The organism is Methylobacterium sp. DB0501 (assembly GCF_011043735.1).
In the GTDB taxonomy this organism is placed as follows: domain Bacteria; phylum Pseudomonadota; class Alphaproteobacteria; order Rhizobiales; family Beijerinckiaceae; genus Methylobacterium; species Methylobacterium alsaeris.
The window spans coordinates 1-114,673 of the sequence record NZ_JAAKGV010000021.1 but is presented as its reverse complement, the minus strand read 5'-3'; the positions used below and the strand labels follow the sequence as shown (position 1 = coordinate 114,673).

The following is a 114,673-nucleotide window of genomic DNA, read 5'->3' as shown; positions in this document are numbered from 1 at the left end:
CCGCCGATCTCACGCTGGAGCGTCGCGGCCTGATGGGCCAAGGCGCGGGCGGCGTGCAGCACCTGGTCGGCGGTGCCGCCGGTATGGTCGGCGCCGCGCTGAACCTCGTCGATATGGCCCGAGACCACCTGCGTGCTGTGGGCGGCGTGCTGGACGTTGCGGGCGATCTCGCCGGTGGCGGCGCTCTGGCGCTCCATCGCGTTGGCGACGCCGGTGGCGATGGCGTTCATGTCGCGGATCGTGCCGCCGATCGCCTCGATCGCCTGCACCGCCTGGGCGGTCTGGGCCTGGATGCTGCCGACCTGGCCGGCGATCTCGTCGGTGGCCCGGGCGGTGCGGGTGGCGAGGTCCTTGACCTCGGCGGCGACGACCGCGAAGCCGCGGCCCGCCTCGCCGGCCCGCGACGCCTCGATGGTGGCATTGAGCGCCAGCAGGTTGGTGCGGCCGGCAATGCTGGTGATGAGCTGGACCACGTCGCCGATCTGCTGCGCGCCCGCCGCCAGCGCCCGGATCGTCGCCTCGGTGCGCGCGGCCTCCGCGTCGGCCCGGCCGGCGATGACCGAGGAATGGGCGACCTGCTGCACGATCTCGCCGATGCTGGCGGAGAGCTCGTCCGTCGCGCTCGCGACGCTGCCGACATTGGCCGAGGTCTGGCTCGCCGCCTCGGCGACGCCCGCCGACAGGCTCGAGGCCTGCGCGGCCGACTGGGACATCGAATGGGCCGCCCCCTCCATCTCGCCCGCCGCCGCGGTCAGGGTGGCGATCAGCGCCGAGACCTTGCCCTCGAAGCCCCGGGTCAGCGCCTCGAGGTGGCGCGCCCGATCGACCTTCGCGTCGGTGTCGCGGCGCTGCACCGCGTCGCGCTGCTCGGATTCGATCAGCCCGTCGCGGAACAGCGCGACGGTACGGGCCATCGCGCCGATCTCGTCGGCCCGCTCGGTCCCCGGCACCGCGATCGACCGGGCGCCGCTGCCGAGCGCCGCCATGGCGCCGGACAGGCGCTGCAGCGGCTTGGTGATCGATCCGGCGAGCCAGAGCGAGATCAGGATCCCCAGGATCACGATGCCCAGGGCCTTGATGAGGAAGCTCGTCGTGCCGTGCGCGACGCTGCGGGCGAAATCCTCCTCGGCCGCGAGGCCCTCGCGGGTCGCCCCCGCCAGCAGCGATTCGGAGGCCTTCATCGATTCGTCCCGGGCGACCCGGGACGCTTTCAGGTGCTTCCCCCACTCGGCCGCGAGGCCCGTGGCCCGCTCGAGCGCCCCGCGCCAGGCGATCAGCTTCGCGGCGAGGTCGGGATTGCCCTGCAGCTTCCCTTGCGCCGCCGCTGCCGAGACGCCCGCGGCGGCCAGGTGCTTGGCGTCTCCCGTCGTCTTGAACGGAGCGAGCTGGTCGCGGGCGGCCTGGAACGCCTCGGCGGAGCCGTTCAGCATCCGGGCCTGGTCGAGGTCCCCGGCCTCGAAGGCCCGGATGCGCCGCTGCGACAGGCCCGCGGCGATCTGGTCGCCGGCCTGGTCGACATCGCGGTCCTGGAGCGCCAGCTCCTCCCCCTTGATCCGGGCCAGGGCGGTGTACTCGTCGCCGTAGGTCTGCAGGGCTTTGGCGATCCTGTCGCTGAGCGCGAGCTCGTCGGCCGAGAGCCCGACGGTGGCGCTGCGCTCGATCAGGCCGAGGGCCTTCCCGAGATGCTCCCGCGCGACCTTGAGCGCCGCGGGGTCGAAGCGCTGGAGCCAGCGGCTCAATTCGAACCGGGTCTGCATCATGGCCATGTCGACGGAGCGGACGTGCTCGGTCTTGGCGCGGTTCTGCTGGTACTCGGCGAAATCCGTGCTGACCTGCGTCACGAGCACGTAGCCCGAGATCGCCACGCCGACGGTGGTCGCCAGCACGACGCCGAAGCCCGCGACGATTCTCGCCTTGATGGACAGACGCGCCAGGCGCCCGCCCTTGATCCACGTCCGCATCGGTTCCGCCCGTCTGTCCAAGGCTCGTTCTCCGGCCGATGATGAATGGTTTCCGCTAAGGCACGATTAAAATGAGCGCTTTTTTATCCTGGCGCGCGAAACCGAATAGAGATGAAATTCCTAACGGCGGACGGCGGACGGCGGACGGCGGACGGCGGACGGCGGACGGCGGCGGAAGGGGTGTGCGGGTTCCCCGGCCTCAGCCGTAGGCCGCCAGCGCCCGGGTATGGCCGGGCTCGGCCACCGGGATGCCGGCGCCGGTATACTCGTTGAGCTTGTTGCGCAGGGTGCGGATCGAGATGCCGAGGATCTTGGCGGCGTGGGTGCGGTTGCCGAGGCAGTGGTCGAGGGTGTCGAGGATCAGGTCGCGCTCGACATCGGCCAGCGAACGGCCGACGAAGCTGCGTGTCACCGCCTCGGCGACCTGGACCGCCCGGGCGACGGCGCCGGCGGCTCCCGTCGTCAGGGCGTCGCCCTCCGGCGAGCGGATCGCGTCGGCGTCGATCTCCGGCCCGCTCGCCAGCAGCACCGCCCGGTGCAGGGTATTCTCCAGTTCGCGCACGTTGCCGGGCCACAGGCTCTGGGTCACGAGGTGCCGCGCCTCGGCCGAGAGGGGCCGGACGGCGAGGCCGTTCGCCTCGGCGTATTTGCGGGCGAAGTGGCCGGCGAGTTCGAGGACGTCGGCCGGGCGGTCGCGCAACGGCGGCAGGCGCAGGTTCACGACGTTGAGGCGGTAGAGCAGGTCCTCGCGGAAGGTGCCCTTGCGCGCTTCCTCGGCGAGGTTGCGGTTCGAGGTGGCGAGCACCCGGATGTCGACCTTCACCGGCTGGGTGCCGCCGACCCGGTCGATGACCCGCTCCTGCAGCGCCCGCAGCAGCTTGGCCTGGAGCCGGACATCCATCTCGGAGATCTCGTCGAGGAGCAGCGTGCCGCCGTTGGCCTCCTCGAACCGGCCGATGCGCCGGGCGACGGCCCCGGTGAAGGCGCCCTTCTCGTGGCCGAACAGCTCGGATTCGAGCAGCGCGTCGGGGATTGCCGCGCAATTCACGCTGACGAAGGGCTTCGAGGCCCGGTTGGAGCGGGCATGGACGTGGCGCGCCAGCACCTCCTTGCCGGTGCCGCTCTCGCCGGTGATCAGCACCGAGGCGTCGGAGCGCGCCACCTGCTCGGCGAGCTTGACCACGCGCTCCATTGCGGGATCGCGCCATACGAAGGCCCGGGCATCCGCCACCACCGCCTCGAGCACCGCCGCGATCAGCTCGGGGTCGGGCGGCAGCGGGATGTATTCCTTGGCCCCGGCCTGGATCGCCGCCACCGCGGCCTTGGCGTCGGTGCCGGTGCCGCAGGCGACCACGGGGGTGCGGATGCGCTCGTCGCCGAGCGCCGCCACCAGTGTGCGGATCGACAGCGACACGTCGACCATCACGAGGTCGGCGCCCTTGACCCGCAGCACGGCGAGGCCCTGCTCGATCCCGTCGGCCTGGGTCACGGCGGCGCCGCGGCTCATCGCGATCCGGGAGGCGGTGACGAGTTCGCCGTTCAGGCGTCCGATGATCAAGAGCCGCATGGCGGGCACTCCGTGGCGTCAGGCATTTTCTACGGTGGCGGGACGGTCAGCCGTCTGCCTTGACGATCTCGGTCATCGTCACGCCGAGGCGCTCCTCCACCAGCACCACCTCGCCGCGGGCGACGAGGCGGTTGTTGACGAAGATGTCGATCGCCTCGCCGACCTTGCGGTCGAGCTCCAGCACCGTGCCGGGGCCGAGGCGGAGCAGGTCGCCGATCGGCATCCGCGACGAGCCGAGCACCGCCGAGACCATCACGGGGACGTCGAAGACCTGCTCCAGGTCGGCCGCCGACTTGGCGGCGACCGGCGCGTCGCGCATCCCGCCGACCGCCGCGGTGTCGAAGGCGAGGTCGGCCTCGCTGAGCTGGGGCAGGCCGAGATCGTTGTCGGAGGTCATCGGGGCACCTTTGAAAGCACGAACACGTCGCAAGAGGCTCGGGATGGGGGTCGAACGTGTGACCAGGGTCGAACTTGGAACCGGGATCGGGGACTTGGGGTCAGACGGGGGCCAGGGCGGAGAGCACCGCGGCCTCGATCGCCGCGCGATCGCGCACCACGCCGCCGTCGGCCCATTCGATCCGGGCATCGCCCGCCGCCAGGCCGGGATCGCCCAGCACGATCAACCGGCCCTCGTAGCCGCGCTCGCGGGCGAGCCGGGCCACCTGGCGCTCGGTCTCGTCGACGAGGGCGTCGTGCACCCGGATCGCCAGGTGCGGTACGCCGCGCAGGTGCTGCAGCGCCCGGCCCGCGGCTTCCGCGATCGCCGCCACCGGCTGGCTGTCGAGGGCCGCACCCGCGATCTTGCGCCCGAGCGTCACGGCGAAGTCGAGAGCCTGGGCCTCGCGCTCGGCGTCGTGGGCATCCGCCGCGCCGATCATGCCGGCCGCCGCCGCGGCGACCCGGTTGAGGGCGTCGGCGAGGCGCGCCTGGACCTGGGCCTCGGCCTGGGCGCGGCCCTCCTGCAGGCCGCGGGCATAGGCCTCCGCCTCGATCGCGGCCCGCTCGGCCGCCTGCGCGGCGGATGCCGCCTCGGCCCGGGCCTGCGCCTCCGCTTCGGGGCCGCCGGCCTCTTCCCGCGGAGGCTTGCCGTCGGGATGACGGAAATCGGTGTCGAACAGGAAGCGCCGGATCTGCGCCATCAGGCGGCTCCCCGAAGAGCAGGTTGCGGCAGGGCGGGCTGGGTGCTGGCGGCCTTGCGCATCAATAGACCAGCTCCTCTTCGGCGCTGTTCTTGGCGATCATGATCTCGCCCTTCTCGGCCAGGTCCTTGGCAAGGTCGGTCATCTTCGACTGGGCCTCGTCGACCTCCTTGAGGCGGATCGGCCCGAGCGAGCCCATCTCGTCCTGCATGTTCTTGGCCGCCCGGCTCGACATGTTGGCGAAGAAGAACGCCCGGACCGGGTCGGAGGCGCCCTTGAGCGCCCGGGCCAGCACGTCGCGGTCGACGCTGCGCATCAGGGTCTGGACGCTGCCGGCGTCCAGCTTCATCAGGTCGTCGAAGGTGAACATCAGCTGGCGGATCTTCTTCGCCGAGCCGCGGTTGGCCTGGTCGAGGGCGGCGAGGAACCGGATCTCGGTCTGGCGGTCGAAGGCGTTGAACACGTCGGCGAGCAGCTCGTGGGCGTCGCGCCGCGTGGTCTGGGCGATGGTCGAGACGAACTCCACCCGCAGGATCTCCTCGATGTGGCGCAGGGCCTCCTTCTGCACCGTTTCCATCCGCAGCATGCGGTTGAGGACGTCGATGGCGAAATCCTCCGGCAGGATCGTCAGCACACGGGCGGCGTAGTCCGAGCGCACCCGCGACAGGATCACCGCGACGGTCTGCGGGTATTCGTTGCGCAGGAACGAGGCCAGGATCTCGGGGTCGATCTGGGTCAGGCTGGCCCAGACCCGGCGGCCCGAGGCGCCCTTCACCTCGGCCATGATCACCGCGACCTGCTCGGGCGGGAAGATCTTGAGCAGCAGCGACTCGGTGCGCTCGAAGCTCGAGGTGATGCCGCCGCTCGCCGAGAGCCGCGACACGAAGTCGATGATGAGGTGCTCGACCACCTCGGCCTCGAGCGAGCCGAGCTGCACCATGGCGTGCGAGACCTTCTTGATCTCCTCCTCTTCCAGCATCCGCCAGATCGGGGCGCCGTCCTCCTCGCCCAGCAGCAGCAGGAGCGCGGCGGCGCGCTGCGTGCCGGGCATCTCGGCGAAGCCCGCGGCTCCGGCGTTGGGGCGGGCGAGCGGCATCGGGGTCGCGGCCATGACGTCAGCTCATCCTGGGGGCGAAAAGCGCGGGTGGAAGCGTGCGGGAGGCGGAGCCCTGCGGCCGGGGCGTCAGCGGTCGTTGATCCAGGTGCGCAGCACCTCGACCGTCTCGGCCGGGTTGGTCTTCACGATGTCGACGACGCGCTCGATCGTCTTGGCCTGGACCTTGCCGTTGATCTTGGCGAACTCGACGATGCGGCCGGCCTGGCTCTCCGGCAAGGCGATCTCGGCGCCGGGCGCCCCTCCCGGTCTCGCCGTGGCGCCCTCCACCGCCAGCACCAGGCCGGGCTCGCCGTTGATGATCGAGACCGAGGCCAGGGTCGGCACGTCGGCGGTCACGACCCGGGCGACCAGCGGGCGCACCACGGTCATCAGCACCACGAGGCCGAGGAGAAAGAGCACCGTCATCTCGGCGACGCGCAGCACGTCCTCCTTGGTCGGCTGCAGGAGGGAGGCGAGGAGGCCCGGCTCCTGCATCTCCGGCACCGCCGGGGTCTCGGCGAAGCGCAGGTTCACCACCTCGATCTGGTCGCCCCGGGCCTTGTCGTAGCCGACCGCGGTGCGCACGAGCGCGGTGATCCGCTCCAGCTCCGCCGCCGGCCGCGGCGCATAGGCCGCCTTGCCGTCCGGCCCGGCCGCGTAGGTGCCGTCGATCAGCACCGCCACCGACAGGCGCCGGATCTTTCCGGCCTCGTTCACCTCGGTGCGGGTGACCCGGGAGATCTCGTAGTTCGTGGTCTCCTCGTTCTTGTTCGAGGCCTCGCGCGGGCCCTGGTTCTGCTGGCCCTGGTTGGCGCCGGGCAGTTCGTTGCCGACGGTGACGCCGTTCTCGGCGCTCTGCGACTGCGAGCTCTCGGTCCGGGTCTGGGTCGAGCGCACCACCCGGCTCTCGGGGTCGAAGGTCTCCGACCGGCTCTCGACCCGGTTGGCGTCGAGCTCCGCCGTGACCTGGACCCGGGCCCTGCCCTGCCCGACGATGCCGGCGACGATCTCCTCGACCTGGTTGCGCAGGCGCCGCTCCATGCCGGTCTGGCGCTCCTCGAGGCCGATCCCGGCCTGGTCCTCGGCCCCGCGGGCGCCGTCGGCGAGGAGCCGCCCGCGCTCGTCGACGATCGAGATGCGCTCGGGCTTCAGGCCCTCGACCGCCGAGGCGACGAGGTGGCGCACCGCCCGGACCTGGCCCGGATCGAGCTCGCCGGCGAGCCGCACCACGATCGCGGCGCTCGGCGCCTCGCGATCGCGGGAAAACAGCCGCTTCTCGGGCAGGACGAGGTGGACGCGCGCCGCCTGCACCCGGCCGATCGCCCGGATCGAGCGGGCGAGCTCGCCTTCGAGCGCCCGCAGGTGGTTGACGTTCTGGACGAAGCTCGTCGACGAGAAGGCGTCGCCCTTGTCGAAGATCTCGTAGCCGACGCCGCCGGCGCTCGGCAGGCCCTTCGACGCGAGGTCCATGCGCAGCCGGGCGAGGTCGGCCCGGGGCGCCAGCACGGTCTGGCCGGCATCGCCCTTGGTCTCGTAGCGGATGCCGCGGGTCTCGAGGTCGCGCACCACCGCCCCGGCATCCTGCACCGACAGGTCGGTGTAGAGCACGCCCATCTCGGGGCGGGACACCCGCAGGATGACGAAGGCGAAGAAACCGATGAGCGCGAGGGTCACGGCGCCCATCGCGGCGAGCCGCGCGGGCCCGAGTTTGGTCACCAGATCGAGGACCGGCTTCACGACGTCACGCACCCGCCAACCGGAGCCCCATCGGCTCCCGGAGGCAAAAATTGCCCAGTCGTGGTTATGACTTGGTTAACGGCGCGGAAAACGGATGCGCGCAGGTCCGGGACACTCCGGCGGCCGGACGCGCCGCGAGGGGTGTCCCGGACCTGCGGTCCGGGTGCCGGTGGCGGCGCGTCGACGCGCCGGTCCCGCCTATTGCCGGTAGTGCTGGATCCGCGTCGTGCGCAGCCCGGCGAGGCCGTGCTGCTCGATCGAGTACTGCCAGCTCAGGAACTCCTCGGTGGTCAGCGTATAACGCTGACACGCCTCCTCGAGGCTCAGGAGCCCGCCGCGCACGGCGGCGACCACCTCGGCCTTGCGCCGGATCACCCATCGGCGTGTATCGGTCGGCGGAAGGTCCGCGATGGTCAGCGGACTTCCGTCTGGCCCGATGACGTACTTCACCCTCGGGCGATGCGGTTCGGTCATGATACGCTCTACACTCGACTGACCTGTCGAGATCGACGCTAGGCAGCCGCGCTTAAGATTGCTTGAATCATTTCCCTCGCATGTGATTCGTAATCCACAGCAATCCACCGAATCAGTTGCTGCCGGTCCCACCGATCGCCTCGACGCTGCTGAGGGCCACGGTGCGGTCGCCGATGGTCAGGACCGGCTCGGCGCCGGTGACGTCCACGCTGGTGATCGCCCCGGTGATCTTGGTGTCGACGGCGACGCTGGCCCCGGTGGCGTCGAGGGCCTGGACCTTCAGGGTGTACTTGCCCTCGGCGGCGAGCTGGCCGGTCGAGGCGCGCCCGTCCCAGGCGAAGCTCTGCTTGCCGGCGGCCAGCGCCTTGGTCTGGGTTGCGACGACGTTGCCCTTGGCGTCGGTGATCGTCAGCACCGCCTTGGTGGCGGCCCGGGCCGGGTCGAGCGTCCAGGTCGCGCTGCCCTCGGTGAGCGAGGTCGTCGCCCCGTCCGCCGTCACGGTCTTGCCGATCAGGCCCGAGGCGGTCGCCGCGGCCGAGGCCTTGCTGGCGGTGATCAGGCTGCCGAGCTGGTCGTTGGTCTTGAGCTGCTGCTCGACCGAGGCGAACTGCACCAGCTGCTGGGTGAACTGGTTGGTGTCGAGGGGATCGAGAGGGTTCTGGTTCTGCAGCTGCGTCGTCAGCAGGGTCAGGAACTGGTTGAAGTTCCCGGCGATCGTGCTGGCGTCGCCCGCGGCCTTGGCGCCGGTCGGGTTGGAGAGGCTGGTCAGGCTGCTGATGCCGGCACTCATCGGGACCTCGCGGGTTCGGTCGTCATCGGGGCTGTCCCTTCGCTAGATTCTGAGATCGAGGCCGAGGCGCCGGCCGAGGTCGCGCAGGGGCGGCAGCGCGCTCGTCGCCTCCGCCTCGCCGGGCGCGGCCCGTCCTTGCCCTTGCCCCTGCGGACGGCCGGCCTGGTCGCGCTGCGGCGCGTTCCCGCCGTCGCCCTGGAGGGAGAAGCTGAGCCCGGCCTCGCCGGGATTGAGCCCTGCCTGGGACAGGGCCTGCTGCAGGCTGCCGGCGTCGCGCTGGAGCAGCGCCAGGGTCTCGGGCCGCTCGACCACCAGGTGAGCCTTCACGGCGCCGTGCTGCCGGTCGATGTCGAGGCGCACGTCGATGCGGCCGAGCTCGTAGGGGTCGAGGCGGATCTCGAAGCGGTTCGATCCGGCGAGCGCCCGCATCCCGATGGTGATCGGCACCGCGCTCAAGCTCGACGGCACCGGGACCGCCGGGCGGGCCTCCGCCGTGGCCGGCGCCGCGGGAGCGGCGTCGGTGCCCTTGGTCTGCGTGGCCGGTGCCGGGGCCGGTGCCGGGGCCGGGGCCGGGGCCGCGAGGGCCTCGGAGACGGCCCCCTCCCGCGGCTCGTCCCGGCGTCCGGCGGCACGGGCTGCCATCTCCGCCGGCAGCCCGGCCGGCGCGACCGCGGCCTGCGGGTCGCCTCCGCTCGCCTCCGCCCGGCCCGGAACGCCGGCCGCCGGGTCGGTTGCCGCCGCCCGGCCCGGAACACCGGCGACCGCCGGATCGGTCGCCGCCGCGCCGGGCGTCGCCGACGGGGCAGGAGCATTCGGGGCCGGTGCGATCAGGAGCGACAGGATCGAGGGAGACGGAATCGAGGCCGGGGCGGCACCGGAGGCATCCGCCTCCTCGCCTTCGCCCTCGCCCTCGGTCTCGTCGCCCTCCGCGGTCTCGCCGGACGCCGCTGCGGCCGTGCGAACCGCCTCCGCCTGCGCCGTAACCGCAGCTCCGGCGGGCGCCTTCGCGCCGACCGCGGATGTGCGCGCCTCCGCCCCGCCGGCTTCCATCGATCGCGCGTCGTCGTCCCGGGCGGCCTCCCGCGCATCCGTCGGGCTCTCGACGATCTTGCCCTCGGCGGCCGAGTCCTGCACGGCCGAGTCTTGCACGGCCGAGTCCTGCGCAGCCCCGTCGCCGCGCCCCGCCGACGCCTTCGCGCCGTCGTCCGTGCGCGCCCGATTCCCGCGGGACGCGATGGTGCGGGACTCGCTGGTGCGGGATTCGGGTCCGGATTCCGCCTCGCCGGCCTTCGTCCGGTCCGCCTCGGCCGCCGGCCTCTCGGGGCGCTGGCGCGCCGTCGCCTCGTCCACCGGCCGCTGGGGCGTGCGGCTGGGGGGCGCGGCGTCGCGGTCGGCCGGGCGGAACGGCTCGTGCGCGACGATCCTCGCCGGCCTGGCCGGCTCGCGCCCCGCCACCCGTCCTCCCTCACCCGTTCCGCTGATCCGCATCGGCGACCTCCTGCTCCCGGGAGAGCAAGCCGCCTGCCAGTCCGATCGTACCGTCAAACCATTGACGGGACACTGCGATTTCCGGAGGGGCATCGGCGGCCGGCGATCGCCCGGTCGGAATCTGCCGGGCCCCCGTCAGGAACCCGGCAAGAACTTCCCGGTCGAGGTTCCCACCGCCCGGCGCCGGCCCGCCCTGGCAGAATGCCGGTCGGATCGCTATAGACTCCCTCGTGCGCGCCGGGAGAACGCCCCGGGAGCGCGTCGAGACACTCTCACACGGTCATGAACTCGCTCGATCTGCAAAAGGCCCCGGAGGACACCCGCGTCGTCGTGGCGATGTCCGGGGGCGTCGATTCCTCCGTCGTCGCCGCGCTCCTGAAGCGCGAGGGCTACGACGTGGTCGGGATCACGCTGCAGCTCTACGATCACGGCGCGGCCACCCATCGCCGCGGCGCCTGCTGCGCCGGCCAGGACATCCACGACGCCCGCCGCGCCGCGGAGACCATCGGCATCCCGCACTACGTCCTGGACTACGAGGACCGGTTCCGCGAGGCGGTGATCGACCGCTTCGCCGACAGCTACCTCCAGGGCGAGACGCCGATCCCGTGCGTCGAGTGCAACCGCTCGATCAAGTTCCGCGACCTGCTCACCACCGCCCAGGATCTCGGCGCCGACGTGCTGGCGACGGGCCACTACGTCGCGAGCCGCGCGCTGCCGGGCGGCGGCCGGGCGCTCCACCGCGCCCTCGATCCGGCCCGGGACCAGAGCTACTTCCTGTACGCGACCACCGCCGAGCAGCTCGACATCCTGCGCTTCCCCCTCGGCGAGCGACCGAAGGACGAGACCCGCGCGCTGGCCAAGGCCTTCGGTCTGTCGGTCGCCGACAAGCCCGACAGCCAGGACATCTGCTTCGTGCCGCAGGGGCGCTACCAGGACGTGATCGCACGGCTTCGCCCCGACGCGGTGCGCCCGGGCGAGATCGTCCACCTCGACGGGCGGCACCTCGGCCGTCACGACGGCATCATCGGCTTCACGGTCGGCCAGCGCCGCGGCCTCAACGTCGCGGCGGGCGAGCCGCTCTACGTCGTGCGCCTCGAGCCCGGCGAGGCCCGGGTGGTGGTCGGCCCGCGCGAGGCGCTGGCGACCTCGGTCATCCGCCTCGCCGACCCGAACTGGCTCGGCGACACCGCCCTGGAGGCGGCCCGCGACCTGCCCGTCGCGGTGCGGGTGCGCTCGACCCGCGAGCCCCGCCCCGCGCTCCTGTCGTGGAACCCCGCCACCCGATCCGCCGAGATCACCCTGGCGACCCCCGAGGACGGGGTGTCGCCGGGCCAGGCCTGCGTCATCTACGCCGATGACGGGCCTCGCGCCCGGGTGCTGGGCGGCGGCACCATCCGGCGGGTCGAGGCCGACAGCCTGGCCGCGGCCTGACGACGACCGGTGGATACGATTTCCGAAGCTTTCTTCCGGAAATCGTCGCACAGACGCGCGCGTTGACGCCCGCGAGACGAATGACCTCGGAGACGATACCGACATGCTGAGCGAGCCGCGAGAGGCGGGGCCCACCACCGCCTTGATGCGCAAGGCCTACGCGCGCTGGGCGCCGGTCTACGACGTGGTCTACGACAAGCTCACCGAGCCGGCGGCGCGGGACGCGGTCGAGGCGGCGCTCGTCGGCGGGCGGCGCATCCTGGAGGCCGGTGTCGGCACCGGCCTGTCCCTGGGCTACTACCCCAAGGATTCCGAGGTCTACGGCGTCGACCTGTCCGAGGACATGCTCCGCCGCGCCAACCGCAAGGTGGCCCGGCGCGGCCTCTCCCACGTCAAGGGCCTCCAGGTGATGGATGTCTGCCGCCTCGGCTATGCGGATGCGAGCTTCGACGCGGTGGTGGCGCAGTTCCTCATCACCCTGGTGCCGGACCCCGAGGGCGCCCTCGACGAGTTCCTGCGGGTGGTGCGGCCCGGCGGCATGATCGTGCTCGCCAATCATTTCGGCCAGGATCGCGGCACCGTGGCCAAGGTCGAGGAGATCGTGGCACCGCTCTGCGAGAAGATCGGCTGGAGCTCGGCCTTCAAGGCCGCCCGGATCGAGGCCTGGGCGAAGAGCCGCGGCGTGACCTTCCTGGGCGTGCGGCCGACCTTCCCGGGCGGCTTCTTCAAGATCCTGCGCATGCAGAAGGCCGGGTGAGCACGCTGACCCGGCCCGGCGCGCCCCCCGACGACACCACCCCGCCGCCGGATCCGGGGCCTCAGGCCGTGGCGGTCCCGGCCTGGCGCGGCTGGCTGCGGGTGCTGCCGCTGCTCGCGCTGGTGGCCCTGTCCCTCGGCCTCCTGTTCGGCGGCATCACCCGCTGGTTCTCCGTCGACCAGCTGCTCGCCTCCCGGGCCTATGCCAAGGCCTGGGTCGCGGACGGCTTCTGGCGCGCCTATGCCTGCGCCTATCTCGCCTATGTCGGCACCGTGATCGTGTCGCTGCCGGTCTCGGTGGTGATGACGACCCTGTGCGGCTTCCTGTTCGGGCCGGTCTTCGGCGCCCTGGTGTCGATCGCGGCCGCGACCACCGGCGCCGTCATCGTATTCTCGATCGGCCGCACCGCGGCGGGCGGGGTGCTGCTGCGCCGCGCCGGCTCGCGGCTCGGGCGCCTCGCGGAGGGGTTCCGCCGCGACGCCTTCTCGTACGTAATGGTGCTGCGGCTGCTGCCGGTCTTCCCGTTCTGGATGACCAACCTGGCGCCGGCGATCTTCGGCGTGCGCCTGCGGACCTTCGCGCTGGCCACGCTCATCGGCATCAGCCCCGGCGCCTTCATCTACGCCTCGGCGGGTGACGGGGTCGAGACCGTGGTCGCCGCCCACCAAGCGGCGAAAGAGGCGTGCATGGTCGCCGGCGGCCTCGCCTGCGACGCCGCCCTGTCGCTGCGCGCCGTCGTCACGCCGCAGCTCATCGCCACGCTGCTCGGCCTCGGGGCCCTGGCGCTGCTGCCGGTCGCCTGGCGGCGCTGGCGGGGCAAGCCGGGCTGACATCCGCGGCTCGGCCTTGTCGGTCGTGCGCAATTTCTTGGCTGGCGACTGGATTTTCGGCAATCCGCGAATAGCTTCCGGCTGAACCCCCGCCCGCGGCGGGGGCGGTCGTGCTAGTGTCGTCGGGCGAGCGAGGGCGTCGAGACCGTGCAGTGGGGCGAGGACGTGGCGAGGCAGGGTGGGATCCGGCGCCTCGCCGGACGCGTCGGGCTGTCCGGCCGCCTGCTGCTGCTGACGATCGTCTTCGTCCTCATCGCCGAGGTGCTGATCTACGTCCCCGGCCTCGCGAGCTTCCGGCGCTCCTGGCTCTCCGACCGGGTCGCCGCCGCCCAGGTCGCCGCCCTGGTGCTCGACGCCGCGCCCCAGCAACGGGTCTCCGACGACCTCGCCCGGCGTCTCCTGATGGGCGTCGGCGCCCAGGCCATCGCCCTCAAGGCAGGCGGGGCGCGCCGCCTCCTCAACCTCACGCCGATGCCGCCGGAAGTGTCCGAGACCGTCGACCTGCGCGAGGCCGGCTGGTTCGACAGCATCGGCGGCGCCTGGCGCACCCTGACGCAGACCAACCCCCTGCCCCTGCGGGTGGTCGGCCATGGCATGGACGGGGTCGATTTCGTCGAGCTGGTCCTCGATCCCGCCCCCTTGCGGAGCGCGATGATCGCCTTCTCGCGCCGGATCCTGCTCGCCTCGCTGGCGATTTCCGGCATCACCGCCGGCCTCGTCTTCCTGGTGCTGCAGCTCTCGATCGTGCGGCCGGTGCGGCGGCTGGCCCGCAACATCGCGACCTTCGCGGACGACCCGGAGGACCTGTCGCGGCGGATCAATCCGTCCTGGCGCAGCGACGAGATCGGCGCGGCCGAGACCGCGCTCGCCCATATGGAGACCATCCTCTCGGACGAGCTGCGCCAGAAGCGGCGCCTGGCCGATCTCGGCCTGTCGGTGAGCAAGATCAACCACGAGTTGCGAAACCTCCTTACCACCGCGCAACTCCTCGTCGACCGGCTCGAGCACGTCGCCGATCCGGGGGTGCAGCGCGTCGCCCCGCGCCTCGTCGCGACGCTCGGCCGGGCGATCCGCTACTGCGAGGGGACGCTCGCCTATGGCCGCGCCGCCGAGCGGGCGCCCGAGCGGCGGGTGATGCCGCTGCGGCCGATCCTGCGCGACGCCCTCGACCTCGCCGGGCTGGCGCCCGGCGCCGCCGTCACCATCGAGGACCGCACGCCGGAGGGGCTGAGCGTCGACGCCGATCCCGACCAGCTGTCGCGGGTGCTGGTCAACCTCGTGCGCAACGCCGTCCAGGCGATCGGCCTCGCCGGCGCCAGCGAGGGCGCGCCGCTCGTCGCGATCGAGGCCGAGCGGACCGGCGCCGCCGTCACGATCCTCGTCGCCGACAACGGTCCCGGCCTGCCGGAGCGGGCCCGGGCCCACCTGTTCGAGGCGTTCCAGGGCTCCGGCCGCTCCGGCGGCACGGGGCTCGGCCTCGCCATCGCGGCCGAGCTGGTGCGGCTCAACGGCGGCACGTTGAGCCTCGACGACACCCCCAGCGGGGCACGGTTCCGGATCACCCTGACGGACCGGGAAGGATGAGCCGGGAGACGGCGGAGCCGGTTGCCAAGCCGCCGGCCCGCACCGCATCGTGGCGTGATGTCCCTGCGTGTCCCCCTCTCCGCCGTGCGCTCCTTCGAGGCGGCGGCGCGCCGCCGGTCCTTCAAGGATGCGGCGGCGGAGCTGAACCTGACCGCGAGCGCCGTCAGCCACGCCATCCGCAAGATGGAGGCGGCGCTCGGCGTCACCCTGTTCGAGCGCCAGGGCCAGGGCGTGGTGCCGACCGCCGCCGGCGAGGCGCTGCTGGACCACGTGAGCCGCGCCTTCGACGAGCTGCATCGCGGCCTCGACCTCGTGGCGGCGCGCGGCCCGCAGCTCCTGCGCCTGCACTGCGCGCCGAGCCTCGCGGCGCAATGGCTGACGCCGCGCCTCGCCCGCTTCCTCACCGCCCATCCGGGGTTCGAGGTGCGGCTCGCCGCCGGCATGGACTATGCCCGCTTCGTCAGCGACGAGTTCGACGCCGACATCGTCTACGGCCCGCCCCGGGGCGAGGGCCTGGTGACGGTGCCGCTCTGCACCGAGACGGTGACCCCGCTCTGCGACCCCGCGCGGGCCGCCCGCATCCGCGCACCGCACGATCTCCTCGACCAGGTGCTGATCCAGAGCGACAACAAGCAGGTGCGCTGGCCGCTCTGGTTCGCCCGCAACGGCCTGCCGGCGCCGCGGCCCCTCGGCGTCCGCTTCGACCGCAGCTTCCTCGCCATCCTGGCCGCGGCCGACGGGCTCGGCGTGGCGCTCGAATCGACCTTGCTGGCGGAACGCGAGATCGCCAGCGGCCGCCTCGTCGCACCGTTGCGCGGGCTGGCGCAGGACATCACCTACGTCGGCCATCACCTCGTCTATCCGGCGACGACGCGGCGACGGGCGCCGTTGCGGGTCTTCGCGCGCTGGCTGGCGCAGGAGATGCGCATCGTGCTGCCGGAGGATCTGGCGTGAGCCGACCGTCGCGGCGACGAAGCGAAAGGCACCCGCGCGGACGACACTCCGACATCCCGGGTTCCGCTGCGCGGCCCCGGGATGACGCGGAGGGTGAAAGCGGCGCGAGCGGGAGCAGCTCGCCGTCGGCCGGCGCCAGATGAATCCCATTCACCTCCCCGTGCAATTTGCGCGTTTGCCCCGTCCCCTCGCCCCGGGCACTCTGCGGTCAACGAAACGAGGGAGGCACCGTCGAGGACGGGCGGCGACGGGGGCGTGAGGCCCCGGCCGGCAAGCACTCCCTCGTGCCCGACAAGCCAGGGAGGACGACATGCTGCTGACCGACAAGGTGTGCCTGATCACCGGTGCTGCATCGTTGCGGGGCATCGGCCGCGCCACCGCGAAGCTCTTCGCCGGCCACGGCGCCAAGGTGGTGATCCTCGATCTCGATGCCGGCCAGGCCGAGGAGGCCGCCCGCGCGATCGGCGAGGGCCATCTGGGTCTCGCCTGCAACGTCACCGACAAGGCCGCCTGCCTGGCCGCCGCCGACGAGGTGGTGTCGCGGTTCGGTCGCATCGACGTGCTGATCAACAATGCCGGCATCACCCAGCCGCTGAAGTTCATGGAGATCGAGCCCGGCAATTACGACGCGGTGCTCGACGTGAACCTGCGCGGCACGCTCTACATGAGCCAGGCGGTGGTGCCGCAGATGCGCCGGCAGAAATCGGGCTCGATCGTCTGCATGTCGTCGGTCTCGGCGCAGCGCGGCGGCGGCATCTTCGGCGGACCGCATTACAGCGCGGCCAAGGGCGGCGTGCTGTCCTTAAGCAAGGCGATGGCCCGCGAGCTCGGCCCCGACACGGTGCGGGTCAACAGCATCACCCCCGGCCTGATCCAGACCGACATCACCGGCGGCAAGCTCACCGACGAGCTGAAGATCGAGATCGCCAAGGGCATCCCGCTCGGCCGCCTCGGCGTCGCCGACGACGTGGCCAATGCCTGCCTGTTCCTGGCCTCCGACCTCTCCTCCTACATCACCGGCGCCGTCATCGACGTGAACGGCGGCATGCTGATCCATTGAGCGAGGCGACCATGCCCCCGATCGAGAAGGCCCCGGCAGGACTTGGGCAGAACAGCCCGTCGCTGGCCGAGCGCGCCTACCGCATCCGCCGCAACGCCCTGCTGATGGGCGAGGTCCAGGGCCAGGGCTACATCGCCCAGGCCCTCGGCATCGCCGACGTGCTGGCGGTGTCGTACTTCCACGCCATGCGCTACCGGCCGGACGATCCCGAATGGGAGGGGCGCGACCGCTTCCTCCTCTCGATCGGCCACTACGCCATCGCGCTCTACGCAGCCCTCCTCGAAGCCGGAATCCTGCCCGAGGACGAGCTGACGAGCTACGGCGCCGACGACAGCCGCCTGCCGATGTCCGGCATGGCCGCCTACACCCCCGGCATGGAGATCACCGGCGGCTCGCTGGGCCACGGCCTCGGGCTCGCGGTCGGCTTCTGCCTCGGCCTGAAGCGCAAGAGGTCGGATTCGTTCGTCTATTGCCTGATCTCCGACGGCGAGCTCGGCGAGGGCTCGATCTGGGAGGGCGCCTGGTCGGCGAGCCACTGGAAGCTCGACAACCTGATCGTCCTCGTCGACGTCAACAACCAGCAGGCCGACGGCCCGGCCTCGCAGGTCACCGGCTTCGAGCCCGCGGCCTCGCGCTTCGAGGCCTTCGGCTGGCACGTCCAGCGGGTCGACGGCAACGACATCGACGCCCTGGTCCAGGCCTTCGACGCGGCCCGGGCCTGCACCGAGCCGAAGCCCCGCATCATCATCTGCGACACCACGATGGCGAAGGGCATCCCCTTCCTGGAGGCGCGCGAGCGCAACCACTTCCTGCGGGTGGAGCCGCAGGAATGGCAGGACGCCCTGAAGATCCTGGATGCCGGGAGGCCCGCATGAGACGCTCGAAATACACGCGCCCGGCCTGGCTCTCCGAGGCCAATACGGGTGAGCGCCTGACCACCTCGGCGATGATCGCCTCGCTCGCCGGGCCCGACCAGCGCACCGCGCCGGCCCCGTTCGGCCACGCGCTCGCCAAGCTCGCCGAGGAACGCCCGGAGATCGTCGGGCTCACCGCCGATCTCGGCAAGTACACCGACCTGCACATCTTCGCGAAGACACACCCCGGGCGCTTCTACCAGATGGGCATGGCCGAGCAGCTGCTCATCAGCGCCGCCGCCGGCATGGCGCGGGAGGGCTTCCAGCCCTTCGCCACCACCTACGCGGTGTTCGCGGCGCGGCGCGCCTACGATTTCATCTGCATGGCGATCGCGGAGGAGAACCTCGACGTCAAGATCGTCTGCGCGCTGCCCGGCCTCACCACCGGCTACGGCCCGAGCCACCAGGCGACGGAGGACATCGCGATCTTCCGCGGCCTGCCCAACATGACCATCCTCGACCCCTGCGACGCGCACGAGATCGCCCAGGCGGTGCCGGCCATCGCCGATCACAAGGGGCCGGTCTACATGCGGCTCCTGCGCGGCAACGTGCCTCTGGTGCTCGACGAATACGGCTACACGTTCGAACTCGGCAAGGCCAAGACCATCCGGGACGGCAACGACGTCCTGATCATCTCGACCGGCCTGATGACCATGCGGGCCCTCGAAGCGGCGGAGGCCTTGCGCGCGGACGCGGTCGACGTCGCGGTGCTGCACGTGCCGACGATCAAGCCGCTCGACACGCAGACCATCCTGCGCGAGGCCGGCAAGGGCGGGCGCCTGGTGGTGGTGGCCGAGAACCACACGGTCGTGGGCGGCTTGGGCGAGGCGGTGGCGGGGCTGCTGATGCGCTCCGGCACGATCCCGAAGGCCTTCCGGCAGGTCGGCCTGCCGGACGAGTTCCTGGATGCCGGCGCCCTGCCGACCCTCCACGACCGCTACGGCATCTCGACGAACGCCATGGTGCGGAGCATCCGCGAATGGCTGTGAGCGCCGTGTCTCCCGTCGCATTCGTGGGCTTGGGCTCGATGGGCCTGCCGATGGCCCGCAACCTCGTGCGCCACGGCTTTCCCGTCCGCGGCTTCGACCTGCGGCCCGAGGGGCGGGCCGCCTTCGCGAGCGCCGGCGGCCAACCCGCCGAGACCGTCGCGGCAGCGGCCGACGGTGCCGGGGCGCTGGTGCTGATGGTGGTCAATGCCGATCAGGCGGAGGCCATCCTGTTCGGCGAGGGCGCCCTGGAGCGACTGGCCCCGGACGCGACCATCGTCCTGATGGCCACCTGCCCGCCGGCTTCCGTGGCGGCTCTGGCCAAGCGGGTCACCGCCGCCGGCCGGGCCTTCGTCGATGCCCCCGTCTCCGGCGGGGTCGTCGGCGCCGAGGCCGGCACCCTCACCATCATGGCGGCGGCCCCCGCCGCGGTGATCGCCGAGGTGCGGCCGCTCTTGGAGGCCATGGGCGACAAGGTGTTCCATGTCGGGCCCGAGCCCGGCCAGGGCGCCACCATGAAGGCGGTCAACCAGCTTCTCTGCGGGGTGAACCTGGCGGCGGCGGCGGAGGCCCTGTCGCTGGCGGCCAAGGTCGGCATCGACGGCGCGACGGCGCTCGAGATCGTCTCGGGCTCCTCGGCGTCGAGCTGGATGCTGCGCGACCGCGGTCCGCGGATGCTGGAGGAGGCCCCGCGGGTCACCAGCGCCGTCGACATCTTCGTCAAGGATCTCGGCATCGTGCTGGAGGCCGGGCGCAGCGAGAAGGCGGCGTTGCCGCTGGCGGCCCTGGCGCATCAGCTCTTCCTGGCGGCGTCGGGCCGTGGGGCCGGGGCCGAGGACGACAGCCAGGTGATCGGGTCCTACCGGGCCCTCAACGGCAAGTAATGCAAGCACATGGGTCGGGCGCATCCCCTCTCCCCGCCCGCGGGGAAGGGGGAGACCCGCGCCTTATCCCGAATCCTGCGGCTCGGCCGCAGGCGAATTCACCGTGTCCAGAGACCGGCCCAACCGGTCCAGATCCCCCAAATCCCCGAGGAAACGCCATGAGCCATTCCCTCTCCCGCCGCACCCTGCTGGCCGGTGCCGCAGCCTTTCCCCTCGCCACGGTCTTCACCCGCCCCGTCCGCGCCGCCGAGTTCGAGTACAAGCTCGCCACCGGCCAGGATCCGACCCATCCGGTCAACATCCGCGCCCAGGAAGCCCTGAATCGCATCCGCGAGGCCTCGAACGGGCGGCTCGACATCAAGCTCTTTCCGGCCAACCAGCTCGGCTCCGACACCGACCTGCTGTCGCAGGTCCGCAACGGCAGCGTCGAGTTCTTCAACCTCTCGACCTCGATCCTCTCGACCTTCGTCCCGGCCGCGGCTTTGCCCAATACCGGCTTCGCCTTCAAGGACTATACCGAGGTCTGGACGGCGATGGACGGGGGGCTGGGCACCTATATCCGCGAGCAGATCGCCAAGACGCCGATCCAGGCCGTCTCGAAGGTCTGGGACAACGGCTTCCGCCAGATCACCTCGTCGACCCGTGAGATCAAGGCCCCGGAGGACCTGAAGGGCTTCAAGATCCGCGTGCCCCCCTCGCCGATGCTGACCTCGCTGTTCAAGGCGTTCGATGCCGGCGCGGCGCCGCTCAACTTCAACGAACTGTACTCGGCGCTGCAGACCAAGATCTTCGAGGGCCAGGAGAACCCGCTCGCGATCATCGCGACGACCCGGCTCTACGAGGTGCAGAAGACCTGCAGCCTCACCGGCCACGTCTGGGACGGCTACTGGATCCTCGGCAACAAGCGCGCGGTCCAGCGCCTGCCGGAGGACCTGCGCGCCCTCGTCGGCCGCGAGCTCGACCGCTCGGCCGACGACCAGCGCGCCGACATCGTGCGCCTGAGCGCCTCCCTCGTCCAGGAGCTCGGATCCAAGGGAATCACCTTCGTCGACGTCGATCGCCAGAAATTTCGCGATGCGCTCGGTCGCACGACATTCTACAAGGACTGGAAGAACAAGTACGGCGACGCCGCCTGGGAGCACCTCGAGGCGGTCGCCGGCAAATTGGCCTGAGGGAGGCAACCATGCATGTCGACATCGCGACGGAGACGCCGGCCCTGCCGGCGGCATCCGCCAAGCGCGCCTGGGCGCGTACGCTCGACAACGCCCTCGGCCCGCTGATCGAGATTCCGGCCGCCCTGCTGGTGGTGGCCGAAATCGTGGTGCTGCTCGCGGGCGTCGTCAGCCGCTACGTCTTCCATTCGCCGATCGTCTGGTCGGACGAGCTGGCCTCGATCCTGTTCCTGTGGCTCGCCATGCTGGGCTCGGTGGTGGCCTATCGGCGCGCCGAGCACATGCGGATGACGGCCCTGGTCAGCATGGCCTCGGTCAAGACCCAGGCCTTCCTGGAGGCGGTGGCGCTCGCCGCCGGCCTCGCCTTCGTGCTGATGCTGCTGCATCCGGCCTACGAGTTCGCGGCCGAGGAGGTCTTCGTCCAGACGCCGGCGCTCGAGATCACCAATGCCTGGCGCGCCGCCGCCCTGCCGGTCGGCTTCGGCCTGATGCTGGTCGTCGCGGCGCTCCGCCTGATCGAGTGTGCGGACTGGCGCCACGCGGTCGGGGCGGTGGCGCTCACCGGGCTCATCATCGCCGCGCTGATGCTCGCCGAGCCGACGCTGCGCACGCTGGGCAACTGGAACCTGCTGATCTTCTTCGTCCTCGGCGTCGGCGCCCTGGTCTTCACCGGCGTGCCGATCGCCTTCGCGTTCGGGCTCGCCACCTTCGGCTACCTGATGCTGACGACGCGGGCCCCCGCCATGGTGGTGGTCGGGCGCATGGACGAGGGGATGAGCCACCTCATCCTGCTCGCCGTGCCGCTCTTCGTGTTCCTCGGCCTGCTCATCGAGATGACCGGCATGGCCAAGGCCATGGTGGGCTTCCTGGCGAGCCTGCTCGGCCACGTCCGCGGCGGCCTGCACTACGTGCTGGTCGGCGCGATGTACCTCGTCTCGGGCATCTCGGGCTCCAAGGCCGCCGACATGGCGGCGGTGGCCCCGGTGCTGTTCCCCGAGATGAAGCAGCGCGGCGCCAAGGAGGGCGACCTCGTGGCGCTGCTGGCCGCCACCGGCGCGCAGACCGAGACCATCCCGCCCTCGCTGGTGCTCATCACCATCGGGTCGGTGACCGGCGTGTCGATCACCGCGCTCTTCACCGGCGGCCTGCTGCCCGGCGTCGTGCTCGGCATCACGCTCTGCATGCTGGTCTGGTGGCGTTACCGGGGCGAGGACCTGAGCCACGTCCGGCGTGCCACCAAGGGCGAGGTGGGCAAGGCCCTGGTCATCGCCTTCCCGGCGATCGCCCTGCCCTTCGTCATCCGGGCCGCGGTGGTGGAAGGTGTCGCGACCGCCACGGAAGTCTCGACCATCGGCATCGTCTACGCGATCCTCGCCGGCCTGCTGATCTACCGCCAGTTCGACTGGCGCCGGGTCTACCCGATGCTGGTCTCGACCGCCTCCCTGTCGGGGGCGATCCTGCTGATCATCGGGGCTGCGACCGGCATGGCCTGGGCGCTGACGCAGTCGGGCTTCTCGCAGAGCCTGGCGGTGATGATGAAAAGCCTGCCCGGCGGGGCGCTCGGCTTCCTGGTCGTCTCGGCGGTGGCCTTCGTGATCCTCGGCTCGGTGCTGGAAGGCATCCCGGCGATCGTGCTGTTCGGACCATTGCTGTTCCCGATCGCCCGCCAGGTCGGCGTGCACGAGGTGCACTACGCGATGGTGGTGATCCTGGCGATGGGCGTCGGCCTGTTCGCGCCGCCCTTCGGCGTCGGCTACTACGCCGCCTGCGCGATCAGCCGGATCCATCCGGATGCCGGCATCCGGCCGATCGTCGGCTACATGCTGGCGCTGCTGGCCGGCCTCGTGGTGGTGATCCTGGTGCCGTGGATCTCGATCGGCTTCCTCGGCTGAACGAAACCCGCGACGGCGATGTCCGGAGCCGATGCTCCGGACATCGCGGCATCCGGACCGTGTTTCGACCCCTCCGCCCTTTCCCGGACGACCGAGCGGTCGGCGGAAGGGGATCCGGGAAAGAGCGGAGGCTCGTTCTTGAGCGGGCCGGGGGGCGTCACGCACCCGGCTCGTCCGTGAGACCGGGCAGGCGCCCCTCCCCCCTACTCCGCCGCCTTCGCCAGCGCCTTGCCGTAGGCGCCGCTCTTCAGGGTCTTCGTCAACCACTCGTCGACCGCCGCCTTCAGGGCCGGGTCGCGGGTCATCCAATAGGCCTTGTCGGCCTTGTCGAAGGTGTCGGGCACGGCGGCCGGGCAGAGCACGCCGGCGCTGCGCCGCGACTGGTAATCGACCTCGGCGCCGTCGGTGACCATCAGGTCGGCCCGGCCCTCGGCCACCTCCTTGAAGATGGCGCGGTTGTCGGGAAACACCCGCACCGAGGCGTGCGGGAAGTTGGCGTCGGCGAAGCGCTGGTTGGTGCCGCCGGGATTGACCACGACGCGGACCTCCGGCTTGTCGATGTCCTTGACCGTGACGAAGCGGGCCTTGTCGGCGCAGCGCACGATCGGGCGCTTGCCGTCGGTGAGGACCGGCACCGAGAAATCGGCCACCGCCGCCCGGTCGGGCGTGACGCTGACGCCGCCCATCGCCACGTCGTAGCGGTCGGCGAGCAGGTCGTCCTTCAGCGTCTTCCAGGTGGTCGGCACGATCTCGACCTTGACGCCGAGCGCACGGGCGAGCTCGCCCGCCATGGTCACGTCGGCGCCCTTGATGCTGCCGTCGGGCAGGCGCAGGGAATAGGGCGCGTAGTCGCCCGACATGCCGACACGCAGCGTGCCGTCCTGCTTGATCGCGGCCAGTGACCGCGCCTCCGCCTGCACGGTGACGAGCATGCCCATCATCCCGACTACACCCGCGATCTTGCGCATCGTCACTGCCCTGACCTCGCTTGCCGTCACCTCTTCTCTCGTAAGGACATCGCACGGGTCCGGTAAAGCCCGGATGACGGCCTGGGCCCCACGTGACGCGGCTCATCCCCGGCGCGAACCCTTACCATTGACTCGGCGGCCCGCACCGGCTTCCTCGCCGGCATGGCCTCTCTCCCGGACAGCCTGCGGCGGGCACCGACGATCCTGCGGCGCGCGCTCGACCGCCAGCGCCCGCGCCTGACGCAGGGGCTGCGGATGACCGCGGCGAGCCTCGCGACCTTCGTGCTGGCGGAGGCCCTCCGGCTGCCGCAGGGCTACTGGGCGGTGATCACCGCGCTCATCGTCACCCAAGGGAGCGTCGGCGGCTCGCTCAAGGCGGCGTTCGACCGGTTCCTCGGCTCGGTGCTCGGTGCCTGCTACGGCGGCGCGGTCGCCTTCGCGATCCCGCATCACGGCGGTGCCTCGACCTTCGCGGCCCTGTTCGTGGCGGTGGCGCCGCTGACCTTCGCGGCGACGGTCTCGGCGGGGTTCCGCATCGCGCCGATCACCGCGATCATCGTGCTGCTCTCCACCACCGGCTCGACGCTCGGCCCCATCGCCTTCGCCCTCGACCGGATCTTCGAGATCGGGCTCGGCTGCGTCGTCGGGCTCGCGGTCTCGCTCGGGCTGGTGCCGGCCCGGGCCTCTCGCGCGGTGACGCAGCAGGCCGCCGGCCTCGCCCGGCTGCTCGCCGGCCAGCTCGAGGCCCTGGCCCGCCTGGATGCGGAGGAGACGCCGGAGGCCAAGGCCCTGCCGCCGGCGGTGCGGCGGAGCCTGTCGCGCCTCGAGACCGTGGCGGGCGAGGCGGCGCGCGAGCGTCGCAGCCGGCTCTCGGCCGCCCCCGACCCGGACCCGCTGCTGCGCACCCTGATGCGCCTGCGCCACGACCTCGTGCTGCTCCGCCGCGCCGTCGCGGAGGCCGACGCGGACGTGCTGCGGGTCCACATCGCCGAGGCCTGGAGGGCCGCCGCGAACGCGGCGGCGGCGCGCCTGCGCGATCTCGCCGAGGCGCTCGCGGCGGGGCGCCGGCCCGCCGGCGACGACGCGGCCCTGCTCGCGGCCATCGCCGGCTACCGCGAGGCCATCGACGGGATGCGCCGGCGCCAGGTGACCCGGACGCTCCCGACCGACGGCGTCGGCCGCATCTTCTGGCTCGCCTTCACCCTGGAGCAGCTGCGGCGCAACCTCGACGACCTCGCCGCCCGGGCCGAGGATTTCGCGACGCCCGAGGCGTGAGGCGCGTCAGGGCGTGCGCTTGCGCAGCACCATGTTGCCCTGGAGCAGGAATTTCTGCGCCCGCTTGCCGGTATCGACCTCGGTGGTGAAGACATTCCCCCGGGAATCGATCGCCAGGTTGTGGACCCAGTGGAAGTCGCCGGCCATCCGGCCGTTGCGGCCGAAGCGGCCGAGAATCGCCCCGTCGTCGCGCCGCAGGGTGCGGACCTCGTTGTTGGCGCCGTCGGCATTCATCAGGAAGCTCTGCGCCTCGTCCGGCCACAGGGCGAGTTCCCAGACCGAGCCGTTGGCCCGGGTCTGCGGCTCGACGGTGAATTCCTTCACGAAGGTGCCGTCGCGGCGAAACACCTGGACCCGGTCGTTGGTGCGGTCGCAGACATAGACCAGCCCGTCGCGGGCGACCTGGACGCAATGGACCGGGTTGCGGAACTGCCGCGCCGGCGCCGCCGCCGGATCGTAGGGGCCGAGGGGTAAGTCGGTCGGCGGCTCGCCGTAGGCGCCCCACATCCGCTTGAACGCCCCGGTCTCGGCGTCGAACACGATGACCCGGTGGTTGTAGTAGCCGTCGGCCACGTAGAGCTCGTTGGTCTCCGGATCGACCTGCATGTTGGCGGGCCTGCCCAGGCGCGTGGTGTCGCGGCTGTCGGTCTGCGGCCCCGCCTTGCCGATCTGCATCACGAAGCGGCCGTCTTTCGTGAACTTCAGGATCTGCCCGTTCTGCTCGCCGTTGCCGGCGAGCCAGACGAAGCCCTTGTGGTCGATGTGGATGCCGTGCTCGTTCTGCGGCCAGTCGTAGCCCTCGCCCGGCCCGCCCCAGGACTTGATGAGGGTGCCCTCCTGGTCGAACACCAGGACCGGTGGGGCCGGGACGCAGCAGCGGCTGCGCGGCGGGGTCAGGCTCGCGGCCTTCTCGTCGTCGGTGAGGGTGCGCGGCCGCTGGATCACCCAGACATGGTCCTCGGCATCGACCGCGACGCCCGCCGCCTGCCCCATGATCCAGTTGTTCGGCAGGGGCTTGGGCCAGGCCGGATCGACCCGGAATTGCGGCGTCTCCTGCGCCAGGGCCGGGCCGGCGCAGACGAGGGCGACGAGGACGGCGATCCAGCGCATGGTGATTCCTCCCGTTGTGGTTGCCGCCACTGTAGGGGAGGTTCGCCAAGCCGCGCCAGCGTTCAGGCAATGCCGCGCCAGCGCTCAAGCCTGCACGGCGCGCCAGACCGCCAGGGCCGCGCAGGCCACGAGGGACGCCGCCAGGACGTGCCGGGCGAGGCGGCCGGTCCCGGCGAGCCGCGCCCGGCAGGCCGGCCTGGCGAGGACGAGGCCGACGAGGCCGAACCAGAGTGCCGCCATGCAGAACACCGCCGCTCCCGCCAACGGCAGGGCCGCCCGGTCCGGATGGGCGAGGAAGAAGCCGGTGAAGAAGGCGAGGCTCACCGGATTGGTCAGTGCCGCGCCGAGGCCCAGGGCGAAGGTGCCCGCGTCGCGCCCCGGCGCGAGCCGGGCGGGATCGTCGGGCCGACCGGCCCGGCCGCTGATCAGCCGGAGGGCCGCTCGCAGCATCAGGAATGCGAACAGGGCGGTGCCGAGCCCGGTGACGAGCCGGCCCGCCGGCAGGAGCGAGGCGCCGAGCCCGGCGAAACTCGCCGCCAGCGCGGCGCCGCAGGCGACCCCGAGGGCGGCGACGAGCGGTCCCCGCCCCGGAGCCGCGACGCTGGCACGTACCACCACCAGCAGGTTCGGACCGGGAGACGCCAGGACGGGGGCATAGGCGGTGACGAGCGGCCCGAGCAGGGCGGGCCAGATCTCGGTCTCGGGCATCGGGCGGCTCCCCGGCGCCCCCGGCGCCGTTCTAGGACCATAAAGATGCCAAAACGCCGGGGATGCGCGTCCTCCGATTGGAGGAGGCGAGGTGCTCCGATGCACAGTTCACTCAAGACGAGACAAGTTTTCCGGCGGCCGGCCCGCTCCGCCGCGAGGGGCATGGACAGTCGTCGATCAATCCCGTCGTTCCAGGGCGGATCCGCGCAGGCCATGCGCAACGGGAAGCGGCGGCGGGGTCGCCCCCGCCGCCGCTTCCCATGTTCATCTGGCGGGCCTCACCCGCCCCGGATCAGCGACGCTCGGTGCCGAGCGGCTGGCGGGCCGGGGGCAGCTCGTCCTCGATGCCGAGTTGACGCTCGCGGGTGGTGCCGGGCAGGCCGGGATCGACGGTCTGGGTCGTCGGCGTGGCACCGGCCGCGAAAGGCATGCCGCCGGTGTTGAGGCCGGTGGTGGTGCTGCCCGCCGCACCCACCGCCGACGAGCCGCCGGCGACCGCCGCCGGGTTGGTCATCGAGGGAGCGGTCCCGAAAGCGGCGGCCTCGTCATGGCGGCCGGTCCAGCCTTCCTGGCGCCAGCCCCGGGAGCGGTCGTCCATGTCGACCGAGCCGTGCTCCTTCAGGATCGAGGCGACCCGGTCGGCATGGGCGTCGTCGGCCCGTACGGTGACCAGGGTGCCGCCGCGGCGCACGCCTTCGGCGTAGGAATGGGCCTGCTCCTCGCTGAGCCCCGCGCCGGTGAGCGAGCCGATCAGGCCGCCCGCCGCCGCGCCGACGCCGGCACCGGCGAGCGTGGCGACCAGCCAGCCCGCCGCCACCACCGGGCCGACGCCCGGAATGGCGAGAAGGCCGAGGCCGGTGAGCAGGCCGGCGCCGCCGCCGAGCACGGTGCCGAGCGAGGCGCCGGCCCCGGCGCCGTTCGACGCCTCATGGGCGGTCTCGCTGGTCGTCGCCGTGTCGTGGCGGGAGACGTGGCCGGAATAGCGCTCGTCCTGGTTGTTGGCCACGATGCTGACGTCGGCGTGCGGCACGCCGGCCGCCTCCACCTTGCGCACCGCCGCCGAGGCGTCGTCGTAGCTGTCGAACAGAGCCGTGATGGTACGGGTCGCCATGGGCGTTGTCCTTCGATGAGAGAATGGAGCGATGAGAGAGGGCGGCGAGCCTTAGCGGGCGGTCGAGACGTTGCCCTTGAAGTCGAGGCCGACCATCACGGTGTTGCCGGACTGCATCGCCTGGCCGCGCCAGATGCCCTGGTCGTCCTTCTTGAGGTCCTTGACGTCCTTGAAGCCGGCCTGCTCCATGCGGCTGCGAGCCTGGGCCTCGGTGAAGCTGTTGGCGCCGGGCTCGAGCTTGGCGTTGGTGGCGACCGTGCCGGTGGTGCCCGGGTTGCTCTTGTCCATCATGTCGGTGTTGGGCCGGGTCACCGCCTCCTGGCCCTGCGACTGGGTGCTGGGCTTGGCGTCGCGCGCCGGGTCGCCCGTCACGGTAGTCTGGGCCTGCGCCGCGCCGGCGCCGAGCATGCCGAGAGCCGCGAGAGTGATGAGGGTCTTGCGCATGATCTCCTCGAACCTTGTCTGACCGATCGATGCCATCTCAATCATTGCCGGGCGGCTTGGTTCCGCAGGAGGAACGTCGAGACCGAGGTGAACAACGAATTTAATATGAGCGTCAGCCCAGCTTGACGATTGAGAGCGGCCAGCTCATCTTCGCTTTGCGCTGCGGCGCACAAAACTGGAACACGACAATTGTTCCAGTATGAACAGGTCGGTTTCGATAGCGCGCGATCCGTTCGGCCGGAGACCCTCCCGGTTCCGCGGCGTCCGGCCCGGCCGTTAACCGATCCCTAACCATGCACCCGGCAGGAATTGCCGGGTCGACGGTGGATGGGATCTGATGAGCGAGACCGGGGCACTCGGCGCGGGCCGCATCTTCGCGCTGCCGACGCGGGCCGACCTGATGGCGCTGACGCGCCGCAGCGACATCGTGCTCGCCGTCGCGGTGCTCGGCATCCTGGTGGTGCTGATCTTCCCGCTGCCGGCCCTGCTCCTCGACCTGCTGCTCGCGGTCTCGATCATCCTGTCGGTCCTGATCCTGATGACCGGCCTGTTCATCGAGAATCCGCTCGAGTTCACGGTCTTCCCGGTGGTGCTGCTCATCGCCACGATGCTGCGGCTGGCGCTGAACCTCGCCTCGACCCGGCTGATCCTCGGCCACGGCCACGAAGGGACGGCGGCGGCCGGCCACGTCATCGAGGCCTTCGGGCACTTCGTGATGGGCGGCAACTTCCTGATCGGGATCATCGTCTTCGCGATCCTGATCATCGTGAACTTCGTCGTCATCACCAAGGGCTCGGGCCGGATCGCGGAAGTCGCGGCGCGCTTCACCCTCGACGCGATGCCGGGCAAGCAGATGGCGATCGACGCCGATCTCTCGGCCGGCCTCATCGACGAGAAGGCCGCCCGGACCCGCCGCCAGTCCCTGGAGGACGAATCCTCGTTCTTCGGCGCCATGGACGGCGCCTCGAAATTCGTGCGCGGCGATGCGATCGCCGCCCTGCTGATCACCGTCATCAACGTGGTGGGCGGCATCATCATCGGCACCGCCCAGCAGGGCATGGGATTCGGCGACGCCGCCAAGACCTACACCCTGCTCACCGTCGGCGACGGCCTCGTCAGCCAGGTCCCGGCCCTGATCGTCTCGACGGCCGCCGGCCTCCTCGTCTCCAAGGCCGGCGTGCGCGGCGCGGCCGGCCGGGCGCTCGGGCGCCAGATCGCCAACTACCCGAAGGCGCTCGGCATGTCGGCGGGCGTGATGATCCTGATCGGGCTCCTGCCCGGCATCCCGATGCTGCCCTTCCTCGGCCTCGGGCTCGGCGCCGCCTATCTCGCCCGCCGCATCGCCCTGATGCCCAAGCCCGTCGAGGCCGAGGACGGGGCGGGCGGCGCGGCGCAGGCCGCCAACGGCACGGCGGCGCAGGAGGAGACCGCCGCCGACCTCCTGAAGCTCGACGACCTGAAGCTCGAGATGGGCTACGCCCTCCTGCCCCTCGTCAACGGGCCGGGGGGGCAGGACCGGCTCACCGACCAGATCCGGGCCCTGCGCCGGCAACTCGCGGCCGAGCTCGGCTTCGTGATGCCCTCGGTGCGCATCCTCGACAACATCCAGCTCGACGCCAACAGCTACGTGGTGCGGGTCAAGGAGATCGAGGCCGGGACCGGCCAGGTCTTCCCGGGGCAGTTCATGGCGATGGACCCGATGGGCGGCCAGGTGCAGCTGCCCGGCCAGCACCTCCTGGAGCCGACCTTCGGGCTGCCGGCGACCTGGGTCGATGCCTCGCTGCGCGACGAGGCCCAGCTCAAGGGCTACACCGTGGTCGATGCCGCCACCGTGGTCTCGACCCACCTCACCGAGGTGATCAAGGCCCACGTCGCCGACCTCCTCAACCACGTCGAGGTGCACAAGCTCCTGAAGGAGCTGCCGAAGGAGCACGGCGAGCTCCTGAAGGAGGTGGTGCCGGGCCAGATCGCCACCACGGGCATCCAGCGGGTGCTGCAATACCTGCTCGCCGAGCGGGTCTCGATCCGCGACCTCGGCACCATCGTCGAGGGCATCGCCGAGGTGGCCGGCCACATCAAGAACCCGCGCGACATCGTCGAGCATGTCCGCGCCCGCCTCGGCCGCCAGATCTGCGCCCAGTACCAGGGGCCGGGCGGCGTCCTGGCGATCATCACCCTGTCGCCGGCCTGGGAGGGCGCCTTCATGGAGGCGATCGTCGGCCATGGCGACGAGCGCCACCTGGCGATGCAGCCCTCGAAGCTGTCGGATTTCGTCACCACGGTGCGCGACCGCTTCGAGGAGGCGGCGCGGATGGGCGAGATGCCGGTCCTCGTCACCTCGGTCCAGGCCCGGCCCTTCGTGCGCTCGATCATCGAGCGCTTCCGCCGCGAGACCCCGGTGATGAGCCAGGCCGAGATCCACCCGCGGGCGCGGCTGAAGACCGTCGGCTCGGTGTAGAGGCTGCGCGGGAGGGGCCTGCCGGCGTGGATGATCGCGCGACGGGGTGGTCGCGGGATCGGGCTGACGGCGCCGATCCGGCATGCGAAAGGGGATCGGACACGAATCCCGGAGGACCCCGCCGATGCCGCTCTATGCCCTCGACACCGTCAGCCCGGTCCTGCCGGAGGACGGCAGCGCCTGGATCGCGCCCGACGCCCACGTGATCGGGCGGGTGCGCCTCGGCCGCGAGGTCGGGGTGTGGTTCGGGGCGGTCATCCGCGGCGACAACGAGCCGATCGCGATCGGCGACCGCACCAACATCCAGGAAGGTGCGGTGCTCCACACCGATGCGGGCTTCCCCCTCACCCTCGGCGACGGCATCACGGTCGGGCACGGCGCCATCGTGCATGGCTGCACGGTGGGCGACGACACGCTGATCGGGATGGGCGCGACGATCCTCAACGGTGCCAGGATCGGCCGCAACTGCCTCGTCGGCGCCAATGCGCTGGTCACCGAGGGCAAGGAGTTCCCCGACAACAGCCTGATCGTCGGCGCCCCCGCCAAGGCGGTGCGGCTGCTCGACGAGACGGCGGTGGCGTCCTTGCGCGCCTCCGCCGACCGCTACGTCGCCAATGCCAAGCGCTTCGCGCAGGGGTTGCGGCGGATCGACTAGGCCGCTCCCTCGCCGTTCCGGGACACCCGGACGAGGGCCGGAGATCCGCCCGATCCCGTCGATCGGGCGGATCTCCGCCTCACGCCGCCGCCTCGTTGCCGGGCGCCTCGCGGGTGTGCTCGATGAAATGCGCGATCGGTCCGGGGCGGCCGAGGAGGTAGCCTTGCGCCTCGTGGCAGTTCTCGGCCCCCAGGAAGGCGAGTTCGGCCGAGGTCTCGACGCCCTCCGCCAGGACCGGCAGGCCGAGGCCCCGGCCCAGCCCCAGCACCGCCCGCATGATCGCCGCGGTCTCGCGGTTGATGTCGACGGCGCGGATGAACGAGCGGTCGATCTTGATCTTGTCGAACGGGAAGGCGCGCAGGTTCGACAGCGACGAGTAGCCGGTGCCGAAATCGTCCATCGCGATCCGCACCCCCATCGCCTTGATCCGGCGCAGGGCCGCGAGCGCCCGCACGGGATCGCGCACCAGGGCGGTCTCGGTGATCTCGAGTTCGAGCCGGGCCGGCGAGAGGCCGGTGGTGAACAGGACCTCGTGGACCAGCTCCGAGAAGCCCGGGGCATGGAGCTGCACGGCCGAGACGTTGACGGCGACGCGCAGGGGCTTCTCCCAGGTGGCCGCCTCGCGGCAGCTCTCGCGCAGGACCCACTCGCCGATGGCCAGGATGCTGCCGATCTCCTCCGAGATCGGGATGAACAGGTCGGGCGGCACGGTGCCGCGCTCCGGGTGGTGCCAGCGCACCAGCGCCTCGAACCCGACCACGACGCCGCTGCCGACCGCCAGCTGCGGCTGGTAGACGACCTGGAACTCGCCGCGCTCGACGGCGTGGTGCAGGTCGTGCTCGATGGCGCGCCGTTCGCGGATCTGCGCGGCGAGGACCGGCTCGAAGAACCGGTGGATGCCGCGGCCGTGGTTCTTGGCGCAATAGAGCGCGGCGTCGGCGTGGTTGAGCAGGGTCTGGCCGTCCTCGGCATCGGTCGGGCAGAGTGCGATGCCGATGCTGGTCGCCAGGATCGGACCGGTGCCGGCCAGGGCGTTGCCCTCGCGGATCACCCGCAGGACCTCGGTGGCGAGCCGGCCGACCTCCTCCGCCGTCGTGACGTCGGGCATCAGGATCGCGAACTCGTCGCCGCCGAGGCGTGCCATCATCTGCCGCGGCCCGAGCACCGGCGCGACCCAGCGCGCCAACGCCTGCAGCAGCCCGTCGCCCATCGCGTGGCCGTAGAGGTCGTTGACGTCCTTGAACCGGTCGAGGTCCAGGCAGAGCACCGCCACGAGGTGCCCGCCCGCCCGCGCCAGGGCGATCTCCTCGTCGAGACGGCCGCGGAAGCTCGCCCGGTTCGGCAGGCCGGTCAGCGTATCGTGATGGGCAAGGAAGCGGATGTCGCGCTCGGCCTGGCGCCGCGCCCGCAGGTCGCGCACGGCGTAGGCATGGCAGGGCTGGTTGCCGAGCGGCCGGCGGATCACGTCGACCGGCAGGGCCTCGCCGTTCGCGCCGTGAAGTTCCGCCTCGACGACGTCGCCGCTCGGGCCGGCGTCGAGGCGCCGCAGCAGCGCCTCCGGCAGGATCTCGGTGACCGGCTGGCCGACCAGGGCGGCGGGCGCCCGGCCGATCAGCTCGGCGAGGCTGGTATTCACCGTGACGATGCGCCCGTCCCGGCAGACCGCGATGCCCTCGACCGCGGCATCGGCGAGGTTGCGGATCAGGTCCTGCTCGGCGCGCCGGCGCCGGACGCGGCCGTCGAGGGCGAGGCCCGTGAGGGCGAGGACGAGCAGCGTCAGGCTGGCGAAGCCCAGCGATGCGGCGAACTGGCCGTCGAGGGGCGTCGGCGAGAGGCCCTCCCCGGCCGCGACGACCCCGGCGACGTGCGGCAGCATCGCGGCCGCGGACACCATCAGCGCCCCGGCGGCGCGGCTGGCCGGACCCTCCCACCGGTTCGGGATCGACAGGGCGAGGCCGCAGAGCCCGATTCCCCCGAGGCCGGAGAGGCCGAGACCGAGGAGCCAGGCCGGCCCGCCCGCCATCGGCAGGTCGGCCGACACCGTGGCGGCGGAGGCCGTGAGGCCGAGACCGATCAGGAGGCCGCCGAGCCAGGGCGCGACACGGGGCGGCGCCGACACCGCGCTCCGCAATCCGGCGCCGGTGAGGAGGATCATCAGCACCAGGCCGAGGAGCAGGGTGTCGCCGTCATTCTGCATCGCGTTGACGGGCCGGATCGCGGCCTGCGCGATGACATGGCTCGCCCACGCCCCGAAGCCGCCGGCGATGGCGGCGGCCGAGATCCAGATGCCCCGGCTGGTGCCGGTGGTGATGCGGGCATGCTGGAGCAGGTCGATCGCGGTGATCGGGGCGAGCACGCCGATCAGCAGCGACAGACCGATGAGCCGACCATCGTGCAGGGCGACCAGGGCTTCGGCGGTCTGCAGCATGAAGGTTCGCGTCCGGCTCCGACTGAACGCAACCTGTCCGACGGCCGGTTGCGAACCGGTAAAAGCATTGTCGCCGAATCGTCCGGTCAGGCGCGAACAGTCAGGATTTGCAATGGGTCGCTGACGTAAGGGTCTCGGGCCGTCCGGCCTCGAGGCGGATCATGGCCGGGCAAGGACATTGTTCCTCATGTCGTCCAGGCATCCCCCGCGCCCTGGCTCTGCACCCTCGCGGCGGGGGCGACATCAACGGCACCCGGCCGTCAGGTCTCGTCGAGGCGCAGCCGCGTCACCGCGCAGCCCCGCGCCACGATCTCCGCCGGTGCGAGGTCCGGGAACAGGCTGCGGTATCGGCGCACCAGGGCCGCCGCCAGGGCCTCGGCGTCCCGGATCGTCGGCAGCGACGCGGCGAACAGCTCCGGCGTCACCGCCGACACGGGCACGCCCTGGCGGATCTCGGTGCACAGGCCGGTGCGGAACCGGGTCGGGTCGAGGACCGGCAGCTCCTCGGGGCCGCCGGGCCGCCGACGCCCCGGCCGCCGGATCGGCAGCAGGGCGTAAGCCAGGCCGACGCGGTTGATCGTGCGTTCCAGGTTGAAGTGCACGAGGTCGCGGCCGACCCCCGCGAGGGCGGCGAAATCGTCCTCGTGCAGGCGGATCAGCGCGTCGGCGCCGAGGGAGGCGGCGAGATCCGAGATCGCCACGACGCGCTCGGACGCGCCGTCCGCCACGGCGACGTGGCGGCTGTTCGAGATCGGCAGCGGCATCGCGTTACCGGAACGGCGGCTCGTCGAAGCTGCGCAGCTTGCGCGAATGCAGCCCGTGCCGGTTGCGCCGCAGCGAATCGAGGGTGGCGAGCCCGATCAGGAGGTGCTCGCCCACCGCCCGCTCGTAGAAGGCGTTGGCGGCGCCCGGCAGCTTGATCTCGCCGTGCAGCGGCTTGTCGGAGATGCAGAGCAGCGTGCCGTAGGGCACCCGCAGGCGGTAGCCCTGTGCCGCGATGGTGCCACTCTCCATGTCGACGCCGATCGCCCGGGACAGGTTGATGCGCCGGCGCTCCTGCGACCAGCGCAATTCCCAGTTGCGATCGTCGTAGGTCACCACCGTACCGGTGCGCAGGCGCTGCTTCAGGGCCTCCGCCCGTTCGCCGGTGACGCTGGCGGCGGCCTCCTGCAAGGCGACCTGGACCTCGGCGAGGGCCGGGATCGGCACGTCCGGCGGCACCAATTCGTCGAGGATCCGGTCGCGGCGCAGGTAGGCGTGGGCCAGCACGTAGTCGCCGATGGTCTGCGACTGGCGCAGGCCCCCGCAATGGCCGACCATCAGCCAGCAATGCGGGCGCAGCACCGCCAGGTGGTCGGTGATCGTCTTGGCGTTGGAGGGGCCGACGCCGATATTGACGAGGCTCGTCCCCTGTCCCGGCTGTCCTTGCCCGTCCCGGGCGACGAGGTGGTAGGCCGGCATCTGGAACCGGTGCCAGGGCGAGGCGGCGATCAGCGCGTCGGCCTGCGCGCCCGCCGCCTCCCCGGCCTCGACCGCGACGCCGCCGGGCAGGACCAGGCGGGCGTAGCGCTCCGGCTCGGCCACCAGGGCCTTCAGGCCGACCCGGATGAACTGGTCGACGTAGCGGTGGTAGTTGGTGAGCAGGATCCAGGGCTGGATCTGGCGCCAGTCGGCTCCGGTATAGTGTACGAGGCGGCGCAGCGAGTAATCGACCCGCGGCCCGTCGAACAGGGCGAGCGGCCGCACCTCGTCGCCCGCCTCCTGCCACAGCCCGTCGGCGATCTCGTCGCCGACGCTCGACAGCATCGGGGTCGGGAAATGGCGGGCCAGGTCGCTCGACGTGACGCCGCGGGCCAGTTCCGCCCCGGGCTCGACGACGTAGGGGTACGGGATCTCCTGGGCGCTCAGGCCGACCTCGATCGTGGCGCCGTAATCCTCGACCAGCGGGCGCAGCTGCTCGAGCAGGTAGGCGCGGAAATGCGCCGGCTGGGTCAACGTGGTGGCGTAGACGCCAGGACCCTGGAACTTCGCGGTGGCGCGGGTGATGCGCGGCAGCGGCCCGGACGGCCGATAGGTCAGGCGCAGCTCGGGGTAGCGGAAGGTCAGCCGCTCGGCGGCATCGGGGGCGGTGCCGTGGCTCAGGAAGCGGGTCAGCGCGTCCCGCAGGCTCCCGGTGGCGGCGGCATGCAGGGCTGCCAGGCGATCGACCGCCGTCTCGGGATCGGCCACCGTTTCCATCGGTCTCAGCTCGTCGACGAACACGCGATCGGTCTCCCTGCTGCCCTGCCGGCCAGCCTATACCGGGTGCCGCTGCGGGGCGACCCGGATCCCGCGGGTTTCGGCACGGAGGTGACGCGATGAGCGAGGCGGATGGCGAGTTCGACCCGCGTTCCGGCGCGGAGTTCGGTCCGCGCCCGGGCGAGGAGGCCGTCGAATTGCCCGAGGCGTTCGATGCCGGCCTCTATTTCGTCGGCCGGGTGCGCACGCCCTGGACCGTGCGGTCGGACTGCCCGCGCAATTCGGGCCGGTCGAGCGCCGTCTGCACCCTCGAGGTCGATCCCCGCTTCGCCCCGGCCTTGCGCGGCCTTTCCGGCACCAGCCACCTGATCGTGCTCTACTGGATGGACCGGGCGCCGCGGAACCTCGTGGCGCAGCAGCCCCGCCACGCCCCCGAACCCCGCGGCACCTTCGCGCTGCGCTCGCCGGCCCGGCCGAACCCGATCGCGGTCTCGGTGGTGGAGCTGCTGGGCATCGAGGGCAGACGCGTGCGGGTGCGCGGCCTCGACTGCCTCGACGGCACGCCGCTCCTCGACATCAAGCCCTATTTCGCCTCGACCGATGCGAAGCCGGAGGCCCGGGTGGGATGGCGCGAGGCCGACGCGGCCCGCGAGGCCGACGCGGCCCGCGAGACCGACGCCGCCGACACCACCGTCATCGGGGGCGCCGCAGCCGGGCGAGGCACGCCTTGAGCCAGTCCCTGGCGGCATGCTGGCGCCGCGCCCGCTGCGCGAGACGGTCGGGCGACGGGCCGCCCGGGGGCGAGACCACGATCTCGGCGATGCGGGCGCGGTCGGGGTAGAGGTCGTCGAGCACGGCGCTGTCCAGCGTCGCCGAATCGAGCCGGTCGGCGAAGCGGGTCTCGTGCAGCGCCCGCACGATCTCGGCCTCCAGCAGCACGCCGGGGGCGAGGGAGCGCAGTTCCTCGTCATAGGCGGTCTTGAGCAGGGTCGCGGTGCCGTTGCAGACCAGCGCGAGGCTCGCGGCGACGACCCGGCCGTCGAGGCGCAGGAGGTCGGCACGCGCCATCACCGGCCCGTCCCCGGCCCGGAACAGGGCCTGCGCCAGCCCGGCGGTCCGCGCGTCGCAGGCGAGCGCGGTGCCGGCCCGCCCCTTCCAGCCGCGCCGCTCCAGGGCGAGGAATTCCGCGACCGCACCCGCCAGGTCGCCGTCCGGCCCGACCGCCTCGATCGTGACGGCGCCGGCCTCGTCGAGCCGCCGCCGGCGCCGGCGCAGGTCCTTGAGCCGTCCCTTGTGCGGATGCTCCTTCAGGAAGGCCTCGTGGCTCGGCCGCCGGTCGAGGACCGGGCGCGGGAAGCCCGCGATCTCGGCGCCGGCCCAGCCGTCGCGGGCGAGCGCGGCAAGGACGCTCGCGCCGACGGAATCCTCCGCCGGCAGGAGCGGCCACCACCACGCGACGCCCAGGCTCCGCATTCCGGCGACGAGGGACGAGAGGGCCGGCGCGGTCTCCGCGCCCGCCGCCACCAGCGGCACCGTCACGGTCAGGTACGGCGAGGTGAAGGGCCGGGCGATCCGCCCGAGCCCGAGGGGCCCGCGCCCGAGGCGGAACGGCAGCAGCGCCAGGAGGTCCGGGCCGCGCCGCACGACGAGGCAGGGCAGGCCCGTCGGAGCGAGGCCGTGATCGCGATGCGCCGCCATCACCCGGCGGGAATAATCCGGGTTCGACCCGGCCGAGCGGGCGGTGAGGGCGTCCCAGGCGGCGGGCTCGCGGGCGAGGCCCGCGAGGGTCGTGACCGTGCAGGTGATCTCGGTGCAGCACGTCGCGGTGCTGGTCGGGGCCGCGGCGAGCGGGATCGTCGTGTGGGCGTTCATCGGGCGAAGGCCGGGGTGAGGAGGCCGAGGCGGCGGCGGGCGAGGAGCGCCAGGGCCGCCCCCCGCCCCGCGGTGACGAGGCAGGCCGCGAGCGCCGCCCCGGTCAGGCCGAGGAGCGGCACCAGGGCGAGGGTGAGGATCACCGCCGCCCCGAGGAGCGCGACCGTGACGGCGGCGCAGGCGCGCTCGGCCCCCAGCATGGCGAGCAGGTCCTCGGCCGGCCCGAAGGCCGCCGCGAGACCGTGGCCGGCGACGAGGATCGCGAGGAGCGGCAGGGCGGCGCGGAATTCCGGCCCGAACATCCCGAGGAGCAGCGGTCCCGCCGCCACCACGGCGAGGCCGGTCCCGACGGTCGCGAGCAGCGTCAGCCGCGACCAGCGCCGGACCAGGGCCTCGAGCCCGGCCCGGTCGCCCTTGGCCTGCGCCTCGGCGAAACGCTGCGCCGTGACCGAGGAGGCGGCGTACTGGACGAAGACCACGAATTGCAGCAGCCGCGTCGCCGCGAAATAGGCGCCGACCTCGGCCGGCGGCAGCAGGAAGCCGAGGACCAGCACGTCGACGAAGTTGAAGCCCGAGCCGGCGAGGTCGATCAGCGCCATCGGCAGCGCCGCCCGCAGCCACTCGCGAAACGGGTAGAGCGCCCGGTCCGGGCGCCGCTCGCGCCGCAGGCGCCGCAGCAGCAGGCCCGCCTGGAGCGCCAGCGACAGGGCGGTGGCGGCGAGCGTGCAGGCCACCGCGACCGCGGCCTCGGCGGGCGCCCCGACGGCGACCGCCGCGAGCATCAGGGCCATGATCAGGCCCTGGCGCAGCAGGTAGGGCGGCGCGACGGCGAGCAGCGTCCAGTTGCGGCCCCGCGCCACGCCCTCGCAGAAATCCTGGAGCGCGAAGAGCGGCAGTACCAGCGCCGCCACGAGCAGCGGGGCGGCGTAGCCGGGGCCGACGAGGCCGGGGACGCACCAGAGCAGGGCGGCGCCGAGCCCCGCCGCCACGGCGCCGGCCGCCAGCGAGAACAGGGATCCGAACGCGAGGAAGCCGCGTGCCAGCCCGCCCGCTCCGGTCGCCCGATAGGTCGGCAGGAAGCGGCAGGCGGCCTGCGACAGGCCCCAGGTCGAGGCGTGGCCCAGCAGCGCGGTCCAGACCCAGACCGTGGCGAAGATGCCGTATTCCTCGCCGCCCATCAGGCGCGCCATCAGCACCTGGGCGACGAAGGCGCAGGCCGCCGCGGCGATCCGCACGCCGAACACCGCGAGCGCGGTGCCGGCGCCGCCGCCCGCCTCCGCCTCGCCGAGGGACATCCCGGCCGCCATTCCGCCGCTCCGCTCTGCGCGAAGGTTCTGGGTAGCGGGTCGGACTTGCAGCGGGGTTAAGTGGGTGGGGAGAAATGCGGGGGCGGGCGAAAGGCTGCCCGGCCCGACCCCTCCGTTCCCTCTGGGCGGCAGGGTGCCGGGCGGGAAAAGGGAAGCAGCCCGCCTCCGCACGAGGCGGGACCGTTCCGGCGGGCGCTCCCTGGATTCGGCGTCGCGCCGCCCCTGTCCCGCCTCGCCACCCTCCCCGCGGAGGGAGAGGGTTCACCCGCGCTCAACCGGTTACCCGCGTTGAAAAATCTCGGCCGCGAACAACGATCGGATCACGATCGCCCCACCGCCGGCCCCGGATCACGGCTCCTCGGCCGCGGCCGGCACGGCCGGTGCCTCGCTGTCCGCCCGCGGCTCGGCATTGGCGAAGGCCTTGGTGGTCAGCAGCGGCTCGAGCCGTCGGGCCAGTTCCTGGCCGAGATGTCGCGTGTAGGGGCCGGTGAAGTAGCGCCCGCCGGCGCCGCGGCCCTCGAAGTGGTCGCGGGCCTTGGTCATCGCGTCGACCTCGGGCCGGCACAGGAAGCCGATCACCCCGGCGGCCTCGTACCAGCGGCCGGCCCGGGCGTGGGCGAGGGCCGCCGGGTTGTTGCCGATGGTCTCGGCGAAGCAGTCGGTCGCCGCCTGCTCCAGGGGGGTGAGGACCGCGCGCCGGTGCTCGGCGCGGGAGGGAGCGGCCACGGCCGGATGGGCCGCGGCGGCCAGTTCCATCGCCGCGAGGGTGCAGATCGCGCCGTACAGCAGAGCTTTCATCATCCGGTCCTCGGCCGAATCAAACGCCTCTATCCCGGCAAGCCTCGTGCCGATCAAGGGCGGATCTTGGGCGAAACCTGGAAGGGGCGCGATTTTCGCGCCCTGTGTTATCGCTGCAAAGCTTAAGCGGCAAATTCTGCAGCGCGGCGCAGCTCGTGACGGCGGCAACGGTTGCGTCAGCCGCGGCGCCCGAGCCAGCCGCGGCGCCCCATTTAGCCGCGGCGCTCGGATCAGCCGCGGCGCTTGGATCAGCCGCGGCGCTCGGCGTTCCAGCGGCCCTTGCAGGAGGTGGAGCCCGAGGTGGTCCAGGTGCCGTTTCCGCCGCCCTCGGTGCCGAGCCGGCCGACCACCTGGGCGGCGGCGTCACCCCGGCTGATCGTCGCCCGGACGGCGCCGCTCGGCTGCACCCGCCCGGACACGGTGAAGTCGCCGCCGCCGGCGTAGCGGGCCTGGCCGTTCTGGATGATCACGCCGTAGCGGTAGGCGCGGTCGCAGGAGCCGCTCTCGGTGATGACCTCGACGCTCCAGGTGCCGTCGAAGCGGTCCGGCGCCTTGGCGCTGGTTCTGGCGATGGCGGGCGCCGCGACGGCGCCCAGACAGATTCCCGCCGCGACGGCGGACACGATCAGCCTCATGGTCCTCGTTTCCCGGTTCGGTCTGGCGACAAACTCGGCAGGACCGGCTTGGTTTCCGCAGTGCGGCCTTTCCGCAACGGATTCCGCGAGGATGGCCTACCCGAAGGCACCGGCAGGCGCCGCCGCCAGCGACGCGGCGCGCCGCAGGTCGTCGACGAAGGCCTCGTACGCCTCGGGCCGCGCCTCGTCGGGCAGGCGCAGCAGGTAGGAGGGGTGGACGGTGATGAAGCCGCCATAGGGCTTGCCCGCGAAGGCCGCCGGGCCGCGGGCGCGGGTGATCGGGATCTGGCGGCCGGAGAGCGCCAGCACGGCGGTGGCGCCGAGCGCCACGACGAGGCGCGGGGCCACGAAGGCGAGCTCGCGGTCGAGCCACCAGCGATAATGCGCGACCTCGCCGGCGGTCGGCGACTTGTGGAGGCGCCGCTTGCCCCGCGCCTCGAACTTGAAGTGCTTGACCGCATTGGTGAGATAGGACCGCTCGCGGTCGATCCCCGCCTCGCGCAGGGCCCGCGCCAGGAGCTGGCCCGCCGGGCCGACGAAGGGCCGCCCCTGAAGGTCCTCCTGGTCGCCCGGCTGCTCGCCGACGAAGGCGATGGCCGCGCCCTGCGGTCCCTCGCCGAGCACGGCCTGCGTCGCGCCGGGCACCAGGGGTTCGGAGGCGCGGATCACCGCGTTCAGCGCCGCCAGGGAGGCGGGCTCCTGCGCCGCCATGGCGGCCAGGGCACGAGCCGGCACGCGCTTGACCGGCGCTTCCGGCGCGCGCTCGATCATCTCGCCGACCCGCCGCCCCGCTTCCCGCACCAGCCCGGGAATCGCCGCCGTCTCGGGCATGTTGTGCCAGTACTTCTTCGGCATCTCGGCCCGCATCGCCGCGAGGTTGGTGCGCGCGGGGTTGAAGGTGCTCGAGTAATAGTCGGTCCAGCCGGCCTCGAACGCGTCCTGCTCCGGTACGTCCTCGCGCCGCCCGGGCGGTCCGAAGGACAGGGTCCGTCCGTCCCAATGCGCCGAGCCGTCCGGGGTCAGGATCGACCAGTCGAAGGACGGGAAGCGGGCGGAGAAGAAGGGGGCGGCCTCCGCCAGGATGTGGTGCTCGGGCTCGAACCAGGCGGCGAACCGTTCGCGCCCGCCCGCCCCCCCTTCGCCCGTCCCGGCGCGGCGGAAGCGCAGGAAGGCGTGCATCTTGTGCAGGTCGCTCGCCACCGCCTTGCGCATCAGGTTCAGGCGATGGACCAGCGGGTCGCTCGCCACCTCGGCGAGGTGGCGCTCGCCGTCGGCGACCCGCCGGACCAGCCGGTGGAGGAGGCCGTAGCGCTCCGGATCGCGGTGCATGACGACGGCGGGCACGAGGGCGGCCACCGCCCGCGGCAGGGCGAGGGCGGGCGAGGGCCCGGCCGCCGGCGCATCCTCGGGAAACAGCGATTGCGCCTCGCCGGCGATCCAGGTCACCGCGTCGGGCGCCACGTCGTCGCGGATCAGCCGCCGAACCGCCGCGCGAAACCCGTCGAGATCGGCGCCCGGCCGCAGGCGGATCGTGCGGGTGCGCATCAGAACAGGCTCAGCTGGCGCGGCGGCTCGGCGAGGCGGGTGCGCAGGTCGAGCCGGTCGGTGAGGCGCACCGGCGCGTAGTCGGCCGCGATCAGGAACGGCCGGGCGCGCTTCAAGCCCGATGTCAGGCGCGCCACGTCGTCGAGCCGCAAGGTCGCGTGCTTGCGCGCCGCCACGATCTTGTCGACCGCCCGGACTCCGAGCCCCGGCACCCGCAGCAGCATCTCGCGGTCGGCCTTGTTCACGTCGACCGGGAAGCGGTCGCGGTTGCGCAGGGCCCAGGCGAGCTTGGGGTCGACGTCGAGGGCGAGCATGCCGGATTCGGTCGCCCCGGCCACGTCGTCGGGCGAGAATTCGTAATACCGCATCAGCCAGTCGGCCTGGTACAGGCGGTGCTCGCGCCGGAGCGGCGGCGATTGGCTCGGCAGGATCGAGGCGGCGTCGGGGATCGGGCTGAAGGCCGAATAGTAGATCCGCTTCAGCCCGTAACGGTCGTACAGGCGGGCGCTGGTGCGGATCAGCGATTCGTCGGTGCTGGCATCGGCGCCGACGATCACCTGCGTCGACTGGCCGGCGGGGGCGAAGCGGCGCTTCTCCTCCTTGGCCTGCAGGATGCGCTCGCCCATCTGGCCCATCGCGGTCTGGATCGCGGCGCCGTCCTTCTCCGGCGCCAGCCGCTCCAGGCTGGCCTCGGTCGGCAATTCGAGGTTGATCGAGAGCCGGTCGGCATAGAGCCCGGCCTGCTCGATCAGCCACGGGCTCGCCTCGGGGATGGTCTTCAGGTGGATGTAGCCGCGAAAGCCGTGGCGCTGGCGCAGGGTCTTGGCCACCCGGATCAGCTGCTCCATCGTGTGGTCGGGCGAGCGGATGATGCCCGACGAGAGAAACAGCCCTTCGATGTAGTTGCGCTTGTAGAACTCGACCGTCAGCGTCACCACCTCGTCGACCGAGAACTTGGCCCGGCGGACGTTCGAGGAGCGCCGGTTGACGCAATAGGCACAGTCGAACAGGCAGTAATTGGTGAGCAGGATCTTGAGCAACGAGACGCAGCGCCCGTCCGGCGTGTAGGCGTGGCAGATGCCGGCCCCGGTGGTCGAGCCGAGCCCGCCGGCCTCGGCCTTGCGCTTCGGCGCCCCGGACGAGGCGCAGGAGGCATCGTATTTCGCCGCGTCGGCGAGGATCGTTAGCTTCTTCTTCAGGGCATCGTCCATGCCCGCAACCTGGGCTCTGTTCCTGGTTCGTTCAAGGCGGAAGGTGGCGCGTCCCCGTGGTCGAAAGCCGCATCGGGGGGTGCGTGCCGGGAACCCGCCCCCTGCCCTCTCGTTATCCTGCCGATTGGAGTTCTTCTAATTCGCAAGGAGCCGCACCATGGCGACGACCCCGTCCGCGAACTGCCACAGCTGCCGCTACTTCGACGACCACAAGCTCAACGGCGCCACCGCGCAGGGCGAGGAAGGCCTGTGCCGATTCAACCCGCCGGTAAGCCAGCCGGAGCCGCAAGGGCACGGCCTGTGGCCGGTGGTCTCGGCCCAGGACTGGTGCGGGCATTTCTCGCCGGAGATGATGGCGGGCGAGTGAGCCTCCATCCGGCGTGAGATCTGGAGGGCCGTCCCGCGAGGGGCGGCCTTTCCTATTTCCCTTCCCCGGAACCCCGCCTCCCCCGACACGTTGCGCAGGCTCCCTCCCCCGACCCGGATGGTTGCTCGATGCCGGACGACGTCACCGCCCTCTCGCGCCGCAGCCTGATGTTGGCCGGCGGCGCCTCCCTGGTGGGGATCGGCAGCGCGGCCGCGCAAGGAGCCGCGGGGCAAGGGACGCCCGGCCCCCAGCGCCCGGTCGATACCGGCAAGGTCGAGGACGGGCGCGTGACCTTCCCGAACTGGCGCGGCCCCTCGGACCGTCCCTCCCCGCCCCCGCCGGCACCGCTGCCGCCTAGCGAGCGGGTCGGCTTCGCGATCGTGGGCCTCGGCCGGCTGTCGCTGGAAGAGATCCTTCCCGCCTTCGGGGAATGCCGGAAGGCCAGGCCCGTGGCGCTGATGTCGGGCTCGCCCGACAAGGCCAAGGCGGTGGCGGCGCAATGCGGCATCAAGCCGGAGGCGGTCTACGGCTATGACGGCTGGGACGCGCTCGCCCGCAACCCGGAGGTGAAGGCGGTCTACATCGTCACCCCGAACGCCCTGCACCGCGATCAGGTGATCGCCGCGGCCGGCGCCGGCAAGCACGTCCTGTGCGAGAAGCCGATGGCGGTCTCCTCCGGCGAGGCGCGGGCGATGATCGACGCCTGTGCCGGCGCGAAGGTGAAGTTGATGATCGCCTATCGCTGCCAGTACGAGCCCCATAACCGCGAGGTCGTGCGGCTGGCCCGCGGCGGGAAATACGGCAAGGTCAAGCTGATCGAGGCCACCAACACCCAGACCATGAGCCTGCCCGAGCAGTGGCGGATGAAGAAGGCGCTGGCCGGCGGCGGCGCGCTGCCGGATATCGGGCTCTACTGCCTCAACGGCGTGCGGGCGCTGATGGGCGAGGAGCCGGTCTCGGTCCAGGCGCAGATCCAGTCGCCGGACGACCCGCTCTATCGCGAGGTCGAGGAGACGGTGGCCTTCACCCTGCGGTTCCCGTCCGGCGCCCTGGCCCTTTGCTCCACCAGCTACGGCGCGCACGAGACCCGCTCGCTGACCGTCCAGGCCGAGGGCGGCGCGATCCAGCTCCAGAATGCCTTCGCGTATCGGGGCCAGCGCCTGTTCCTGAACCATCGCGAGGGCAAGGCGGAGGCGAGGGAGGAACGGGTGCTGGGCGAGAAGAACCAGTTCGCGCTCGAGATCGACCACATGGCGACCTGCATCCTGGAGAACCGCACCCCCCGCACCCCGGGCGAGGAGGGACTGCAGGACCAGATCCTGATGGAGGCGATCTACGAGGCCGCCCGCACCGGCCAGAGCGTGGCGCTCAAGGGCCCGGAGCGGAGCGTGCCCAAGAGCGACAAGGAGAGGGGCGACAAGGAGAGGGGCGGCAAGGACCAGGACGGCAAGCCCCTCGACCGGACCCGCGGCCCGGAGCCGGAGGATGCCGGCTGACCGGGGCCGAAGGCGTCGCCACTACCAGCCGTTGATGCGCGGCCATTCGGCCGTCACGCGGTTCTCGCCATCGAGGACGTGGTAGCGGTCGTATTGCGCGCCGGTGGCGCAGGCGTGGTTCGGCAGGATGCGGATCTGCGCGCCGATGGCCAGATCCGGCAGGGCCGCGCCCGAGCCCTTCCGCAGGGCCACGATGCCGTGCTCCTGGTTGGCGTCCGCCACGATGAGGTCGGGATAGGGCCGGCCGGCCGTGTCGCAGACGATGCCGTAGCCCTGGTCGACCGCCTGCCGGGCGGTGCCGCGGTCGCGCGACATCGCCATCCAGCCGGCATCGACGATGATCCAGCCCTTCGCCCGCTGGTGGCCGATCACGGTGGCGAGCACCGACACGGCGATGTCCTCGACCGCGACCGAGCCGACGCCGGCCTGGAACAGGTCGCCGAGCATGTAGACGCCGGCCCGGACCTCGGTGACGCCGGTGAGGTCGCGGGCGAACCGCGCGGTCGGGGTGGAGCCGACGCTGACCACCGGGCAGGGCAGGCCCGCCGCACGAAGCGCATCGGCCGCCGTCACCGCGGCGACCCGCTCGTTCTCCGCCGCCGCCGCCAGGGCCTCGGGATCGCGCAGGGAATAGCTGTCGCCGGCATGCAGCATCACGCCGCGCAACTCGGCCCCGCCCGCCACGAGCGCGCGGCCGATCGCCACCAGGGTGTCGCCGTCATGGGGCGCGACGCCGGAGCGGTGGCCGTCCGCATCGACCTCGATCAGGACCGGAATCGCGTCGCCGCTCGTGCGGGCGTGGGACGCCACGGCCTCGGCCTGCTCCAGGCTGTCGAGGATGATCGCGAGGTCGGTGCCGCCGGCCCGGATCGCCACCACCCGGGGCAGCTTCGCCGGCGCGATGCCGACGCCGTAGATCATGTCGCGCACGCCGCCCGCGGCGAAATGCTCGGCTTCCAGCAGGGTCGAGACGATGGCCGGCCCTTGCGGCGATTCCATCGCGATGCGGCCGACCTCGCGGGACTTCGCGGTCTTGAGGTGGGGGCGCAACCGGACCCCGAGGCCGGCGAGATGGGTGCGCATCCGCTCGGCATTGGCGCGCAGGCGCGCCTCGTCGAGGAGCAGGCAGGGGGTCGGCAGGGTGTCCAGCGGCTCGGCCATGATCGCGTTCATCCTCCCGGCGCGACGAGTGAGGCCGCCAGGAAGCACGGGACGGCCCGGTCGCGCCATTAACGCCGCCTGCCTGCTGCGTTAAGGTCGCGCTTAATGCTCGGACCCGACGACCTCCGCTTCTTCCTCGCCATCGCCGAGGCGCCGTCCCTCGCCGCGGCGTCCCGTGCCCTCGACGTGTCGCCCCCGGCGGTGACCCAACGCCTGCGCGCCCTCGAGGCGCGGCTCGGCGTGCACCTCGTCGACCGGACCGGGCGTCACCTCGCGCTCACCGACGAGGGCGAGCTGATCGCCGAGCGCGGCCGGGCGATCCTCGCCTCCCTCGGCGACCTCGACGAGGCGCTCGCCGCCCGGCGCGGGCAGGTGGTCGGGCACCTGCGGATCGTCGCGCCGCTCGGATTCGGGCGGGCCTACGTCGCGCCCGTCGCGGCGGCGTTCCAGGCGGCGCATCCGGAGGTCGCCATCGACCTGATGCTGTCCGACCGCCTCGGCGGCGTACCGGAGGGGACCTTCGACCTCGCGGTCCATGTCGGGGCGATCGCCCAGGCGGCCCCCGGCCTGATCGCCCGGCGCCTCGCCCCGAACGAACGGGTGATCTGCGCCGCGCCCACCTATCTGGCGGATCGCGGCAGCCCGAAAAGCCCGGGCGACCTGCGGGCGCATGCCTGCATCGCCCTGCGGGAGAACGACGAGGACGTGACCCTGTGGCGGTTCCGGCGACGGGACCCCGGACTGCAGGGCCCCGGACTGAGCACGACCGAGGAGCGGGTGCGCATCGAGCCGCGCCTGTCGAGCAATGACGGCGAGGTGGTGCGCGGCTGGGCGCTCGCCGGGCGCGGCATCATCCTGCGCTCGGAATGGGACGTCGCCGGCGACCTGCGGGCCGGGCACTTGGTCCGGCTCCTGCCCGGCCACGTCCTGCCGGAGGCACCCGTGATGGCGCTCCTCGGCGCCCGGCGCCACGCCCGCGCCGCCCGCACCCGGCGCTTCCTCGACGCGCTCGCGAGCGCCCTCGACCCGCCGCCCTGGCGCGATCCCGCCGGCGGAAAGGCCGCTTCACGCGAACGCGATCCGTCCGGCCTCGCCAGCGCCGCAGAGTCCGGGTAACCCGAAAGCATGCCGTCTCGCCGCCTCGCCCTTCTGCTCGTCCTTCTCGCTTCCTGGAGCCTGAGCCCCTGGCTCGCGCCCGCCGAGGCGCAGGTGCCGCGGCCGTCGAAATACGCCGACCTCGTCCGGGCCGAGCTGGTCACCGAGGAGAGCGCCGTCGCGCCGGGCGCGACGCTCACCGCCGGCATCCGGCTCACGATGAAGCCGGGCTGGCACGTCTACTGGCGCAACCCGGGCGATTCCGGCCTGCCGCCGGAGATCGCCTGGACGCTGCCGGCGGGTTTTTCCGCCGGCGCGGTCGCGTGGCCGGCGCCGGAGCGGATCCCGGTCGCCGAGCTGATGAATTTCGGCTACGAGGGCGAGGTGCTGCTGACGGTGCCGATCACCGTGCCCGACACGCTCGGCTCCGGCCCCGTCCCTCTCAAGGCCAAGGTCTCCTACCTCGTCTGCGAGCGCGAATGCGTCCCGGGCGAGGCGACGCTCTCGGCGAGCCTGCCGGTCGCACCCGCCGGCACCAGCCCGCGGCCCGATCCCCGCGCCGCCGCCTTGTTCGCGCAGGGACGCGAGCGCCTGCCGGTGCCGGCCCCCTGGCCGGTCCGGATGCGGCAGGACGGCGGAACGCCGGTGCTCGACATCGACGCGCCGGGGCTGAAGGCCCGCGAGGTCGCGTTCTTCCCCTATTCCGAGACCGCCCTGGAGCACGCTGCCGCGCAAGCAGCGACGAGCGACGCGGCCGGCCTGCACCTGCGGCTGCAGCGCAGCAGCCAGTCCGCCGCCGACGCCCCGGCGCCCCGGGCCGACGGCGTCCTGACCCTCACGGAGGAGACCGCATCCGGCCCGGTCCGCCGCGCCTACGCGCTGGGCGACGCGGCGCCCGCGCCGGCCGCCGCCGCCCAGGCCGCTGCCCCGGCTCCCACCCCGGTCGCGCCCGCCGCCGCGCCGCCGGAGGCCGGAGGCCTGTGGCAGGCGGCGTTGCTCGCCTTCCTGGGCGGGCTCCTGCTGAACCTGATGCCCTGCGTCTTCCCGGTCCTGTCGATCAAGGTGCTGAGCCTGGTGCGCCATTCCGGCGAGAGCCCGAGCCGCATGCGGCTCCACGGGCTCGCCTACGCGGTGGGCGTGCTGGCGACGTTCCTGAGCCTCGCGAGCCTCCTGATCGCGCTCCGGGCCGGGGGCGCGCAGATCGGCTGGGGCTTTCAGCTGCAATCGCCCCTGGTGGTGGCGGGCCTCGCCTACGGGCTGTTCGCCATGGGCCTCAGCCTGTCGGGGGTGTGGCATCTCGGCGGCCGGGCAGCCGCCCTCGGCGACGGGCTGACCCGGCGGGCCGGGCTCGAAGGCTCGTTCTTCACCGGCGTGCTCGCGACCGTGGTCGCCACGCCCTGCACCGCGCCGTTCATGGGGGCGGCGGTCGGCTACGGGCTGACGCAGGGGGCGTTGGTGGCGCTCGCGGTCTTCGCGGCGCTCGGCCTCGGCCTCGCCCTGCCCTTCGCCCTGCTGGCGGCCTGGCCGGCCGGCTTGCGCCGGCTGCCGCGGCCCGGTGCCTGGATGGAGACCCTGAAGGGGATCCTCGCCTTCCCGCTCTACCTCACGGTGGCATGGCTGGTCTGGGTGCTGAGCCAGCAGGTCGGGCCGACCGGGCTGATGGCCGCGCTCACCGGCCTGGTGCTGGTGGCGTTCTGCGCCTGGACCCTCGAGCGCGGACGGATGGCCGGCCCCCTCGCCCGGCGGGCCGGGCAGGTCGCGGCGCTCGTCGCGATCCTCGGCCTCGCCGGGCTCCTGGCGGTACTCGACCGGGACCGCGCCGGCCCGGTCGCTTTGGCCTCGGCGGACGGGGTCGAGCCGTTCAGCCAGGGTCGGCTCGACGTGCTGCTCGCCGAGCGGCGCCCGGTCTTCGTCAACATGACGGCGGCCTGGTGCATCACCTGCCAGGTGAACGACCGCGCCACCCTGCGGTCCGCCGGGGTGCGCGAGGCCTTCAAGGCGCACGACGTCGCCCAGCTTACCGGCGACTGGACCAACCAGAATCCCGAGATCACCCGGGTGCTGGAAGCCCACGGTCGCTCTGGCGTGCCGCTCTACCTGCTCTATGACGGCCGCGGCGGCGTCGCAGTGCTGCCGCAGATCCTGACCGAGGGCATCGTCCGCGACGCCCTGGCGGCCCTGCCGGCGGGGACCGGGCCGCGGGCGGCACTGCGGTAAGAACCGGCTCGATCGCGCGACGCCGCTGACCCCCGCAATGGCGGAGCATGGGTCGGTCGGCCAAGCTTGTCGAGCCGCTGCAGGCCAGCGAAGCCGCCGCAGGCCAGCGAAGCCGCCGCAGGCCAGCGAAGCCGCCGCAGGCCAGCGAAGCCGCCGCAGGCCAGCGAAGCCGCCGCAGGCCAGCCATGCGGTACCGGGGCTGAACCCGCGTCCCCCTCCCGTCTTATGCTGCGATGCAGCAGAAGGGTCGGCGATGCAGCATACTCTCGATCACAGCGCCGGCGCCGCCGCGACCGGGCGGTCCGCCTCGCTGGCGCTCCTCGCCCTGGCGGCGGCCTCATTCGGGATCGGCACCACCGAGTTCGTCATCATGGGGCTCCTGCCCGAGATGGCGACCGATCTCGGCGTCAGCATCCCGACCGCCGGCCTGCTGGTCTCCGGCTACGCGCTCAGCGTGACCTTCGGCTCGCCGGTCGTGGCGGTGCTGCTGTCGCGCCTCGACCGGCGCAGGGCGCTCCTGGTGCTGGTCGGCCTGTTCATCCTGGGCAACGCCCTCTGCGCGCTCAGCCCCGATTACCGCCTGCTGATGCTCGCCCGCATCGTCACGGCCCTGTGCCACGGCGCTTTCTTCGGCCTCGGCTCGGTGGTGGCGGCGGATCTGGTGCCGCCGCACCGCAAGGCGAGCGCCATCGCGATCATGTTCACCGGGCTCACCCTCGCCAACGTGCTGGGCGTGCCGTTCGGCACCGCGCTCGGCCACGCTCTCGGCTGGCGGGCGACGTTCTGGGCCGTGGTCGGGATCGGCTTCGTGGCGGCGGCCGCCCTCGTCGCCTGGCTGCCGCGGCATCTCGCCTCCGAGTCCGGTAGCCTTCTGTCGGAGATGCGGGTGCTGCGCCGGCCGCAGGTGGTGCTCGCCATGCTGCTCAGCGTGCTGGCCTCCGCCAGCCTGTTCAGCGTCTTCACCTACGTGGCGCCGCTGCTCGCGGCGACCGCCGGTGCGACGCCGTCGGCGATCACCGGCGTGCTGCTGCTGTTCGGCGTCGGGCTGACCGTGGGCAACGTGCTCGGCGGCCGCCTCGGCGACTGGCGGCTGATGCCCTCGGTGATCGGGCTCGGCCTCGCCCTCGCGGCGGTGCTGCTGGCCCTTGTGCCGGCGAGCGCCGCCCTGATGCCCGCCACCGCGCTGATCGGCCTGTGGGGCATCCTCGCCTTCGCCCTGGTGGCCCCGTTGCAGATGCGGGTGCTCACCGCGGCCGACGGCGCCCGCAACCTCGCCTCGACGGTGAACCAGGGTGCCTTCAACCTCGGCAACGCGCTCGGCGCCTGGCTCGGTGGCGTCGCCATCACGGCGGGCGTGAGCTACGGCCACCTGCCGCTGATCGGCGCCGGGCCGGCGCTGGCCGTGGCCGTCGTCGGCGTGCTGGCGCACCGGATCGACCGCTGACGGCGGGTCCCCTTCGCGGGAGCGCCGGGATCACCGCAGCGGCAGCAGTCGCACCCGGCGCTGGTCCGGCCCCCGCGCCGGGCTCGGCACCGCCTCGGCGAGACCGAGATCCTGCAAGGCGGCGAGCGCGGCCACGATCTTGACATGGCTGAGCGTGGTGAGGTCCGACGCGGCATCGACGTCGAGGGACGCGACGCCGTCGGGATCGCTGCCCTGTGCGCTCAGCAGCAGGTAGGTCTTCAGCGCCGCCAGGTTCGGCGCCTTGCGGCAGGTCAGGCCGTGCAGGGCCGCGATCCGGGAGCCCGCCTGGGAGGCGTGCAGGACGCGCGCGCCGGCGGCGGCCGGGTACAGGCCGGTCAGCCGGTAGACGATCGTCCCGCCCGGCCGCGCGCCGTCCGTGGTGACGAGGCCCTGGTCGAGGAGCGCCTTCTTGCCGGCGCAGATCAGCGGGTCCGACAGGCCGGACAAGGCGGCGATCCGCTCGTAGGACAGGACGATCGGGGCCGGTTCGGCGGGATTCGAGGTCGCGCCCTGGCTGACCACCAGGGTGAGATAGAGCTTGAGCGCCGCGATCGAGCGGCCGACATGGCCGGCATCGGCCCGGAAGGCGCGCAGGCCCCCGTCATGGATCCAGTCCGCCGGCAGGCGCGACGTCCGGCCCTCCGGCGCCCGCGCCGCCGCCTCGGGCGGCACCGTCGCGGGGCGGGACGGCCGGGCTTGGTTCGGGTGCAACGGCTCCGGATGCATCTGCGGCCCTTTGCGTCCTGGCGATTCTCCCCGCCGGGACGGGCCGTCGGCACGCCTCCGCGCGAGAGCGCCGTCATAGGCGGTACGATGCCGCTTTGCGCGTATCAATATGCCGTCGCATGCCAATGAGACGTGCGACCTTCCGTCGAGACCGGGCAGCGAACCCCGATCGACGATACCGATGGGGCGGGCGGAACGCGGCCGCGCCAGCCGCGGAAGATGCAGCACGGCGTCCGATGGATCGTTGATGGCTGTCCGTTTGCGGGGCGGCGCTTCGGCCCCGCGGTGCGGCCGACAGGGCGTTGTCCGACGAAGGCGTACCGGCTCGTCGCGGACGATGCGAACGGTCTCGGGCGCCGTCCGACTGCCGCGCCGCAGCACATGGCAGGGCGCGAGGCGTGCATCGGCCAGATTTCAGGTAGAGCTTTCCCCATCCGCGACCTCAGGATGAGGTCGCGGATGGGGATCGGCACTGTTGCGGAACCCTGAAACCGCCGGCCTTCTCGGGAGCGAGAATCCCACGCTCGACTGGTGGCGGAGCGGGCGGCCAGCGCGCCGTCCGGCCCGCAAGCGGCTGCGTCGCGCCGGCGGGGCACGCGCATGCCGGCGCGCCCCGGTCAGGCCGGCGCGTTTTCGTTCGGGTCGAACGGCTTGCCGCTCTCGTCGGCGGGCGATTGCGCGTCGGGATCGAGGCGGCCGTCAATGATGCGGTCTCCGGTCCGCGGCTCCGGGGCGTCGCCGCCGGGCCGCGTCGTCTCGCCGTCCGTCTTCTTGGGTGTCTCGTCGGGCATCGGTGCCTCCCTGCTTGTTCGAGGGAGGTCACATAGGGGCCGCGCCGGGCGGGGCCACGGACGAGGCGGCGCCGGTCAGAGCTCCATCAGGTCGCGGCCGACGACGATCTCGCCCTTGAAGTGCGGCCGCACCGCGTCGAGCCAGACCTCGTCCTTGATGAACGGGTAGCCGCCCGGCACGAAATGCGACAGCACCAGCGTCTTGACGCCGGCCTCGGTCGCGACGCGCCCGACCTCCTCGGTGGTCGTGTGGCTGGCGATCAGGTGCTCGCGCAGGGTCTTGGCGTTGGGCTCGGTGGCGATCAGCTTCTCGAGTTCGGGCAGGTACATCACCTCGTGGACGAGCACGTCGGCGCCCTTGGCGAGCGCGATCAGGTTCGGCGAGAACCGGGTGTCGCCCGAGATCACGATCGACCGGTCCGGGCAATCGAAGCGGTAGGCGAAGGCCGGCTCGACCGGCGGATGCTGCACCAGGGCGGCGGTCACGGTGACGCGCTCGTCGCGCATCACGGGGCCGGGCCCGGTGATCTCGTGCGGCACGATCAGGTCGGCCAGCGGCGGCCGGCCCTCGTCCGCCATGCGGGTCTTGATGTCGGAATCGTTGAGATCGAGGAACTGGCGCGTCATGCGGGCGAGCGGCGGCGGTCCGTAGGTGTCCACCCGGTGGGCGAGGTCGGTCGCCCAGGCGAGCAGGAGCACGTTGCCGTAATCGGCGTTGTGGTCCGAATGCTGGTGGGTGAGGAACACCGAGTCGAGCGATCCGAGCTTCAGCTTCGCCAGCACCAACTGCCGGCCGGTGCCGTTCCCGGCATCGACCAGATAGGTGTGCCCGTCGACCACGATGGCCTGGGCGGGCGCGGCCCGGTTCGGCTTCGGCGTCGGGCCGCCGGCGGTGCCGAGCAGGATCAGCCGCGAGCGGCGCGGGGCGGGGGCCGGTGCCTGCGCGGCGGCGCCGGTGACCGAGAGGGCGGCGGTCAGGGCCGCCGCGCCGCCGAGGAGCCGCCGTCGTGTCGGGTGAAAGTCGGTATCCGGCATCGTCCCTGTCCAGCGCGCCGTAGCGTCAGCCATCCCGCGCTCCGCTCCCGCGCGTCGAGCGAGCACGTTGCCTGCATCGCCTCCCGGGAGGCCTTCGGCAAGGCCCGAGCCGATGTCGCAACGGCGGTTGCCGGGGTTGCGACAAAAATCGGCGACGAAACAAGAGTCTAGGCGGACGAAGCGTTGGCCTGCCACCGCAGGTCTGCCGAGCGAGGCCCGGTCGCCCTCCGCGGCGCGGGCGCGCCTCGGGGCGGGGGGGCGCCTCCCCTCGCCGCCCGATCGCGCACCATGTCGAGGCGGTTTCGCGGCCCGCCCACCGTCATCCGGCTCGGCGGCAGGCCGGCGGCCCCGACCTGCCGGCCTGCGCCTCCGTCCCGCAAGGACGTCATTCACGTCTCACGAAGATGCGCGACCAGGCGCCCTGCATGCGTAGGAAGCTCCGCGAGGCAGCGCACGCAGATGCTCAGGCGCCGCAGCGCCCAGGCATCCTCGAGCGGGATGATCCGGATCGCCATGATCCGCCGCAGGCGCTTCGCCGCGGAGGCCGGCACGACGGCAATGCCGGCCCGGCTCTCGACCATGCGGCAGATCCCGTCGAAGCTGCGGAGCTGGACGCGCAGGCGCAGGCGCCGCCCGAGCCGGGCGGCGTGGGCGGCCAGGAAATCCTGCAGGGCCGCGCCGTCCGACAGGCCGATGAAGTCGTAATCCAGCGTCTCGGCGAAGGCGAGGCGCCGCCGCCCGGCCAGCGGGTGGTCGCGCGGGACGACGACCACCAGCGTGTCCTCCCGGAACGGGAAGGTCTCCAGGGCGGCGACGTCCACCGAGCCCGCGACGATGCCGATATCGGCGATGCCCTCGGCGACGCTGCGCACGATGTCGGCGCTCATGTGCTCCTGGATGTCGATGTTGACGCCCGGATTGTCCATCAGGAACGAGCTCAGGGCTGCCGGCAGGAATTCCGCCAGGGCGTTGGTGTTCGAGAACAGCCGCAGGTGACCCTTCAGGCCGTGGGCGAACTCGTCGAGTTCGCTGTGCATGCGGCCGAGCTGCTGCAGGACGATGCGGCTGTGCTGGAGCAGCGCGCGCCCGGCCGGCGTGATGGCGACCCCGAGGCGTTCCCGGTGGAGGAGCGCGACGCCCGCCACCTCCTCCATGCCGCGGATGCGCGCGCTCGCCGCCCCCAGCGCCATGTTGGCCATCGCGGCGCCGTGCGTGATGCTGCCGGCCTCGGCGACGCAGACGAAGAGCCTCAGGTCGGTGACGTCGAACCGCATGCCGGCCCCCTGATCCGGAGCCTTCCGGAAACCTGAAGGCTGCCCGCGAAAAATGCGCATGGTCTGCGCAGGCATGTCCAGCTTTAACCCTGTCGCACGCACCGGAATGCCTCCGGACCGCCGGTTCCGAGGCCCGATCCAGGCCGATCCGCCGGCCCGCCGCCGCGCAGCGCCGGGACGAGGGTTCAGGGATGGCGAAGGCCACGGGCCTCTCTGCCGGTCCGGGACGGGCTCGCGCGGCGCCGGCCGCGTGCAGCGCCAAGAACAAGAAGAACAGCCGATCAACTTGACTTCAGGGAGGTCATCGAGATGTCGAGCACCGCGATTCCATACGACACCACGCTCTCACCCACCAAACCGACCGGCGGACGCGTCCGCGCCGTCGCCGGCGCCTGTGCCGGCAACCTCGTCGAGTGGTACGATTTCTTCGTCTACGCCTACACGGCGATCTACTTCTCGTCGTCGTTCTTCCCGGCCGGCGACCCGGCGAGCCAGCTTCTCGCCTCGGCGGGCGTGCTCGCGGTGGGCTACTTCATGCGCCCGCTCGGCGGCTGGCTGTTCGGCTGGATCGCCGATACCCGCGGCCGCAAGGTCTCGATGATCCTGTCGGTGTTCATGATGTGCGCCGGCTCGCTGATGATCGCCGCGCTTCCGACCTACGAGACGATCGGGTTCGCAGCCCCGGTGCTGCTGCTGGTCGCCCGCCTGGTGCAGGGGCTGTCGATCGGCGGCGAGTACGGCGCCGGCGCCACGTATCTCAGCGAGATCGCCACCAAGGGCCGGCGCGGGTTCTTCTCGTCGTTCCAGTACGCCACCCTCATCGCCGGGCAGCTGGTGGCGCTCATGGTGCTGCTCGTCCTGCAATCGCTCCTGCCGGTGGCCGAGCTGAAGGCCTGGGGCTGGCGCGTCCCGTTCCTGATCGGCGCGCTGCTCGCCATCGTGGTCGTGGTCCTGCGCCGCACGATGCAGGAGACCGCCTCCGAGGAGGCGATGCACCGCAAGGAAGCCGGCTCGCTCGCCGGGCTGTGGCAGCACAAGCGGGCCGTCGCCCTGGTGGTGGCGTTCACGATGGGCGGTTCACTCTACTTCTACGTCTTCACCTCGTACATGCAGAAGCTGCTGATCAACACCGCCAGGCTCGACGCCACCACGACCAGCGTCATCATGACGGCGGCGCTCGCGCTCTTCATGCTGCTGCAACCGCTCTTCGGGATGCTGGCGGACCGGGTCGGCATCAAGACCAACATGCTGCTGTTCACGGGGCTGGCCACCCTGGCGGTGGTGCCGCTGCTGTCGACCCTCGCGACCGTCTCGAATCCGGTCGTCGCCTTCGCCCTGGTGATGACCGCCCTCGTCATCGCGGCCTTCTACACGCCGATCGCCGGCATCGTGAAAGCCGACCTGTTTCCGCCGGAGGTCCGCTGCCTCGGCGTCGGCTTCCCCTACGCCGTCGCCAACGCGCTGTTCGGCGGCACGGCGGAGTTCATCGCCCTGTCGTTCAAGCAGGCCGGGTCCGAGAGCCACTTCTCCTACTACGTCGCCGCCGTGGTCTCGGTCTCGTTCCTCGGCGCCGTGCTGATGCCGGACCTGCGGACCCGCGGCTACCTCGACGGGACCGGCGCGATCGAGCGCGCCCGCTGACCGCCTCGTCGCATCCCGTCCCCCTCCCCGGAGCCTCGCGCACCATGAACGCTCACGTCTCGTCCCAGACCCTCGCCGACGCCGTCCGCCCCCTCGACGGAATCACGGTCGTCTCGCTCGAACACGCCATCGCGGCGCCGTTCTGCACCCGCCAGCTCGCCGATCTCGGCGCCCGGGTCATCAAGGTCGAGCGGCCCGGGGTGGGCGACTTCGCCCGCGCCTACGACGACCGAGTCGACGGCCTCGCCTCGCACTTCGTCTGGTGCAACCGCTCGAAGGAGAGCCTGGCCCTCGACCTCAAGCACCCGGACGCCAAGGCCATCCTGCGCGACCTCGTGGCGAAGGCGGACGTCCTGGTCCAGAACCTCGCGCCGGGCGCGGCCGCCCGTCTCGGGTTGTCGGAAGAGGCGCTGCGGCCGGAGAACCCGCGCCTGATCGTCTGCGACATCTCCGGCTACGGGCCGGACGGGCCGTACCGCGACCGCAAGGCCTACGACCTGCTGATCCAGAGCGAGGCCGGCTTCCTGTCGGTCACCGGCACGCCGGAGGAGCAGGTCAAGGCGGGCCTCTCCATCGCCGACATCGCGGCGGGCATGTACGCCTATACGGGCATCCTCTCGGCCCTCCTCAAGCGCGGGCGCACCGGCCGGGGCAGCCACGTCGAGGTCTCGATGCTGGAGGCCCTCGGCGAGTGGATGGGCTTCCCGCTCTACTACACCCACCAGGGCCAGGAGCCGCCGCGGCGCACGGGAGCGAGCCACGCCACGATCTTCCCCTACGGCCCGTTCCCGAGCGGCGACGGCCGGACGGTGATGCTCGGCCTGCAGAACGAGCGCGAATGGGCGATCTTCTGCGACGCCGTGCTGGGCCAGCCCGACCTCGCCCGCGACCCGCTTTTCGTCTCGAACGTCCTGCGGGTGCAGAACCGCGCGGCCCTGACCGACGCCATCGTGGCGGCCTTCGCCGACAGCACCGCCGAGGCGATCACCGCCCGCCTGGAGGCCGCCGGCATCGCCAACGCGCAGGTGCGCACCATGGCGGAGGTCCGGGCCCATCCCCAACTCGCCGCCCGCGGGCGCTGGCGCGAGGTCGCGACGCCGAACGGCCGGGTGGACATGCTGCTGCCGCCCGCGATGCCGAAGGGATCCGAGCCGCGGATGGACCCGGTCCCGGCGCTCGGCGCCCACAGCGCCGCCATCCTGGCCGAGCTCGGCCTCGACGAGGCCCGCATCGCCGCCCTGCGCGACGCCAAGGCGATCTGAGCCGCCCCGGCACCGCCCCACCCTTCGAACCGACCGAGATGACGGTGATGACCACCCTCGACATCGATCACCTGCGCGGCTGGATCGGCCGCAGCCGCGAGGTCCGCGACCTCGTCACGCCCCGCCTCGTCGACGAGTTCCGGGCGACCTTCACGGGGGCGCTCGCCCCCGTCGGCGAGGGCGAGGCGCCGCTGGCGCTCCATTGGTGCCTCGCTCCCGAAACCCCCGCCGCCGACGCCCTCGGGTCCGACGGCCATGCGGCGAAGGGCGGGTTCCTGCCGCCGGTGCCGCTGCCGCGGCGGATGTGGGCCGGCGGCGAGATCGAGATCGTGAGCCCCTTGCGGCTCGGCGACGAGGTCGTGCGGCGCGAGACGGTCGCCGACGTCGCCGTCAAGGAGGGCCGCACCGGTGCGCTCTGCTTCGTCACCGTGCGGCACGAGTACGAGACGCCGCGCGGGATCGCGATCCGCGAGCGCCAGGACATCGTCTATCGCGAAGCCGCCAAGCCCGGCGAGAACGCCGCCGGCCGTGCCGGCGCGCCGCCGGATTTCACGCCCGAGCGCGTGCGCGAGGTCGCCGCCACGACGACCCTGCTGTTCCGCTACTCGGCGATGACCTTCAACGGTCACCGCTTCCACTACGACTTCCCCTACGCGACCGAGGTCGAGGGCTATCCGGGCCTCGTCGTGCACGGGCCGATCCAGGCGAGCCTGCTCCTGAACCTCGCCGCCGAGAGCCTCGGCCGGGCGCCCCGGACCTTCCGGTACCGCGGCGTCTCGCCGATGATCGCCGGCCAGACCTTCCGGGTCGCCGGCCGGAGCGAGGGCGCGGCCTTCACCGGCGCCACGGTGGATGCCGCCGGGGGCACCTGCATGCAGGCGGCGGCCGGGGCCTGACCCTCGCCCGGCCGCGACGGCCGACCGGGCTTGGACGCCCGATGACGCTGTATTCGCAATCCCGCCGAGACGACGATCCAAGACGGTCCGAGCCCCGGCGCGTTCACCAGGGAGCCGCATGATGATTTTCGATCGGCGGGACATGTTCAAGCTGGGGCTCGGTGCCGTGGCGCTCGCCTCCGGATGGAGCGGCGCAGAGGCCCGTCCGATGCCCTCCCCACCCGTGCCCGGAATCCCGCCCCGGGCCCCGATTCAAGGAATGACACCCATGCCCGTCAGCGCGATCGACAGCCTGATCTTCCGCGACCTGTTCGGCTCGCCCGAGATGCGGACCATCTGGTCGGACGAGGTCCGCACCCAGAAATACCTCGACTGGGAGGCCGCGCTCGCCCGCGCCCAGGCCAAGGTCGGGGTGATCCCGCAAGCCGCCGCCGACGAGATCACCCGGGTGTGCAAGGTCGAGAACATCGACTTCGCCCGCTATGCCGAGAAGACGCTGACCATCGGCTATCCGGTGCTGGGCCTCGTGCACCAGATCGCGCATCTCTGCGCCGGCGACGCCGGCAAGTACTGCCACTGGGGCGCGACCACCCAGGACATCACCGACAGCGCCACGATCCTGCAGATCAAGGCGAGCTTCGACCTGATCGGCCAGGATCTCGACCGGGCGATCGCTGCCGCCGAGAGGCTGGCGCGCACCCACCGCTCGACCGCCATGGCGGGCCGCTCGAACCTGCAGCAGGCGGTGCCGATCACCTTCGGCTTCAAGATGGCCCGCCTCGTCGCGACGCTCAGGCGCCACCGCGCCCGGCTGGCGGAGATCCGGCCGCGGATCGAGGTGTTCGAGTTCGGCGGCGCCGCCGGCACCCTGGCGACCCTCGGCGACAAGGGCTTCGCCGTCCAGGCGGCGCTCGCCCGGGAGCTCGGCCTCGCCGAGCCCGAAATCGCCTGGCACACCGAGCGCGACCGGATCGCCGAGGCCGGCTGCTTCCTCGGCCTCCTGACCGGCACCCTGGCGAAGTTCGCCACCGACCTGAAGCTGATGATGCAGACCGAGGTCGGCGAGGCGTCGGAGCCCTACATGGCCAATCGCGGCTCGTCCTCGACCATGCCGCAGAAGCGCAACCCGATCTCCTGCTGCTACATCCACGCCTGCGCGGCCGTCGTGCGCCAGGGCGTCGCCTCGCTGCTCGACGCGATAGTCGAGGATCACGAGCGGGCGACCGGCCCTTGGGAGATCGAGTGGATCGTGCTGCCGGAGGTCTTCACGCTGGCCGGCGGCGCGCTGCGGCAGGCCGCCTTCGTGCTCGAGGGCCTGGAGGTCCATCCCGAGGCAATGAAGAAGAACCTCGACATGACCCGCGGCCTCATCGTCTCCGAAGCGGTCATGATGGGGCTCGCGCCGCGGCTCGGCCGCGACAAGGCGCACGACGTGCTCTACGCCATCATCCACGACCCCGCGATGGGTGACCGCTCCCTGACCGACATGCTTCTGGCACGCAAGGACGTCACCGACGTGATCTCGCAGTCCGAGATCCGGCGGCTGACGGATCCCGAGAACTACCTCGGTCTTTCGGAGGCAATGACGGATCGCATCCTGGCCTGATGCGAGGCCGGGGCGCGGGGTGCGCCGCTACGATTCGGAGGCGGGGAGCGCCACGCCCAGCACGGCGGCCCGTTCGAGGAGCCGGAGGGCGGCCTTGTAGGACGGCACCTCGATGCGGTGGCCGTCGAGTTCCGCCGGGGTGCGGCCCTCGGTTCGGGCCTGCTCGAACGCCGAGATCAGGCGCCGGGCCGCCGTCATCTGCGCCTCGGAGGGAGTCAGCCGGGCGTTGACGTGGGCGACCTGTGCCGGATCGACCAGCGCCTTCGCCTTGAACCCGCGGGCGACCGCGAAGTCGAGGTCGCGGTCGATGTCCTCGCGGCGGGAGAAGGTGTAGGGGCAATCGATCGCCAGGACGCCGGCCGCGACGCACTCGAACAGGAACCGCGCCCGGGCATAAGCTAGTTCCTCGGAGCCCGCGGTGCGGCCGACGCCGAGATCCGCCGCCATGTCCTCGCTCGCCATCAGCATCGCGGTCACCCGCGAACTCGCCTCGGCGAGGGCGGCGATGCGGACCAAAGCGGCCGCGGTCTCGACGTTCGGCACGATCTCGGTCGAGCCGACCGCGAGCCCGAGGTCGCGCTCGTGCCGGGTGACCGCCCGGTCGAGGGCCGCGATCTGCTCGGGACCGGCCGTCTTGGCGAGCAGGATCACCCCTGCTCCGGCCTGCATCGCGGCGGCGAGGTCCTCGTGCCCGACATGTTCGAGCGGATTGACCCGCACCGCCGGGATCACGCCCGCCTCGCGGCACAGGTCGGCTGTCGGGCGGCACAGCAGGCGGGCTTCGCGCTTGAGCTGCGGCGGCGTGAAGTCCTCGAGATCCTGGATCAGGACGTCCGGCCGGGCCTCGGCGGCCCGGCGCAGGGCGGTCTCGTCGGCTCCTGCGGCGAAGATCCAGGTTCTGCGGGCTGCGATCGGTCGCGGCATGTCGGCAAGCCTTTCCATGCAGGTCTTTCCATGACGGTGCGCTCCGGACTCGGCCGGTCGCGGAACAGGGGCCGGAATCCGGGCGGATGTCGGCTCCCGGGCACCATCGACCGAGAGACACGGGCCGATGGTATCCGAATCCGCGTGCGCGCACTGCCAGATGCCTTCCGGCACGGTTTAAGGCCATTGCGCTGCGGCGATGCCCGCCCCGAGCGCTGCGGCGATTGACAGGCCCGGACGATGACGCGACCTCAAGCCCGGCGACGCCGCGCCGGGGAGCCTTCGTGTCCGCTTACACCGTCTCCAAGCCCGAACTGATGCCGGGCCAGAACGACATCGAATTTCGAGCCTTCATCCAGAACTTCCTCGCCTTCAGCGCCCGCGTGGCGCAGTGCCGGGCCGGGTTCGGATCGCAGATCGGCCTGTCGGGCGTCGCCTACACGACGCTGATCTCGATCGCCCATCTGGAAGGGGACGAGGGGGTCGGGGTCAGCCAGATCGCCGAGCACCTGCACCTGTCGGGCGCCTTCGTCACCATCGAGGTCAACAAGCTCGTCGCCGAGGGCCTGGTGGCGAAGCGCCGGCACGAGCGCGACCGGCGCCGGGTGCTGCTGACCCTCACCGACGAGGGCCGACGCCGCCTCGCCGGCCTGCGCCCGGTCCTCGCCCCCGTCAACGATGCCCTGTTCGACTGCCTGAGCGCCGAGGAGTTCCGGATCCTCGCCGGCCTGATGGCCCGCCTGGTGCCGTGTGGGGACAACGCCACCGCGCTCCTGGAGTCGCTGGCCGACCGGGGCACGGCCGAGAGCCCGGCCGCCGGATAGCGGCGACCGGGCCCACGCCCAATCCTTGGGCGGCATCAGCCGAAAGAACGGGCTTGCCTGACCTCCGAAAATAGCTTTGTATCAAAGCTATCTCGCGGAGACGGGCGATGGCCTTCGATCAGCGCGCATTCCGGTCCGCCTTGTCGCAATTCGCCACCGGCGTTGCCGTCATCACGGCGCGCGGTGGCGGCGGCGAGGCGATCGGGCTCACCATGAGTTCGTTCAACTCGGTCTCGCTCGACCCGCCGCTGATCCTGTTCAGCGTCGATCGCCGGGCGCACAGCCTGCCGGCGATGCGGGAGGCGGCGGGCTACGCCGTCAACATCCTCAGCCGGTCGCAGGAAACACTGTCGAACCAGTTCGCCCGCTCGCTGGGCGACAAGTGGAGCGCGGTCGAACACACCCTCGGCCATGCCGAGGCGCCGCTGCTCACCGGGGCGCTGGCGCATTTCGAGTGCGAGCCCTTCGCCCGCCACGACGGCGGCGACCACGAGATCTTCCTCGGCCGCGTCGTGCGCTTCACGGCCCAGGGCGACGCGCCGCCGCTCGTGTTCTTCCGCGGCCGCTACCACGGCGTCTGTGCGGGCGACGACCGCGCGCCCGAATGGCCCCTGCCGATGCATTACTGAACCGGGCCGACAGCCCGGTCCCGTCTCCCGTCACGCACGTCTCCCGCCGAAGCGGCCGCGCTCCGGCGAACCAGTCCGGGAAGGAAACCACCATGAAGACCGGAAGCCAGCACATCGCCTCGCTGAAGGACCGGCGGGCGCTCTACATCGACGGCCAGCGGGTCGAGGACGCCACCCGTCACCCGGCCTTCGCCCGCACCATCGCCTCGGTCGGCCGCCTGTTCGACTTCGCCAGCGATCCCGCGCAGGCCGAGCTGATGAGCTTCGCCACGCCGGAGGGCGGGCGCGCCAACCGCATCTGGCAATTGCCGGAGAGCTACGGCGACCTCGTCGCCCGCCGGCAGGGTCTCGAGGCCTGGACCGGCCTGCATGCCGGCTTCCTCGGCCGCGCCCCGGACCACGTCGCCTCCTGCATCGCCGGGATGTTCATGGGGCTCGACGTGTTCGAGGAGTACGACCGCGCCCGGGCCGGGGCACTGGCCGACTACTACCGCTATGCCCGCGACAACGACCTCTACCTCACCTACGTCATCATCAACCCGCAGGCCGACCGCTCGAAGAGCGCCGCGCAGCAGAAGGACGCCTTCCTGACCGCGGGCGTGGTCGACGAGGATGCCGCCGGCATCACGGTGCGCGGCGCCAAGATGCTCGCCACCGGCGGCATCATGGCCAACGAGGTGCTGGTCACCTGCATCCAGCCGCTCCAGCCCGGCGACGAGCCCTACGCCCTGTCCTTCGCCATCCCGATGGACACGCCCGGCCTGAAGATCCTGTCGCGCAAGTCCTACGAGGCGGCCGCCGCCCACGTCTTCGACAACCCGTTGTCGAGCCGCTTCGACGAGAACGACGCCGTCCTGTACTTCGACGACGTTAAGGTACCATGGGACCGGGTGTTCGTGTTCAAGAACATCGCGATGTGCCAGAAGCAGTTCCACGCGACGCCGGCCCACGTCTACCAGAACTACCAGGCGATGATCCGCCTGTCGGTGAAGGTGCGCTTCCTCATCGGGCTCGCCCATCGCACCGCCGAGATGAACGGCATCCTCGCCTTCCCGCAGGTCCGCGAGACCCTGGGCCAGCTCGCCGCCGAGGGCGGGATGATCGACGCGCTGGTGGCCGCGATGGAGGCCAAGGGCACGCAGCGGGGCCGCTACTTCGTCCCCGACCGCCACACCCTCTACGCCGCGCAGACCCTCACCCAGCAGCTCTACCCGAAGATCCTCAACACCCTGCGCGAGCTGGCCGGCGGCGGCCTCATCATGCTGCCGTCCTCGGTCGCGGACTTCGCCAACCCCGACATCGCCGCGCTGATCGAGAAGACGCAGCAATCGCCGGCGGCGAACGCCGAAGACCGGGTCAAGTTCTACAAGCTGGCCTGGGACGCGGTCGGCTCGGAATTCGCCTCCCGCCACCAGCAATACGAGATGTTCTACGCTGGCGCGACCTTCGTGACCAAGGGCCACTCGTTCCGCACCTACGACTGGGCGGCGGCGGGCGCCCTCGTGAGCGGCATGCTCGGCAGCTACGACCTCGACCGCGGGTCGCAGGCCGCCCGCGCCGCCTGAGGGGAGGTCCGGACGACCGCGTCCGGGCCTCCCCACGGCGACAGCGATCGCCTGACGCAACCGGTCGGAAGCCGGCTGGCCTCCGCCCGTCCACATCGTTCCTCCAGGAGATGAGCTGTGGCCATCAACAAGGTGCATGACGAGTTCCGGGCCGTCGACATGACCGAGGGCTGGGAAGTGCCGCCGGGCTATCCTGCCGGCATCCAGCAAAAGATCCTGTCGGGGGCCCTCGACGAGGCGGGCAAGCGCGGCAGCCGCAGCCGGCTGCTGCGCTTCGAGCCCGGCGTGTTCACCACCGCGCCGTTCGTCCACGAATACTGGGAGGAGGTCTTCCTCGTCTCCGGCGACCTGACGGTCGGCAACGACGAACAGGGCCACGGCGGCGAGGCGTTCAAGCCCTTCACCTATGCCTGCCGGCCCCCGGGCGCCTTCCACGGCCCGTTCAAGTCCGAGGGCGGCTGCATCCTGTTCGAGCTTCATTACTTCGATCCGGTCTGAGCCGCCCGACGATGACCGCCCCTCCGCCCTCCGCCGGTCCCGCGCCGAAGGTCCGACCCGCATGATCGCCCAGCAACTCGTCAACGGCCTGATGCTCGGCGCGATCTACGTCCTGGTGGCGGTCTCGTTCACGCTGTCGATCGGCATCCTGAACTTCCTCAACTTCTCGATCCCGGGCCTGTTCATGGTCGGCGGGATGGTGACCTGGGTCCTGATCGGCAAGGGCCTGCACTGGAGCCTGGCGATCCTGGGCGCGGTGGCGGCGGCGGGGCTGGTGGCGCTCGCCGTCGAGCGGCTGTCCTACCGCCGCAGCCAGGCGCGCGAGCCCGAGGTGCCCCTCGTCAGCTCGCTCGGCTTCCTGGTCCTGCTGGAGAACCTCGCCCTGGTCGGCGCGGGTTCCGACCAGCAGGCCTTCCCGGCGCTGGTGCCGGACTTCAACCTGCGCATCGCCGGCCTCGTCGTCGGCGGCGCCCAGCTCGTCAGCCTCGCGGTCGCCCTGGCGCTCGTCCTGGCGATCTCCCTGGTCCTGTCGCGCACCAGCCTCGGCCGGCAGGTCCGCAGCATCGCCGAGAGCCGCGAGACCGCGGTGATCCTCGGCATCGACGTCGGGCGGCTGGTACCGGCGATCTTCCTCCTCAGCGCGGTGTTCACGGCGCTCGGGGGCGTGCTGTTCGCCCTCAACTACCTCCAGGTGTCGCCGTTCATGGGCGAGGGCGTCGGCTTCAAGGGCGTCGCCGCGATGATCCTCGGCGGCATGGGCAGCATCTGGGGCGCCGTCGCCGGCGGCCTGCTGATCGGCCTGACCGAGGTCCTGTCGATCACCTATCTCGGCGCCGACGTCGTGAACGTCACCGTCTACGGCCTGCTGCTCGCCGTGATGGTCTTGCGCCCGCAGGGCCTGTTCGGCCGTCCTCCGGCTCGGGAGAAGCTGTAATGACCGGCTACCAGTCCGGCCTTCTGGTCATCCTCTGCTTCAACGTCATCGCGGCCTATGCGGTCTACCTGCCGATGGCCGCCGGCCAGCTCAATCTCGGCGTCGCCGGCTTCATGGCGACCGGGGCCTACGCGGCCGCCTACCTCACCAACGAGGCCGGCTGGCCGATGGGCGCGGCGATCCCCGCGGGCGGCGCCTGCGCCGGCCTGCTCGCGCTCCTCGTGGCGGTGCCGATCCTGCGCAGCCAGGGCATCTACCTCGCGCTCGCGACCTTCGCCCTCGGGCAGGTGATCGCCGCGATCTTCCTGAACCTCGACGTCGTCGGCGGCGCCGCCGGCTACCCGGTCTCGGCCTATGCCGGGCCCGGGGCGGTGTTCGCCGCGACCGCCGCGATCCTCGCCGCCATGCTGCTGCTGTCGCGCACGCGCTTTGCCCTCTACCTCACGGCGATCAAGAGCGACCCGGTCGTGACCGACCTGATGGGCGTCAACGTCCGGGCGGTCCAGGTCGGCGCGCTCACCCTCGGGGCCGTGGTCGGGGGGCTCGGCGGCGGGCTCTACGCCCATCATTTCAGCTTCGTCGAGGCGCAGCACTTCAACGTCGCGCTGAGCATCTTCACGGTGCTCTACGTCCTCCTCGGCGGGGTCCAGACGGTGTGGGGGCCGCTCGTCGGCGCCGCCTTCTTCACCCTGCTGCCCGAGATGCTGCGGGCCGGCGGCGGCTGGCGCTACGTCCTGTTCGCCCTCCTCATCATCGGCGTCATGGCCCTGCGCCCGCAGGGGCTGGTGACCGCCGGCGCCCGCTGGCCGGCGCGCCTGCGCGGCCGCATCCCCGGGCGCCCGTCCGCCGAGACGGGCCTGAGCACGGAGGTCTCCGGATCATGACCGCGCTCCTCGCCATCGAGCATCTCTCGATCGCCTTCGGCGGCCTCCAGGTGCTGCAGGATCTCAGCTTCACGGTGCCGAAAGGACAGGCGACGGCGCTGATCGGCCCCAACGGCGCCGGCAAGACCACCGTGTTCAACCTCGTGAGCGGCGTCTACCGGCCGACCGGCGGGCGCATCCTGCTCGCCGGGCAGGATATCACCGCCCTGCCCTCGCGCCGGCGCATCCGGCACGGCATCGCGCGCAGCTTCCAGAACGTCCGGCTGATGGACCACCTGTCGGTGGTGGAGAACCTGCTCGTCGGCCAGCACGCCACCACGCGCGGCCTGCGCGACCTCCTGGTGCCGTTCCGCCTCGTCCCGAACCACCGCTGGCGGCGCGAGGCGATCGACGCCCTCGCCGAGGCCGGGCTCGCCGCCTATGCCGATGCGGGCGTCGGGGCGCTGCCCTACGGCATCCGCAAGCGGATCGACCTCGTGCGCGCCACCCTGGCGGGGGCGTCGCTGCTGATGCTCGACGAGCCCGCCGCGGGCCTCAACCCGACCGAGACCAACGCGCTGCGCGACCACCTCGCCCTGCTGCGGCGCCGCGGCGTCACGCTGCTCGTCGTCGAGCACGACATGCAATTCGTCGGCGAGGTCTGCGAGCACGTCGTGGTCCTCGATTTCGGCCAGAAGCTCGCCGAGGGCACGCTGGCGCAGGTGCAGCGCGACGAGCGGGTGCGCGCGGCCTATCTGGGGCAGGCGGCCTGATGCGCACTCTCCTCGACATTGCCGGGCTCTCGGTCGCCTACGGCCACGTCGCCGCCCTCCAGGACCTGTCGCTCGCCGTGCCCGAGGGCGGAATCGTCGCCCTGCTCGGGGCCAACGGGGCCGGCAAGACCAGCCTGCTCAAGGCCGTCGCCGGGGTGGTGCGCCCGGGCAAGGGGCGGGTGGTCTTCGACGGATGCGACATTACCGCCGCAGGGGTTCCGGCCCGGCTGGCCGGCGGCCTCGTGCTGGTGCCGGAGGGGCGCCGGATCCTGGTCTCGCTGACCATCGAGGAGAACCTGCTGGTCGGCGCCCATCTCCGGCGCGATCCCGACGGCGTGCGGCGCGAGATCGCGGCGATCTACGAGCGGTTCCCGAATCTCGGCCGCCGCCGCCACATGGCCGCGTCGTGCCTCTCGGGCGGCGAGCAGCAGATGCTCGCGGTCGGCCGGGCGATGATCGCCCGACCACGCCTGCTGATGCTCGACGAGCCGTCTCTGGGCCTGTCGCCGCTGTTCATCGGGCACCTGTTCGCCCTGATCCGCGAGCTGAACCGCGACGGGATCACGATCCTGCTCGTCGAGCAGAACACCGCCCAGGCCCTCGCCGTGGCCCACACGGCCGCCGTGCTGGAACTGGGGCGGATCGTGATGGCGGGCGACCCGGCGCAACTCGCCGGCGATCCGCGCCTCGCGGAAGCCTATCTCGGCCGCGCCGCCGGCGAGCCGGCCGCCCTGCACTGAAGCAACCGGCGCAGGATCGGCCGACCACGAGTCAACCAACCATGAGGGGACGGGTGATGACAGCGACGGGCAAGACGGTGGGTGGGGCGGTCATGGCGGTGTGTCTGCTCGCGGCGCCCGGCGCCCGGGCGGGCGAGATCGTCCTCGGCTTCTCGATGGCGAAGACCGGCCCCTATGTGAGCCTTGCCAACACCAACGAGGTGGCGGTCGACATGGCGGTCGCCGAGATCAACGCCAAGGGCGGCGTCGGCGGCCACACCCTGCGGCTGGTCAAGTTCGACACCGGCGGCGACCCGAAGCAGGCCGCCCTCGCGGTCCGCCGCTTCGCCGAGGACGACAAGGCGATGGCGGTCATCGGCCCGTTCAGCTCCAGCGAGGTCCGGGTCGCGTTCCCGGCCGGCGAGCGCCTCGGCATCGTGCAGATGTCGATGTCGTCCTCGGCGCCCACCCTGACCAAGGGCTTCTCCTACGCCTTCCGCAACACCCGCGACGAGGGCAAGGTCATCGACCAGGTCCTGGCGACGCTCAAGGACAAGAAGTTGCCGAGCGCCAGCGGCGCCATCGCGTACGCCACCGACGACGTGGTGTCGAAGTCGATCGGCACGGCGGTGCTGCCGGGCCTGATGGCGAAGTACGCGATTCCCGTGAAGGGCAGCGTCGACTTCCAGTACAATGCCTTCGACCTGTCGCCGCAGGTCTCGCGCCTGGCGCAGATGCAGGCCGACGTCATCGGGCTCGGCGCTCCGCCCGAGGCGGCGGTGAACCTCGCCAAGGAGATGAAGCGCCAGGGCGTGAAGGGCCGACTCGTCGGCGGCACCACCATCGCCGATCCGGAGCTGCCGCGGCGGATGGAGGGCGCGGGCGAGGCCCTAACCATCGGGACGACGTTCTTTCCCGCGCTGAACGCCCGCACGCAGGCTTTCGCCCAAGCGTTCGGCGAGCGGACGAAGGCCGCCGGCATCGCCCGCCACGAGCCGAACCAGCAGGACGCCGCCGCCTACGACATCGTCTACCTAGTCGCCGAGGCGGCCTCGCGCGCCAAGGTGACGGCCGAACCGGGCAAGCTCGCCGCCGAGCGCACGGCCGTCCGCGATGCCCTGGCGTCGCTGAAGGACGTCGATGCATTGGAGGGCAGCATCTCGTTCGGCGAGGAGCGCGACGCGATCAAGCCGATCTACGTCGTCGAGGTGAAGGACGGCAACTGGGCGCTGCTCGATACGCGCAAGGCCGATTGAAGCATTGCCGGGCGAGAGAAGATCGATCCTCCCCCGTTCTCGCGGACACGGGATTGGCCTGCATTCCGCTCGGCCTGCTCGGGCGTGATGTCGCCGGGAGCGGAGTGGATGCGCTGTCGATGGGAACGTCCCTCGATGGAGGCGAACCGGTCGCGCCGGGCCTCATCGCGGGTCGCCCCTCGTTGCGGGTGGACGAGTTCGACCTCGAGAGTGTGGAGGACACTCTCCATCGGGGGCGTTGTCGTCGCAGCAGCCGGCGCGGCTCATGGAGGGCGTCGCCCGGATATCGGGGTGCTGCCTTCGGTGCGCCTCCGCCGCGTACCTTGAGCCTTCCACCGGCTTCTCCGGCGACGACCCACGAGACCGGTTCGCGCGTTTGGGTCGCCGATGCCCCCTGGGGAGCGAGTTTCGACTGAGATGCTCCTGGTTGAACACGCTCTCAGTCAGGCCACTCCCGACGACGCCTTCGTAGGGCTGTTCCGATATAAGCGAGCGATCGTAGCCTTGCAGGGAAAGTCAGGATTTTGGGTCATCTTATATTTATTATGCGTCCTAGCAAAATCGCCAGCGAGGCCATGATGCAATAGCCAAACAGGACATCACGCGAATGAAGCAAGAACAGTTCTGGAGCGAATTCAAACATAAGGCCTCTCCTGCAAATCGCGGGCCAGTTCCCCGCCGTCGCCCGTTCCCGCCCGGCCGGGGGTCAGAACGAGCCCGCGGGCGCAGCAGCGCAGGCTGAACTGGATCTGGCGCGCCTCCCTCGACCTGGACGATCGGTTGCCCTCGAGCTGGGAGCCGCTCAACGGACCCCAGCAGGCAGCCTGACCAGTTGGCCCGTCACCAAGCGCTTATGAAACAGAGCATCTATCATATTTAGATCAAGTCGGTTCATGCCGGTCGGCGAGCTCGATATCAAATCCGTCAAATCTAAAAAATACATTTATAGTAATTTACAATATATCAACAAGTGATTAGCGAATTTATCGAAAAATCTAGATTGGCAAGATCAGATTTATGTGGATTGATTCCCGCATCGACCAGCTTGCGGCCGATCATGTAGGTCGCGGGATCGTTCATCGCATCGACGGCAATCAGCGACGATTTGCGGAAATACCAGACGGATTGCGATCCGGGCCGCTTGCCTGGGCGTACGAGAGTCGCGTCGTAGCCTTTGCACAGGCCGGCGATCTGGAGCCGCACGTCGTACTGGTTCGACCAGAACCAGGGCTTGGGCCGGTAGGGGCTCTCAAGCCCGCAGAGGGTGGCCGCGGCGGTCTCGCCTTGCGCGATCGCGTTCTGTACCGACTCCAGCCGGATGCGGTCGCCGGCATGGGGGAAGCTCGTGCAATCGCCCGCGGCGAGAATGGACGGGTCCGAGGTCCGGCAGCGCTCGTCCACCGCGATGCCGTCCTCGACGGTGAGGCCGGCGCGGGCCGCCAGATCCACGACCGGCGCGGTGCCGATCCCGACCAGGACAAGGTCGATGGCCAGCTCGCTCCCGTCCGACAGGATGGCACGCTCGACGCGATCCGGTCCCGAGAGGGCCACGAGGCCCAGTCCCTCCAGGACGCGAACGCCGTGGCGACGGTGCAGGTCCCGGAAATAATCGGAGGTCGGCGCGGCCGCGACGCGGTGAAGGAGGCGCGGGGCGGCCTCCAGAACGGTCACCGCCCGCCCCGCGCCCGACACGGCCGCCGCCACCTCCAGCCCGAGATAGCCGCCGCCGACGATGAGGACGCGGCTCGCGCCGGCCAAGGCGGGGCGGAGTGCGGTGGCGTCGGCCATGCGGCGGAGCACGTGGACGCCGGCGAGGGACCCGCCCGCCGCCGCCGGCAGACGGCGCGGCTCGCTGCCGAGGCAGAGGGCCAGATGGTCGTAGCCGATCGCCGCTCCATCATCGAGGGCGAGCGTCTTCGCCTCCCTGTCGATCGCGACGGCGGAGCGGCCGAGACGCAACTCGACCCCCTGCGCCTCGAACCAGTCGCGCGGGCGCAGCGACAGGCCGTCGGCTGCAAGCTCCCCCTTGAGGTAATCCTTCGAGAGAGGCGGGCGCTGGTAGGGAAGGACGGGCTCGTCGCCGACGAGGGTGATCCGGCGGTCCGCATCCAACGCACGGAGCCTGGCGATCAAGGCGACGGCGGCCTGACCGGCACCGACGACGACCGTGCGGGGGTGCATGGCGCCGGCGCTCATGCCGGCGAGACCGGAACGTGGAGGACGAGGCCGTCGAGGTCCGCATGAGCGCGGATCTGGCAGCTCAGCCGACTGTTCGGTCGCCGACCGGCTTCCACCATGTCCAGTATCTCGTCCTCGTCCGGACCTGGCCGTCCGGTTGCGGCGAGCCACTCCTCGGCGACGACGACGTGGCAGGTCGCGCAGGCCAGGGCACCGCCGCAATCTCCGAAGATGCCGGGAACGGAATGTGCCACGGCCGCCTCCATGAGCGTGCAGCCATCGCGCACCTCCGCGACCACGTCGGAACGGCCTTCGGGCTTCCAGGTGATGTTCGCCATGGCTTGACTCGGTTGTCCGGTGCGGGGCCGCCGCCGGAGCAGTCGCCGCCGCGGGATGAATCACCTCGAAAGGTCCTCGACGGCCTATTGTCCTGGACGGCCTATTCGGCCGCGATCTGGAACGCGCGCTCGAAACCGCCGGTGCGCGCGGCGATGTATTGCAGGAAATCGTAGATCGGTCGCTCGAGATAGGAGAGGTGGCCCGCCTTGGCCGCCGCGGCATTCAGCCCGCGATAGACCTTCTCGGTGCAGCCGCGGTCCTCGAGGTTCACCTCGTCGAGGAGCCGCTTCAGGTCGCGGACATAGTCCTCTGCCTTCGGATCGGCCATGAATTCCGGCGAAAGCCCGCCGCCATAGGTGATGTGGACCTGGCCCGGACCCTTGGGGTGGAGCGAGAGGTACCAGAAATATCCCGGCGTCAGCGTGATGAGATGGCTGGGATAAAGGGCGAGGAGCGCCGTCGTCTTGCGCCAGTGGCCTTCCAGCCGGACGTTGTCGGGATGGGCGTTCCCGATCGCCAGCGACGCTTCCTTGGTGATCCAGTGATAGTTGAAGTCCGGCAGGCCCGGCGGGCAGATCATCTCTTCGAGCCGGGAATGCGGGCCCACCGTCGCCGCGTGGCAGACCGGCAGGTGGTAGCTCTCCATGAAGTTCTCGGCGAGCACCTTCCAGTTCGTGTCCCAGACATGGGTCTCGCGGAAGCACTCGACATAGTTCTCCATGCCGTAATGTCCGACCAGTTTCTCGACCGGGCGGAATCGCTCGCGGACGCTCTGCGCGTCGGGATTGAGCGTCACGTAGATCCAGCCGAGCCATTCCTCGCAGCGGATCTGCGGCAGCGTGTAGGCCTCCTTGCAGAAGCCCGTCGTCTCCTTCATGAACGGCGCGCCCCGCAGCGTGCCGTCGAGATTGTAGGTCCAGGCGTGGTAGGAGCAGACGATGCTGCGCGCGCGGCCCGACCCCTCCAGCAGCGTCGACATGCGGTGCAGGCAGACGTTGGACAGGGCCCGCAGCTCGCCCTTCTGGTCCCTCAGGACGATGATCGGCTGGTTCGCCAGCTCGTAGGTGAGATAGTCGCCGGGTGCGGCAAGCGCGCTGGCGCGCCCGACGCACATCCATTCCTGCGCGAAGATGGTCTCCAGTTCGCGCCGGAGGAAACCCTCGTCCTTGTAGACCCCGGGCGGCATCGCCACCGCATCGTGGAAGGGGCGGCGGGCGGCCTGAAGCAACTCGTCGAGCGGGGCGTGCGACGACATAGGGCGCGTCCTTCACTGTGCGGAGGGCGAGAACTTGGCTCACGCCTCGATCCATTCGCGATGCCTCCTGGCTAGCACGCGCCGGAACAGGTAAAAACTTCGAAACTCATGCCTTCGAGAAAGGCAGAATATGGTTCGCTTCACCCTGCGGCAATGCACCTATTTCCGCGCCGTGGCGGAGGCCGGGGGGATCGCCCAGGCCGCGCGCGCCCTCAACATCTCCCAACCCGCCGTCGCGCAGGCGATCGAGAAGCTGGAGGACGTCACGGGCCTGCGCCTCTTCGACCGCCGGCACGCGCGCGGCACGACCCTGACCCGGCAGGGACGTGCCTTCCTGCAGCATGCCGCGGAACTCGAGCGGCAGGCCGAGCAGGTGGCGCGCGAGGCCGCGGCGCTCGCCTCCCAGGTCGCCGGGGAGATCCGCCTCGGCTGCTTCGCGACGCTCGCCCCGTTCTTCGCCGCGAGCCTCGTGCGCGGCCATCTCGACCGCCATCCCGGGGTGCGGATGGTCACGCGCGAGCTGAGCCTGACGGCCCTGGCCGAGGAGGTGCGGGCGGGGAGCCTCGACCTCGCACTGACCTACGATCTCGGGGCCGATCTCGCGGGCCTGTCGGTCCTGCCGCTCGCGGCGCTGCCGCCGATGGCGGTCATCGCGGCCGACCATCCGCTGGCGGGCAAGCGCTCGGTCTGGCTGCGCGAGCTGGCGCAGGAGCCCTACGTGATGTTCGACGGACCGGGCAGCCGGGGCTATTTCGAGGATCTCCTGCGCGAGCACGGCATCGCGCCGCCCATCGCCTATGTCTCGACCTCGCTGGAGGCCGTGCGCAGCGCGGTCGGCAACGGCTTCGGATTTACGCTCCTGGTGATGCGCCCCCACACCGCGACGACCTACGATCTCAAATCGTTGAAGGTGCTGCGGCTGCGCGACGCCCTCCGGCCGCTGCGGATCGTGCTGGCGACGCGCGACCGGGACGAGGGCGACCCGCTCCTCGGGCGCTTCGTGGACCACTGCGTCGACTATTTCGCAGCCCGCTTCGAAGCGCCGCCCACCGCCGATCCGTGAGAGACCGGACGAGGCCCTATCGCTTGCGGGGCCCGAAGCTCGGAGCGACCATGCCGGGAATGTAGGAATCCGAGATATGCGCCCGGCAATGGGCCGCGAAGGCGGCGACGAGCTGGGTCTTGCGCAGCGACTTCAGCGTGGCGACGCCGATCGTCATCGGCCGATGCTCGCCCGCGAGACGGATGCGCACCAGCCGGCGGCCATCGAGGGCGTAGTCCGAGCGGGGCGTGGCGTTGAGGATGGAATAGCCGTAGCCGTTGGCGACCATGGTGCGCACCACCTCGTGATGGGCCGAGCGCGCGGCGATGGTCGGCTCCAGTCCCTGCTTGAGGAACAGCGCCAGGAAGTATTCGCGGCTGATCGGCAGGTCGAGGAGGATCATCGGCTTGGCCGCGATGTCCTCGAGGACGACGGAGGGCTGCCGCGCGAGCGGATTGGCCTCGCCCATCAGGACGTGCGGCGGCAGCTCGACCAGCGGCGTGAACTCGATGTCGTCGGGAACATGGAGATCGTAGCAGAGGGCGATGTCGAGTTCCGAATGCCGGATGCCCTCGAACAGCTCGTCGTGGTTGCGCTCGACCGTGCGGATGGAGACGGTCGGAAAGGCCGAGGTGAACGAATGCGTCAGCTCCGGCACCAGCATCGGCGCCAGCGTGACCATGCAGCCGAGCGACAGAGAGCCACGCACCAGCCCCGTCGCCTCCGTCGCTCGCAGATAGAGGCTCTCGGCCTGCGCCACGAGGCTCTTCGCCTCGCGCAGGAGGTCGCGGCCGGCCGGCGTCAGCGACAGGCCCTGCGCGTGGTGGCGCACGAAGAGCTGGACGTTCAGCTCCTGCTCCAGATGGGAGACGGCGGCGGAGATCGACGGCTGCGAGATGTGGACGCGCTCGGAGGCGAGCGTGATGCTGCCGGCCTCGCCCACCGCGATGAAATATTCCAGCTGGCGCAGTGTGTAGCGCATCCAGGCCTCAGGGGCGGCGTTTCGGCACCGCCCCTCTATAGCATCGGACTACTCGTCGCCGGGAACCCCGTAGCTCGGCGCGGCGCCGGGATCGAGGGCGCGGGTCACGTAGTCCGCGAGCTGCGGCTTGTAGAGCGCCCAGAGCGCGGCCAGCGCTTCGACGGGGCAATCCTCGGTCCAGTCGACGCGCAGGTCCGCGACCGGCCAGGACACCCGGTCGACCAGCGTCATGCCGACCGAGCGCAACGGCCCGGCCTCGCCCCCCGCCGCGACCGCCGCGCGCATGACGGCGACGAGGCGGTCGCCGAGATGGCCGGACGAGGCCTCGAAGGCCTCCACCATCCGCCGAGGCACGTCGGGGCTGGCCAGAAGGTTGCCGCCGCAGGCGACGCTCTCGCCCGTCGCCTCGGCGAAGATGCCGAGGGCGCGCGGGCCGGAATGGACGGCCGCCTCGCCCCGGCCGTCGATGGCGAGGACCTGGCGGAATTCCATGTGCGCCGTCGAGGCGCGCAGCACCTCGACGGCCTGCCTGGCGCCGGCGCCGAGCGCCATCAGGTCCAGCGTGCGGGGGCCGAGCGAGGGATCGGTGACGTTCTGGCTCGCGACCGCCCCGACCCCGGCCCGCGCATGGGCGCAGCGCGCCGCGACGGCCGGTGAGGAGGAGGAGACCGCGACGCCGAACATACCCGTTTCCCGGCAGCGCGCGACGATCGAGAAGGTCACGCGGCGTCCTCCGGGATGACGGCGATGGCGTCGATCTCGACCAGCCATTCGGGTCGGGCGAGGGCCGAGACGACGATGCCCGTGGAGACCGGATAGACGCCCTTCAGCCAACGCCCGACGACGCGGTAGACCGCCTCGCGGTAGCGCGGATCGACGATGTAGATCGTGATCTTGCAGATGTGCTCGAGCCGGGCACCCGCTTCCGTCAGCAGCATCTCGATATTGGCCATGGCCTTCTCGGCCTGGCCGGTCGGGTCGCCGATGGCAACGCTCTGCGAGGTGTCGAGGTCCTGGCCGATCTGGCCGCGAACGAAGACCATGCTGCCTTTCGCCACCACGGTCTGGCAGAGGTCGTTGTCGAGCTTCTGCTCCGGATAGGTGTCCTTGGTGTTGAACTTGCGGATGCGCGTATGTGCCGTCACGGCAGGCTCCATGCAGGGGGAAACGGGCGGGCGGGAGGCGCGGCGTCAGGCTGCCGGCGAGACCGCCGACGCGGTGCGGCACCGGGCGACGTGATGGTCCAGGTAGCTGCGCCGCGTCGCGATGTGGTCCGCGAGATAGCGGGCATCGTGCCAGACGCCCCAGATGAAGCTGGAGGCGCGGCCCGAGAGCCAGGGGAGGCCGAGGAAGTAGATGCCGGGCTCGCGGGAGACGCCGCGCTGGTGGTCCGGCCGGCCTTGCGCATCGCACGCGCCCACCTCCAGCCAGCGAAAATCGGAGGTGTAGCCCGTCGCCCAGACGATCGCCGAGATGCCGGCCTGCGCGAGGTCGAGGCGCTCGATCGGATCGGTGACGCAGGCGGGATCGGGTGGGAAGACGCGGGCCTCGGGCTCCTGCGGCAGGTCGAGCCCATTGCGCGCGGCGTAGGCGTCGGCCTCGTCGAGGAGCGCGAGATAATAGGCGTCGCCGCGCACGAGGGTCGCCGCGAGATCGGGCGCGAAGCTCAGGACGCCGTCGCGGTAGTCCAGCGTCCGGCCGACCAGCGTCATGCCGCGATGGGCGAGGCGGCGGAAGTCGATCGTCTCGCCGCCATGGGCACCGCTCACCGCGATGGTGACATGCTCCGTGCCGGGTGCGCGGGCCTGGATGTCCCACTTGCCGAGGACGCCGAGCCACCACACGAAGTCACGGCCGCGATAGGCGCGCGGCGGCCGGTCGTGGGGACCGACCGAGAGGGTGACCCGCCGTCCCGCCCGCAGCAGCTCGTCGGCGATCTGGACGCCGGAGGAGCCCGCGCCGACCACCAGGACCGCCCCCGGCGGCAGCGCGGACGGGTTGCGGTAGGCGTTCGAGTGGATCTGGTCGGGGCCTGCCCCGGCCGGCACGATCGGCGGAATCACCGGCTTCTGGAAGGCGCCCGTCGCGGCGACGACGCTGTTCGCCTCGATGGTCCCGTGCGAGGTCTCGACCCGGAAGCCCGGACGCCCGTCGAGCCGCCGCACCTTCGTCACCTCGACACCGCAGCGGATCGGGGCGCCGAAGGCGCGGGCATAGGCGGCGAAGTAATCGGCTACCTGGTCCTTCGGCACGAAGGCGTCCTCGTCGAAGGCGGTGAAGTCGAGGCCGGGGAAGCGGTCGTGCCAGGCCGGACCGTTGGCGACGAGCGAGTCCCAGCGGGCCGAGCGCCAGCGCTCGGCGATCCGCGCCCGTTCGAGGACGAGATGGGGCACGGCCTGCTTCGTCAGGTGCTCGCTCATCGCGACCCCGGCCTGACCGGCCCCGACCACGAGCGTGTCGATCGTCTCCACTGACATCTGCCACGTCCTTCCCTGGGCAACGCTTGTTCTCTGGGCTAGCGCAGCTCGGAAATCGCGAACATTACGATTTGGATCAGCAGTGCTTCGGCCTTTCCGAGGCCGACCCCCCGCTCGGGTCCGCAACCGGGCGAGGAGCCGGTCCATCATTCGGTCGAGCGCGATGAACTCGTCCGGCTCGTGGCCCTGGTCCATCGGGCCCTGCCCGCCGACGACGGGGGGATCGAAAGGCCCTCGCGGAAGAGGCCGCCTCCGGTGCCGAAGGCGACCTTGCGATGACCCTCGCCCTCGACCGGCGCCTTGGCGTAAGGCGACGACCTCCGCCTCGGGCGGCGTGTCGAGCGCCGGACAGGCGTTCACGGTCTCGATCCCGATCGCCGCATTGCGCACGGCGAGGACGCCGGCGGCGAAGTCGATCGGTTCGCGGTCGGGATCGCGGCTGACCGTCGGAACGGCGATCAGGCGGTCGAGAAGTGCGAGAATGGAGGCCGGCATCCGGGTCATGGGCCGAGCGCAAGGCCCTCGCCTCCCCGTGCGGCATCGCTTTTTCGAACCGTCGATTCTGCCGCCGGCCCGTCCGCCCGTGCCTGACGAGGCGCGCCCTCTGCAATGCTTCGGAAAATCCTATCCCACGACGGACGCCCCGCCGCCCTGGCGGCCTTGCGGCAGCAAAGATTGCATGTTTAGCTTTGTCCACCCCAGGGTCGACTTAGTTTTACCCAACCCAGGGTCGACGAGGACGCCATGCCAGCCAGCCGAGCGCGCACAATCGAAGATGACGGCAAGCAAAGTGCCAGCTCGGATGCGCGTATCGGGCGGAACCATCGGCGCGCCTTCGGAAAGGGTGCCTGAATGGCCGCATCCGCCGCGTCCAACCCGTTCGTGACCTTCTCCCACATCCGCAAGACGTATGACGGCGAGAGCTATGTCATCCGGGACCTGAATCTGGAGATCGCCGAAGGCGAGTTCCTGTCGCTGCTCGGTCCCTCCGGCTCGGGCAAGACCACGACCCTGATGCTGCTCGCAGGCTTCGAAAGCCCCAGCGGGGGAACGATCCGGCTCAACGGACGGACGCTGAACGAGTTGCCGCCCCACAAGCGCGACATCGGGATGGTCTTCCAGAACTACGCCCTGTTCCCGCACATGAGCGTTGCCGAGAACATCGCCTTCCCGCTGTCCGTGCGAGGCGTGGCGAAGGCCGAGCAGCGGGATCGCGTGGCCCGCGCGCTCGACATGATCGAGCTGGGGCGTCTGGGGGAGCGCAAGCCGAGCCAGCTCTCCGGCGGCCAGCAGCAGCGCGTCGCGCTTGCCCGCGCCCTCGTCTTCGAGCCGCGGCTCGTCCTCATGGACGAGCCGCTCGGCGCGCTCGACAAGGCGCTGCGCGAGACGATGCAGTACGAGATCAAGCGGCTGCACCGCCGGCTCGGCGTCACGATCGTCTACGTCACCCACGATCAGGGCGAGGCGCTCACCATGTCGGACCGCGTCGCCGTCTTCGAGGGCGGCGCGATCCAGCAGATCGCCTCGCCGGCCAACCTGTACGAGGATCCCGAGAATGCCTTCGTCGCCGACTTCATCGGCGAGAACAACGCACTGGCCGGTCAAGTCTCCAGCGTCGAGGACGGTTACGCCGTGCTGACGCTGCCGGGCGGCCGGACCTTCAAGGGCCGGGCGGGCGGCGCCCTCAGGCCCGGGGATGCCGCCGTCCTGGCGCTCCGGCCGGAGCGTGTCACGGTCGATCCCGGCGACGGCGACGCTCAGAACCGCCTCTCGGGGACGGTCGAGGAGATCATCTACTGCGGCGACCACCGCCGGATCCACCTCGCCACCGGCCATGCGGGGCACTTTGTCATCAAGGTCCCGAACACCCAGCGGACGGTCCTGCCGGCGAACGGCGAGCCCGTCGGCGTCTCTTGGCGCTACGACGACTGCAAGGTCGTCGATGCCCGGCCGACCTGAAACCTCCATCGCATCACCCAGGGGAACGATCATGAGAGCCGGACGAACTGCGTCGAGAGCGGCCGCCCTGCTGGCGGTGGGCTGCGCCCTGCTGGCCATGCCGGCCGCCGCCCAGGAGAAGACCCTCAACATCGTCGATTACGGCGGAGCCTTCGAGGCGGCGGCCGACAAGGCCTGGTTCAAGCCCTTCGCGGCGAGTCAGGGCGTCAAGATCGCGACCGAGCAATACGACGGCGGCGTCGCCAAGCTGCGCGCCATGGTCGAGGCCCGCAATACGACCTGGGACCTCATCGACCTCGAGACCAACGACGCCATCACCGGCTGCGACGAAGGCCTCCTGCAGAAGCTGGACCCGGCGCTCCTCGGCGACCGGTCGGACTTCATCAAGGGCGCCATCCTGCCCTGCGCCGTGTCCTCCATGATCTGGTCGACCGTCTTCGCCTACGACACGAACAAGATGCAGACGCGGCCGACGACGATCGCCGACTTCTTCGACACCCAGAAGTTTCCGGGTAAGCGGGGCCTGCGCAAGAGCCCGAAGGTCAGCCTGGAATGGGCGCTGATGGCGGACGGCGTGCCGGCCGGCGAGGTCTACAAGGTGCTGGCGACCGACGACGGCATCAAGCGTGCCCTGAACAAGCTCTCCACCATCAAGGACCAGATCGTCTGGTGGGAGGCCGGCTCGCAGCCGCCGCAGCTCCTCGCCGACGGCGCCGTCGCGATGACGATGGCCTATAACGGCCGCATCTACGACGCGCAGAAGAAGGAGAACAAGCCCTTCGCCATCGTCTGGGACGGGCAGGTCTACGACTACGAGTGGTGGGGTATCCCGACCGGAGCCAAGGACAAGGAGCTCGCGGAGAATTTCATCAAATATGCCTCCACCAAGGATAATATCTGGAAGCTCTCGAACTTCATCGCCTATGCCTCGCCGCGCAAGTCCTCGGTCGAGATGATGAACAAGGCCGTCCTGCCCGATATGCCGACCGCGCCGGACAACTTCAAGAACGCGCTTCAGATCGACGCCGAGTTCTGGGCCGACAAATACGACAGCATCAACAGCCGCTTCATGACCTGGCTCGGCCGGTGACGCGCGGGGCGCCCCGGCCGGCATGGGGCGCCCGTCGTCTTTCAAAGGAAAGGATGCGGTCTTGGCGATCGGTGAGGTGCGAGCGATGGCGGCAGGCTCCGAGGTGAGATCGATGCCGCAGGCGGGCCGCGACGCCTACAGGGCCGCCCGGCGCAGCGAGGCGATGCGGTCGCTGGCCTTCGCCCTGCCGCTCCTCGTCTTCCTCGTCGCGGTCTTCCTCTACCCGATCGGCGCCCTGCTCGTGCGCAGCATCCAGAGCGACGACGTGGCGGCGGCGTTTCCGCGCGTCTCGGCCGGCCTGGCCGGGTGGAGCGGGGCGGCGCTCCCGCCGCCGCCCGTCTTCGAGGCGCTGGCCGCCGACATGGCCGCCGCACAGCAGAATGGGACCCTCGTCTCGGCGGCCCGGCGGCTCAACAATTACGAGCCCGGCTTCCGCAGCCTGATCCTGAAGACCGCGCGCCGCTTGCCCGATCCCGCCGCCGGCCCCGTGGAGCAAGCCTTCCTCGACATCGACCGCCACTGGGGGGAGACGGAGACCTGGCGCTTCATCCAGCGGGCCTCGGCCCGGGTCACCCCGGACTACCTGCTGGCGGCCGTCGACCTGAGGGCCGGGCCCCATGGCCTCGCGGAGCTGCCCCCCGACCAGCGGATCTATCAGGCGGCCTTCGCGCGCACCTTCCTGATCAGCGGCTCGGTCACCCTGATCTGCCTCCTGCTCGGCTATCCCGTCGCCTACCTCCTCGCCACGCTGCCGCCGCGCCAGAGCAATCGGCTGATGATCTTCGTCATCGTGCCGTTCTGGACCTCGCTGCTCGTGCGCACGACCGCCTGGTACGTGCTCCTCCAGCCGAACGGCGTCGTCAACGCGCTCCTCGCGCAGGCCGGCCTGACGACCGCGCCGCTGGCGCTGATGTTCAACCGCACCGGCGTCCTCGTCGGCATGACGCACGTGCTCCTGCCCTTCATGATCCTGGCGAACTACGCGGTCATGCGGGGCATCTCGCCGACCTATCAGCGGGCGGCGGTGTCGCTCGGCGCCCATCCCGCCGTCGCATTCCTCAGGGTCTACGTGCCCCAGACCCTGCCGGGCATCGGGACGGGCACGTTCCTCGTCTTCGTGCTGGCCATCGGCTACTACATCACCCCTGCCCTCCTCGGCGGCGGCGGCGACGAGATGATCAGCCAGCTCATCGCCTTCCAGATGGACCGCCAGCTGAACTGGGGCCTGGCCGGTGCGCTGTCGGTCTATCTCGTGCTGCTGACGCTCGCGGTCTACTTCGTCTTCAACCACTTCGTCGGCGTCGACCGGCTTCGGCTGGGATAGGTGGCCCTCATGCAGTCAATCACGCTCACGGAACGCGTCGGCCGGACGGTTCTGCGCCTCTTCTCGGCCGCCGTCCTCGCCTTCCTCGTCGCCCCGGTGCTGATCGTCATCCCGCTCTCCTTCAACGAGAGCGCCTATTTCTCCTATCCGATGTCGGGCTTCAGCACCCGCTGGTACGCCGCACTCGTGTCGTCCGAGGACTGGCGGCTGGCGATCGTCAACAGCTTCGTCGTCGGCATCGCCAGTACGGCGATCGCGACCATCCTCGGCACGGCGGCGGCGATGGGCATCAGCCGGCCGTCCTTCCCGTTCCGCGGCTTCATCATGCCGCTCCTGATCTCGCCGATGATCATCCCGATCGTCGTTGTTGCCGTCAGCCTCTACCTCGTCTTCTCGCCGCTGGGCCTCACCAACAGCTATGCCGGCGTCATCCTGGCTCACGCGGCGCTCGGCACGCCCTTCGTGGTGATCACCGTCACCGCCACTCTGATGTCGTTCAACTGGAATCTCGTGCGGGCCGCCGCCAGCCTCGGAGCGCCGCCGCTCGAGACCTTCCGGCGCGTGACGCTGCCGCTCATTGCACCCGGCGTCGCCACCGGTGCCGTCTTCGCCTTCGCCACCTCCTTCGACGAGGTCATCGTCATCCTGTTTATCGGCGGAACCGAACAGAGGACGATCCCCCGCCAGATGTGGTCGGGCATCCGCGATCAGATCAATCCGTCGATCCTCGCCATGGCCGCCCTCCTGACGATCTTCGCGATCGCCATGTTCTTGGTCATTGACTGGCTGCATGGCCGATCGGCGTCGGCGAAAAATGTGAATGAATGACGCAAATTGCATGATTACAACTCATAGCCAGAAATATATCTATATTCTATAGTGATTTTTTATGGTATCGATGATCGAAGCCAAAGAACTCAGGGTGGGCCGACGGACTGATGCGCCAGGATCTCAACTCCAAGTTGATCATTTGGGTGCGCTGCGGCCGTGGTGAGGTGACCAGGCGGGCGTGACGGAAAGGCTGATGGCGTAAACGCCAAGCAAAACCGCCATGCCCGCTCTACCCGCCCGCTTCGCCGGGCTCGTTCTGGCGTCCGCGCCGCGGTTCGTCACCACTGTAGAGCAGGCGCCGTTCAGCCAGCAGCGGCTTCGCTTGAGAACCGGTAGCTGAAGCTGAAAGGCGACGGCCTGGTTTGCGCGTGAGACCGGAGTTCTGCCGGACCTGGTCGACCGCAGCCTTGCGGCCGATGAACCCGGCCGGCTCTGGGTCGCCGACATCCCGACAAGCGCGGGGCTCCTCTACCTGGCAATCGTGCTCGATGCGTTCAGCTGCCGGATCGTCGGCTGTTCGATGGCGGATCACCTGCGGACCGAACCATCTACAGACCTCCCCCCTGAATGGCCAGCCGGATTATCTCCTGAATTCCTCGTTGTCAGGACTTGGGGTGGTCCGCACGATGCACCTGAACCCGACATGGCAGGTCGAGGTGTCGATAGGTTGCGGGTAACGCGCCGCGGGCCGATATCGACGGCAATAGTTGGGCGCACACAGATGTGAGCCGCCCTTGAGCACGCGGCGCGGGATCCGCGTCTCGGGTTGGCACGGATCATAGCTCTGATCCTCCGGACCGCCGCGAGGGTTTGTCGGGATGCAGCAGGGCCTCGCGCTGTCCGCGGGATGCTTGTCCCGGTAGAAATCGCGCGTCCACTCCCACACGTTGCCGACCATATCGTACAGGCCGTAGCCGTTCGGCGGGAACGCTCTGACCGGTGAGGTCCGCGCGTAGCCGTCCTCGGCCAGATTCTGCCATGGGAACTGACCTTGCCAGGTATTGGCCATGTGTCGTCCGCCGGGCGTGAACTCGTCTCCCCAAGCGTAGTCCGTACCATCGAGGCCGCCACGGGCGGCAAACTCCCACTCGGCCTCCGTCGGCAGGTCCTTTCCGGCCCAACTCGCATAGGCAAGCGCGTCCGGATAGGCCACGTGCACGACCGGATGGTTTTCGAACCCGGCAATGCCGCTCTTCGGTCCGTACGGGTGGCGCCAGTCCGCGCCCTTCACCAGTGTCCACCAGGCGGCCCAGAACTGCAGGTCGACCGGCCCAACGGGCGGGGTGAACACGAGCGAGCCGGCGTAGAGCAGGTGGGGCAGCGCGCCCGGATAGTCTTTCGGGTCGGGCCGCCGCTCCGCAACCGTCACGTGCCCGGTCGCGCGCACAAATGCGCGGAACTGGCTGTTGGTGACCGGCGTCTGGTCGATCCAGAAGCCATCGACGGCAACCCGATGGACCGGACTTTCCTCGCGGTAGTGCCGATCCGATCCCATGCGAAAGGTAGCGCCCGGAATCCAGGTCATTCCCGTATGGCCATCGCGACCGCGACGTGTCTCCGTCGCCGGGTTGGCCAAGTCTGCCGCATCCATGGGCGAGCCCTCGAGTCGATGATCCAGCGAAGCGAAGATGAGCTTCAATTTATGAAAACGAAAATCGACGAGTTGGATATCAAAACGAGTTGCCGAAGTTTCAGTTTCCGTGGAGACATAGCCTAAGGGCGGCGCGGGGCAGCCCCAACTTCTTGATCATTGAGCTAGTCGGCGATCAGTGCCCGTTGTGCTTCCATTTCGAGCGCTTCGTACGGCGCCTTCTCGACTGTGACGCCGACGCCTTTGATCGATCCGCCATGGAAGGTGCCGGGCGTCTTGTACTCGGCACTGACTGCATCGCCGCCGTCGTAGCCGATGCAGAGCCCGTCGCCAGACAAGGTGAACTTGGCCGGCTGCGTTTTCATTGGGCCTTCAGCGACGACGTCATCGTTGACGTACAGCTTCATCGTGCCGACCGATTCCTTGTGCGGGCCGGCCCCTGTCCTTGTGAACTCCATTCCGAGGGTGTACTTCCCCGGCTTCAACTCGCCCTTGGAGACAAATTGCTGCTCGGGCTTGATGCCGAGGAAGTTGTACACGTAGTGAAGCTTCTGATCCTTGATGAACAAGGCGTGCCCCCCAAATCTTGAGCCGTGAGCGAAGATCACACCGCCGGCGTCCGCGTCTGTGAGTTCGACATTCGCAAGAATCTTGTATGAGCGATTGCGAATGTTCACGGCAACGCCTTCCGGCACCGGTGCCGTGTCCGGATAATAGACGTAGCGTTCCCGGGCCGGCTCGGACGAGGGGCGCTCGATTTGCAAAAGTTCGGATGCACTCCGGTCATCGATCGGTAACGCCAGATTGGCTCGGGCTTCCTCGTCCCACGCCTTCTTGAGGGTTTCCAGCTTCTCAGGATAACGATCCGCCAAGTCGATGGACTCCGACCGGTCCTCATCGACGTGGTAGAGCTGCCACTTGTCCTGGTCGAAATGGCCCTTGCCGGTGAACGGGGCATGCACGGCGGCGGCAAGCCAGCCATCCTGCCACATCCCGCGAGTGCCGAGCATGGAGTAGAATTGCCGTTTCTTCTGCGTGGGCGCGTGTGGGCTTGCATCGAACGTGTAGCGCATCGAAACGCCAGACAGGGGAAACTGCTCCACGCCGCGGTACACCTTGGGCATCTCAATACCTACGACGTCGAGGATCGTCGGCACGATGTCGACGGAGTGGTGGTACTGATCACGTATTTCGCCACGTGCCTTGATGCCCTTCGGCCAGGATATGACGAGCGGATCGGATGTTCCCCCCGAGTACTGCGAGTAGCGCTTGAACATCTGAAACGGCGTCGAAAACGCGACTGCCCAGCCCGTCGGGAAATGGCCGTACGTGTCGGGCCCACCGAGCTTATCGAACAACTTCATGTTCTCGGCGAGGTCGTCCGGGTAGCCGTTGAAGAACTTGTTCTCGTTGACCGAGCCGTTTGGCGTGCCCTCGCCCGAGGTTCCGTTGTCCGCCGCATAAAGTACCATCGTGTTCTCGATCTGTCCCGTTTTGTCCAGATAATCGAGTACGCGGCCAATTTGGATGTCGGTATATTCCGACATTCCGGCGAAGACTTCTGCCATGTGAGAAAACAGCCTCTTCTCGTCCGCATGAAGGCTGTTCCAAGGGCGGACCGCGTCGACGGGATTCGCCTGGGACTCTGGCATCGGGTTGATCGGCGTCAGCTTCGTATCCGCTGGCAGGACGCCCTTCTCGATCATGCGCGCCAGCACCCAGCTCCGGTAAGCTTCGTAGCCGTCATCGAATTTACCTTTGTATTTGGCGATGTATTCCTTCGGCGCGTGATGAGGAGCGTGGTTTGCCCCGGGGTTGTAGAACATGAACCAAGGCTTGGTAGGGTTGGTTGCCTGCTGATCGCGCAGCATCTTGATGGCCTGATCGGCAAGGTCCTTGGACAGATGATAGCCGTGCTCCGGAGAAGCCGGCGGTTCGATGAATCGGTTATCCTCGACGAGGTCGGGGTACCACTGATTGGTCTCACCTCCGATGAACCCATAGTACCGCTCGAAACCCTGGCCGAGCGGCCAGGTTCTCCGGTCGCCGCCCGCGGCAACGTCCTGCTCCGGAACGTTGTGGTTCTTCCCGAGCCAGAATGTGCTGTAGCCGTGGCCTTGAAGCACCTGGGAGATCGTGGCGGCCTGCGGCGGGATACGACCTGCCCAGCCTGGGAAGCCGTTGGATCCTTCCGTAATGGCAGCCATACCGTTCAGGGTGTGATTGCGCCCAGTCAGCAGCGTGGATCGGGTCGGCGAACAGAGCGCTGCCGTGTGCCACTGCGTGTATGTGATCCCGTTTCGTGCCAGCCTGTCCAGCGTGGGCATGGCGATGCGGCCGCCATAGGTGGACCACGCGGCAAGCCCGGTGTCGTCGTAAAGCACGAACAGGATGTTCGGCGCCCCTGTGGGCGCCTTCTTCGGTGTGAACGGCCCCCAATCGGATTTCGAATCACGAACATCGAGATTGATGATCCCATCAAAGTCTTTGTATGGCCCAACAGGCTGTGACTGCTGAGCAGATGCCCCAAAAGCGAGCGAAGTACCAAGCGCAGTCGCGAGGAGGTGCGGCGTGAGTTTCATAGTTCCGAACTCCTCGCTTCGTTGTGTGTTTTAAGGGCAAGCGAGAGGGGTACACCGGGCGCAACCGGTAAGGTTTGATATACCTCAATGGATCACAGCTCGCGCAGGCGGCGATCTAGCGATGCGACTGTTGGTAGTGAGCAGCCGGGCGGGGTGGTTCCTCGCAGGTCGCCGAGGCCTGCTGGCCACACCATTATGATTTCACCTGCCAGGCGGGACACTACAACGCCGAAATGGCCCAATCGCGCCAGGGCACATGCCAGTTTTGCATGTCGTACGATAAATATCAGGATGTCTTGTCAGATTGAGGGATTGTCGCTCTACATCCTAGCGATGCTTCACCGCTTTCGCAATAAATTCCGAAATAATTCGTACCAGATCTTCGCTGCGTTCATTGAGCATATTATGACCGCAGCCCGGCAATCCTACGAGCCAGGCGTTGGGTCTCGATTTCGCTACGCTGAGTGCGCTTTCTGGCACTGCGACAACGTCGAGAAGGCAGGTCATGACCAGCATGGGGGCTGTGCCGCCGCTCGCCCATTCTTCCTTCGGGGTGGCGTCGCTTGCTTTGACTTGAGCCGCGGCAAGGATGGGATATTCGCCTTGCTCCGCGTCCAATGCGGCCAGATGTTCGTTACCGGGCGCATACATCAGTTGGCCCTGAAGTTTCAGCCACTCGTTCTTTGGAGTGTTGGGATCGATATATCTTTCATACAACTTCAGTGTCTCTGCAGATGGTAATTGTTCTCCGCCAGCCCCTATCAAAATCACGCTGAGAACACGGTCCGGTCTGCCCTGTGATGCTGCGCGAACAACGCGATTTCCGTAGGTTTTACCGGCGAGATGGACTTTACCAGCGCCCAGAGCATCGGCGATCCGCCACAAGTCATTGGCGTAGTCGTGGAGAGTGAGTTCGTTAATCGGTCCGGTGCTTGCCCCTAATGACCGATAATTATACGTAATGACTCGCGATCCGTTCGCAGCAATGCCTCTGGCGAGTTCGCTAAGCTGCGCCGCGGGCCGGCCGTTACCTGCCGCCATGATAAGGGTTTCGGGGCCTGTGCCGAACTCGAAAATCTCGATTTCGATCCCGTCCGATTTGACAATCCTTCCGGAGTCTTTGTCGGCTGCAAGCAGCGGTGTTGCCGCAAAGCTTGAAAGAAATGACATCATCGAAATAATATGTAATGTTTTTTCTATTTTCATAGTATCTACCCTCCGTCTATTGCGCGACCTGCAAGACTTTACCTTCGAATATTGTTCCCCAGACGGGGATGTCCTTGATATTTTCTGTATCGACAGTCAGTGGGTTATCTTCGAGGATGCTGAAATTGGCCAACTTACCCGGGACGATGCTGCCCATATCGTGTTCCAGGCGCAAGGAGTGGGCGGCATTGAGGGTCACACCCTTGAGGGCACCGAGCCGGCCCGCGCGCTGGTCCGGCGCTGCGATGCGTCCGGACACAGTCGTGCGGTTTACCGCGCAGTGCATCAGGAACAGCGGCTGACCGGGCGCCATGGGCATGTCGGAGTGAAGTGAAAACGAAACGCCCGCCCGCTCGATGTCTCCGAGGCGTACCATGTTGTCGGCCCGCTCCGGACCGAGGCCTTCCGTCGAATAGGCGTCGGCCAGCGCCCGCACGTAATACGGGTTGGCGCTGACGATCACGCCGAGCCGTTTCATGCGTTCGATCTGATCCTTCTGCGAGACGGCAAGGTGGATGGCGACCGTGCGATGATCGTAACGCGGGTGGCGGCGCATACTCGCCTCGACATTGTCGAGAACCGTATCGAGACCGGCGTCGCCGTTGACATGAACGTGGATCTGGTAGCCAGCGTCCCAATAGACCCTGAAGGCTCGCGCGAAGACCTCGGGTTCCATGATCCATTCACCTGTACCTCCACCGAGATACGGTTCGCGAACGCGCATCGCCAGTGAATAGATAGCTCCGTCTGCGAACAGCTTGATGGCGCCGGGCATCACCGCGGTCATGCCCTCGCCCCAGCCGAGAACCTTCTCGGTCTCGCTGACCGTCGTGTCGGGGTAGGCCGCGCTAATCGATTTACCGTCCGGAATGAAGTAGATGCGGAACGGGCTGTCGGAGCGCGACAACACGGCATTCTGGGCGTCCTGGAGCTGCTTCGAGAAGAGCCCGCCGGGCTCGCATCCCAGGGTCACGCCATTGGCGTGATAATACCGCACGACGAATTCGAGGCCGCGCCGAAGTCGATCTGGCGTGGCGATCGCTGGAAGAAGCTTCGGAAGGACGCCGAACATGCCGCCTTCCCAGAAATGACCTTCATCAAGATTGGATTGTTTTTGCGCCGCGTTCGGCAGTGCTGCGACGGAGGCCGCGTTGATTCTGTAGGCGGTCAGTGCCTTGCTGTTGACGATGAACTCGTGGGCCGATCGGTGCCAAACGATGATCGGCCTCGTGCTGCTGATCCGGTCGAGGTCCGATCGGGTCAGGGGGCCGTGGAAGACGGGGTGATAGCCCCAGGTCACAAGCAGCTCAGTTGGATCCTTGAGCTTCGTGTGAGCGTCAGCAAGCCTTGCGCGATACGCGGCGGGACTGCCGGCGGCAGGCACGAATCTGGACGGCAGAACCCAATCTTCGATGGCGATGATCTCCGACACCATCGTGAGGCCGGTCAGGAGCGGATGATCATGCTGTGCAATCAGACCGGGCGTGATCACCTTGTCGGCGAAGGTGTTGTCGATCATGTAAGACTGGCCTCCGGCCGCCGCCTTCAGGTCGTCGACGGAGCCGACTGCCAGGATGCGGTCGCCAAGGACCGCGACAGCCGTCGCAGAAGGCCTGTCGGGGTCAAGGGTGATGATCTCCTTGGCGGAATAGATCGTGATCTTAGGCGGTTCTTTTCGGCCGAGTTGAGCGGACAAATCCTGCAGGGACGCTCCACCGGCCTCGGCCGGCACCGGGCCCGTCGCCTCGCACAGATAAGCGGTGGCCGTCGCCACGGTCGCGGATCGAAGGATCTGGCGTCGCGAGGGAAGGTTGTAGTTCCTGAACGCCTCGGCAAGGGCTGAGTTGCACATGATGCACATTGCTCGTTCCTCCCAAGTGCAAGCAGATCGGCCGGCGTTTTGCGCAGTCAATCTGATATGATCTGCAAGTCTTGCTGAATAAACAAGGCATTTTTCTTGGATGTGGTTGGATAAATATATTCGCTATACAAAATATTGTGTCAGGCAGACGGAATTTTCACTACATATTGGATTCGGGGATTTTTCTTCAGACGGACCGTCAGACCGGTCGCCCCCTGCTTCGATCTGATGTGCCTCGAGGGATAGCGATTGCGGGGTGCCGCTGCAGAGCGTTAGCCGTCGACTGCTGTGATCTTCGGCGGGCGCCATGACTGGCTCACGATGTCGGCTGCCGGCAGATAAGCGCGCAGAAAGAGGATGAAAGGTCCATCCGGCGCGGGCAGCCAGTTCGTTTCCTTGTCCGGGCCGGGCGTGCTCCTTTGCACGTAGATGGTCAGGCCGCCATCGGGGTCATGCTTCATCGCGCTGCGATCGCCGACCGAGTAGCGGTCGATGGGATTGTCGACGAGGTTGTAGGCCTTGTTGTATATGGTCAGGGACCAGAAGGCCTCAACCTTCGGCTCCCCGCCCTTGTCGAAGTGGATGACGTAGCGGGTCTTGCCCGTCAGAGGCTGTCCGGCGCCATCGATGGCGGCGTTGAGATAGGTCGCCTCGATCGGGTCGTTGGTGTTGAAGCCCACGGCCGGCTGGATTGCGCGCAACAGCCAGTCGCGGGTTCGTGTCATTCGGCCCGTTGCCGGCGGCGGGTAATTCCATCCATTGATGATCGTCTGTCCGTAGCCGGCCGCAAACGCGTCGGCGATGATCCTGCGACCGTCCACGGCCGCTCGTGCCAACCCCCTCTTCGTGTCCGGGTCCAGGGCCTCGATGTCGATCCCGGCCCCGACGCCGATGCGCGAAAAGGACTGCAGGAGATCGGCGTCACGAGGATCGGGCGCAACCTCCCGCATCGAGCGATTGATCGTCCGCCATTCGTTGAGTGGGTCGGCGTTCCGGTCGAGGGGCTGCCAGATCTCGGCCGTCCTGGGGGCGGGCGCATCGGGTTTGCCCCATTGCGAAAGGGGCGTCAGCTTATACTGGTCCTGGATCGCGTGGGCGGCATCGAGGTCGGATGCGTCCTTCACGGCCGTGCGCACCTGCAGAAACGCCCAGGGCGTGGAAGAGGGGGGCAGCACCGTCACTCCCGCCGGCAGCGTACCTGTCCAGGTCTTGGCGACGATCGCGTAGGTCCCTCCCCCATTGCCCGTTGTTCGTGCGCCCGCGTAGGCGAAATTATCGTCCATGAAATCGGTCAACTGGACCGAGTGGTAGCGGTCTGCAATCGCCGGTACGGTGAGGATCACCGGCTCCTCCTTCAGGTAGAGCCAGGAGCGGGAGTAGATCGTGTCGTTGTTGGGCGAACCGCCATCGACGTGGCTCGCATCCTTGAGGTCTCTGAAATGAAACAGTTGGTTCGCCCGATGTCCCACATCCTCGCTCCGGAACCAGCGCTGTTCGCTCATATAGGACCAGGGGAAGGTGTAGAGATAAGCCTGGACGCCCATCGTGTAGGCGTTGAGCTCGCGCCAATCGGTCTGGTTCTCGGCCCCGCGCGCTCCGGGCGCAGGACTTGCGGACAGCACGACAACCATCGCCGTGAGGATCGTTAGAACTCGAACGATCATCTCCGTCTCCTTTCGCTGGGGCGCCGTGTCCGCGACCGGTCGTGATGTTTTCTTCAATATTATCCTGAATGCTGCTTGGTTCACGTCGCCTTGTAGACGCTCCTACCCTCCTTGATCGTCTCGACGACCTTGAGGGTGATCAGCTCCTCGGGCTTCACCGCCAGGGGATCTGCGCTCAGGATCACGAAGTCTGCGAGCTTGCCGGGCTCGATCGTGCCCTTGCTCGCCTCTTCGAAATACTGGACTGCCGGCCAGATCGTCATGGCTTTGAGCGCCGTCAGCGTGTCGACGCGTTCCTCGGGGCCGAGCACATAGCCTGACCGGGTCGCCCGAGTGACGGTCGCGGACAGGACGCGGATCGCGTCCGGGTTCGCGACGGGCGCGTCGTGGTGGCTCGTGAAGATCATGCCGAGCTTGCGCGCGGAGTTGCAGGGGGAGATGCGCTCCGCCCGTTCCGGCCCCAACACCGAATTGCGGTGCCAGTCGCCCCAGTAATAGGTATGCATCGGGAAGAAGGACGGAAGGATCGCGAGATCCTTCAGCCTCGGCAGTTGGTCGAGCCTCGCGGCCTGACCGTGGATCAAAACGGCACGCCGGTCGCCGGGGCCGTGCTTCGCCGTTGCGGCGCCGACAGCCTCGATCAGCCAGTCCACCGCTGCGTCGCCGTTGGCGTGGGTGAGGACTTGCCAGCCATTGGCATAGGCGAGGTCGACGGCGTCGACGATTTGCTCCTTCGTGATCGCCGCGTACCCGCGATAGTCCGGACCCTGCCCTTCCGGTGGCTTGTAATAGGGCTTCGAGAGAAACGCAGTTTTACCCTGCGGCGATCCGTCGATCGTCGCCTTGGCGCCGCCGATGCGTACGCGGTTCCTGTAGTCCCGCGACGGCGCAATTTCCTTGAGGGACTGAAAGATGTCGGGATAGACCACGACGTCGACATCGAGCAGCCCGGCTTCGCCCGCCTTCGCAAGCATGGTCGCGCTGCCGGGCATGGCGCGCCCTTCCTGGACGGTCGTATACCCGAACGAGGCGTAGAACGCCGCCCCTGCCTTGATCATGTCCAGGTAGGCTTGCGCGTCGAGTCGACCCAGAAGCTTGCCGGCTGCGGCAAAGAAGGCCGCCTCCTCGCAGACGCCGTTGGGGGTCGCTCCGTCGGCCTCGCGACGGAACGCTCCGCCGGGCGGATTGGGCGTGCTTTTCGTCACGCCCGCCTCGTCAAGCGCCTTGCTGTTCAAAACGCCGAGATGCCCCGACTGATGAACGATCAGGATCGGAATGTCGGATGAAACAGCATCGAGATCGGCGCGGACCGGATGGCGCTGCTCCTCGATCTGCGAGTCGTCGTAGCCAAAGCCGATGATGACGCCGTATCGTTCGATGGTCTTTCCGTTCTTGGCGCTCCAGTCACGCAGACTTCGTTGCAGTGCAGGGATACTGTTGCCCTCACCGTCGGGCGCCGGCAGGAGATTCGCGGCAAGCGCCTGCAGCCCGACCATGACGACATGACCGTGGGGATCGACGAAGCCGGGAAGCAATGCCCTGCCCTCGAGGTCGACGGTTTCGATCGGGCCCTTCGCGTGGCTTTCCACCTCCCCGCGTGCGCCCACAGCCACGATCCTGCGGCCGCGCACCAGAACCGCCTCGGCGGTCGGCTGCGAGTCGTTGATCGTCACGATCGGGCCGCCGGCATAGAGCGTATCGACACTTTCGGTCGCCTCCGCCGATCGACAGACGAAACCGCGCGTCGCCCCAGTCACCCCGGCCCAGGCGACACCGGCGACCGTATGTTTCAGGAGGGAACGGCGCGAGAGGGCGATGCCGAGTGCGCCGGAGAATGGACTGCAAGCGACACACATGGATCGTCGCTCCTCAAGGGATTGACCGTGTCGCGCTTGTCAGTCTTCGGGTCGGAAGGAGGCGACCAATGAAGGCGACATATCCAAAAAATAATACCTATATCCGGCTGCTCATTGATTTATATCAATAGCCGCAACGGCGGCGCTACCGTCACAAGAACGGCTTCCCACTGCGCTTCGCTGAGTTTTCACCCCTGGCGCAACCGAGACCCACAAGCTGAGCTGCTGGACTGAACCGCTCCGGGTTTCCCGGAGGCTCAACTTCTGGGAGGATGGAGCCATGAGAAAGCGAACAGCCCCGTTTTCCCCCGAGGTGAGCGAGCGTGCCGTGCGGATGGTGCGCAACTATGAGAGCGAGCACGCTCGCAGTGGTCGGCGATCCAGTCGATCGCCGCCGAGATCGGCCGCTCGGGCGAGACGCTGAGGAACTGGGTGCGCCGGTCCGAGCGTGATCAGGGCGTGCGGCGGGGTCAGACGACGGACGAGCGCGAGCGGATCAAGGCGCTCGAGCGGGAGAACCGCGAGCGACGGCAAGCGAACGAGATCCTGCGCAAGGCGACCGCGTATTTTGCTTTTGCTGAGCTCGACCGCCGGTCGCGGCCAGGATCGGCTTCGTCGAGAGGCCTACGGGGTCGAGCCGATCGCCTCGTCGCCCTACTCCCTGCATGCCGCCCGGCGTGCCGACCTCGACAAGCAACCGGTTCGTGCTCGCAGCGATGCCGCGTCGACGATCGAGATCCAGCGCGTGATCGAGGCCAACTTCTGCGTCTACGGGGTGCGAACGAGCTTGCCCCCGAAAGAGCTTGCCCCGGACTTGATCCGGGGTCTGGCGGCAGCTGGCCCGGGAGGGGATCGTTGTCGCTCGCTGCACGGTGGCGCCGCTGATGCGGATGATGAGCTTGGCGGGTGTGGTTCGGGGCAGGAGCGTGCGCACCACGACCCCCGACCCGGCAGCAGCCTGTCCCCACGACCCGGTCAACCGCCAGTTCAAGGCGGAGGTCATCCACCGACGAGGGCCGTGGCGCTCCGTCAAAGCGGCCGGTACGCCACCTTGGAGTGGGTCCACTGGTGCAATCGCCGCCGCCTGCTCACGCCGATCGGCAACGTCCCTCCCGCCGAGGCCGAAGCGCTATCATGCCGACTTCGGCGACCAGGCCCTGGCCGCCTGACCCACGACAAACACCCTCCGACAAACCCGGAGCGGTTCAGATTCGCCGGGCCCCATCCCTGGCACGGCCAGTCCAATTTTTTGGTCAGCACAGGCAAGCGTCGATGATCCGACCTCTTCTAGCCTTGGAGCGTCGGCACCAACCATCTTGCCGCAAGGAGCCCGGACCCGGATGGCCCTCTCTCGTCGTGATTTCCTTCGCACGGCCGCCGCCGTTCCGCTGTCCACCCTGGCGATGCCGGCCGTGCTCCGGTCCGCCCGCGGCGAGACGCCGATCCTCGTCGGCTCGTTGCATGACCAGTCCGGGCCGATCGCTGCCTCCGGCACGCCGATGGTCGAGAGCCTGAAGCTCGGGATCGAGGAAGTGAACGCCGCCGGCGGCCTGCTCGGTCGGCCGTTGCAGCTGGTGCATTACGACACTCAATCCAACATCCAGATGTACTCGCAATACGCCCAGCAGCTCGCCGTGCGCGACAAGGTGGCGGTGGTCCATGGCGGCATCACGTCGGCCTCGCGCGAGGCGATCCGCCCGACCTTCAACCGCTTCCGGGTGCTGTACTTCTACAACGTGCTGTACGAGGGCGGAGTCTGCGACCGTAACACCTTCTGCACCGGCACTACTCCGGCCCAAACGGTGGAGAAGCTGGTGCCGTACGCCATGGGGAAGGACAAGAAGAAGGTTTACATCATTGCCGCCGATTACAACTATGGCCAGATCACCGCCAAATGGATGCAGAAATACGTCAAGGATCAGGGTGGCGAGACCGTCTCGGTCGATTTTTTCCCGCTCGACGTGACGAATTTCGGCCCGACGATCTCGAAGATCCAGGCGGCGAAGCCCGACCTGCTGCTCTCGGCCCTGGTCGGCGGCAACCACACGGCGTTCTACCGGCAATGGACCTCGGCTGGGATGAAGGGCCAGATCCCGATCGCCTCGACCACCTTCGGCCTCGTCAACGAGCCCACCACTCTCAACGCCGCGGAGAGCGATGGGGTGCTCGGCGCCTACGGCTACTTCGAGGAACTGACGACTCCGGCGAGCACGGCCTACGTTGCCAAGCTGAAGAAGCAATCGCCGAGCATTCCCTACATCAGTGAACTGGCGGCGGCGACCTACGAGGGGTTCTACCTCTGGGTCGAGGGGGTGAAGGCGGCGAAGTCCATCGACCGGATGGCCGTGACCGAGGCCTTGGAGACGGGCCTGTCCTTCGACGGGCCGACCGGCAAGGTCACGGTGGACCACGCCACCCACCACGTCACCCGCAACGCCTATCTGGCGGCGGTCAAGGACCGGAAGTGGATGGTGCGGGAGACTTTCCCCGATGCCAAGCCGCAGGATACCGCCGCGGTGTGCAATCTGATCAAGAACCCGCGGGACAATAAGCAGTACGAGATTTCGATCTGAGAGTTATCCGACTGTTTAGTGATCCCTCCTACCCGCGACCGCACCCTGACGTGGGAGTGACACGAGCCTCGAAGGAGGCCTCGAGAAGCCTCCGCGATCCCTGGATGGCTCCTTCGGGGCCTCCGCTTGGCTCCTGCACCTCAGGATGGGGTCGCGGGTGGGAGACAGCATCTGCCGTCGATCAAGTCACCTGTGCAGATCCCCCTCCCCCGCCCGGATGATGTCATGGACCTGTCGCTCATCATCGCGCTCGACGTTGTGAACGGGGCAGCCTCCCTGTTCCTGCTCTGTCTCGGCCTCGCAATCATCTTCGGGATGATGAAGATCATTAACCTCGCCCACGGCGAGTTCGTGATGCTGGGCGCCTACGCCACGGTGATCTCGGCCAATGCCGGGCTCAACATCTGGGTCGCGATGCTGGTGGTGGCGCCGCTCTTCGTCGGGCTCGTCGGGCTGGTGATCGAGCGCTGCCTGATCCGTTTCCTGTACGGGCGCCTCGTCGACTCGATGCTGGCGACCTGGGGCCTGAGCCTCTGCCTGATCGGCCTCGTGACGACGATCTTCGGCAACACCATCAACGGCGTGCCGACGCCGCTCGGCGGGTTCCAGGTCGGAGCCTACCGGTCGAGCTGGTACACGATCTTTCTCCTCGCCATGGCCGTCCTGACGATGGCGCTGGTCTACGGCGTGCTCCGGTTCACCCGCTTCGGCCTCGTCGCCCGGGCGGTGATGCTGAATCCCGGCATGGCCGCAACGCTCGGGGTCAACCCGGCCAGGATCTATATGGCGACGTTCGGCATCGGCGCCGCCATCACCGGGCTCGCGGGCGGGCTCCTGGCGCCGGTTTCCGGCATCACGCCGGTGATGGGCACCGCCTTCGTCGCCAAGTGCTTCATCACGGTCGTCGGCGGCGGCGCAGCGATCATCTCGGGCACGCTCTCGGCGGCCGGGCTGTTCGGCGTCGTCAACCAGCTCGGCGCCTACTTCACCACCCCGGTCTACGGCGAGGTGATCCTCTTTCTCTCCGCGATCCTGCTGATCCGGCTGCTGCCGCAGGGCATCTCCGGCCGCTTCTTCAAGGGAACGCTCTGAATGCCCGCCGCCCTGTCGCGCCTCCTCCAGGCTCTCGCGGTCCTCGCCGCCATCGCCCTGGTCGTCGTTCTCCCGACCTACCTCGAACTCTTCACCCTGATGCAGCTGACGCTGTTCGCCGCCATGGGCGTGCTGGCGCTCAGTCTCGGCTTCATCTGGGGCTTCGGCGGCATCCTGTCGTTCGGCCAGACCGCGTTCTTCGGTTTGGGCGGCTACACCTACGCGATCGCGGCGATCAATTTCGGCGATTCCACCAACGCGATCCTGCTGGCGATCCTCTGTCCCTCCCTGTTCGCGGCGGCCCTCGGCTACTTCGTGTTCTACGGCCGGATCAGCGAGGTCTATCTCGGAGTCATCACGCTGACCGTCACGCTCATCCTGTTCAACGTCGTCAACTCGACGGCGGGCGACGCCTACACGATCGGCCAGGCCCGGCTCGGCGGCTTCAACGGCATCCCCTCGGTTCCGACCTTTAACGCGCCCTACACCCCGGACGCGGTGCTCACGCCCGAGGCCGGGTGGTGGGTCACCGGCGGCGCCTTGATCGCCGTCTACCTCCTCATGCGGCTTCTCCTTGCCAGCCCCTTCGGCCGCGTCGCCGTGGCGGTGCGCGAGAACGAGACCCGGGCAGCGCTGCTCGGCTACGATCCGCGGCTGATCAAGCTCGGGGTGTTCATGGTCGGCGGCGCCGTCGCGGGGTTGGCCGGGGCGCTCTATGTCAACTGGGGCGCCTTCGTCGGCCCGACGATCTTCTCCCTGTCGCTCTCGGCCGAGATTATCATCTGGATCACCGTCGGGGGCCTCGGCACCCTGATCGGCCCGGTCGTCGGCTGCGTCCTGATCCAGTTCCTCAACGCCAAGATCGGCTCGCAGCAGGCCTTTAACGCCAACCTCGTGCTCGGCGTGATTTTGGTCGGCTTCGTACTGCTGCTGCCGAAGGGGATCGTGCCGGCGCTCAAGACCGCGCTCCTCGGGCTCGGCCGCAAGGCCGGGCGTCGCCCGAACGCTTCCACGTCTGCCCGGGCCCAAATCGCGGGAGCCGAATAGTGCCTCTCACGAAGCTCCGGATCACCGTCATTTCTCGCTGTGGCCGCGCGGGCGCCACGGGAGTGTCTTGAGGTGCACTGATGGATCCGCTTGTCCCTCTCCTGACGACCGAGCACCTGACGATGCGCTTCGGCGGCGTCGTCGCCAACGACGACGTGAGCTTCACTCTCGGCGAGATGGAGCTGCGCTGCCTCATCGGCCCGAACGGCGCCGGCAAAAGCACCTTCTTCAAGATGCTGACCGGGCAGCTCACCCCCACCTCCGGCACCATCGCGTTCCGCGGCCAACCGTTGACGGGGTTGCAGAGCCACCAGATCGCCCGGCTTGGCATCGGCATCAAGACGCAGGTGCCGAACGTGTTCAACGGGCTGTCGGTGCGCGAGAACATCTGGCTTTCGGCCCGCCGCAAGACGACGCCGAAGTTCACCGGGGGCCTCGTCGACGAGATCCTGGACAAGATCCGGCTGACGCATCTCGCCGGAGCCACCGTCGGCCAACTCTCGCACGGCCAACGGCAATGGGTCGAGATCGGAACGGTGCTTGCGGGCGATCCCGACCTCATCCTCCTCGACGAGCCGGCCGCCGGCATGACCGATGAGGAGACCCACCGCACCGCCGAGATCATTCGCGAGATCAACAAGACCCGGGCGATCGTCGTGGTCGAGCACGACATGGCGTTCATCAGGATGATCGCCCGCACGGTCACGGTGTTCCACCAAGGCCGGATCATGATGGAGGACGGGATTGACGTGGTACTCGCCGACCGGCGGGTGCGCGACGTCTACCTCGGCAAGAAGGTGGCGGCATGAGCGCGCTTCTCGACGTGGAAGACCTGCGGGCGAGCTACGGCAGGGTGCCGATCCTGATGGGCGTCGACTTCACCCTGGCGCCCGGGGAGTATCTCGGCATCCTCGGCCATAACGGCATGGGCAAGACCACGCTGATGCGGACCCTGATGGGTCACCTGCCGGCCGGCGCCGGCACGGCGCGCTTTGCCGGCACCGACGTGACCCGGATGCCCATCCACCAGCGTGCCCGCCTCGGGATGGGCCTGGTGCCGCAGGGCCGCGAGATTTTTCCCACCCTCACCGTGCGCGAGAATCTGCGCATGGGGCTCGCCAGCGCCCCCAAGGAGGACCCGCGCGTCATCGACGACGTGCTCGCCGACTTTCCCCGCCTCGTGCGCCTGCTCGACCGGCGCGGCGGCACCCTGTCGGGAGGCGAGCAGCAATTGCTCGCGCTTGCCCGCTGCCTCTGCACCCGGCCGAAGCTCGTGCTCCTCGACGAGCCGACGGAGGGCATCCAGCCCTCGATCATCGAGGAGATCATCGAGACGCTGCTGGCACTCAAGGCGCGCTGGGACCTGTCGATGATCATCGTCGAGCAGAACCTCGACTTCATCACCTCGCTGTCCGACCGGGTGCTCGGCATCCAGAAGGGCCGCATCACCGGCGAGGTCTCGCGCGAGGACCTGCTGGCGGGGCGGATCGGCATGGCGGCGGCGTAGCGGCGTCACACGCATCCCTCTCCGCACGCTTCCCTTTCCGGGCTCGTTCGGGGCCCGGAAAGGGAAGCGTGAACGACCCCTTCTTGCCACGATCAACAGGAGACGCCCCATGGCCATCACCCGCCCGAGCGCAGCCCAGGTCCGCGAGCTCGCCGCCAGCCTCCACATGTCGTTGTCGCCCGAGGAGGCCGCCGCCTACCGCGCCCTGATGGACGCCTCGTTCGACGCCTACGACGTCGTCGACACCCTGCCCGACCACATCCCGCCGGTGAAGTATCCCCGCACCCCCGGCACCCGGCCGAGCCCTGAGGAGAACCCGCTCGGCGCCTGGTACTGGAAGAGCCAGGTGAAGGGCGCCGAGACCGGCAAGCTCAAGGGCAAGACCGTCGCACTCAAGGACAACGTGGCGCTCGCCGGCGTGCCGATGATGAACGGCGCCTCGACCCTCGAGGGCTTCGTGCCGGCCTCCGACGCCACCATCGTGACCCGGATGCTTGATGCCGGCGCGACGATCCTCGGCAAGGCGGTGTGCGAGCATTTCTGCCTCTCGGGCGGCAGCCATACCTCGGATCCCGGACCGGTCCACAATCCGCACCGGATGGGCTATTCGGCTGGCGGCTCCTCCTCGGGCAGCGGTGCGCTGGTGGCCGCCGGCGAGGTCGACATGGCGATCGGCGGCGACCAGGGCGGGTCGATCCGCATCCCCGCCTCGTATTGCGGCATCTACGGCATGAAGCCGACCCACGGCCTCGTCCCCTATACCGGCGTGATGCCGATCGAGACGACGATCGACCATACCGGACCGATGACCGCGAGCGTCGCCGACAATGCGCTTCTGCTCGAAGTGCTGGCCGGACCGGACGGGCTCGACCCGCGCCAGTATGCGCCGCAGGTCGCCGCCTACACGGAGGCGCTGGAGAAGGGAGCGAGAGGCCTCAAGATCGGCCTCCTTCTGGAGGGTTTCTCCGCGCCGGGCATGCAGGAGGCGGTGGCCGACAAGGTCCGGGCTGCGGCGGCCCGGTTCGAGGGCCTGGGCGCCACGATCGAGGAGGTCTCGCTGCCGGCGTACAAGACGGCGGCGTCGGTCTGGACACCGATCGGGTTGGAAGGCCTGACGCAGCAGATGATGCTCGGCAACGGCATGGGTTTCAACTGGAAGGGCGCCTACGACGTCGGCCTGTTCGACTTCCACTCCGCCTGGCGCGACAAGGCGGACGATCTCTCCGAGACGCTGAAGATCTCGATGCTCATCGGCCAGTGGGGCCTGACCCACTATCGGGGCCGCTACTACGCCAAGGCGCAGAACCTCGCCCGCAAGGTGCGGGAGGATTTTTCGAAGTGCTTCCAGACCTACGACCTGCTGCTGTGCCCGACCCTGCCCTGCACCGCCACCAAGCTGCCGGAGAAGGGCGCGCCGCTTGAGGAGATCGTCGCCCGCGCCTTCGAGATGGTCGCCTCGACCTCGCCGATGGACGTGACCGGCAACCCCTCGATGTCGATTCCTTGCGGCCTCGTCGACGGCCTGCCGGTCGGCCTGATGCTGACGGCGAGGGACTGGAACGAGAGCGCGATCTACCAGGCCGCCGCCGCCTTCGAGGCGACCGGCGACTGGAAGACCTTCTGAGAGGGCGCTCGGTGAAGACCATCAGCGCCATCCTCCGCGCCCGGCCCGGCGCGGAGGACACCCTGCGGGCCGCCCTCCTCGACGTGGCGGCCCACGTCGCGGAGAACGAGCCGGACACGGTCGGCTTCTTCGTCTCGCAGGATGCGGGCGATCCGACCCGCTTCACCACCTACGAGCGGTTCGCCGATGCCGCGGCGATGGACCGGCACAACGGCTCGGCGGCGGTGGCGCGTTTCTTTGCCATCGCCCAGCCGATCCTCGACGGCGAGGTCGTCCTGGTCACGGCCGACGAGATCTCGGCCCGATGAGCCGCCACGACACCGTGATCGTCGGTGCCGGCAGCGCCGGCTGCGTGCTCGCCGGGCGCCTCAGCGCCGACCCGGCGCGCCGGATGTTGCTGCTCGAGGCGGGCGGCGAGCCACCGCTCGGCGCCGTCATCCCGTCCGACTGGCCGAGCCTGTTCAACACGGGGGCTGACTGGGGCTTCCATACTGAGCCTCAAGCGGAATGCCGTTATCGGCGGATCTTCTGGCCCCGCGGCCGGATGCTCGGCGGCTCGGGCTCGCTCAACGCCATGATCTACCTGCGCGGCCTGCCCTCGGACTACGACGGCTGGGAAGCGATGGGCTGCCCCGGCTGGGGCTGGCGCGACGTGCTGCCGGATTTCCTCTCGTCCGAGGACAATCGCCGCTTCGGCAGCCACCCGCTGCACGGCACCGACGGCCCGCTGCCGGTCGAGGATTGCCCGTATCGCGATGAGGGCGAGACGCTCTGGCACGATGCCGCCGTGGCGGCCGGCCACCCGTCCAATCCGGACTTCAATGGCGGCAGCCAGGAGGGCGTCGGCTTCTTCCAGCTGACCACCAAGGGCGGGGAGCGTTTCGGCACCAAGCGCGCTTATCTCGATCCGGCGCGGGAGCGGGGAAACCTCACGATTGAGACCGGCGTGCTCGTCACCCGCATCGTGGTCGAGCACGGGCGCGCCGTCGGCGTCGAATACCTGCGCAACGGCCGGCCCGAGCGGGCCTCAGCCGATCGGATCGTGCTCGCAGCCGGCGCCATCGCCTCGCCCCACCTCATGATGCTCTCCGGCATCGGCCCGGCGGACGCGCTGAAGGCCGTCGGGGTCGCGCCGGTGCACGACCTGCCCGGTGTCGGACAGGATTTGCAGGACCATCCGGCCATCACCCTCGCCTTCGCGGCGAAGTGCCCGATCGGCCTCGGCGCCCTGGACGGGGCCGGGAGCTTCGCCGAGTGGCAGGCGCGGCGCACGGGCCCGCGGACCTCGAACTGGGCCGCGGCCGGCGGCCACGTCGCCACGCGGCCGGGCATCGAGCCCGACCTCCAGCTCTACGGCATCGCCTCGGCCCACCGCGATTACGGCCGCTTCCTCTATCCGGATTCGGGCTTCACCCTGTTCGCGGTCCTGCAGCGGCCGGAGAGCCGCGGCGAGATCTGCCTGCGCTCCGCCGACCCGCTCTCCGCGCCGGCGATCGACCCGCGCTACCTCAGTGACGCAGGCGGACACGATCTCGCCACACTGGTCGAGGGGGTGCGGATCAACCGGGCCATCGCGGCGGCAGGCCCGCTCGCCGGGGTCCTCGACCACGAACTCAGCCCCTCGGCCGAATGCCGGGACGAGGCCGGCATCGCCCGGCACGTGCGCGGCCACCTCGCCTCGCTGTACCACCCGTCGAGCACCTGCCGAATGGGCATCGATCCCGGCGACGTCGTCGATCCGCAAAGCTTCGCGGTTCGCGGGCTCGACGGCCTGTTCGTCGCCGATGCCTCGGTTTTCCCGCGGATGATCTCTGCCAACCTCAACGCGACGGTGATCCTGGTGGCCGAGCGGGCAGCGAGAGTGTTGGCGGATTGATAACCCACGGCCCAAGATGCTGATGCATCGGACCGTTGCTCCAAATCGAACTTTTTTTGCCGGGCGAGACGCTCGTCAAAAATTCAAGAATGGAACCAATGGTCGTTTTCCACGACCATTGGGCATGACGCGAGAGCTTGCCGACCTCAGCCCCTTTTCCTGCCTTGGACGACCGCAGCGAGGCGGGAGGATATCCGGGAAAGGGCGCGCGGGGTGTAACGACTCATGCCAGGTCCAGCGGCCGGCGCGCGTGCCAGTCCGTGACTTGCTGGACCGCGTGCCCTGCCCGGCACAGCAGCGCCTCCGATAGGTGCGGCCCGACGAGCTGGACGCTGAGCGGTAGCCCGGCCGCATCGATTCCCGCCGGCAGGGTGATGGTCGGGCTGCCGGAGAAGTTGAACGGCGCGGTGAAGCGCAGGAGGCGCAGCAGCACCTCCGGATCCTTGCCGTACTCGCCCATCCGGGCGAGGCTCGGGACCGGCATCGGCATGGTCGGCACCAGCAGCAGGTCGACCTCCGCGAACAGGGCAGCGAGCGCGCCCGAGAAGTCCAAGCGGTCGTGGTAGATCGCCCCGAAGTCGAGGCCGGGGACGCTCCGGCCCTGGTCGATCAGCCCGGCGAGGTCCGGGCCGTACTCGGCGGCCCGCGCCGGATAGGTCTCCCGGTGGGCGAGCGCGGTCTCGACGGAGCAGAACGGGATCCAGCCGCGTACCAGCCGGTCGGTCGGCGGCATCGCGACCTCGACGAGGCGGGCGCCGAGGCCGCGCAAGACCGCCTCCATGGCGTCGAGGGCTGCCACCACCGCCGCGTCGATCCCCTCGGTCGTGAAGCGGCGGTCGATACCGATGGTGAGGCCTCGGATCGACCGGCCGAGGCCGCCGAGATAGTCGTCCACCGGGGCGGCCAAGGCGGTCGGGTCGTAACGATCGGCGCCCGCGATCACGCCGAGAATCGCCGCCGCATCGGCGGCGCTGCGAGCCATCGGGCCGACATGGTCGAGGGAGGTGGCCAGCGGGAACACGCCGTGCCGACTGACCCGGCCCCAGCTCGGCTTGATGCCGGTGAGCCCGCAGGTCGCGGAGGGGAAGCGGATCGAGCCACCGGTGTCGGAGCCGAGCGACCCGAAGCACAGCCGCGCCGCGGTGGCTGCGCCCGAGCCGGTGGAGGACGAGCCGAGCCAGTAGCCGCGACCCCAGGGATTGAGTGGGCCGGGATTGTCAGGATGGTGGCTCGTATAGGCGCCCTCGGTCATTGCGAGCTTACCGAGGATCACCGCCCCGCCCTGCTCCAGCCGCTCGACCACCGTGGCGTCGCTGTCCGGCACGCGCTCGCGGTGGACCACCGTGCCGGCGCCGGTCGGGGCGAAGCGCGTGTCGCACAGGTCCTTGATGCCGAGGGGTACGCCGTGAAGCGGGCCGCGGCTGATGCCCCGGGCCGTCTCGCAGTCCGCCCGCGCTGCGGCGGCGAGCGCGTGCTCCGCCGTGACCGTGGTGTAGCTGCGGATCTCGCCGTCGAGGGCTTCGATGCGATCGAGCATCGCGGTCGTCACCTCGACTGCGCTCACCTGCCGCCGGCGGATCGCCTCGGCGATGAAGACCAGGGGTTCGTCGTGCAGGTTCGCGGCCATCGGTGTCTCCGGTCGTGCGGTTGCATCCTCGCGGCGGAGCCGGCGCTCGTCTTGACTCGACGGGCCGCGCCGCTTGGCCCGTGATCGTCAGGGCTCGTCACGGCTGGCATCACCATTGCTTCGGCCCGTACGGACAGGAAGCAGAGCGATCTGCTCGACGGGAGCGGCCGTCAATGTTCTCGAACGTCGGAGGAACAGTCATGGCACTGCCCAACGCCTCTTCCCCGGCGGCGTGTTCCCCGCCACCGGCATCGATTACGACCTTCGACACCAACGTGTTAGCCGAGAAATACCGCTTCTCCTACTGGCGCGACGCGATCTGTGCCCATCTGAGCCCGTCGGAGACGATGCCGAAGATCGGCGACGCACCGTTTGCGGCGCGGCTGCGCAAGGTCGCGCTGGGCAAGGTGAATGTCTGCGACATCCGGTTCTCGCCGATGGAGAACCGCCGCGATGCCGCCTGCCTGCGGCGGATGCCGGACGACGACGTGTTCGTGGCGCTGATGAAGACCGGCACCGGCCGGCTGGTGCAGGACGGTCGCTGCGCCCTTCCGGCCGTCGGCGACCTGGTGATCTATGATTCGGCCCGGCCGTTCCTCTGGGAGTTCGAGCAGGACACCCGGATGATCGTTGCCCGGATGGCCCGGCGTCAGATGGCGGCGCGGCTCCCCGACTTCGAGCACCTTGCCGCGCGGATCATCCGGCCCGACCAGCCCCTCGCCTCGACCATCGCCCACACCCTGACCGACATCGTCGAGCTCGAAGCCCCGTTGAGCGAGAGCTGCTCGCAGCGCCTCGGCAACTCGTTCCTCGAACTGCTCACCGCTTCGTTGGAGGCGAGCCTGACGGCGCCGGGGCGTCGGGCCGCCGACGACGACCTGGTGCGCCAAGCGAAGACCTTCCTGCTCGCCCATATCGAGGATCCCGACCTCGATCTTGCCACGGTCGCGAACCGCCTCGGCGTATCGCTGCGCACCCTCTGCCGCGCCTTCGCGGCCGACGGCACGACGGCGATCCGCTGGCTGTGGCAGCAGCGGCTGGCCCTCGCCCACCGGCTCCTGGAGGAGGGCCAGGCCCGAAATGTCGGGCAGGTGGTGATGCAATGCGGCTTCAGCGACTTCTCGCATTTCAGCCGCGCCTTCAAGAAGGCCTATGGGGTGATGCCAAAATCGGTGCTTCGGGCGGCGAGTTGAGTCCGGCTCGCCCTCGCAAGGGCCAGGATGATCAAAGCCGACCCGGCGAGGCTACAGGGTGATCCCTATGCAACAAAATAGGTCAGGCCGCTCTCGGCGATCCTGTGGGTAAAGGCCTCGGGGCACGCCTCAGCGTAGTGCTGATCGGCGAGCGTCCGGGCCTCAGCGTCGCCGACAGTCTGGGCATCTACCTGACCTATGCGCCCCGTCCCGGCCGGCGGGATTCCGAGCGCAACTGCATCTCGAACGTGCATGGCCGGGGCGGCCTGACCACGGATCAGGCGGCCGGCAAGGTGGCATGGTTCGTGCGCGAGGCCCTGCGGCGCGGCCTCACCGGCATCGGCCTGCAGGACGGGATCGAGGAGCCCCTTCTCGAGGGGAGCCGGGCACGGAATTGCCAGGGACATGAGGTTGCGCCCGGGAGACCGGCTGCCGCCCTTCGAACGGCCTTCCACCGAGCGGGCCATTCGATCAACGCGCAACGACCACGCCTGACGTGCTGCATGTCATCGCGGTGGCGCGCGCACCTGTATGCGAACTGGCGAGACGACATTCGTCCCGCTGCCTCGATCGTACACGGCAGGACGCGAATCCAGGGGGGAACGATCGATGCAGGATGTCGGGCTTCACAAAGGTCTCAATGCGTTCCACCTCTGGGGCATCGCCGTCGGGCTGGTGATCTCCGGTGAGTATTTCGGATGGAGCTACGGCTGGGCCAGCGCCGGCACTCTCGGCTTCCTGATCACGACGGTGGTCGTGGCCGCGATGTACATCGCCTTCATCTTCAGCTTCACGGAGCTCACCACGGCGATCCCGCAGGCGGGCGGCCCGTTCGCGTATAGCCGCCGTGCCTTTGGTCCGGTCGGCGGCTGCATCGCCGGATACGCCACGCTGATCGAGTTCGTATTCGCGCCGCCTGCCATCGCCCTCGCGATCGGTGCTTATCTCAACGTCCAATTCCCGGCGCTGGACCCCAAGCATGCGGCGCTCGGCGCCTATCTTCTATTCATGACGCTCAACATCGTCGGGGTGCAGATCGCGGCGACGTTCGAGTTGTTCGTCACCATCCTGGCCGTGGTCGAGCTTCTGGTATTCATGGGCGTCGTCGCGCCTGCCTTTGACCTCTCGAACTTCACCGCCCATGGCTGGGCCGGCGAGAGCACCTTCAGCCTGGCGGCCGTCGGCGGCATGTTCGCCGCGATCCCGTTCGCGATCTGGTTCTTCCTCGCGATCGAGGGGGTGGCCATGGCCGCCGAGGAGGCGAAGGACCCCCGGCGTACGATCCCGATCGCCTACATCAGCGGCGTGCTGACGCTCACCGCCCTGGCCTTCGGCGTCATGCTGTTTGCCGGTGCCGTGGGTGACTGGCGGACCCTGAGCAACCTCAACGACCCGCTGCCGCAGGCGATGAAGGCCGTGGTCGGTGATTCGAGCGGCTGGCTTCACATGCTGGTCTGGCTCGGCTTGTTCGGCCTCGTCGCCTCCTTCCACGGCATCATCATGGGATACTCGCGGCAGATCTTCGCCCTGGCGCGGGCCGGGTTCCTGCCCGGGGCCCTCGCACGCGTCCATCCCCGCTTCCGCACGCCCCACATCGCCACCCTGGCGGGGGGCGCCGTCGGGATCGTGGCGATCTACAGCGACAGCCTCGTCACCATCGCAGGCCAGTCGCTCACCGCCAGCATCGTCACGATGGCGGTCTTCGGCGCCCTGGTGATGTACGGCATGAGCATGGCGAGCCTCTTCCGGCTGCGCCGCCGCGAGCCGGCCCTGGTCCGGCCCTACCGGGCGCCGCTCTATCCCTATGTCCCCGCCGTCGCGCTCGCCCTCGCCTCGGTCTGCTTCCTGGCCCTGGTGGTCTACAATCCGCTGATCTTCGTTCTCTTCCTCAGTGTCATGGTACTGGCCGTGGCCGCGAGCCTGCTCGCCCGCCAAGCCGAAGGACAGAAGCTCGCGGATGGCGGCGCCTCCGTGTGATCCCCCGGCTCCGGCCTCCACCGGATCACCGCGTCATCACGGCCGAGCCCGGATCACGCCGCGTCCTTCCCCTCGTTCCACCCTGCAAGAGCGACGACATGGCCGACAACTCTCGACGGATAGCCATGAAGCGCCGCGGCTTCCTGGGTGGCGTGATGCTAGCCGCGACGGCCACCGCGACTACGACCGCCCGTGCCACGGAGCGGACCGGCGAGGCGGTCGGCCTCGATCGGGCGAAGTAGGCGCCGCGCAACCACGCCGTCGTGACGCGGCTGATCGCCGAACACGGCAACACCGCGCCGACCTACGACCGCAAGCGGCGGCCCTACGCCGTGTTCGACTGGGACAACACCAGCATCATGAACGACTGCGAGGAGGCGTTGCTGATGCATCAGATCAACACGCTGTCCTTCAACCTCACTCCGGCCGAGTTCGGCGCGATCATCCGTCAGAATGTCCCCGCCGGGCAAATTCTCCGACGAATTCAAGAACGCGGCCGGCGCGGCCGTCGACCTCGAATCGATCTGCACCGATCTCGATGTCGATTACGCATGGCTGCACGGCGCCTACAAGGGGATGTCCGGCAACCAGCCGCTCGCGGACATCGTGAAAACGCCGCATTTCAAGGACTTTCGGACTAAGATCTACTATCTGTACGAAGCTGTCAACGATACTCATGGCGTCGACATCGGCTATCCATGGGTGATCTACTTGCTCGCGAACATGACGGTTCCGGAGCTGTCGCGTCTCACCGAGGCGTCCAACGATATTGCCCTGGGGGCAGGGCTTGTGAAGGCAAAGTACACCAGTCCGGCCGAGCGGGCCGGCAAGTCCGGAATCGTGAGCGTCAGCCATCTCCACGGCATCCGGCTGTGCACCGAGATTGGTGGACTGATGGATACCTTCAGCCGCCACGGCATCGACAGCTACGTCTGCACCGCCTCTCTTGAGCACGTCGTTGCGGTCTTCGCGACTTTGCCGAAATACGGCTACAACGTCCCTCGCGATCACGTCATCGGCCTGCGCCTGGAGCAGGACGGTGAGACGCTCAAGAACGTCTACCGCAAGGGATGGCCGCTGACCTGGGGCCCGGGCAAGACCACCGCTATCAAGCAGGTGCTGTTCGCCCAGAAGGGCTACGGTCCGCTGCTCGTCGCAGGCGATAGCGACGGGGACTACGACATGCTCCGCGACTTCTCAGATACGCGGCTCGGCCTCATCGTCAACCGGATGAAAAAGGGCAAGATCGGCGACTTATCCAAGATCGCCGCCGATACGATCAAGGAGACGAACCCCCGCTACGTGCTGCAGGGCCGCCAGGAATCGAGCGGAAATTGGCTGCCGCAGGAGAGCAGCATCAAGCTCGGCAAAACGGAGCTTCAGCTGCTCGCTTGAGGCACGCGGTCCGCTCCTCCTGCATGGGCAGCATCCGTGCTGGGGATGCGGCCGGTGTTCGTCGTCGGGACGGAACTCTTTGTCGGGCTGCCCTCACCAGATTGATCGGGAAAGAGCACCGTGCGTGTCCCAAGTTTTTTCCGACGGCGGCGGCACCGAGCCCACGATCGACGAGCGATGCCGCCAGACGGCCGCTTCGTCACCAGCTATTCCCCTTTTCCGGACGGCGGAAGCGAGAGCGGAAAGAGATTCGAAGTCCAGCTGAAAGACTTGCAGCGAAGCGGTTCCGCATCTCCCGCTATTGCAGTAACGCGCATGACTTCGGAGAGGGGCGGATTGTGTCCCTTGAAGTGGTGTAGCTTGACGAGAGCGGGAGATCCCGCCTGCGTGCCCTCCGCACCGCTGTAGCAGGCGGGATCTCCCGCGGGGGTGGCCATCGGCGGCGACGGGTCAGGATCGGATTGCGAGCCACCAACCTCGAACCCGGGAGACCTCCGATGACCGATGCCATGATGAGCCTGCGGGCGCTGGCTGAGACGAGCGCTGACGCGGACGGGCTGCACGCCATGATCGGCTCTGCCGCGCAGCGGCTGATGGAACCGGAGGTCGCCGGCCTGACCGGCGCAGCCCACGGCGAGAAGAACCCGGAGCGCTTGGCGCAGCGTCACCGCTATCGCGACAGAGACTGGCAGATGCGAGCCGGCAAGGTCGCGCTGCGCATCCCGAAGCTGCGGACGGTGAGCTACTTCCCCGAGCTTCCTGGAGCCACGCCGCGTGACCGTAAAGGCGCTGGCCGCGGTGATCCGGGAGGCCTTCATCCAGGGCATCTCAACTCGCGCGGTCGATGATCCCGTCCAGGCCTCGGGTGGGACGGGCATCTCCAAGAGCCAGCTCGGCCGGCGGTGCCCGGACATCGACGAACGCGTGAACGCCTTCGCCAGGACGATGACGAGGCTGCCCGCCAGCACTGGCGGCGCGTGGCCGATCAGCTCCGGCCCAAGGTGCCCAAGCTGGCAGCCCTGATGGACACGGCGGAGACCGACGTCCTGGTGGCCTACATGGGCTTCCCGGCGGCACACTGCGCCAAACTGCGCTCCACCAACCCGTAGGAGCGCCTCGATGGCAAGATCAGGCGGCGCACCGAGGTCGTCGGCCTCTGCCCCCATGTGCCTTCGATCCGCAGGTTGGTCGGTGCGATCCTGCTCGAACAGAGCGGCGAGTGGGCCATGCAGCGTTGCCGCTATATGACCCTGGAAAGCATCGCCCCGATCGGCGATGATCCCCCCGTCAGCCCGCCCTCCCTGGCAGTCCGACCGGTCCGGCCCTGCCGGTCGTCGCGGTGGGCCACCATCAGCTACACCACGCCCTGGGACACGATCTCTTGGAACGGGCGGACCCGGCCCGCAACCCAAGTGCGACGCAGGCACGCCGGACTGTCGCGGTGATCGCCTGGCACCTGCGGGTCGGCGGCGCCAGACTCATTTGCTGCGGCTCTGCTCCATTAACTAAAATCGGAAAAGCTGATGATCTCCGCGGAGCGGCCATCGATTTTAAGTTGCGGTAAACATCTGTCGTCTAACGCTAAAGGAGGGGAGTGCTCATCTTGCCGTTACTGAGCCATCATACCGCTGCGCGAGAGTTGTCCTGGACGCGGTCGCTGCTTGGCAGGATCACTGTCTTCGTGCTGGCCTCCGTCATGCTGGCGTATGCGCTGGGGGCAGGCACAGCGCTGCTCATCATGGTACGTGGCCAGTCCCGGCAATGGGATCACGATGCCCGCCTCTACGCGCAAGTGGCCAGCACCGCCTTGCGCGGCATCTACACATTCGTGTCCGTCCACATCGATCAAGACGGGCGCGTAGGCTGGATTGAGACGGGCCGCCCTGTGGGAGACGATCAGTCTATCGTGACGACCGGTTTCATGCCGGCCGACGTGCTGGCCCTTGCGTCAGCGCAGACGGGGCAGGACGTGTGGCTGGTGACGGCGGATGAAGCCGGCAGAATCACCAGCCTCAGCGACAGCCAGGGCCAGGGCTCCGGCCTCCGCTTCTCCTTTCCCGACCGCCAGGGCCAGTCACCCAAGCGCCTATTCACCGGTTGGACCAAGGTTGGATCAACGACGCATTTTGCGGGGTTCATGCCGATCCTGTCCAAGGAGGGGCGATTCATGGGAGGGCTGGTGGCCAGCGTCGGATCGGCTGAAGCGCTGCTGGCCGCTCGCAACCAGGCGCTTCTGACACTCACGCTGCTGATGATAGTGACTTTGGCCGGGTCGGCTCTGGTCGTTGCGATCGCCCTGCGCCACGCCTTCCGACCGATCCCGGCCTTGACTGGTGTTCTCACCGCTTTGGCCGACAACGACACGGGTGTGAAGATTCCGTTTCAGGAGCGAACCGACGAATTGGGGCGGCTCGCCATGGCCATCGAAAAGCTGCGCTGTGCAGTGGTGGAACGGGGTCAGCTGCGTCAGATTGGCGAGCATGCAGCCGTGATGGAGCATCGCGCCCACCATGACAGCCTAACCGGACTTCCCAATCGAGCGCACTTCACCGCACTTCTGGATACGGCGCTGGAGCGAATGGCTGCCGGTAGCGCCACCTACAACCTAATGTTGCTGGACCTGGATCGCTTCAAGGAGGTGAACGATACCTTGGGGCATGCGGCGGGCGATGCTGTGCTGGTTGACGTGAGCCGGCGCATCGAACCTCTGCTGTCGGCCGACGACTTGATAGCCCGGCTGGGAGGAGACGAATTCGCGCTGTTGCAGCACGTGGACGGGAATGACGGTGTCCAGCGAGCCGAGCGCCTCGCACACGCCATCGTGGCGTCAATGGCGCGTCCATTCGCGTATGGCGGCTCACCGGTGAGCATTGGCATCAGCATCGGGATCGCCAGCGCACCGGAGGACGGCGCGGAGCGCAGCGTTTTCCTCAAGCGAGCTGATCTCGCCCTCTATGTTGCCAAGAATGAGGGGCGCGGCCGCTTCGCGCTGCACCGGCCGGGCATGACGATGCCGGTCGAAAGCGATGGGGCGGCGAAGGCTGCCTGAGGTGGGCCGGGCGGGGACACGTGAAGGGTGACGACAACGATGGCGAATGGGGCAATGTGCCACGGGCGAGGACGTTTCCCGCGTGGGCTGCGATCCTTGATGGCGATAATTTCGGCGATGGTGGCAGCGACCTGCTGGGCAGGACCGTCAATGGCCGACGACCGGCCTTCCGTGCTGCAGAAGATCGCGGCTACCAAGCGGATCACGATCGGTTATAGGGCCGGCTACCCACCGTACTCGGACCTGCTGGATGGAAAACCTGCAGGCTATGTAATCGATCTCTGCCAGCAGGTGGTGGACAGCCTCCGCCAAAATCTCGGTGTCGCGCGGCTCGATATCGATTTTGTGCCTATTCCCATGGCAGCCCGTTTCGTGATGATGCGGGAGGGGCGCATGGACATGGAATGCGCTGCAACCACCATCACGGCGGAGCGGCAGCAGCAGGTCGGCTTCAGCACACCCATATTCTTCACCGCGACTCGTTTCGTGTCGCTGCGGCGGAACGGCTACAAGAATTTTGCGGATCTCGCCGGACGTACGGTGGCGTCCCTGGCCGGCACCACCGAAACTGTAAAATTGAATGCGGCCAACAGGCAGCGCAACCTACACATCGCTATCTTGCTCTGCCGGGAAGATGTAGAAGCCTTTGCCGCCGTGAAATCCGAGCGCGCTGCCGCTTACGTGATGGATGACGTGCTGCTGGCCGGCGTGATGGCGGGTTGGGGCATGTCGGATGACCTGGCGATGTCCGAGGACACGCTTGGCGCGACGGAGGCATACGGCATCATGCTTCCGTTGGGGGATGATGCTTTCGCCCGAGCCGTGAATGCGGGACTGCAGGCCAGCGCCGCAAACGGCCGGTGGAGTGAGATCTACAACAGGTGGTTCTTGACCCCCAACCCCGCGACGGGCCGCAGCCCAAACCTTCCCCTCTCGCCTGATCTGAAGGCTAGCCTTTCCCACCTAGAGCGTGTTATGAACTGACTGGCAAGCTTGGCGCTGTGGTTTATGCCCTTTGATCGCCCAGCCTACCCGTCGGATGTGTCCGATGAAGAGTAGGCGCTGGTGGCTGATCCTCCGCCGTTTCCGCGGACACGGGGGTTAGCCTGCGTTCCGCTCGGCCTGCTCGGGCGTGATGGAGCCGAGATCCGAGTGGAGGCGCTGTCGATTGTCGTAGCTCTCGATGGAGGCGAACAGGTCGCGCCGGGCCTCATCCCGGGTGACCCATCGTCGCTGGTGGACAAGTTCGACCTTGAGGGTGTGGAAGAAGCTCTCCATCGGGGCATTGTCATAGCAGCAGCCCGCGCGGCTCATGGAGGGGATCGCCTGGATGTCGTCGAGTTGCCTGCGGTAAGCCTCCGCTGCGTACTGGCTGCCGCGATCCGAGTGACAGATGAGCCCGGCAGACGGCCGCTGCCGTTGGGTGGCTATCATCAGAGCGGTCGACGTCAGTTCAGTCCGCATGTGGTCGCGCATCGACCCGCCGACGATCTTGCGAGTGGCGAGATCAAGGACGGCGGCCAGGTAAAGCCAGCCTTCTGCCGTGGGCAGGTAGGTGATGTCCGCCAACCAGACCTGGTTGGGCAACGCGACCGAGAACTGCTGCTTGAGCAGGTTGGCGGCGATCGGCAGGTCGTGTCGGCTGTCGGTCGTGCAGGGCCGGAACCGGCGCCCCGCCAGAGCCCGGATGCCATGACGGCGCATCAGGCGCTCCACCCGCCCGCGGCTGGCTATGCGGCCCTCCGCGCGCAGGGCCGCATGCACCCGAGGCGAACCATATCGCCTCTGATGCCCGGCCTGGATCCGCTGCACGTCGTCGAAGAGTTGCCGATTGGACGCCGAACGAGCGCTCTCGGGACGTGCTCGCCATCCGGAGTACCCGCTGGAGGACACTCCGAGCACGCGGCACATGAGACGCACCGGCCAGGTGGTCGCATGCTGCTCGATGAAGGCGAACGTCATCTGGGCATCTGCGTGACG

The 114,673-nt window shown here is 69.6% G+C and carries 96 protein-coding genes and 6 pseudogenes (1 of these 102 cut by a window edge); 57 read left to right on the top strand and 45 right to left on the bottom strand.

The annotated features are described in order from the left end of the window. The 9 genes from G4G93_RS27025 to G4G93_RS26985 all read right to left on the bottom strand — a co-directional run. A protein-coding gene (locus G4G93_RS27025) for a methyl-accepting chemotaxis protein (RefSeq protein ID WP_165088906.1) crosses the window boundary here: on the bottom strand, window positions 1-1,961 show its 5' portion. 28 nt of this gene lie to the left of the window's left edge; 1,961 of the gene's 1,989 nt are visible here — the first part of the coding sequence; its start codon is at window positions 1,959-1,961; its stop codon lies beyond the left edge, outside the window. 199 nt (window positions 1,962-2,160) lie between these two features. Then, window positions 2,161-3,528: a sigma-54 dependent transcriptional regulator gene (locus G4G93_RS27020; protein ID WP_165088904.1), complete on the bottom strand. Its 1,368-nt coding sequence runs from the start codon at window positions 3,526-3,528 to the stop codon at window positions 2,161-2,163. 46 nt (window positions 3,529-3,574) lie between these two features. Continuing rightward, complete coding sequence (fliN, locus tag G4G93_RS27015; protein WP_165088901.1) at window positions 3,575-3,925, bottom strand: flagellar motor switch protein FliN; 351 nt, start codon at window positions 3,923-3,925, stop codon at window positions 3,575-3,577. Window positions 3,926-4,025: 100 nt separating this feature from the next. After that, entirely contained in the window at window positions 4,026-4,667 is a 642-nt protein-coding gene (locus tag G4G93_RS27010; protein WP_165088898.1) for a FliH/SctL family protein, read from the bottom strand. Window positions 4,668-4,728: 61 nt separating this feature from the next. Then, window positions 4,729-5,778 carry a flagellar motor switch protein FliG gene (gene fliG, locus G4G93_RS27005; RefSeq protein ID WP_165088896.1) on the bottom strand — a complete coding sequence of 350 codons (1,050 nt, stop codon included), beginning with the start codon at window positions 5,776-5,778 and terminating at the stop codon, window positions 4,729-4,731. Window positions 5,779-5,850: 72 nt separating this feature from the next. Beyond that, entirely contained in the window at window positions 5,851-7,500 is a 1,650-nt protein-coding gene (fliF, locus tag G4G93_RS27000; protein ID WP_165089051.1) for a flagellar basal-body MS-ring/collar protein FliF, read from the bottom strand. Between the two features lie 198 nt (window positions 7,501-7,698). Next, the gene (locus G4G93_RS26995; protein ID WP_048443591.1) at window positions 7,699-7,974 is read right to left on the bottom strand and encodes a DUF1153 domain-containing protein; all 276 of its coding nucleotides are present in this window, start codon (window positions 7,972-7,974) and stop codon (window positions 7,699-7,701) included. Window positions 7,975-8,086: 112 nt separating this feature from the next. Then, window positions 8,087-8,764 carry a flagellar hook assembly protein FlgD gene (locus tag G4G93_RS26990; RefSeq protein WP_165088893.1) on the bottom strand — a complete coding sequence of 226 codons (678 nt, stop codon included), beginning with the start codon at window positions 8,762-8,764 and terminating at the stop codon, window positions 8,087-8,089. Window positions 8,765-8,806: 42 nt separating this feature from the next. Further along, window positions 8,807-10,252: a flagellar hook-length control protein FliK gene (locus G4G93_RS26985; protein WP_165088890.1), complete on the bottom strand. Its 1,446-nt coding sequence runs from the start codon at window positions 10,250-10,252 to the stop codon at window positions 8,807-8,809. A 282-nt stretch (window positions 10,253-10,534) separates the two neighbouring features. Between G4G93_RS26985 and mnmA the strand changes: the two genes are divergently transcribed. The 11 genes from mnmA (at window position 10,535) to G4G93_RS26930 (ending at window position 22,716) form a co-directional block, all read left to right on the top strand. Then, complete coding sequence (mnmA, locus tag G4G93_RS26980; RefSeq protein ID WP_165088887.1) at window positions 10,535-11,683, top strand: tRNA 2-thiouridine(34) synthase MnmA; 1,149 nt, start codon at window positions 10,535-10,537, stop codon at window positions 11,681-11,683. A 103-nt stretch (window positions 11,684-11,786) separates the two neighbouring features. Beyond that, a complete protein-coding gene (locus G4G93_RS26975; RefSeq protein WP_165088885.1) occupies window positions 11,787-12,440 on the top strand; it encodes a class I SAM-dependent methyltransferase in 654 nt (217 codons plus the stop codon). Continuing rightward, window positions 12,437-13,270, top strand: coding sequence for a TVP38/TMEM64 family protein (locus tag G4G93_RS26970; protein ID WP_165088883.1), 834 nt, complete (start codon window positions 12,437-12,439; stop codon window positions 13,268-13,270). The genes G4G93_RS26975 and G4G93_RS26970 overlap by 4 nt, the downstream gene beginning before the upstream one ends. Window positions 13,271-13,417: 147 nt before the next feature. After that, the gene (locus G4G93_RS26965; RefSeq protein WP_165088881.1) at window positions 13,418-14,854 is read left to right on the top strand and encodes a HAMP domain-containing sensor histidine kinase; all 1,437 of its coding nucleotides are present in this window, start codon (window positions 13,418-13,420) and stop codon (window positions 14,852-14,854) included. 57 nt (window positions 14,855-14,911) lie between these two features. Then, window positions 14,912-15,808, top strand: a complete 897-nt coding sequence (locus G4G93_RS26960) for a LysR substrate-binding domain-containing protein (protein WP_165088879.1) — start codon at window positions 14,912-14,914, stop codon at window positions 15,806-15,808. Between the two features lie 310 nt (window positions 15,809-16,118). Beyond that, window positions 16,119-16,868 (top strand): SDR family NAD(P)-dependent oxidoreductase, encoded by a 750-nt coding sequence (locus G4G93_RS26955; RefSeq protein WP_165088877.1) that lies wholly within the window; start codon window positions 16,119-16,121, stop codon window positions 16,866-16,868. Window positions 16,869-16,879: 11 nt separating this feature from the next. After that, window positions 16,880-17,743: a transketolase gene (locus G4G93_RS26950; protein ID WP_165088875.1), complete on the top strand. Its 864-nt coding sequence runs from the start codon at window positions 16,880-16,882 to the stop codon at window positions 17,741-17,743. Continuing rightward, on the top strand, window positions 17,740-18,771 hold the full coding sequence (locus tag G4G93_RS26945; RefSeq protein ID WP_165088873.1) for a transketolase family protein: 1,032 nt from the start codon (window positions 17,740-17,742) through the stop codon (window positions 18,769-18,771). The genes G4G93_RS26950 and G4G93_RS26945 overlap by 4 nt, the downstream gene beginning before the upstream one ends. Then, window positions 18,762-19,652 carry an NAD(P)-dependent oxidoreductase gene (locus G4G93_RS26940; RefSeq protein ID WP_165088871.1) on the top strand — a complete coding sequence of 297 codons (891 nt, stop codon included), beginning with the start codon at window positions 18,762-18,764 and terminating at the stop codon, window positions 19,650-19,652. Before G4G93_RS26945 ends, G4G93_RS26940 begins: the two co-directional genes overlap by 10 nt. A 158-nt stretch (window positions 19,653-19,810) precedes the next feature. Beyond that, on the top strand, window positions 19,811-20,824 hold the full coding sequence (locus G4G93_RS26935; protein WP_165088869.1) for a TRAP transporter substrate-binding protein: 1,014 nt from the start codon (window positions 19,811-19,813) through the stop codon (window positions 20,822-20,824). An 11-nt stretch (window positions 20,825-20,835) separates the two neighbouring features. Next, window positions 20,836-22,716: a TRAP transporter large permease subunit gene (locus G4G93_RS26930; RefSeq protein ID WP_165088866.1), complete on the top strand. Its 1,881-nt coding sequence runs from the start codon at window positions 20,836-20,838 to the stop codon at window positions 22,714-22,716. A gap of 203 nt (window positions 22,717-22,919) precedes the next feature. On the opposite strand, the gene G4G93_RS26925 is transcribed toward G4G93_RS26930, so the two are convergent. Continuing rightward, window positions 22,920-23,714 (bottom strand): transporter substrate-binding domain-containing protein, encoded by a 795-nt coding sequence (locus G4G93_RS26925; protein WP_312892271.1) that lies wholly within the window; start codon window positions 23,712-23,714, stop codon window positions 22,920-22,922. 132 nt (window positions 23,715-23,846) lie between these two features. On the opposite strand from G4G93_RS26925, the gene G4G93_RS26920 reads away from it, so the two are divergent. Further along, a complete protein-coding gene (locus G4G93_RS26920) occupies window positions 23,847-24,959 on the top strand; it encodes an FUSC family protein (protein ID WP_165088864.1) in 1,113 nt (370 codons plus the stop codon). A gap of 6 nt (window positions 24,960-24,965) precedes the next feature. Here G4G93_RS26920 and G4G93_RS26915 read toward each other — a convergent pair whose 3' ends face one another. From G4G93_RS26915 to G4G93_RS26900, 4 genes and pseudogenes are all read right to left on the bottom strand, one after another. After that, entirely contained in the window at window positions 24,966-26,069 is a 1,104-nt protein-coding gene (locus tag G4G93_RS26915) for a hypothetical protein (RefSeq protein ID WP_165088862.1), read from the bottom strand. Between the two features lie 84 nt (window positions 26,070-26,153). Further along, window positions 26,154-26,777: a LysE family transporter gene (locus G4G93_RS26910; RefSeq protein WP_165088859.1), complete on the bottom strand. Its 624-nt coding sequence runs from the start codon at window positions 26,775-26,777 to the stop codon at window positions 26,154-26,156. Between the two features lie 499 nt (window positions 26,778-27,276). Beyond that, window positions 27,277-27,888 (bottom strand): annotated as a pseudogene (locus tag G4G93_RS26905) (hypothetical protein); the annotation flags it as partial. Window positions 27,889-27,939: 51 nt separating this feature from the next. After that, window positions 27,940-28,332, bottom strand: coding sequence for a hypothetical protein (locus G4G93_RS26900; RefSeq protein WP_165088854.1), 393 nt, complete (start codon window positions 28,330-28,332; stop codon window positions 27,940-27,942). Window positions 28,333-28,669: 337 nt separating this feature from the next. Here G4G93_RS26900 and flhA point away from each other — a divergent pair, with 337 nt between their 5' ends. Both flhA and G4G93_RS26890 read left to right on the top strand, forming a co-directional pair. Next, complete coding sequence (gene flhA, locus G4G93_RS26895; RefSeq protein WP_165088851.1) at window positions 28,670-30,790, top strand: flagellar biosynthesis protein FlhA; 2,121 nt, start codon at window positions 28,670-28,672, stop codon at window positions 30,788-30,790. 124 nt (window positions 30,791-30,914) lie between these two features. Then, window positions 30,915-31,445, top strand: coding sequence for a gamma carbonic anhydrase family protein (locus G4G93_RS26890; protein ID WP_165088849.1), 531 nt, complete (start codon window positions 30,915-30,917; stop codon window positions 31,443-31,445). A gap of 79 nt (window positions 31,446-31,524) precedes the next feature. Here G4G93_RS26890 and G4G93_RS26885 read toward each other — a convergent pair whose 3' ends face one another. The 3 genes from G4G93_RS26885 to G4G93_RS26875 form a co-directional block, all read right to left on the bottom strand. Then, window positions 31,525-33,873, bottom strand: a complete 2,349-nt coding sequence (locus G4G93_RS26885; RefSeq protein ID WP_165088847.1) for a bifunctional diguanylate cyclase/phosphodiesterase — start codon at window positions 33,871-33,873, stop codon at window positions 31,525-31,527. 260 nt (window positions 33,874-34,133) lie between these two features. Beyond that, a complete protein-coding gene (locus G4G93_RS26880; protein WP_165088844.1) occupies window positions 34,134-34,637 on the bottom strand; it encodes a hypothetical protein in 504 nt (167 codons plus the stop codon). A gap of 4 nt (window positions 34,638-34,641) precedes the next feature. Next, window positions 34,642-36,135 carry an AMP nucleosidase gene (locus G4G93_RS26875; protein WP_165088843.1) on the bottom strand — a complete coding sequence of 498 codons (1,494 nt, stop codon included), beginning with the start codon at window positions 36,133-36,135 and terminating at the stop codon, window positions 34,642-34,644. Window positions 36,136-36,230: 95 nt separating this feature from the next. Here G4G93_RS26875 and tsaA point away from each other — a divergent pair, with 95 nt between their 5' ends. Beyond that, a complete protein-coding gene (gene tsaA, locus G4G93_RS26870; RefSeq protein WP_165088840.1) occupies window positions 36,231-36,842 on the top strand; it encodes a tRNA (N6-threonylcarbamoyladenosine(37)-N6)-methyltransferase TrmO in 612 nt (203 codons plus the stop codon). Here tsaA and G4G93_RS26865 read toward each other — a convergent pair. The 6 genes from G4G93_RS26865 to G4G93_RS26840 form a co-directional block, all read right to left on the bottom strand. After that, entirely contained in the window at window positions 36,805-37,983 is a 1,179-nt protein-coding gene (locus G4G93_RS26865; protein WP_165088837.1) for a GNAT family N-acetyltransferase, read from the bottom strand. The two genes, tsaA and G4G93_RS26865, sit on opposite strands and share 38 nt — an antisense overlap. Continuing rightward, on the bottom strand, window positions 37,980-39,290 hold the full coding sequence (locus G4G93_RS26860; RefSeq protein ID WP_165088835.1) for a lipopolysaccharide biosynthesis protein: 1,311 nt from the start codon (window positions 39,288-39,290) through the stop codon (window positions 37,980-37,982). The genes G4G93_RS26865 and G4G93_RS26860 overlap by 4 nt, the downstream gene beginning before the upstream one ends. 348 nt (window positions 39,291-39,638) lie before the next feature. After that, window positions 39,639-40,091, bottom strand: coding sequence for a hypothetical protein (locus G4G93_RS26855; RefSeq protein WP_165088832.1), 453 nt, complete (start codon window positions 40,089-40,091; stop codon window positions 39,639-39,641). A gap of 245 nt (window positions 40,092-40,336) precedes the next feature. Further along, window positions 40,337-40,723, bottom strand: a complete 387-nt coding sequence (locus G4G93_RS26850; protein ID WP_206290044.1) for a hypothetical protein — start codon at window positions 40,721-40,723, stop codon at window positions 40,337-40,339. Between the two features lie 96 nt (window positions 40,724-40,819). Beyond that, on the bottom strand, window positions 40,820-42,268 hold the full coding sequence (locus G4G93_RS26845; protein WP_165088829.1) for a UdgX family uracil-DNA binding protein: 1,449 nt from the start codon (window positions 42,266-42,268) through the stop codon (window positions 40,820-40,822). Next, entirely contained in the window at window positions 42,268-43,479 is a 1,212-nt protein-coding gene (locus G4G93_RS26840; protein WP_165088827.1) for a putative DNA modification/repair radical SAM protein, read from the bottom strand. The genes G4G93_RS26845 and G4G93_RS26840 overlap by 1 nt, the downstream gene beginning before the upstream one ends. A 157-nt stretch (window positions 43,480-43,636) precedes the next feature. On the opposite strand from G4G93_RS26840, the gene G4G93_RS26835 reads away from it, so the two are divergent. Next, window positions 43,637-43,846: a hypothetical protein gene (locus G4G93_RS26835; protein WP_165088824.1), complete on the top strand. Its 210-nt coding sequence runs from the start codon at window positions 43,637-43,639 to the stop codon at window positions 43,844-43,846. A gap of 128 nt (window positions 43,847-43,974) precedes the next feature. Continuing rightward, entirely contained in the window at window positions 43,975-45,342 is a 1,368-nt protein-coding gene (locus G4G93_RS26830) for a Gfo/Idh/MocA family protein (RefSeq protein WP_165088821.1), read from the top strand. Window positions 45,343-45,363: 21 nt separating this feature from the next. Here the strand turns inward: G4G93_RS26830 and G4G93_RS26825 are convergent, their stop codons facing one another. Next, entirely contained in the window at window positions 45,364-46,503 is a 1,140-nt protein-coding gene (locus G4G93_RS26825) for a DSD1 family PLP-dependent enzyme (protein WP_246737029.1), read from the bottom strand. Between the two features lie 105 nt (window positions 46,504-46,608). Here G4G93_RS26825 and G4G93_RS26820 point away from each other — a divergent pair, with 105 nt between their 5' ends. The 3 genes from G4G93_RS26820 to G4G93_RS26810 all read left to right on the top strand — a co-directional run bounded on the left by G4G93_RS26820 (window position 46,609) and on the right by G4G93_RS26810 (window position 51,259). Beyond that, window positions 46,609-47,619, top strand: a complete 1,011-nt coding sequence (locus G4G93_RS26820; RefSeq protein WP_165088816.1) for a LysR family transcriptional regulator — start codon at window positions 46,609-46,611, stop codon at window positions 47,617-47,619. Between the two features lie 9 nt (window positions 47,620-47,628). After that, window positions 47,629-49,815, top strand: a complete 2,187-nt coding sequence (locus G4G93_RS26815; protein WP_165088813.1) for a protein-disulfide reductase DsbD family protein — start codon at window positions 47,629-47,631, stop codon at window positions 49,813-49,815. A gap of 253 nt (window positions 49,816-50,068) precedes the next feature. Next, entirely contained in the window at window positions 50,069-51,259 is a 1,191-nt protein-coding gene (locus G4G93_RS26810; protein WP_165088810.1) for an MFS transporter, read from the top strand. A 30-nt stretch (window positions 51,260-51,289) separates the two neighbouring features. On the opposite strand, the gene G4G93_RS26805 is transcribed toward G4G93_RS26810, so the two are convergent. The 4 genes from G4G93_RS26805 to G4G93_RS26790 all read right to left on the bottom strand — a co-directional run bounded on the left by G4G93_RS26805 (window position 51,290) and on the right by G4G93_RS26790 (window position 55,106). Continuing rightward, the gene (locus G4G93_RS26805) at window positions 51,290-51,991 is read right to left on the bottom strand and encodes a hypothetical protein (RefSeq protein WP_165088807.1); all 702 of its coding nucleotides are present in this window, start codon (window positions 51,989-51,991) and stop codon (window positions 51,290-51,292) included. 632 nt (window positions 51,992-52,623) lie between these two features. Next, the gene (locus G4G93_RS26800) at window positions 52,624-52,797 is read right to left on the bottom strand and encodes a hypothetical protein (protein ID WP_165088804.1); all 174 of its coding nucleotides are present in this window, start codon (window positions 52,795-52,797) and stop codon (window positions 52,624-52,626) included. 75 nt (window positions 52,798-52,872) lie between these two features. Continuing rightward, window positions 52,873-53,865: an MBL fold metallo-hydrolase gene (locus tag G4G93_RS26795; protein ID WP_206290043.1), complete on the bottom strand. Its 993-nt coding sequence runs from the start codon at window positions 53,863-53,865 to the stop codon at window positions 52,873-52,875. Between the two features lie 356 nt (window positions 53,866-54,221). Beyond that, complete coding sequence (locus G4G93_RS26790; RefSeq protein WP_165088802.1) at window positions 54,222-55,106, bottom strand: LysR substrate-binding domain-containing protein; 885 nt, start codon at window positions 55,104-55,106, stop codon at window positions 54,222-54,224. A 309-nt stretch (window positions 55,107-55,415) separates the two neighbouring features. On the opposite strand from G4G93_RS26790, the gene G4G93_RS26785 reads away from it, so the two are divergent. From G4G93_RS26785 to pcaB, 4 genes are all read left to right on the top strand, one after another. Then, window positions 55,416-56,747 (top strand): MFS family transporter, encoded by a 1,332-nt coding sequence (locus G4G93_RS26785; RefSeq protein ID WP_165088800.1) that lies wholly within the window; start codon window positions 55,416-55,418, stop codon window positions 56,745-56,747. A gap of 44 nt (window positions 56,748-56,791) precedes the next feature. After that, window positions 56,792-58,009: a CaiB/BaiF CoA-transferase family protein gene (locus G4G93_RS26780; RefSeq protein WP_165088798.1), complete on the top strand. Its 1,218-nt coding sequence runs from the start codon at window positions 56,792-56,794 to the stop codon at window positions 58,007-58,009. Window positions 58,010-58,056: 47 nt separating this feature from the next. After that, complete coding sequence (locus tag G4G93_RS26775) at window positions 58,057-58,905, top strand: MaoC family dehydratase N-terminal domain-containing protein (RefSeq protein ID WP_165088796.1); 849 nt, start codon at window positions 58,057-58,059, stop codon at window positions 58,903-58,905. 268 nt (window positions 58,906-59,173) lie between these two features. Next, on the top strand, window positions 59,174-60,511 hold the full coding sequence (gene pcaB / locus G4G93_RS26770) for a 3-carboxy-cis,cis-muconate cycloisomerase (protein ID WP_165088794.1): 1,338 nt from the start codon (window positions 59,174-59,176) through the stop codon (window positions 60,509-60,511). A 27-nt stretch (window positions 60,512-60,538) separates the two neighbouring features. On the opposite strand, the gene G4G93_RS26765 is transcribed toward pcaB, so the two are convergent. Next, the gene (locus G4G93_RS26765) at window positions 60,539-61,435 is read right to left on the bottom strand and encodes a CoA ester lyase (protein WP_165088792.1); all 897 of its coding nucleotides are present in this window, start codon (window positions 61,433-61,435) and stop codon (window positions 60,539-60,541) included. A gap of 284 nt (window positions 61,436-61,719) precedes the next feature. Here G4G93_RS26765 and G4G93_RS26760 point away from each other — a divergent pair, with 284 nt between their 5' ends. The 9 genes from G4G93_RS26760 to G4G93_RS26720 all read left to right on the top strand — a co-directional run bounded on the left by G4G93_RS26760 (window position 61,720) and on the right by G4G93_RS26720 (window position 69,496). Then, window positions 61,720-62,259: a MarR family winged helix-turn-helix transcriptional regulator gene (locus tag G4G93_RS26760; protein ID WP_165088790.1), complete on the top strand. Its 540-nt coding sequence runs from the start codon at window positions 61,720-61,722 to the stop codon at window positions 62,257-62,259. Between the two features lie 107 nt (window positions 62,260-62,366). After that, a complete protein-coding gene (locus G4G93_RS26755; protein WP_165088788.1) occupies window positions 62,367-62,888 on the top strand; it encodes a flavin reductase family protein in 522 nt (173 codons plus the stop codon). 92 nt (window positions 62,889-62,980) lie between these two features. Next, window positions 62,981-64,453, top strand: coding sequence for a 4-hydroxyphenylacetate 3-hydroxylase family protein (locus G4G93_RS26750; protein WP_165088786.1), 1,473 nt, complete (start codon window positions 62,981-62,983; stop codon window positions 64,451-64,453). Window positions 64,454-64,570: 117 nt separating this feature from the next. After that, a complete protein-coding gene (locus tag G4G93_RS26745) occupies window positions 64,571-64,951 on the top strand; it encodes a cupin (RefSeq protein ID WP_165088784.1) in 381 nt (126 codons plus the stop codon). A gap of 61 nt (window positions 64,952-65,012) precedes the next feature. Beyond that, on the top strand, window positions 65,013-65,885 hold the full coding sequence (locus G4G93_RS26740) for a branched-chain amino acid ABC transporter permease (RefSeq protein ID WP_165088782.1): 873 nt from the start codon (window positions 65,013-65,015) through the stop codon (window positions 65,883-65,885). Further along, window positions 65,885-66,769, top strand: a complete 885-nt coding sequence (locus G4G93_RS26735; RefSeq protein WP_165088780.1) for a branched-chain amino acid ABC transporter permease — start codon at window positions 65,885-65,887, stop codon at window positions 66,767-66,769. Before G4G93_RS26740 ends, G4G93_RS26735 begins: the two co-directional genes overlap by 1 nt. Beyond that, on the top strand, window positions 66,766-67,521 hold the full coding sequence (locus G4G93_RS26730) for an ABC transporter ATP-binding protein (protein ID WP_165088778.1): 756 nt from the start codon (window positions 66,766-66,768) through the stop codon (window positions 67,519-67,521). Before G4G93_RS26735 ends, G4G93_RS26730 begins: the two co-directional genes overlap by 4 nt. Beyond that, window positions 67,521-68,261, top strand: coding sequence for an ABC transporter ATP-binding protein (locus tag G4G93_RS26725; protein ID WP_165088776.1), 741 nt, complete (start codon window positions 67,521-67,523; stop codon window positions 68,259-68,261). The genes G4G93_RS26730 and G4G93_RS26725 overlap by 1 nt, the downstream gene beginning before the upstream one ends. Before the next feature lie 56 nt (window positions 68,262-68,317). Further along, the gene (locus G4G93_RS26720; RefSeq protein ID WP_246737040.1) at window positions 68,318-69,496 is read left to right on the top strand and encodes an ABC transporter substrate-binding protein; all 1,179 of its coding nucleotides are present in this window, start codon (window positions 68,318-68,320) and stop codon (window positions 69,494-69,496) included. Window positions 69,497-69,555: 59 nt separating this feature from the next. Here G4G93_RS26720 and G4G93_RS26715 read toward each other — a convergent pair. From G4G93_RS26715 to G4G93_RS26700, 4 genes and pseudogenes are all read right to left on the bottom strand, one after another. Then, window positions 69,556-69,826, bottom strand: a pseudogene (locus G4G93_RS26715) (IS3 family transposase); the annotation flags it as partial. A gap of 633 nt (window positions 69,827-70,459) precedes the next feature. Beyond that, complete coding sequence (locus tag G4G93_RS26710) at window positions 70,460-71,692, bottom strand: NAD(P)/FAD-dependent oxidoreductase (RefSeq protein WP_246737028.1); 1,233 nt, start codon at window positions 71,690-71,692, stop codon at window positions 70,460-70,462. Continuing rightward, window positions 71,689-72,012 (bottom strand): 2Fe-2S iron-sulfur cluster-binding protein, encoded by a 324-nt coding sequence (locus G4G93_RS26705; protein ID WP_165088772.1) that lies wholly within the window; start codon window positions 72,010-72,012, stop codon window positions 71,689-71,691. The genes G4G93_RS26710 and G4G93_RS26705 overlap by 4 nt, the downstream gene beginning before the upstream one ends. Before the next feature lie 101 nt (window positions 72,013-72,113). After that, window positions 72,114-73,268 carry an aromatic ring-hydroxylating oxygenase subunit alpha gene (locus tag G4G93_RS26700; RefSeq protein ID WP_165088770.1) on the bottom strand — a complete coding sequence of 385 codons (1,155 nt, stop codon included), beginning with the start codon at window positions 73,266-73,268 and terminating at the stop codon, window positions 72,114-72,116. 130 nt (window positions 73,269-73,398) lie between these two features. Between G4G93_RS26700 and G4G93_RS26695 the strand changes: the two genes are divergently transcribed. After that, window positions 73,399-74,331, top strand: a complete 933-nt coding sequence (locus G4G93_RS26695; protein ID WP_165088768.1) for a LysR family transcriptional regulator — start codon at window positions 73,399-73,401, stop codon at window positions 74,329-74,331. A 16-nt stretch (window positions 74,332-74,347) separates the two neighbouring features. On the opposite strand, the gene G4G93_RS26690 is transcribed toward G4G93_RS26695, so the two are convergent. Genes G4G93_RS26690 through G4G93_RS26675 form a run of 4 tightly spaced genes read right to left on the bottom strand, consistent with a single transcriptional unit; the run spans window position 74,348 to window position 77,769 of the window. Beyond that, window positions 74,348-75,292 (bottom strand): LysR family transcriptional regulator, encoded by a 945-nt coding sequence (locus tag G4G93_RS26690; protein ID WP_165088766.1) that lies wholly within the window; start codon window positions 75,290-75,292, stop codon window positions 74,348-74,350. A 48-nt stretch (window positions 75,293-75,340) separates the two neighbouring features. Next, on the bottom strand, window positions 75,341-76,015 hold the full coding sequence (locus G4G93_RS26685; RefSeq protein WP_165088764.1) for a DUF1028 domain-containing protein: 675 nt from the start codon (window positions 76,013-76,015) through the stop codon (window positions 75,341-75,343). Next, window positions 76,012-76,449, bottom strand: a complete 438-nt coding sequence (locus G4G93_RS26680; RefSeq protein ID WP_165088762.1) for a RidA family protein — start codon at window positions 76,447-76,449, stop codon at window positions 76,012-76,014. The genes G4G93_RS26685 and G4G93_RS26680 overlap by 4 nt, the downstream gene beginning before the upstream one ends. Before the next feature lie 33 nt (window positions 76,450-76,482). After that, entirely contained in the window at window positions 76,483-77,769 is a 1,287-nt protein-coding gene (locus G4G93_RS26675; protein ID WP_165088760.1) for an NAD(P)/FAD-dependent oxidoreductase, read from the bottom strand. Between the two features lie 852 nt (window positions 77,770-78,621). On the opposite strand from G4G93_RS26675, the gene G4G93_RS26670 reads away from it, so the two are divergent. The 5 genes and pseudogenes from G4G93_RS26670 to G4G93_RS36170 form a co-directional block, all read left to right on the top strand. Further along, window positions 78,622-79,728, top strand: coding sequence for an ABC transporter ATP-binding protein (locus G4G93_RS26670; protein ID WP_165088758.1), 1,107 nt, complete (start codon window positions 78,622-78,624; stop codon window positions 79,726-79,728). A 31-nt stretch (window positions 79,729-79,759) separates the two neighbouring features. Then, window positions 79,760-80,818, top strand: a complete 1,059-nt coding sequence (locus G4G93_RS26665) for an ABC transporter substrate-binding protein (RefSeq protein ID WP_165088756.1) — start codon at window positions 79,760-79,762, stop codon at window positions 80,816-80,818. A 112-nt stretch (window positions 80,819-80,930) separates the two neighbouring features. Next, on the top strand, window positions 80,931-82,142 hold the full coding sequence (locus tag G4G93_RS26660; RefSeq protein WP_246737027.1) for an ABC transporter permease: 1,212 nt from the start codon (window positions 80,931-80,933) through the stop codon (window positions 82,140-82,142). A 9-nt stretch (window positions 82,143-82,151) separates the two neighbouring features. Then, the gene (locus G4G93_RS26655; RefSeq protein WP_206290040.1) at window positions 82,152-82,970 is read left to right on the top strand and encodes an ABC transporter permease; all 819 of its coding nucleotides are present in this window, start codon (window positions 82,152-82,154) and stop codon (window positions 82,968-82,970) included. A gap of 388 nt (window positions 82,971-83,358) precedes the next feature. Beyond that, a pseudogene (locus G4G93_RS36170) lies at window positions 83,359-83,517 on the top strand (IS3 family transposase); the annotation flags it as partial. A gap of 36 nt (window positions 83,518-83,553) precedes the next feature. Here the strand turns inward: G4G93_RS36170 and G4G93_RS26650 are convergent. From G4G93_RS26650 to G4G93_RS26625, 6 genes are all read right to left on the bottom strand, one after another. Further along, window positions 83,554-84,498, bottom strand: coding sequence for a formylglycine-generating enzyme family protein (locus tag G4G93_RS26650; RefSeq protein WP_165089035.1), 945 nt, complete (start codon window positions 84,496-84,498; stop codon window positions 83,554-83,556). A gap of 230 nt (window positions 84,499-84,728) precedes the next feature. Next, window positions 84,729-87,146 (bottom strand): arylsulfatase, encoded by a 2,418-nt coding sequence (locus tag G4G93_RS26645; RefSeq protein ID WP_206290039.1) that lies wholly within the window; start codon window positions 87,144-87,146, stop codon window positions 84,729-84,731. A 327-nt stretch (window positions 87,147-87,473) separates the two neighbouring features. Then, window positions 87,474-88,352 carry an alpha/beta fold hydrolase gene (locus G4G93_RS26640; RefSeq protein WP_165088752.1) on the bottom strand — a complete coding sequence of 293 codons (879 nt, stop codon included), beginning with the start codon at window positions 88,350-88,352 and terminating at the stop codon, window positions 87,474-87,476. Window positions 88,353-88,368: 16 nt separating this feature from the next. Continuing rightward, the gene (locus G4G93_RS26635) at window positions 88,369-90,204 is read right to left on the bottom strand and encodes an amidohydrolase (RefSeq protein WP_246737026.1); all 1,836 of its coding nucleotides are present in this window, start codon (window positions 90,202-90,204) and stop codon (window positions 88,369-88,371) included. A 281-nt stretch (window positions 90,205-90,485) separates the two neighbouring features. Next, on the bottom strand, window positions 90,486-91,877 hold the full coding sequence (locus tag G4G93_RS26630; protein ID WP_165088748.1) for a DUF1254 domain-containing protein: 1,392 nt from the start codon (window positions 91,875-91,877) through the stop codon (window positions 90,486-90,488). A gap of 80 nt (window positions 91,878-91,957) precedes the next feature. Then, a complete protein-coding gene (locus G4G93_RS26625) occupies window positions 91,958-93,733 on the bottom strand; it encodes an amidohydrolase (protein WP_165088746.1) in 1,776 nt (591 codons plus the stop codon). Window positions 93,734-94,013: 280 nt separating this feature from the next. On the opposite strand from G4G93_RS26625, the pseudogene G4G93_RS26620 reads away from it, so the two are divergent. From G4G93_RS26620 to G4G93_RS26580, 9 genes and pseudogenes are all read left to right on the top strand, one after another. Then, window positions 94,014-94,902 (top strand): annotated as a pseudogene (locus G4G93_RS26620) (IS3 family transposase). A gap of 171 nt (window positions 94,903-95,073) precedes the next feature. Then, window positions 95,074-96,306 carry an ABC transporter substrate-binding protein gene (locus tag G4G93_RS26615; RefSeq protein WP_165088744.1) on the top strand — a complete coding sequence of 411 codons (1,233 nt, stop codon included), beginning with the start codon at window positions 95,074-95,076 and terminating at the stop codon, window positions 96,304-96,306. 225 nt (window positions 96,307-96,531) lie between these two features. After that, window positions 96,532-97,398 (top strand): branched-chain amino acid ABC transporter permease, encoded by an 867-nt coding sequence (locus tag G4G93_RS26610; protein WP_165088742.1) that lies wholly within the window; start codon window positions 96,532-96,534, stop codon window positions 97,396-97,398. Beyond that, complete coding sequence (locus tag G4G93_RS26605) at window positions 97,399-98,445, top strand: ABC transporter permease subunit (RefSeq protein WP_165088740.1); 1,047 nt, start codon at window positions 97,399-97,401, stop codon at window positions 98,443-98,445. An 80-nt stretch (window positions 98,446-98,525) separates the two neighbouring features. Beyond that, window positions 98,526-99,254 carry an ATP-binding cassette domain-containing protein gene (locus G4G93_RS26600; protein WP_165088738.1) on the top strand — a complete coding sequence of 243 codons (729 nt, stop codon included), beginning with the start codon at window positions 98,526-98,528 and terminating at the stop codon, window positions 99,252-99,254. Next, entirely contained in the window at window positions 99,251-99,952 is a 702-nt protein-coding gene (locus G4G93_RS26595) for an ABC transporter ATP-binding protein (protein WP_165088736.1), read from the top strand. The genes G4G93_RS26600 and G4G93_RS26595 overlap by 4 nt, the downstream gene beginning before the upstream one ends. 109 nt (window positions 99,953-100,061) lie before the next feature. Beyond that, entirely contained in the window at window positions 100,062-101,576 is a 1,515-nt protein-coding gene (locus G4G93_RS26590; protein ID WP_165088734.1) for an amidase, read from the top strand. Window positions 101,577-101,587: 11 nt separating this feature from the next. Beyond that, window positions 101,588-101,884, top strand: coding sequence for a putative quinol monooxygenase (locus tag G4G93_RS26585; RefSeq protein WP_165088732.1), 297 nt, complete (start codon window positions 101,588-101,590; stop codon window positions 101,882-101,884). Further along, window positions 101,881-103,452: a GMC family oxidoreductase gene (locus tag G4G93_RS26580; protein ID WP_165088730.1), complete on the top strand. Its 1,572-nt coding sequence runs from the start codon at window positions 101,881-101,883 to the stop codon at window positions 103,450-103,452. Before G4G93_RS26585 ends, G4G93_RS26580 begins: the two co-directional genes overlap by 4 nt. A gap of 223 nt (window positions 103,453-103,675) precedes the next feature. Here G4G93_RS26580 and G4G93_RS26575 read toward each other — a convergent pair whose 3' ends face one another. Then, window positions 103,676-105,079 carry an amidase gene (locus G4G93_RS26575; protein ID WP_165088728.1) on the bottom strand — a complete coding sequence of 468 codons (1,404 nt, stop codon included), beginning with the start codon at window positions 105,077-105,079 and terminating at the stop codon, window positions 103,676-103,678. A gap of 275 nt (window positions 105,080-105,354) precedes the next feature. Between G4G93_RS26575 and G4G93_RS26570 the strand changes: the two genes are divergently transcribed. From G4G93_RS26570 to G4G93_RS26540, 9 genes and pseudogenes are all read left to right on the top strand, one after another. Continuing rightward, window positions 105,355-106,272: a helix-turn-helix domain-containing protein gene (locus G4G93_RS26570; RefSeq protein WP_165088726.1), complete on the top strand. Its 918-nt coding sequence runs from the start codon at window positions 105,355-105,357 to the stop codon at window positions 106,270-106,272. An 83-nt stretch (window positions 106,273-106,355) separates the two neighbouring features. Beyond that, a pseudogene (locus tag G4G93_RS36165) lies at window positions 106,356-106,625 on the top strand (ethanolamine ammonia-lyase light chain EutC); the annotation flags it as partial. A gap of 256 nt (window positions 106,626-106,881) precedes the next feature. Then, window positions 106,882-108,249 (top strand): ethanolamine permease, encoded by a 1,368-nt coding sequence (gene eat / locus G4G93_RS26560; RefSeq protein ID WP_165088724.1) that lies wholly within the window; start codon window positions 106,882-106,884, stop codon window positions 108,247-108,249. A gap of 453 nt (window positions 108,250-108,702) precedes the next feature. Then, window positions 108,703-109,644 carry a haloacid dehalogenase-like hydrolase gene (locus G4G93_RS26555; protein ID WP_206290038.1) on the top strand — a complete coding sequence of 314 codons (942 nt, stop codon included), beginning with the start codon at window positions 108,703-108,705 and terminating at the stop codon, window positions 109,642-109,644. Between the two features lie 497 nt (window positions 109,645-110,141). Further along, on the top strand, window positions 110,142-110,492 hold the full coding sequence (locus G4G93_RS36505; protein WP_281409748.1) for a transposase: 351 nt from the start codon (window positions 110,142-110,144) through the stop codon (window positions 110,490-110,492). Continuing rightward, entirely contained in the window at window positions 110,419-110,667 is a 249-nt protein-coding gene (locus tag G4G93_RS36500; protein WP_312892269.1) for a transposase, read from the top strand. Before G4G93_RS36505 ends, G4G93_RS36500 begins: the two co-directional genes overlap by 74 nt. After that, window positions 110,622-111,089: pseudogene (locus G4G93_RS36635) on the top strand (transposase). The gene G4G93_RS36500 and the pseudogene G4G93_RS36635 overlap by 46 nt, the downstream one beginning before the upstream one ends. 236 nt (window positions 111,090-111,325) lie before the next feature. Continuing rightward, window positions 111,326-112,693, top strand: a complete 1,368-nt coding sequence (locus G4G93_RS26545) for a GGDEF domain-containing protein (protein WP_165088722.1) — start codon at window positions 111,326-111,328, stop codon at window positions 112,691-112,693. Window positions 112,694-112,843: 150 nt separating this feature from the next. Continuing rightward, on the top strand, window positions 112,844-113,677 hold the full coding sequence (locus tag G4G93_RS26540; RefSeq protein WP_165088720.1) for an amino acid ABC transporter substrate-binding protein: 834 nt from the start codon (window positions 112,844-112,846) through the stop codon (window positions 113,675-113,677). Between the two features lie 117 nt (window positions 113,678-113,794). Here G4G93_RS26540 and G4G93_RS26535 read toward each other — a convergent pair. Further along, on the bottom strand, window positions 113,795-114,673 hold an 879-nt coding region (locus G4G93_RS26535; protein ID WP_165088718.1), incomplete at its 5' end, for an IS3 family transposase.

Coding starts and splice junctions, on each gene's coding strand:
- G4G93_RS26640 (WP_165088752.1), bottom strand. CDS start 88,352: ATGAAAATAGAAAAAACATTACATATTATTTCGATGATGTCATTTCTT.
- G4G93_RS26625 (WP_165088746.1), bottom strand. CDS start 93,733: ATGTGTGTCGCTTGCAGTCCATTCTCCGGCGCACTCGGCATCGCCCTC.
- G4G93_RS26540 (WP_165088720.1), top strand. CDS start 112,844: ATGGCCGACGACCGGCCTTCCGTGCTGCAGAAGATCGCGGCTACCAAG.
- G4G93_RS26705 (WP_165088772.1), bottom strand. CDS start 72,012: ATGGCGAACATCACCTGGAAGCCCGAAGGCCGTTCCGACGTGGTCGCG.
- G4G93_RS26890 (WP_165088849.1), top strand. CDS start 30,915: ATGCCGCTCTATGCCCTCGACACCGTCAGCCCGGTCCTGCCGGAGGAC.
- G4G93_RS26950 (WP_165088875.1), top strand. CDS start 16,880: ATGCCCCCGATCGAGAAGGCCCCGGCAGGACTTGGGCAGAACAGCCCG.
- G4G93_RS26730 (WP_165088778.1), top strand. CDS start 66,766: ATGACCGCGCTCCTCGCCATCGAGCATCTCTCGATCGCCTTCGGCGGC.
- G4G93_RS26920 (WP_165088864.1), top strand. CDS start 23,847: ATGGCCTCTCTCCCGGACAGCCTGCGGCGGGCACCGACGATCCTGCGG.
- G4G93_RS26735 (WP_165088780.1), top strand. CDS start 65,885: ATGACCGGCTACCAGTCCGGCCTTCTGGTCATCCTCTGCTTCAACGTC.
- G4G93_RS26865 (WP_165088837.1), bottom strand. CDS start 37,983: ATGAACGCCCACACGACGATCCCGCTCGCCGCGGCCCCGACCAGCACC.
- G4G93_RS26835 (WP_165088824.1), top strand. CDS start 43,637: ATGGCGACGACCCCGTCCGCGAACTGCCACAGCTGCCGCTACTTCGAC.
- G4G93_RS26825 (WP_246737029.1), bottom strand. CDS start 46,503: ATGGCCGAGCCGCTGGACACCCTGCCGACCCCCTGCCTGCTCCTCGAC.
- G4G93_RS26635 (WP_246737026.1), bottom strand. CDS start 90,204: ATGTGCAACTCAGCCCTTGCCGAGGCGTTCAGGAACTACAACCTTCCC.
- G4G93_RS26725 (WP_165088776.1), top strand. CDS start 67,521: ATGCGCACTCTCCTCGACATTGCCGGGCTCTCGGTCGCCTACGGCCAC.
- G4G93_RS26900 (WP_165088854.1), bottom strand. CDS start 28,332: ATGCGCAAGACCCTCATCACTCTCGCGGCTCTCGGCATGCTCGGCGCC.
- G4G93_RS26955 (WP_165088877.1), top strand. CDS start 16,119: ATGCTGCTGACCGACAAGGTGTGCCTGATCACCGGTGCTGCATCGTTG.
- G4G93_RS26840 (WP_165088827.1), bottom strand. CDS start 43,479: ATGGACGATGCCCTGAAGAAGAAGCTAACGATCCTCGCCGACGCGGCG.
- eat (WP_165088724.1), top strand. CDS start 106,882: ATGCAGGATGTCGGGCTTCACAAAGGTCTCAATGCGTTCCACCTCTGG.
- G4G93_RS26700 (WP_165088770.1), bottom strand. CDS start 73,268: ATGTCGTCGCACGCCCCGCTCGACGAGTTGCTTCAGGCCGCCCGCCGC.
- G4G93_RS26880 (WP_165088844.1), bottom strand. CDS start 34,637: ATGCCGCTGCCGATCTCGAACAGCCGCCACGTCGCCGTGGCGGACGGC.
- G4G93_RS26595 (WP_165088736.1), top strand. CDS start 99,251: ATGAGCGCGCTTCTCGACGTGGAAGACCTGCGGGCGAGCTACGGCAGG.
- G4G93_RS26765 (WP_165088792.1), bottom strand. CDS start 61,435: ATGCCGCGACCGATCGCAGCCCGCAGAACCTGGATCTTCGCCGCAGGA.
- G4G93_RS26655 (WP_206290040.1), top strand. CDS start 82,152: ATGCAGTCAATCACGCTCACGGAACGCGTCGGCCGGACGGTTCTGCGC.
- G4G93_RS26785 (WP_165088800.1), top strand. CDS start 55,416: ATGTCGAGCACCGCGATTCCATACGACACCACGCTCTCACCCACCAAA.
- G4G93_RS26695 (WP_165088768.1), top strand. CDS start 73,399: ATGGTTCGCTTCACCCTGCGGCAATGCACCTATTTCCGCGCCGTGGCG.
- G4G93_RS26600 (WP_165088738.1), top strand. CDS start 98,526: ATGGATCCGCTTGTCCCTCTCCTGACGACCGAGCACCTGACGATGCGC.
- G4G93_RS26930 (WP_165088866.1), top strand. CDS start 20,836: ATGCATGTCGACATCGCGACGGAGACGCCGGCCCTGCCGGCGGCATCC.
- G4G93_RS26680 (WP_165088762.1), bottom strand. CDS start 76,449: ATGGAGCCTGCCGTGACGGCACATACGCGCATCCGCAAGTTCAACACC.
- G4G93_RS26555 (WP_206290038.1), top strand. CDS start 108,703: ATGTCCCCGCCGGGCAAATTCTCCGACGAATTCAAGAACGCGGCCGGC.
- G4G93_RS26885 (WP_165088847.1), bottom strand. CDS start 33,873: ATGCTGCAGACCGCCGAAGCCCTGGTCGCCCTGCACGATGGTCGGCTC.
- G4G93_RS26935 (WP_165088869.1), top strand. CDS start 19,811: ATGAGCCATTCCCTCTCCCGCCGCACCCTGCTGGCCGGTGCCGCAGCC.
- G4G93_RS26605 (WP_165088740.1), top strand. CDS start 97,399: ATGCCCGCCGCCCTGTCGCGCCTCCTCCAGGCTCTCGCGGTCCTCGCC.
- G4G93_RS26800 (WP_165088804.1), bottom strand. CDS start 52,797: ATGCCCGACGAGACACCCAAGAAGACGGACGGCGAGACGACGCGGCCC.
- G4G93_RS27020 (WP_165088904.1), bottom strand. CDS start 3,528: ATGCGGCTCTTGATCATCGGACGCCTGAACGGCGAACTCGTCACCGCC.
- fliG (WP_165088896.1), bottom strand. CDS start 5,778: ATGGCCGCGACCCCGATGCCGCTCGCCCGCCCCAACGCCGGAGCCGCG.
- G4G93_RS26575 (WP_165088728.1), bottom strand. CDS start 105,079: ATGGCCGCGAACCTGCACGACGAACCCCTGGTCTTCATCGCCGAGGCG.
- G4G93_RS26860 (WP_165088835.1), bottom strand. CDS start 39,290: ATGGCGGCCGGGATGTCCCTCGGCGAGGCGGAGGCGGGCGGCGGCGCC.
- G4G93_RS26830 (WP_165088821.1), top strand. CDS start 43,975: ATGCCGGACGACGTCACCGCCCTCTCGCGCCGCAGCCTGATGTTGGCC.
- G4G93_RS26690 (WP_165088766.1), bottom strand. CDS start 75,292: ATGCGCTACACACTGCGCCAGCTGGAATATTTCATCGCGGTGGGCGAG.
- G4G93_RS26615 (WP_165088744.1), top strand. CDS start 95,074: ATGGCCCTCTCTCGTCGTGATTTCCTTCGCACGGCCGCCGCCGTTCCG.
- G4G93_RS26710 (WP_246737028.1), bottom strand. CDS start 71,692: ATGAGCGCCGGCGCCATGCACCCCCGCACGGTCGTCGTCGGTGCCGGT.
- G4G93_RS26665 (WP_165088756.1), top strand. CDS start 79,760: ATGAGAGCCGGACGAACTGCGTCGAGAGCGGCCGCCCTGCTGGCGGTG.
- G4G93_RS26820 (WP_165088816.1), top strand. CDS start 46,609: ATGCTCGGACCCGACGACCTCCGCTTCTTCCTCGCCATCGCCGAGGCG.
- G4G93_RS26990 (WP_165088893.1), bottom strand. CDS start 8,764: ATGAGTGCCGGCATCAGCAGCCTGACCAGCCTCTCCAACCCGACCGGC.
- G4G93_RS26755 (WP_165088788.1), top strand. CDS start 62,367: ATGGCCTTCGATCAGCGCGCATTCCGGTCCGCCTTGTCGCAATTCGCC.
- tsaA (WP_165088840.1), top strand. CDS start 36,231: ATGAGCGAGGCGGATGGCGAGTTCGACCCGCGTTCCGGCGCGGAGTTC.
- G4G93_RS26975 (WP_165088885.1), top strand. CDS start 11,787: ATGCTGAGCGAGCCGCGAGAGGCGGGGCCCACCACCGCCTTGATGCGC.
- G4G93_RS26645 (WP_206290039.1), bottom strand. CDS start 87,146: ATGAAACTCACGCCGCACCTCCTCGCGACTGCGCTTGGTACTTCGCTC.
- G4G93_RS26810 (WP_165088810.1), top strand. CDS start 50,069: ATGCAGCATACTCTCGATCACAGCGCCGGCGCCGCCGCGACCGGGCGG.
- G4G93_RS26740 (WP_165088782.1), top strand. CDS start 65,013: ATGATCGCCCAGCAACTCGTCAACGGCCTGATGCTCGGCGCGATCTAC.
- G4G93_RS26590 (WP_165088734.1), top strand. CDS start 100,062: ATGGCCATCACCCGCCCGAGCGCAGCCCAGGTCCGCGAGCTCGCCGCC.
- G4G93_RS26790 (WP_165088802.1), bottom strand. CDS start 55,106: ATGCGGTTCGACGTCACCGACCTGAGGCTCTTCGTCTGCGTCGCCGAG.
- G4G93_RS26660 (WP_246737027.1), top strand. CDS start 80,931: ATGCCGCAGGCGGGCCGCGACGCCTACAGGGCCGCCCGGCGCAGCGAG.
- pcaB (WP_165088794.1), top strand. CDS start 59,174: ATGCCCGTCAGCGCGATCGACAGCCTGATCTTCCGCGACCTGTTCGGC.
- G4G93_RS26960 (WP_165088879.1), top strand. CDS start 14,912: ATGTCCCTGCGTGTCCCCCTCTCCGCCGTGCGCTCCTTCGAGGCGGCG.
- G4G93_RS26775 (WP_165088796.1), top strand. CDS start 58,057: ATGACCACCCTCGACATCGATCACCTGCGCGGCTGGATCGGCCGCAGC.
- G4G93_RS26630 (WP_165088748.1), bottom strand. CDS start 91,877: ATGATCGTTCGAGTTCTAACGATCCTCACGGCGATGGTTGTCGTGCTG.
- fliN (WP_165088901.1), bottom strand. CDS start 3,925: ATGACCTCCGACAACGATCTCGGCCTGCCCCAGCTCAGCGAGGCCGAC.
- G4G93_RS26670 (WP_165088758.1), top strand. CDS start 78,622: ATGGCCGCATCCGCCGCGTCCAACCCGTTCGTGACCTTCTCCCACATC.
- G4G93_RS36505 (WP_281409748.1), top strand. CDS start 110,142: ATGACCGATGCCATGATGAGCCTGCGGGCGCTGGCTGAGACGAGCGCT.
- G4G93_RS26580 (WP_165088730.1), top strand. CDS start 101,881: ATGAGCCGCCACGACACCGTGATCGTCGGTGCCGGCAGCGCCGGCTGC.
- G4G93_RS26945 (WP_165088873.1), top strand. CDS start 17,740: ATGAGACGCTCGAAATACACGCGCCCGGCCTGGCTCTCCGAGGCCAAT.
- G4G93_RS27010 (WP_165088898.1), bottom strand. CDS start 4,667: ATGGCGCAGATCCGGCGCTTCCTGTTCGACACCGATTTCCGTCATCCC.
- mnmA (WP_165088887.1), top strand. CDS start 10,535: ATGAACTCGCTCGATCTGCAAAAGGCCCCGGAGGACACCCGCGTCGTC.
- G4G93_RS26795 (WP_206290043.1), bottom strand. CDS start 53,865: ATGGCTGACGCTACGGCGCGCTGGACAGGGACGATGCCGGATACCGAC.
- G4G93_RS26940 (WP_165088871.1), top strand. CDS start 18,762: ATGGCTGTGAGCGCCGTGTCTCCCGTCGCATTCGTGGGCTTGGGCTCG.
- G4G93_RS26720 (WP_246737040.1), top strand. CDS start 68,318: ATGACAGCGACGGGCAAGACGGTGGGTGGGGCGGTCATGGCGGTGTGT.
- G4G93_RS26855 (WP_165088832.1), bottom strand. CDS start 40,091: ATGATGAAAGCTCTGCTGTACGGCGCGATCTGCACCCTCGCGGCGATG.
- G4G93_RS26850 (WP_206290044.1), bottom strand. CDS start 40,723: ATGAGGCTGATCGTGTCCGCCGTCGCGGCGGGAATCTGTCTGGGCGCC.
- G4G93_RS26845 (WP_165088829.1), bottom strand. CDS start 42,268: ATGCGCACCCGCACGATCCGCCTGCGGCCGGGCGCCGATCTCGACGGG.
- G4G93_RS26995 (WP_048443591.1), bottom strand. CDS start 7,974: ATGACCGAACCGCATCGCCCGAGGGTGAAGTACGTCATCGGGCCAGAC.
- G4G93_RS26750 (WP_165088786.1), top strand. CDS start 62,981: ATGAAGACCGGAAGCCAGCACATCGCCTCGCTGAAGGACCGGCGGGCG.
- G4G93_RS26910 (WP_165088859.1), bottom strand. CDS start 26,777: ATGCCCGAGACCGAGATCTGGCCCGCCCTGCTCGGGCCGCTCGTCACC.
- G4G93_RS26815 (WP_165088813.1), top strand. CDS start 47,629: ATGCCGTCTCGCCGCCTCGCCCTTCTGCTCGTCCTTCTCGCTTCCTGG.
- G4G93_RS26915 (WP_165088862.1), bottom strand. CDS start 26,069: ATGCGCTGGATCGCCGTCCTCGTCGCCCTCGTCTGCGCCGGCCCGGCC.
- G4G93_RS26610 (WP_165088742.1), top strand. CDS start 96,532: ATGGACCTGTCGCTCATCATCGCGCTCGACGTTGTGAACGGGGCAGCC.
- G4G93_RS26780 (WP_165088798.1), top strand. CDS start 56,792: ATGAACGCTCACGTCTCGTCCCAGACCCTCGCCGACGCCGTCCGCCCC.
- G4G93_RS26675 (WP_165088760.1), bottom strand. CDS start 77,769: ATGTCAGTGGAGACGATCGACACGCTCGTGGTCGGGGCCGGTCAGGCC.
- G4G93_RS26650 (WP_165089035.1), bottom strand. CDS start 84,498: ATGACCTGGATTCCGGGCGCTACCTTTCGCATGGGATCGGATCGGCAC.
- flhA (WP_165088851.1), top strand. CDS start 28,670: ATGAGCGAGACCGGGGCACTCGGCGCGGGCCGCATCTTCGCGCTGCCG.
- G4G93_RS26985 (WP_165088890.1), bottom strand. CDS start 10,252: ATGCGGATCAGCGGAACGGGTGAGGGAGGACGGGTGGCGGGGCGCGAG.